Raw genomic sequence first — 114,282 nt, forward strand, 5'->3', positions numbered from 1 at the left:
ACGCCGGGGAGGCCGTGCGGATCGTCGTCCGCGAGATCGACAGGCTGCGGGTGCTGGTCGAGCACCTCATCGAGATCAGCCGATTCGACGCGGGCGCCGCCACGCTCCGCCGGGAGACCGTCGACGTGGGCGACACGCTGGCCGACTGCCTGGAGGTGCGGGGCTGGGCCGACCGGGTGAAACTCACGGTGCCCGTCGGGCTCACGTTCTCCCTGGACGCCCGGAGGTTCGACGTGATCGTGGCCAACCTCGTCGGCAACGCGCTCAACCACGGCGCGCCCCCCGTGGTGGTGAGCGCGCGGGTGGCGGTCGGCGGCGAGAATCACGGAGCGCTCGAGGTGTCCGTGCGCGACCACGGGAGCGGCATCCCTGAACAGGTCCTCCCCCACGTCTTCGACCGCTTCTACAAGGCGGGCACCGACCGGGCCAGAAGCGTGGGCAGCGGTCTCGGCCTGGCCATCGCCAAGGCCAACGCCGAGCTGCACGGCGGCTCGATCACGGCCGAGCGCTGCGACCCCGGCACCCTCTTCCGCGTCTGGATCCCGAAGCCATGAGCAGGAGACGGATCAGGCGCGCGGCCGCGGCCCTGCTCGCGGGGCTGCTCATGGCGCCGGCGGCCTGCGGGGTCGCGCCGACCGGGGTGGTCGACGCCGGTCCGGCGCCGGTCATCAGCGGCACCCCCACCCTCGTCACGATCTACCTGCTGCGGGACGGCCGGCTGTGGCCCACCCGGGTCGCGGCGCGCTCGCCGCACGTCAACGACGTGCTGGACGCGCTGTTCGCGGCCAGCGGGCGGACGTCGAACCGGCTGTCCACCGCGCTGACCGGGCTCACGCTGGCCCAGGTGCAGCTCGTCAGGTACGCCCCGGACGCGGGCAGCCGCAACGACCCCGACAACACCCTCAGCCTGCGCGTACGGCTGTTCGTGAGCGGCTGGAAGATCACCAGGGCCGCCATGGCCCAGATCACCTGTACGGCGCGGCTGCGCCCGGAGATCTGGGCCGTGGAGATCGCTCACGCGACTCCCGACAGGAACGGCCCCCTGAAGGTCCACACCTGCCGGGAGTTCTGGGATCTGGCCCCCAAGGACGGCCATCTCCCCCCGTGACGTGACCTGATCAGAGCGTGATGTTCTCCAGCATCTCGGTCACCAGGGCGGCGATCGGCGACCGCTCGGACCTGGTCAGCGTGATGTGGGCGAACAGCGGGTGGCCCTTGAGCTTCTCCACCACGGCGACGACACCGTCGTGCCGGCCCACCCGCAGGTTGTCGCGCTGGGCGATGTCGTGGGTGAGCACGACCCGCGAGTTGGCCCCGATGCGGGACAGCACGGTCAGCAGCACGCCGCGCTCCAGCGACTGCGCCTCGTCCACGATCACGAAGGCGTCGTGGAGGGAACGGCCGCGGATGTGGGTGAGCGGCAGGACCTCCAGCATGCCCCGGTCGATGACCTCCTCGATCACCTCGGGGGACGTCACCGCGCCCAGCGTGTCGTAGACCGCCTGGGCCCACGGGCCCATCTTGTCGTTCTCCGAGCCGGGCAGGTAGCCGAGCTCCTGGCCGCCCACGGCGTACAGGGGGCGGAAGACGATGATCTTGCGATGCTGGCGGCGCTCCAGCACCGCCTCCAGGCCCGCGCACAGCGCCAGCGCGGACTTACCGGTGCCGGCACGGCCGCCCATCGAGACGATGCCGACGTCGGGGTCCATCAGCAGGTCGAGCGCGATCCGCTGCTCCGCCGACCGGCCGTGCAGCCCGAAGACCTCACGGTCGCCCCTCACGAGACGTACCGACTTGTCCGGCAGGACGCGGCCGAGCGCGGAGCCGCGGCTCGACAGCAGCCGCAGGCCGGTGTGGCACGGCAGCTCGCGCGCCTCGTCGATGTCGGCCGTGCCGGCCTCGAAGAGGGCGTCCATCTCCTCCGTGGTGACCTGGAGCTCCGCCATGCCGGTCCAGCCGGACTCGACCACCATGCCGGCGCGGTACTCCTCCGCGCTGAGGCCGATGGACGCCGCCTTGACCCGCATCGGAAGGTCCTTCGACACCAGCACCACGTCCTTGCCCTCCGCCGCGAGGTTCTGCGCGACGGTGAGGATGCGGGTGTCGTTGTCGCCCAGGCGGAAGCCCGCCGGGAGGCAGGACGGATCACTATGGTTCAGCTCGACCCGGATGTTCCCGTCGCCGATCGGCATGGGCTCATCCAGCCGTCCGTACCGCACTCTGAGGTCATCGAGGAAGCGCAGCGCCTCCCGGGCGAAGTAGCCGAGCTCGGGGTGGTGGCGCTTGGCCTCCAGTTCCGTGATGACGACGATCGGAACGACGACCTCGTGCTCGGCGAAGCGGCTCATCGCCGCCGGGTCGGCGAGCAGGACGGACGTGTCCAGAACGTAGGTGCGGGATGTGGACGGGTTGCTCGAGGACACTGCCACGCGTTCTCCCCCGGGCGCCTGAGGTGGGCGCCCTGCCTTGACTGGTGGTGAACGGACCGGGCCCGTGACCTGCGAGGGCAGACCGGGGCTCCGGCCCTCCTCGCATGGTGGTCGCGCAAGGACGGGCCCTCTCCCGAGGTGGTGGCCGCCGATCCCCTCGACGGCCGTTCAGCTACCACGTTACGTAACGAATCTCCCCAGCCCAATAGGTTTACGCAGGCTAAAAGATGCTGGTCACGTACCGTCTCAGGAGCCGTACCGACGGTGCCGTGCGGCGTACGAGCGGAGCGCCCGCAGGAAGTCGACTCTGCGGAAGTCGGGCCAGTAGGCCTCGCAGAAGTAGAACTCGGAGTGGGCGCTCTGCCAGAGCAGGAATCCGGAGAGTCGCTGCTCTCCCGAGGTCCGGATGACGAGATCCGGATCGGGCAGGCCGCGCGTGTAGAGATGCTCCGCGATGTGCTCGACGTCGAGGACCTCGACGAGGTCCTCGATGCTCGCGCCCTTGCTGGCATGCTCCTGGAGGAGGGAGCGCACCGCATCAGCGATCTCACGCCTTCCTCCATACCCAACGGCAACGTTCACAATCAGGCCTGGACGATGCGATGTGGTTTCTTTTGCGTGTTTGAGGACACGAGCCGTGTGATCGGGCAGAAGGTCGAGCGAGCCCATGGGGTTGAGGTGCCATCCCTGGTCCACGAGATCCTGCACGAGGTTCTCGATCACCTGGAGCAGCGGCTCGAGCTCGGCCTTGTCCCTGGCGAGGTTGTCGGTGGAGAGCAGCCACAGCGTCACGTACTCGACCCCGGCCTCGCGGCACCACACCAGCAGCTCGGAGATCTTGTCGGCGCCCTTCTGGTGGCCGCGGCTGACGTCCCGCAGGCCCATGGCCCGCGCCCATCTGCGGTTGCCGTCCACGATGACGCCGACGTGGCGGGGGATCTGGTCGGAGGACAGCTTCCGTTCGAGCCTGCGCTCGTACAGCTTGTACACGAGATCGCGCATGCTCATGCGACCCTCTTCCTCGCGACGGTGGGCTCGATCACCAATTATCGCGGGCGATCCGGCATGCCCTGCCCTCCTCAGGCTTTCCTGGGAGCGGCCCGAGTAACCCGCGTCGCGCGGTCAGAGGCGCCCGCGTGCCCGCAGCCAGGCGGCGAAGTCCCGTGCGTCCGCCCGGGCCGGACGGCCCGCGCCCCGTCTATCCCGCAGACGAAGCCTTCACGGGGAAAGTTCCGTCCGAAGGGAGCGGGTGCGCGGGCCGTACGCGTGGATCAGCGAGCCGCTGGACTCAGCCGAGCCGCTGGAGCAGGGCGCGGTACTCGTCCCACAGCTCCTTCGGCATGTGATCGCCGAAGGTCTCGAAGTAGGGCGGGATCAGCGCGGCCTCCTCGCGCCACACCTCGGGGTCGACGCTGAGCAGGAGCTCCATGTCCTCGGGCGCGATGTCGAGGCCCTCGGTGTCGAGCGAGCCCGGCAGGTTGCCGATCGGCGTGGGCACGGCGTCGGCCACGCCGTTCAGCCGGTCGACGATCCACTTGAGCACCCGGCTGTTCTCGCCGAAGCCCGGCCACAGGAAGCGGCCGTTCGCGTCCTTGCGGAACCAGTTCACGTAGTAGATCCTGGGCAGCTTCTCCGGGTCGGTCATCTTGCCGACCTCGAGCCAGTGCCCGAAGTAGTCGCCCATGTTGTAGCCGCAGAACGGCAGCATCGCGAACGGGTCGCGGCGCAGCTCGCCGACCTTGCCCTCGGCCGCCGCGGTCTTCTCCGAGGCCACGTTGGCACCCAGAAAGACGCCGTGCCGCCAGCTCAGCGACTCGGTCACCAGCGGCACCGCGGTCGCCCTGCGGCCGCCGAACAGGATGGCCGAGATCGGCACCCCGGCCGGGTCCTGCCACTCGCGGGCGATCGTCGGGCACTGCTCGGCCGGAGTGGTGAACCGGGCGTTCGGGTGGGCGGCGGGCTCGCCGGACTCCGGCGTCCAGTCACGGCCCTTCCAGTCGGTCAGGTGCGCGGGCGGTTCGTCCGTGAGGCCCTCCCACCAGACGTCCCCGTCGTCGGTCAGCGCGACGTTCGTGAAGATGCTGTTGCCCCACAGCGTCTTGATCGCGTTGGCGTTCGTCGACTGGCCGGTCCCGGGCGCGACGCCGAAGAAGCCGGCCTCCGGGTTGATCGCGTACAGCCGGCCGTCGGGGCCGAAGCGCATCCAGGCGATGTCGTCGCCGATCGTCTCGACCTTCCAGCCCGGGATCGTGGGCTGGAGCATGGCGAGGTTCGTCTTGCCGCACGCCGACGGGAAGGCCGCGGCAACGTACCGCGCCTCGCCCTGCGGCGGCGTGAGCTTGAGGATCAGCATGTGCTCGGCCAGCCAGCCCTCGTCGCGGGCCATCGTGCTGGCGATCCGCAGCGCGTAGCACTTCTTGCCCAGCAGCGCGTTGCCGCCGTAGCCCGAGCCGTACGACCAGATCTCGCGGGTCTCCGGGAAGTGGCTGATGTACTTGGTCTGGCTGCACGGCCACGGCACGTCGGCCTGGCCGGGCTCCAGCGGCGCGCCCACCGAGTGAACGGCCTTGACGAAGTCGCTGTGCTCTTGGTCGCGCTTGCCACGGCCCTCGTTGGCTCGTGCCTCGCTCTCTCGGGCCTTTCGCGCCGCTCCGCGCTCCTCGATGAGGCGCAGCGCCTCCTCTCCCATCCTGGTCATGATCCGCATCGACACCACGACGTACGGCGAGTCGGTGATCTCGACGCCGAGCTGCGAGATGGTCCCGCCCAGGGGGCCCATGCAGAACGGCACGACGTACATCGTCCGGCCCCGCATGCAGCCCTTGAACAGGGTGGCGAACGTGCGGCGCATCTCGTCGGGCGCGATCCAGTTGTTGGTCGGCCCGGCGTCCTCCTCACGCTCGGAGCAGATGAACGTGCGGTCCTCCACGCGGGCGACGTCGCTCGGGTCCGAGGCCGCGTAGAAGCTGTTGGGACGCTTGACCAGCCGCTTGAGGGTGCCCTGCTCGACCAGAAGGTTGGTCAGGCGCGTCCATTCGGCCTCGGAGCCGTCGCACCATTCGATCCGGTCCGGCTGGGTCAGCTCCGCGATCCGCGTCACCCAGGCCGCCAGATCGCTGTGAGTGGTGGGCGTCGGTACCTCTACTGAAATGGACACGGGGGCGGCTCCTTAATCTCTCAGGGCCAGAGCATCATCAGCGAAAATGGCTTCCGAATCCAATTGGAGTAGACCATCGTGTTTCCACTCCGTTAAATCGGCGCCATTCTCCGCTTCACGACCTCGGACAGCATCGGCGCAGGCAGCAGCCGTGATGTTGTGGGACCTTACCCACTCTGGCCCTGTTGAAAAAACGTCCTTCTCCCCCTTACCCGCCTGGCCGGGCTTACACATTGGTATAGGCCAATTCGAATGGTCCAGACCTCTGCGGAAATTGGTTCAGTCCAATCCGCCGGGGCCTTCCGCCCTGATCCGGTCCACGTGCTGGAGGGCATCGCGCAGGTCAGCGAGCCACGTGTCGGTGTGTCTGCCGACGAGCCTTACGCACCAGGCCAGCGCGTCGCTGCGGCTGCGCGCGACACCCGCGGCGACCAGGGTGTCGAGGACCTGCCGTTCCGGCTGGCGCAGCCGGGTCATGACGGGGACGGAAAGAGTGGTGAACATCACTGTCTCGTCGCCGACGACGACGCCCCAGGAGACCTTGCGGCGGAAGCGGTGCTCGGCCTCCCTGGCGATGTCGATCCTGCGCTCGCGCGTCTCCTCACGGAACCGCTCGACGTACCCCTCCATCGCCGCCGCACGCTCCACGTCGGGGAGCCCTTCGGCGACCGACAGCGGTGGAAGCGTGCCCAGCACGCTGATCTCCTCGCGGTCCACCACGACCTTGGGGGACTCGGCGAACCAGTCTTCCGGCAATCGGCCGGCGAACCAGGCACTCAACTGCTCTTCTGAATTCATGTAATCAACATTACATCGCTGCGCAATGATAGGCCGAGATTGACAGTTGCTACTTTTTGATAGTTACTTTTAAAACATGGCTACTCTCACTTCTCGGTGGTGGGCGCTCGGCGCCCTCGTGCTGAGCGCCCTGGTCATCGGCATGGACGCGACGGTGCTCAACGTGGCGCTGCCGACGCTCGCGGCCGATCTCCACGCCACGACCGGCGACCTGCAGTGGATCGTGGACGCGTACATGGTTCCGTTCGCCGCGCTGATGCTTCCGTCGGGCGCGATCGGAGACCGCTTCGGGCGCAGGCGCCTGCTGCTGGCCGGCCTGGCGGCCTTCGGGATCGCGTCGGTGTTCGCGACGTTCGCGGCGAGCACGGGCACCCTGGTCACGGCCCGTGCGCTCATGGGCGCGGGCGGCGCGGTGATCATGCCGCTGGCGACCTCGATCCTGCCGGTGATCTTCCCTCCGGCCGAGCGCGGGCGCGCGATCGCCGTCTTCACCGCCGCCATGGCGCTCGGCCTGCCCCTCGGCCCTATCGTGGGCGGCTACCTGCTCGACCACTTCCGATGGGGCTCGATCTTCCTCGTCAACATCCCCGTGATCGTCGTCGCGGTGGTGGCGGCCGCCGTGTTCATCCCCGAGTCACGTGATCCCGCCGCGCCCCGGATCGACGTCCCCGGCGCGCTGCTGTCGGTGACGGGCCTGGCGGCGCTGGTGTACGGCGTCATCGAGGTCCCGGCGCGCGGCTGGGGCGACCCCCGCGTGCTGGCCGGTCTCGGCGCAGGGGTGGCGCTGCTGGCGGTGTTCGTCCGCGTCGAGGCCCGCGTCCGGCAGCCGATGACGGATCTCGGCCTGTTCCGCAACCGCGTCTTCGTGTGGGGCGCGGCCGGCGCGACGTTCGTGAGCCTCGGCATGTCGGGTGTGTTGTTCGTCGTCCCGCAGCACCTGCAGGCCGTGCTGGGACACGACGCCTTCGGCACCGGCGTACGGGTGATCCCGATGGTGGCCGGGCTCATGCTCGGCGGCCTGACCGGAGAGCGGCTCACGGCGCGCCTCGGCCTGCGCGTGGTGATGCCGGCGGGCCTGGTCGTGCTCGCCGCCGGTTTCGGTCTGGGCGCGACGACCTCGATGTCCTCCGGGTACGGGTTCGTCGCGGCGTGGCTGGCCGTCCTCGGCGCGGGCGTGGGCCTGGCCATGGTTCCCGCCATGGACGGCGTGCTCGCCACGCTGCCGGAGGAGCGGTCGGGCTCGGGATCGGCGACCCTGCAGACCGTACGTCAGGTCGGCGGCGCGCTGGGCGTGGCCGGCCTCGGCAGCGTGCTCTCGGCGGCGTACGCCTCCGGACTGCCGGAGGGCGTCCCGGAGGCGGCGGGCGACTCGATCACGACGGCGGTGGCCCTGGCCGCGCGCACGGGGAACGCCGCGCTCCTGGACGCCGCCAGGGAGGCGTTCCTGAGCGGCATGGACCTGGTCCTGCTGGTGTGCGGCGCCGCGTCGGCGCTGGCCGCCGTCCTGGTGGCGGTCTTCCTACCGGGGAGTACGGCCGAGGACGGAAAGACGGCAGAATCGGGGCATGAGCTCACCACAGCGCGCTGACCGGACCCCGCACCCCTCCGATCGCGTTGTCACGAGCCTGCGCGAGCGCAAGAAGGCCAAGACCCGCAGGACCATCCAGGAGGAGGCCCTGCGGCTGTTCGCCGAGCAGGGGTACGAGGCCACGACGGTCGAGCAGATCGCGGAGGCGGCGGAGGTCTCCCCGAGCACGTTCTTCCGCTACTTCCCCACGAAGGAGGACGTGGTCACCCAGGACGACTACGACCCGATCCTCATGGAGGCGATCAAGGCCCAGCCGGCGGACCTGCCCCCGCTGGCCGCGCTGCGCGCCGCATTCCGCACCGCCTTCGAGTCGATCGGGGCCGAGGAACTCGATCAGGTCCTCGCCCGGACCAAGCTGTCCACCTCCGTGCCCGCGCTGCGGGCGCGGACCGTGGAGGGACTGTTCGCCACTATCGACACACTTGCGGGCGCGGTGGCCGAGCGGGCGGGCCGCGACCCCCGCAGCCCCGCCGTACGGACGCTCGTCGGCGCGGTCATGGGGGTCATGCTCCCGGCACTGTTCACGTGGGTGGAGCAGGACGGCAGGACGCCGCTGCCCGTGCTGCTCGACGAGGCCCTCGGCTACCTGGAGGCCGGGCTGCCGATCTGATCGGGCGCCACCCGCAGGACGATCTTCCCCTGGATGTGCCCGCGCTCCGCCCGCTCGTGGGCCTTCGCGGCCTCCGCGAGCGGGAAGACCGAGTCGACGCCGACGCGCAGGCGGCCCTCTTCGAACAGGCGTCCCAGCTCGGCCATCTGCTTTCCGTCCGAGTGGACCTGGCCGGATCGGAAGGTGATGCCCAGCTCGGCCGCGCGCTCCCGGTGGTAATCGCCGTGGAAGACCGGGCTGATCACGCCGCCGGGCCGCAGGACCGGCAGAAAGCGGTGCCCGTCCGGGCCGCCCACGCAGTCGATGAGCACGTCCACGTCCCGCACCTCGTCCTCCACACGGGTGGTCGTGTAGTCGAGGAACTCGTCGACGCCCAGCTCGCGCAGGAAAGTCTCGTGCCGCCCAGAGGCGACCCCGATGACGTACGCGCCCTGCAACTTGGCGAGCTGCACCGCGAAGTGGCCGACCCCGCCGGCGGCGCCGTTGACCAGCACCCTGCGGCCCTCGTCGAGCTTGATGTGATCGAAGACGTACTGGTAGGCGGTGAGCCCCGCCATCGGCACGGCGGCCGCCTCCACGTGGCTGAGGACGGCCGGCTTGCGGGCCAGCTGCAACGCGGGCGAGGTGGCGTACTCGGCGTATCCCCTTCCCCCGTTCTCCATCTCCAGGGAAGGGAAGCGCACGAGGCCGAACACCTCGTCGCCCTCCTGCCACTGGGTGATGCCGTGGCCGACGGCGGCGACCACGCCGGAGATGTCCGAGCCCGGGGTGTACGGCAGGGGAAGCGTGGGCCGCAGTTCCTCCGGGATGTTCGAGAAGCCCTTGCGGGCGTACCAGTCGGGCGGGTTCAGCCCGGCCGCGTGGACCTGGACGAGCACGTCTCCGATTCCCGGCTCGGGGCGGGGAACCTCCTCCACCGCCAGGACGTCTGGCTCGCCGGTCCTGTGCATGCGGACGGCCTTCATCGTGGGCATCGATCCTCCTGTTGATTCGGAGCGGCGCTCCAGATAATAATCGGAGCACCGCTCCGGATGTCAATGCTCCGGATGTCGAGGTGCGAGGATCGACGCATGACAGGCCGGCAGCAGCGCGCGGACGCGCAGCGCAACTACGAGCGCATCCTGGAGGTCGCCAGAACTGTGGTGGAGGAGCAGGGGACACAGGCGTCCCTGCGCGACATCGCGCGCCGCGCCGAGGTGGGCATGGGCACGCTCTACCGGCACTTCCCCACCAGAGAGGCGCTGCTGGAGGCGTTGCTCCGGCAGCGGTTCGACCGGCTGGCGGCCCGCGCCGGGGAACTGGAGGGCGCGGGCGACTCCCACGAGGCGCTGCGGCAGTGGCTGCGGGAGTTCCTCGGCGGCGCGAGCACCTACCGCGGTCTGACCGCCTCGATGATGACGACGATCAGCGACGAGGGCTCTCCCCTCCACGCGTCGTGCTCCGCGATGCGGGAGGCCGCGGGACGCCTGGTCGAGCGGGCCCAGGACGACGGCCGCATCCGGCCCGACATCGACGGGATGGACGTGTTCGCGCTCGTCAGCGCCGTCGGCTGGATCGCCGAGCAGGGCCCGGTCGTCGCCCAGCGCAGCGAGCACCTGTTCTCGCTCGTGCTGGACGGACTGGCCGCCGGCGCGGTCAGCGGACGCGCGCGGAGATCTGCGGACTGACCCGGACGACCCCGGCGAGGTTCTTGGTGTAGACGTTCGCGATCTTCACGACGTCTCCGGTGTGCGGAGCGTGCAGCATCTTCCCGTTGCCCCAGTAGATGGCGACGTGCGAGATGTAGCCGGGGTTGGTCGGATCGTTGCGCCAGAACAGCAGGTCGCCCGGCTGCGCCTGCGACAGCGGCACCTGCGGACCGGTGACCCACTGCTGGTACGTCACCCGCGGCATGCGCACGCCCGCCTGCGCGTACGCCCACTGCACCAGCCCGGAGCAGTCGAAGCTGTCGGGCCCCTCGGCGCCCCACACGTACGGCCGCCCGAGCTTGCCGACGGCCGCCGTGAGCGCGACCTTGAGCTGCTCCGCGGACATGAACGCGGTCTGCGGCCACACCGTGCGTCCCTTGGGCGTCACCACCACCGGGTTGATCGTGGCGACCTGGCTGCCCTTGGGCAGGATCTTCAGCAGCCTGAGGCGGAGCTTGCCGGAGTCGACCTTCGGCGCGCTCACGACCAGGGCGTTGCCGTCCGGGATGCCGAGCGCCGCCGCCGTCCCCTTCGAGACGATCGCCGCGATCGAGCCCATGCCCACCGTGGCGTACGCGCCGATGCGCAGGCGCCTGGCGCCGCTGTGGACCTGCGAGCCCAGCTGCACGCCGCCGTCGTTGCCGAGTTCGAAGGAGACCGCCATGTCGCCGGCGGCGATGTTGCGCCACAGCTCGTCGGAGGATGCCGTCACCTTCGGCGTGTACGACCGGAAGGTGGACGGGTCGACGCCCATCGTCGGCACCCGCTTGCCGTCCACGGCCACGTCGGCCGCGCCGGTCACCTCGGCGGCGGTCACGCCCTTCTCCCTGCGCACCTTCTCCACCACCTCGGGGGGAAGGGGCCGGTTGGCCACCACGAACAGGTGCGGGCGGATCAGCCGCTCCAGCGGAGCCACCGGCTGCTGCGTCACCGTCTGGGCGGCCGGGGCCTGGCGTTCCGGGGGCAGAGCCGATACGTCGCGGGCCTGCCGGGCCGCCGCCACGTAGCCGTGGCCCGTGCGCCGCTCGGACAGGGCCGTGACCACGCCCGAGTTCGCGGATTCCGACCTGAGCTCGCCGAGCACGAGCACGTCGACCGTCAGCACGGTGACGAGCGCCACGGCGATGAGGGGAACCGTCTTGCGCAGGCGCCCCGGGCGGGGCAGACGGGGGCGATAGGCCAGATCCTGACGAGCCTCGGACACGGCTCTCGCGAACTTCCTGCCTAAACGGGCGGACGGACGCGCTCGGCGGTCGAGCACGCTCTCACCCCTCCCGCGGCGAATGGTCCGGTCCACGACGAGACTGCCGCACGGCCGGGAATACCGCAAACCATTCCGGAATTCCCGGCCGGGGCGAAAAGGGTGGCTCTAGTTGCCGATGTACGGAACGGCCTCGAGGATCTCGACGGTGTTCTGCCTGCCGTTGGGCAGCGTGTACGTCGCCTTTTCCCCGATCTTCTTGCCGTTGATCGCGGACCCGAGGGGGGAGTTCGGCGAGTAGACGTCGATGGGCGCGCCGCTCTCCTCACGGGAGGCCAGCAGGAAGGTGACCTCCTCGTCGTCGCCGTCGAAGCGGACCGTCACGGTCATGCCGGGACCCACGATGCCCTCGGCGCGGGGAGCCTCACCGACCCTGGCGCTGTCCAGGATCTGCCGGAGGTGGAAGATGCGGGCCTCCATCTTGCCCTGCTCGTCCTTGGCGGCGTGGTAGCCACCGTTCTCCCTGAGGTCACCCTCTTCCCGGGCGGCTTCGATCTTCTTGGCGATGTCCGTGCGACCCGGGCCCGAAAGGTACTCGTACTCCTCCTTGAGGCGGTCGTACGCCTCTTGCGTCAGCCAGGTGACGTTGTCGTTCTGGGAGACGGCCACGGGCTCTCCTTGTTTCCGTAAGTGACTCGAAAGGCTGTCAAGTTAACGCCTTCGAACGCTTCCCCAAAGATTCCACTATACGAGATCGCAGTAGTCGACATGTACCGCTGTGGCCTGGGAACTCGTCCTCAACCGTTCGGTGAACTCGAGGTCCGACCGGCCCTCGGGAACGTCGATCTCACGGCTGCCGACCTCCAGGTGCTGGGTGTCGAGTGCCTGGATCCGGCACATCGCCGCCCGGTCGGCGGGCTTGTGCACGGTGAAGGTGATGACGGCGGAGTCCGCTGCGCTCGCGTCGAAGGTGATCACGTCGGCGCTCACCGAGGGGTTCCCGTTCGCGCGGAGCATGACATAGCCCCAGCCGCCCGCCATCACCGCCACGATCAGCGCGATCACGATGTACGGCACCAGCCTGGCGGGCCGCGCCGGGCGGGGCGCGAAGTCGTCCGGCGTGCCGAGCACCGGGCGTGTCCCCCGGCCGCCGGCCTCATCGGTGGGCATCGCGGAATCTCCCTGAGGATTGTCGGTGTTGTGCGAGACGATCGTCCGCACAAGTCGACCGTGTCGGCGACGCGGGCCATACCGGGTCCGGAACGCACGGTCCCTTAGAAGCTAACCTCTTTTCGTAGCCATAGAACACCTGAGGAGAGACGTGAGTGCACCGTTGAGGCTGATGGCCGTGCACGCGCACCCAGACGACGAGTCGAGCAAGGGCGCCGCCACGATGGCCCGCTACGTCGCGGAGGGCGCGGAGGTGCTCGTCGTCACATGTACGGGTGGTGAACGCGGCTCGATCCTCAACCCGAAGATGGACCGGCCGGACATTCTGGAGAACATGGGCGAGGTGCGCCGCCAGGAGATGGAGAAGGCGCGCGAGATCCTCGGCGTCCAGCAGCGTTTCCTCGGCTTCGTCGACTCCGGGCTGCCGGAGGACGAGAACGAGCCGCTGCCCGAGGGGTGCTTCGCGCTGCAGCCGCTCGAGGTGGCGTCGGCGCCGCTCGTCGCCGCCGTCCGGGAGTTCCGGCCGCACGTGATCCTCACGTACGACGACAACGGCGGTTATCCGCACCCGGACCACATCATGACCAACCGGGTGTCGGTCGAGGCGTTCGAGGCGGCCGGCGACCCCGACCGCTACCCCGGCACGGGTGAGCCGTGGCAGCCGCTGAAGCTCTACTACCACATGGGCTTCACCCGGGAGCGGTTCGAGGCGCTGCACAACGTCATGACCGAGCGCGGCATGGGCTCGCCGTACGCCGACTGGATCGCGCGGTGGGAGGACCGGCCGCAGAAGTGGGAGGTCACCACGAGGGTCCCGTGCGCGGAGTACTTCGAGATCCGCGATCTCGCCCTGCTCGCACACGCCACCCAGGTGGACCCGGACGGGTTCTGGTTCGTCTGCCCGCGTGAGCTGCAGGAGGAGATCTGGCCGACCGAGGACTACCACCTCGCGCGGTCGCTCGTGGACACCACGTTGCCGGAGGACGACCTGTTCGCGGGGATCGCCGCCGAGGTCACCCCTGCCTGCTCGTAAGCTGAAGGCGTGGATGCAACCAGCTACGGGCCGGGTCTCCTGGGCTTCATCGTCGTCGCCGCGATCGGTCTGGCTCTGTTCTTCCTGTTGAAGAACATGAACAAGCAGATGAGGAAGATCCAGGTGCCGCACGACCACCACGAGGACGAACGGCGCGGGAACGGGCCCGAGGCGTGAGCGCGGGCGCCCGGGTCGTCGACAACCCAGCCGCGTCGCGTTACGAGATCGTCGTCGACGGCGTGGTCGCCGGGTTCGCGCAGTACCGGTTGCGGGACGGCTCGATGGTCTTCCCGCACACCGAGGTGCGCGACGAGTTCGAGGGCCGCGGGCTGGGCGGCAGGCTGGTGGGCGGGGCCCTCGACGGAGCGCGGGCGGCCGGCCTGCGGGTCGTGCCGTTGTGCTCGTTCGTGGCCTACTACATCCAGCGGCATCCCGAATACCGCGATCTGGTGGACGACGACTACCGGGACCTGGTCGACACGCCCGGCTGATCCCTCAGCCGGGCGGTGTGGCCTTTCAGCCGGAGCTCAGTCGGGCAGCGGGCCCGAGGACCAGGCGCGCTCCAGCGCCTTGGGCAGGCCCCACCAGCCCAGCGGGGTCAGCACCTCGGCCCGGTCCACGATGCCGAGGTGCGCCCACAGCGGCGTCACCGCCGTGAACAGCATCTCCGTCGCCTCCAGGTCCTCCGGCTCGTCGGGGTCGATGTCGACGTCCTCGGAGTCGGCGATGAACCGGGCGATCCGCTCGGGCGAGGCGAGCACCCCCGGGCCGTACCGGACCAGGGTGATCACCGACGCGAGCCAGTCGGCGTGGTGGATGGCGCACAACGAGGCCAGTATCGAGTCCTCGTGGCTGAGCTCGCCCTCCATGTCGAAGAACCGGGCGGCGTCCTCCTCGTCCGGAAGGTCGGAGATCGGCGCGGCGATCCCGGCGGCGACGGTGAGCCACAGGTCCTCGTCCCGTTCGGGCAGCTCGCCGTCCTCCAATCCGGCGCAGGCGCGCAGCACGTTGCCCGGATAGCCGGGCCGGGTCAACGTCACGCGCAGCCGCCGCGCGGCCGAGCGGAGATCGTCCGCCGGAAAGGGCGGCTCCGGAAGGTCGTCGAGCACCCGCCGCAGCTCGCTCAGCGCGAACGCCTCCTCCTCGTCCCAGGCGGCGTACAGCTCCTGGTCCTGCTCATCGTTGACCACGACGTTGGGCACCCGGCCGTCCGGCAGCGGGGTGCCGAGCCAGCGCTCCTGGAGCTCCTCGTAGGCGTGCCGGGCGCCGGGGTCCCCCGCGGCCAGCGCGTCCGCGTCGATCTCCCCGGCCGCCAGCCGCTCCTCCAGGAACTCGACCAGCCGCTCGTACATCTCGGTGGCCACCGGGCCGCGCTCGCTCTCCTCGGGCCACAGGAAGTAACTGCGAGTGAGCATGATCGGCTCGGTCCCGCTGGACTCCAGCCAGCGCTGCACGTCGCCGACCGTCGCCACGCCGGACTCGATGCTCATCAGCACGGCTTTGGCCGACTCCCAGAACCTGGGCGACAGCGGGTTGCCCGCCGCGAGCAACTGCCGCCGCAGGTCGGGAAGGGCGACCAGGGCCTGTCCGGACGGCACGGCCAGCAGCACCCGCGCGACGTCGCGCCGCGTCATGGCGGCCGCGGGACGTCCCGAGTGCCTGATAGCGAAGTCCAGATCCAAGCCCACGTCCTGTGAGCCTACGCCGGGACGGGCCGGAACACATCCCCGCGGTCCCCCACGAGTTCCCCCGGACGTGGCGGCTCGCCCGTGCCGGGGCGCGTCCGCGAGCGAAAGGTGCGGCGGTAGGTGTCCGGAGGCACGCCGACCGTGCGGTTGAAGTGCCGGCGCAGCGTCGTGGCGGTGCCCATGCCGGTGGCCTCCGCGATGGCGTCGATGCCGTCGTCGGTGGTCTCCAGCAACTCCTGGGCGTGGCGGATCCGCTGAGTCAGCAGCCATTGCAGCGGGGTCGTGCCGGTGACCGACCTGAAGTGGCGGCTCAGATTGCGCGAGCTCATCCGCGCCTGTCGGGCCAGGTCCTCCACGGTCAGCGGATGGTCCAGCCGTTCGATCACCCAGGGGAACAGTTCGGCGAGCGGATGGTTGTCGGGAGCGGGCACCGGGGTGGTGACGAACTGGGCCTGGCCGCCGTCCCGGTGCGGCGGCACGACCAGGCGGCGGGCGACCGTGTTGGCGACCGAGGAGCCGTGGTCGAGGCGGACGAGGTGCAGGCACAGGTCCATGGCCGCGGCCTTGCCGGCGGAGGTGAGCACGCTGCCGTTGTCCACGTACAGGACGTCCGGGTCCACGTGCACCTGGGGGTAACGGGCGGCCAGATCTCGGGTGTGCGCCCAGTGCGTGGTCGCGCGCTTCCCGTCCAGCAGGCCGGCGGCGGCCAGCACGAAAGCGCCCGTGCAGAGGGAGGCCACCCGTGCGCCCGCCTCGTGGGCCGCGCGCACCGCGTCGACAAGATCGGCGGGTGGATCGACGTCGACGTCGGCCCAGCCCGGGACGATCACTGTGTCGGCGTGCGGGAGCCGGTCGAGACCGTGGTCGGGCTCCAGCCGGAACGGGCCGGCCCGCACGGCGCCCGGCCCGCAGACGACGAAGCTGTACCAGGGATCGGCCACGTGGGTCAGGTCGGTCCCGAAGACCTCGTACGCCAACGACAGCTCGAAATGCAGCATCCCGTCGGTGACGGCCAGCGCGACAGTGCTCATGTCCGGAATTGTATGAGTGATGGCGTTCCAGACACTCGTGGGAGACACCCGTCCTCGTCAGGATGTCCACGACAGCGGATCGTTTGAATAGGAGGAGAACCGATGGGATCGGGTCTCACGGTGGCGGTGTTCGGCGCATACGGGCACACCGGGCGCTTTGTGGTGGCACAGCTGCGGGATCGCGGGTTCGTTCCGGTTCTGTCCGGGCGCGACGCCGGCAAGCTGAAGATGCTGGCGTGCGAATCCGGGCTGGAGGCCCGCCCGGCGTCGGTCGACGACCCGGCCTCGCTCGACCGCGCACTGGCGGGTGCGGCGGCCGTGATCAACTGTGCCGGGCCCTTCGCCGCGACGGCCGCTCCCGTGATCGAGGCGGCACTGCGCGCCGGGATCCCGTACGTGGATGTGGCGGCGGAGATCGAGGCCAACGTCGACACGTTCGCGAACTTCGCGGGCCGCGCCCGCGCCGCGGGAGCCGTGATCGTCCCCGCTATGGCCTTCTACGGCGGTTTCGGCGACCTGCTGGCCACCGCCGCGATGGGCGACTGGACGGCGGCCGACGAGGCGCACGTCGCGTACGGGCTGAGCAGCTGGCACCCGACCGCCGGGACACGCGCCTCGGGCGTGGTCTCCGGGCAGCGGCGCGGCGGCCGGCGCGTCCGTTACGCGAACGGCCGGCTGGAGTACCGCGACGACAAGGCGCCGACCCTGGAGTGGCCCTTCCCCGACCCGATGGGGCCTCGGGCGGTGATTGGGGAGTTCACGATGGCCGACGTCGTCACCATTCCCAGCCACCTGTCCATCCCCGACGTGCGCACCTACATGACGGTCGAGGCCGCCAGGGACCTCTCGGACCCGGGCACGCCGGCGCCGGCCCCGGTCGACGAGCGTGGGCGGTCCGCCCAGACCTTCCTCGTCGACGTCGTCGTGCGCTCCGGCGGCAGCGAACGGCGTGCCGTGGCGAGAGGCCGGGACATCTACGCCGTCACCGCGCCGCTCGCGGTGGAAGCCGTCGACCGCGTACTCACCGGACGGACCAGGACCGTCGGCGTCGCCTCCGCCGGCGAGATCTTCGACGCCCTCGACTTCCTCCGCGCGCTGTCCCCGTACGTCTCCCTGGAACTGCGTCCATAGCGGGTGGACCGCCACGTCGGAGGCGCGCGGGCGTGACGTCCCCTGCTGATCAGCGTGGGCTATTCGGCATGCCACTGGTGCCGATGAATCACGCGAGTGACCTCGGAGCCTGTCCACTGCTCCGTACCCTGGTCGGGAGCGACGAAAGGCGGTGTCGATGAGCGCTCAGCCCGTCCACCAGCGTTCGGCCGAAGAGCCGCGCGTGCCGCGGACCATCGGTGGTATCTCAAACGCGCTCCGGGACGCCCGTCGGGCGCAGTTCTTCGCGGAGTTGCTGGAGGCTCAGCAGGGGCCGGAACTCGACGGCGTGCTCACGACCTGGTGGGGGCGAGCGATGCTCGACACCGATCCCCATCGTGACCGCGTCCGCCCGGCCGCCGAGGCGGGCACGCTGCCCACCACCACGATGGACGACATCGCCCGCCGCAGGCAGAGGGGTTGGGCATCGCCGAGTATCGCATCAGCCGGAAGGACCACCACGTCATCCTTACCCGGATCGTCCTTTTCTGACGGTGTGAGAGGCTGGCCCTATGAACCGGCTGGGTGGCGAGACCTCTCCCTACCTCCTGCAACACGCGGACAACCCGGTGGACTGGTTCCCCTGGGGCGAGGAGGCGTTCGCGGAGGCGCGCGGGCGTGACGTCCCCCTGCTGATCAGCGTGGGTTATTCGGCGTGCCACTGGTGCCACGTGATGGCGCACGAGTCGTTCGAGGACGAGGCCACCGCGCGGCTGATGAACGAGTTGTTCGTCAACGTCAAGGTGGACCGCGAGGAGCGGCCCGACGTCGACGCCGTCTACATGGGCGCGGTCCAGGCGATGACCGGGCAGGGCGGCTGGCCGATGACGGTCTTCGCCACCCCCGACGGGCACCCGTTCTACGCCGGCACCTACTTCCCCCGGCCGCACTTCCAGCGGCTGCTGCACGCCGTCTCGCAGGCGTGGGGGCAGGACCGGGAGGGCGTCCTGGCCCAGGGGGAGAAGGTCGTGGAGGCGCTCACCGAACGCACCGGGGCGCCCTCGGGCCCGCTGCCCACCGCCGAGACCCTCGACCTCGCCGTACGGAACCTCGCGGAGAGCTTCGACGAGCGGCGGGGCGGATTCGGCGGGGCGCCCAAGTTCCCACCGTCCATGGTCCTGGAGTTCCTGTTGCGGCACGGCACCCGGGAGGCCGTGGCCATGGCGGAGACGACCATGGAGGCGATGGCCAGGGGCGGCATGTACGACCAGCTCGGCGGGGGCTTCGCCCGCTACTCGGTCGACGCCGGCTGGGTGGTGCCGCACTTCGAGAAGATGCTCTACGACAACGCCCTGCTGCTGCGGGTCTACGCCCACTGGTGGCGCTCGACCGGTTCGGTCCTGGCCAAGCGGGTGGTCCTGGAGACCGCCGAATGGCTGCTGCGGGAGATGCGCACGCCCGAGGGCGCGTTCGCCTCGGCCCTCGACGCCGACAGCGAGGAACCGGACGGCGCCCACGGCGAGGGGGTGTTCTACGTCTGGACCCCCGATCAGCTCCGCGAGGTTCTCGGGCAGGACGATGCCGCCTGGGCCGCATCGGTGTTCGAGGTGACCGGCACGTTCGAGCACGGCACGTCGGTGCTCCAGCTCCTCGCCGACCCCGACGACCCGGCCCGGTTCGACCGGGTCCGTACGGCCCTGCGCGCCGCGCGGGAGCGGCGGCCACGGCCCGGCCGGGACGACAAGGTCGTGGCCTCCTGGAACGGGCTCGCGATCGCCGCCCTGGCCGAGGCGGGCGCGCTCTTCGACCGGCCGGACCTGCTCCAGGCCGCACGCGAGGCCGCCGTGCTGCTCGACGACCTGCACACGGTGAGCCGCGACCCGGCCCGGCTGCTGCGGACCTCCCGCGACGGCCGGGCGGGGGCCAACGCCGGCATGCTGGAGGACTACGCCAACACGGCCGAGGGCTTCCTCGCCCTCTATGGCGTCACCGGCGAGAGCCGGTGGTTCCACCGCGCCGGAGACCTGCTGGAGACCGTGCTGACGCGGTTCCCCGACGGATCCGGGGGGTTCTACGACGCCCCCGACGACGGCGAGCGGCTGTTCCAGCGGCCCCAGGACCCGACCGACAACGCGACGCCCTCGGGCCAGTTCGCGGCGGCGGGGGCGCTGCTGTCGTACGCCGCGCTCACCGGTTCGGCCCGGCACCGGGAGGCGGCCGAGGCGGCGCTGGGCACGGTCTCCGCGCTGGCGGAGCGGTACGCGCGGTTCGCCGGGTGGGGTCTCGCGGTGGCGGAGGCGGCGCTGCGCGGCCCCGCCGAGGTGGCGATCGTCGGCCCGGCCGACGACGCCCGCACCCGCGCGCTGCACAAGGCGGCCCTCATGTCCGGCACGCCGGGGCTGGTCGTCGCGCTGGGCACGGGACAAGTCAGCACAGGAGAAGCCGGCACGGGACACGCCGGCAGCGTGCCGGTGGACGTGCCGCTGCTCGAGGGGCGGGGCATGGTCGACGGCTCGCCCGCGGCCTACGTGTGCCGGCGGTTCACGTGCCGGGCGCCGGTCACCACGCCCGCCGAGCTGCGCGCCGAACTGGCCCAATAGAGGCGACACCGCGGCAGGTCCTCAGGCGTGGCCGCCGACCAGGCCGCCGGCCGCCTGGACGAAGGCGCGGACGCGTGCCGTGGAGTTGTCGGTTCTCCACAACAGACCCCATCGCAGCGGTGGGGCGTCGCTGAACGGGATGTAGGCGACGTCGGGCCGGACGTAGTAGCGCCTGGCCTGCGCGCCGACCGGAAGGACACCGTGGCCGGCGCCGATGAGAGTGAGCATCTCGTTGAACGTGGCGGCCGAGGGGCCCGGTTCGATCACCCGTCCGGAGGGCGTGGTGCGCGGGGTGCGGTCTTCGCGCAGGGAGTCGGGCAGCGTGCCGGGGAGCTGGAGCAGGGGAACCCTGGCCAGGTCCTCTAGGGAGACCGACTCCCGGCGGGCGAACGGGTGCCCGGACGGCACCGCGAGCATGCGCGCCTCCGACACCAGGACCGGTCCGGTGGCGATGCCGGGCTCCTCGACAGGGAAGGTGCCCAACGCGACGTCGACCTCGCCGTCGCGCAGCCAGGGCATGAGATCGACCATCTGCGCTTCCCGGAGCTGAACGTCGCAACCGGGCTCGCGCCGCCGCAGGAGTTCGGCCGCCCCGACGAGCAGTTGCCCGCCGGCGGCGCCGACGAAGGCGACCCGCAGCGTGCCGGTGAGGCCGCGGCCTGCGGCGACGGCCTGCTCGAACGCGGAGATGATCTGCTGCCAGGCGGGCCGCACCTCCTCGTGCAGCCTGCGTCCCAGCGGGGTCAGCTCCACCCGGCGGCTGGTGCGGTCGAACAGCGGGACGCCGACACGGCGTTCGAGCTTGGCGATGGTCTGGCTGATCCTGGAGGTGGACACGCGCAGGCGTTCGGCGGTGCGGCCGAAGTGCAACTCCTCGGCGAGGGTGAGGAACGCCTCCAGCTCGTGCCGATCCAGCATGATCCCCCCATCGTTAACTCAGGCTTCACGATCATTGCACAGGACCGCGTTGATCGGCTTCCTGCTCCGGTCGAGAGTGGACCCGTTCAGAAACCCCTCTGACCTGCGGCGGGAGTAGCCGATGTTCGTCACCCGTGAATCCGCGCTGTCCACTCACTCCACTCAGTCCGCCGACACGACCGCGGTCGTCCGGGAACTGCGGGACCACGCCGAGATCCTGGACGCCTTGTACCGGTTCGGCCTGGGCCAGGACCTGAAGGACGAGGAACTGTTCGCCTCGGCCTTCGCCGCCGAGGCGGAGCTGGACTTCCGCCCCGCGGCCGCCAGATGGGGCGGCCGGCCACCCCTGATGTCCGGGCGGGAAGTGATCGTCAGCACGATCCTGGCCATGTTCACCGGCCGGGTGGACACCACCCACCAGATCACCAATCCCCGGATCTCGGTCGACGGCGACACCGCGCGCCTGACCGCCCTGGTGGAGGCCCAGCACCTGCTCACCGCCGACCACGCCACCTTCGCCCTGCTCAAGAATCCGTACGACGTGGAGCTGGTCCGCGACGGCGAGCGCTGGGTCATCCGCCGCATGCGCATCCACAACGCCTGGTACACCGGCGACCCCACGGCCTTCTTCGGCCGCGCGGAAGCCGTCTGACCTGCCATCACGGAAAGAGAATGATCGTGAACGCTCTGAGCACCCTGCGCGCCACCGTCCGCGGCCGGGTCTGGTTGACCGGCGACCCCGGCTTCGACGCCTCCCGCCGTCCGTGGAACCTGGCCGTCGAACAACCGGTGGCGGCCGTGGTCGAGGCCGCCGACGCCGACGACGTCGCCGCACTGGTCCGGCACGCGCGCGCCGCCGGGTTGACCGTCGCCGCCCAGCCGAACGGGCACGGCGCCACCGGCCGCACCGACGGCGCCGTCCTGCTGCGCACCCGGCCACTGGACGCCGTGGAGATCGATGCGGCCGCCCGGCGGGCCCGCGTCGGGGCCGGCGTGTCCTCGGGCCGGCTGCAGGCAGCCGCCGCGCCGTACGGACTGACCGGCCTGCCGGGCAGCTCTCCGGTCGTCAGCGTCGCCGGCGTCGCCCTCGGCGGCGGGCTCAGCTGGTTCGGCCGCACCTACGGCTGGGTCGCCGACAGCGTCACGGCCTTCGACATCGTCGACGCCGAGGGACGACAGCGGCGCGTCACGGCCGACGCCGACCCCGACCTGTTCTGGGCCCTGCGCGGCGGGGGCGGTGACTTCGCGATCGTCACCGCCCTGGAGCTGTCCCTCCACCCCGCGCCACGACTGTATGGAGGGCGGGCGCTGTGGCCGGCCGAGCACGGGCCGGACGTGATGGACGCCTACCGGCGGATCACCGCCGCCGCACCGGACGAGCTGACCGTCTGGCTGGACCTGCTGCATTTCCCCGGCTCCGCGCCCATGGTGGCCGTGGACGCCGCATACCTCGGTGAGGCGTCCGAGGCTCGCGACCTGCTGGCGCCCCTGGACCGCCTTCCCCGGCCGCTGTCGGACACCCGGCGGACCATGCCGGTCTCCGAACTCGGGTCCATCACCGCCGAACCCACCGCCCCCGGCGCCGGCTCCTCTCGCGGAGAACTGCTGACCCGGCTGGACGACACGACGGCCAAAACGCTGCTCGCCGACCCCGTCGCCCCGCTGCTGAGCGTGCAGATCCGTCATCTGGGCGGCGCGTTCGCCCGCCCGTCCGACAGCCCGCACGGACCGCTGGCCGAGCCGTACGCGCTCTACCTCTTCGGAGTCCCGGCCGACCCGGCGACGGCCGAGGCGATCACGGCCAAGCAGCGCGCGCTCGTCGAAGCCCTCCCCGTCGGCGGGCGCAAGCCCTTCACCTTCCTCAACCCGCAGGAGAGCGTGGCCGACGCCTTCACCCCCGCCGTGCTTGACCGCCTCCGTGACGTCAAGCGCCGCCACGACCCCCATGACGTCTTCCGCGGCAACTTCCCTGTCCTCGCCTGAACGTCACAGTCGCCCGCAACTGGAGTGCCCGGCTTGAGCCGTCAATTGAGCCGTCAACGGGCGGGAACCTGAGCGACCGGAAGCTGCGGTCCGGGGATCTGCGCGACCGGGCCACTCTGACCACCGTGGCCCGTCTGGCCACTCTGGCCATCCTGCCCGTTCTGGCCGTTCTGACTGTTCTGGCCGGTCTGGCCGGTCTGGCCGGTCTGGTCGGTCCGCCTGGTGCCCACGTCGGTCTGGCCGGTCCGCCTGGCACCCGCGTCGGATCTGGTGGTCCCCGTCTCGGGAGCGGCGCGGGTGGCGGCGTCCGGGGCACCCGTATCGCGGGTGCGGCCGGTGCCGGTCGGGCCGGTCGCACCGCCGATGCCGTTCGCGCCGCCTCTCGGGCCGGCCTCGCCGTCCTGGCCGGTCGCGCCCTGCTGCTCCTCGTCCGCCCCTGTGGGCGGACCGGGCACGCCGGGCGCGTCGGGGCCGGGCACCGTCACCCCGTCACCCGGCCCGTACGGCATGGGCGACCCGGCGGGCCCCGACGGATATGCCGTGGGAGCCCCGCTCTGCTGGGGCATGGCCATGCCGTAGGTGTCCCAGTAGTAGGGGTTCCACGTGACCGGGTCGGGGAACTCCCGGACCGGCTTGTCCTCCATGGCGGTGCTCATGAAGGTCTTCCAGATCTCGGCGGGCAGCGTGCCGCCGTACAACTCGCCGTAGCCGGGGACGGTCACCGGCTTGTTGTCGTCGCGGAACATGTCGACCGCGACGGCCAGCTGGGGGACGTAGCCGGAGAACCAGACGGCCGCCGACTCGTCGGTGGTGCCGGTCTTGCCCGCCACCGGGCGGTCCCACAGCCGCGCGGCCGTGCCGGTGCCGCTGCGCACCACCTGCTCCAGCGCGTACGTCGTGTCGGCGGCGGTGTTCTCGCTGAAGGCCCGGGTGCCGGATGGGGCGAACTTCCGGGTGAGTCCGGTGCTGTCGGTGACCGTACGGATCACATGAGGCTCATGGTGGATGCCCCCGGCGGCGAAGGTGGCGAAGCCGGAGGCCTGCTGCACGGCGCTCACCGACGCCACGCCGAGGGGCAAGGTGGCGGCGCTCTGGTGGGGGGCGAGCTGCCCTGCGGGGATGCCGGCGGCCCGCGCCGCGGCGACGACCTTGTCGAGGCCGATCCGCTGCCCCAGGTCCACGAAGGCGGTGTTCACCGAGAACTGCGTCGCCTGGAGCAGTGTGATCGCCTGCCCGTACGACTTGCCCCCGGAGTTCGGGATGTCGGCGGAGCCGATGCGAATGGGAGAGTTGCCGTAGACCAGCGTGTCGAGCCCGTATCCGGCTTCGAGCGCGGCGGCCAGCGTGTAGGGCTTGAAGGTCGAGCCGGCCTGGACCTTGGCGGAGAAGGCGTTGTCGTACTGGTTTGTCTCGTAACGACCGCCATAGAAGGCGACGACCTCGCCGGTCGCGGGATCGACGGCCGCCAGGCCGGTGCGGACCTTTTTGGGGGTGTCGTCCGGCAGGACCGACTTGACCGCCTGCTGGGCCTGCGCCATGAGCTTCTTGTCGAACGTGGTGGTGACCTTCAGGCCGCCGTGGTTGATGTCCTCGTCGGTGTAGCCGAGCCGGTTCAGCTCCGCGCGCACCTGCGCCAGCATGTAGCCGTTCTGGCCGCCGAGGGACAACGGCGCCCGCTGCCTGGCGAGCGTGGGGAACACCTGGGCGTCGGCCTCTTCACGGGTGATCGCGCCGATCTCGCGCATGCCCCGGATCACCGACGTCCACCTGGTCTTCACCGCGTCGAGCGCGGCCCCGGTCGGGTTGGCGAAACGGGTGGGCTGCTGGATCACGGCGGCGAGGTAGGCGCCCTCGGCCGCCGTCAGGTTCTGCACGTCCTTGTCGAAGTAGGCCCGCGCGGCGGCCTGGATGCCGTAAGCCCCCCGGCCGAAGTAGATGGTGTTGAGGTAGCGCTCCAGCACCCAGTCTTTCTGCTTGGAACGATCCACCTTCAGCGCGATCATGATCTCCTTGAGCTTGCGCCCGATGGAGCGTTCCTGACCGAGACCGCTGTAGTAGTTGCGGACCATCTGCTGGGTGATCGTCGAGCCGCCCTGGAGCTGGCGGCCGGTGACCGTCGACCACACGGCGCGGGCCGTACCGGACAGGGAGACGCCCTGGTCCTGGTAGAACGTCCGGTTCTCCGCCGCGATGACGGCGCTTCTGACGACCTGGGGGACCTGCGTGAGCGGCACGTTCTTGCGATTGACGCCCTCGGTGGCGAGAACCGTCCTGCCGTCCCGGTAGTAGATCACCGAACCCTGGGCCGTCGCCAGTTCCTGGGTGCTGTCCGGGATGGGGGTCAGCGCCCACACCACGGCGAGGAACACGACGAGCCCGACGATCCCGGTGGCCAGGCTCACGAGGAGGACACGCGGCAGCCGTCTTCGTCGGCGAGGCTTCGGCGCGCCGCCGTCCCCGCCGCCTCCTCCCCCGTTCGGGCCGCCGAGTGACGCCTGCGGTTCCGCGGCGCCCTCCTCGATCGGGCCCTCCTCGGCGCTGTCCACGCTGTGACCCCCGATAAGTCCGATACCCCCGCTACGCCCTTTTGTGCCCTCTGAGCTGGGCGGATGGAACCACGGTAAACGATGGCCATCGATGGTCCGGCACTTCCCGCGACGTCTGTGGAAAAGCCTGCCCCGGGCAAAGGACACCGTGGAAAACCGCGTCAGCCCCCGGCCGCGCGGACGAGCGGAAGGGTCCGGTACGGCACCGGCGTGTCGAGCGCGATCACCGATTCGGTCCTGACGACGCCCTGCACGTCCACGATCAGGTCGATGACGCGCTGGAGGTCGGCGTTGCTGCGGGCGACCACGCGGCAGAGCATGTCTCCCCCGCCGGTGATGGTGTGGACCTCCAGGACCTCGGGGATGAGCGCGAGCTGGTCGGCCACCGGCACGTGTCCCGCGACCTGCCTGATGTGCAACGTCACGAACGCCGTCACGTCGAAGCCGAGCGCGGCCGGATCGATGTCCGGGCCGTAGCCGGTGATGACTCCCTTCTCGGCCATCCGGTCGAGCCGGGCCTGCACCGTGCCCCGGGCGACGTTCAGCCTGCGGGAGCACTCGAGCACGCCGATCCTGGGCTCGGCGGCCAGCAGTGCGACGAGCCGGGCGTCGAGATGGTCAATCGTCATAACGATTTCCCCTTGCATGAAGCGAAGACTGAGCATATTGTCCACCGAATCAACTCACTGTTGCGCAAATTGGCCACGCCAACGGACAGTTGACGCATGAACGATGTCTTTCCGGTTCACGGCATGGACGCGGTGGTCTTCGCGGTCGGCAACGCGAAGCAGGCCGCCCACTACTACTCGACCGCCTTCGGGATGCGCCTGGTGGCCTACCGGGGGCCGGAGACGGGCAGCCGCGACGAGGTGGCGTACGTCCTCGTGTCGGGCTCGGCCCGGTTCGAGCTGCGCGGAGCCGTACGCCCGGGCACGCCGCTCGCGCGTCACGTGGCCGAGCACGGCGACGGCGTCATCGACCTCGCGCTGGACGTGCCGGACGTGGAGGCGGCCTACCGCCACGCGCTGGAGCAGGGGGCCCGGGGGCTGGAGGAGCCCCACGTGGTCGAGGACGACCACGGCAAGGTCGTGGTCGCGGCCATCGCGACCTACGGCGAGACCCGGCACACGCTGATCGACCGCGCCAACTACACCGGGCCCTACCTGCCGGGGTACGTCGCGGCCGAGCCCATCGTCGCGCCGCCCGCGGTGAAGAACGGCCGGCTCTTCCAGGCGATCGACCACTGCGTCGGCAACGTCGAGCGCATGGAGGAATGGGTGGAGTTCTATGAGAAGGTCATGGGCTTCACCAAGATGGCGGAGTTCATCGGCGACGACATCGCCACCGAATACTCGGCGCTGATGTCCAAGGTCGTCGCGGACGGCACCCGCAAGGTCAAGTTCCCGCTGAACGAGCCCGCCGAGGGCAAGAAGAAGTCCCAGATCGAGGAGTTCCTGGAGTTCTACGGCGGCCCTGGCGTGCAGCACATCGCGCTGGCCACCAACGACATCGTCACGACGGTCGACGCCATGCGCGAGGCGGGCGTCGAGTTCCTCGACACGCCCGACTCCTATTACGACGACCCGGAGCTGCGCTCCCGCATCGGCGAGGTCCGCGTGCCGGTCGAGGAGCTGAAGAAGCGCCGCATCCTCGTGGACCGCGACGAGGACGGCTACCTTCTGCAGATCTTCACCAAGCCGGTGGTGGACCGTCCGACCGTCTTCTTCGAGCTCATCGAGCGTCACGGGTCCCTCGGCTTCGGCAAGGGCAACTTCAAGGCGCTCTTCGAGGCCATCGAGCGCGAGCAGGAACGCCGCGGCACCCTCTGACACGGCCTCTGACGCACCCTTTGCGCGCGCCCGGCTTTGACCGAAGGGCGGCGGGGTGACCATTCAGCCATGGGAACACCGCCGCCTCCGGGAAGCCCGCACGAGGAACCGAGGATTCCCTGGACGCCCCCGCCCTTCGGGCAGACGGCGCCGCGGCTCGCCGGCCGCTGGCGCCGCCTGTTCGCCGGGATCGTGGACGCCGTGCTCGTCGGGCTCGTCACCTCGCCGCTCACCTGGGACAACTGGAGGGTCGTGTACGACAGCACGACGGGGGCGGTGGCGCGGGTCCCGGTCGGCAACGGCCTTCTCCTCGGAGTGATCGGGTTTTTCTACTTCTGGCTGCTCCAGTCGTTCTGGAACGGCCAGACGGTGGGCAAGAGGCTGTTCGGCATGCGCGTCGTGCGGGAGACCGGGGAGCCGGCCGGTCCTGGGCCGATCGCGGTGCGGCAGGCGGTGGAGATCGTGCTGGGCTGGCTGTGCTGCCTCGGGCTGGTGAACCTCGCGTGGATCCTGTTCGACCGCAGGAAGCAGGCCCTGCACGACAAGGCGGCCCGGACGGTCGTCGTGGACGCCTGAGACCCGCCCGCCCGCGGACCCCGGCGACCCCCGCGAGCAGGGAAAACGTCCGGAGTCACTACCCGGACCACACCGCGGCCTCGCGTAGAGTTGCCAGACATATGTCCACGCATCGTCTTCCTCCGTTCCCCGCACCGACCACGACGCCGACCACCACGCCGACCGGCGTGCGGGCCGGCAGGTCGGTCTCCGCCCTGATCTGTGCCGTGGCCGTGGCGGCCGCCACGGCCTGCGCGCCGTCCGAGGGCGCGGTCGCGCCGTCCCAGGCGGCGGCGGTCGCCCCGGCGTCACCGGGTGCGGGCGCGTCGAGGAGCACCACGGGCGCCCCAGGGATCGGCGACCCGGACTTCCCCAGCGACGGCAACGGCGGCTACGACGTCCAGCACTACGACCTGCGCCTGTCGTACGACCCGTCGTCGAGGAAGCTCGCGGGCAGCGCCACGATCGAGGCGAAGGCCGCACAGGACCTGACGTCGTTCGACCTCGACCTGCACGGGCTCACGGTGAGCCGGGTGACGGTGGACGGCGGGGCCGCCTCGTTCAGCCGGGGCAAGGACGAGCTCGTGATCGAGCCGGGCAAGCGGATCTCGAACGGCGACCGGTTCGCGGTCACGGTCGACTACTCGGGCGTGCCAGAACCGATGCGCGACTCCGCCAACCTCGGCGAGTACGGCTTCATCTCCACCGCGGACGGTGCGTTCGTCACGTGTGAGCCGAACGGCGCGAAGACCTGGTTCCCGTCGAACGACCACCCCTCGGACAAGGCGACCTACGACTTCCAGATCACCGTTCCCGAGGGGCTGACCGCGATCGCCAACGGCGAGATGGCCGGGACGCCGCAGACCAGGGCGGGCAAGACGACCTTCGTCTGGCAGGAGAAGCACCCGATGGCGAGCTACCTCGCCACGATGACGACCGGGAAGTTCCAGATCCGCACCGGCACGAGCGACAAGGGCCTGCCGATCTACGTCGCCGTCGCCGACTCCTTCCGCGGCTCGCTCGGCCAGCTCCTCACGCAGACGGGGAAGATCACCGACTACTGGTCGACCGTGTTCGGGCCGTACCCCTTCTCCTCCACCGGCGGCGTGATCGATGACTACGCGGCGGGGTACGCGCTGGAGAACCAGACCAAGCCCATCTACGGCGGCTTCTCCCCCGAGCCCGCGATCATCGCGCACGAGCTCGCGCACCAGTGGTTCGGCGACAGCCTGAGCATCGCGCGCTGGCGGGACCTGTGGCTGAACGAGGGCTTCGCGACGTACGCCGAATGGCTGTGGGCGGAGCACACCGGTCAGTACACGGCCGACTCGGCCTTCAAGCGCTACTACGCGAACGCGGCGGACTCGATGTGGGCCTACCCTCCGGGCGCGGCCCGCGCCGACGACCTGTTCAGCGCGGCCGTCTACAACCGCGGCGCGATGACGCTGCACGCCCTGCGCAGGGAGATCGGCGACGACAAGTTCTTCCCGCTGATCAGGGCGTGGACCGACGCCCACAGGTACGGCAACGTCACGACGCAGGAGTTCATCGCGCTGGCCGAGCGCGTGTCGGGCAAGAACCTCAAGGGGCTGTTCGACGCCTGGCTGTTCCAGCCGAAGCGTCCCGCCCCGATCACCTGACCGTCCACACCGGGGGGCGACCCCCGGACCCCCGCAAAGGCCGGGTCAGGTGATCCTCACTTCGCTCCGGGTCACCTGACCGGCCACACCGGGGGGCGACCCCCGGACCCCCGCAAAGGCCGGGCCCAGGAGAGGCTAGGAGAACAGCAGCTTGTAGCCGTCCCGCCGCAGCGCGCTCAGCACCTCGTCGCAGTGTGCCGGGCCACGGGTCTCCAGTTGCAGCAGGACCTCGGCCTCCTCCAGATGCAGGCGGGAGCCGAACCGCTCGTGCACCACGTCGAGCACGTTGGCGCCGAGGTCGGCCAGCCGGGCCAGCAGCGCGGCCAGCGCCCCGGGACGGTCGGTCAGCCGGATGCGGAAGGCGAGGTAGCGGCCCGCCGCCGCCAGGCCGTGCCGCAGCACCCTGGCCAGCAGCAGCGGGTCGATGTTGCCGCCCGACAGCACGACGACCACCGGCGGCTCGAACGCGTGCGGCTGGTCGAGCAGCGCCGCGACCCCCGCCACCCCGGCCGGCTCCACCAGCAGCTTCGAGCGTTCGAGGCACAGCAGCAGGGCCCGCGACAGCGACTCCTCCGAGACCGTCACGACGCTGTCCACCAGATAGTGGATCAGCTCGAACGGCAGCTCGCCCGGCCGCCCGACCGCGATGCCGTCCGCCATCGTCGACGTGGGCTCGACCATGACAGGACGGCCCGCGGCCAGCGAGTCGGGGTAGGACGCGGCCCGCTCGGCCTGTACGCCCACCACCTTGATCCCCGGGCGCTGGGACTTCACCGCGAGCGCGACCCCCGCCGCGAGACCGCCGCCGCCGATGGGCAGCACGATCGTGGCCGTGCCGGGAAGCTGCTCAAGGATCTCCAGGCCGACCGTGCCCTGCCCGGCGACCACGTCGGGGTGGTCGAACGGGTGGATGAACACCGCGCCGGTCCGGTCGGCGTGCTCCCTGGCCGCCTGCAGGGCCTGGTCGACCGTGTGCCCCGCGAAGACCACGTCCGCGCCGTACGCCCGGGTGGCCTCCACCTTCGGCAGCGGCGCGCCCTCGGGCATGTAGACGGTCGACTTGGCCCCGACCAGCGACGAGCCCAGCGCCACGCCCTGCGCGTGGTTGCCCGCGCTGGCCGCCACCACGCCCCTGGCCCGCTCCTCCTCGCTCAGGCGCGCGATCCGCACGTACGCCCCGCGGATCTTGAACGACCCGGCCCGCTGGAGGTTCTCGCACTTGAGGTGCACCGAGCCGCCGACGATCTCGGACAGCACCCGTGAGTGCAGGACGGGCGTCAGCGCCGCCACTTCCGACAGCAACTCGCGCGCGGCGACGACGTCGTCGTACGTCACCTGTGGGACAGCCATGTGCCAATCATCACAGGTTCCGGGGGGCGACACGCCTTCAGATGCCGGGCGACCAGTATCTGTCTCCGGCGATCACGAGGGCGGCGGCGCCGACGAGACCGGCGTCCTGGCCGAGCGCGGCGGGCACGACCCGCACCCGCCCGGCGAACCCCATCCGGGTGTGCTCCCGCAGTGCCTCCTCCAGGGGCCGGAAAAGCAGGCCGCCCGCCTGGCTGAGCCCGCCGCCGACGGTCACGAGGTCGAGGTCGCACAGGTTGACGGCCGAGGCGATCGCGACGCCCAGGGCGCGCCCGGCCCGGGCCATCGCGGCCAGCGCGATCGGGTCGCCCGCCGCGGCGTCGGCGGCCAGCCTGCGCGCGGTGGCCGTCCCCTCCTCCCGGTAGAGGTCACCTTCGGTGACGGCATCGCCCGGAGACCAGCCCTGGGCGAGCGCCCAGGCGGCGAGACCGGGGCCGCGGGCGATCGCCTCCAGGCAGCCGTTGCCGCCGCAGCCGCACGGCGGGCCCTCGGGGTCGACCACGACATGGCCGATGTGACCGGCGTTGCCCGTCCCGCCGTCGATGAGCCTGCCGCCGAGGATCAGCCCGCCGCCGACCCCGGTCGACACGACCATCCCCAGCATGGCCGCGCTCCCCCGCCCGGCGCCGCACCAGTGCTCGGCGACGGCCAGGCAGATCGCGTCGTTGTGGATGCGAACCGGGACGCCGGGAAAGCGCGCGGCCAGCCTCCCGCGCAGCGGGAAGCCGCGCCAGCCGCCCATGTTGAGCGGCGAGACCTCCCCCTCGGGCCAGGTCATCGGGCCGCCGCAGCCGATGCCCACGCCGGCGAGGGCTGTGGGCACGTCCAGCCGGTCGAGCAGGGCGGTCAGCGTGCGCCACAGCGTCTCATCGTCGGCGCCCTGCGGGGTGGCGACCCGCTCGGCGGCCACGACCCGCCCGTCCGGCTCCACCAGCCCCGCCGCGAACTTCGTGCCGCCGATGTCGACGGCCAGAGTGAGGTCGCTCACGCGCCCGCTCCCGTACCGGTGGACAGTCCCGTGCCGCTGGAGAATCCGGTGCCGCTGGAGAAGACGAGCAACGACGCGGTGAAGCCGTGGACGTGGTTGTGCCCGCTGACCGGCCCGACCTCACCCGCGGCGAAGAACCCCGCCACCCCGATCGGCCCCAGCGTCTCGCGTACGGCGAGCGCGTCGTGGTCGGCCGAGCCGAACATGCCCGAGCCCCGGCCGTTGCAGGAGAACAGCAGGGCCCCCTCGACCCGGCCGGAGTGCTGCTGCAGGTGGGCGTCGAGCAGTTCGTAGAGGTCCTCGTCGGCGGCCTCGGCGTCCCTGACCTGGAACCGCACCGTCCTGCCGATCTCGATCACGTCGCCGACCGCCACCGCCTCGCGTTCGGGATCGATGCCGATGACCCCGCGGATCAGGAAGTCGCCGCGCTCGTGGCGCTCGGCGTACTCGTCCATGGCGATGCCGATCTGTAAACCGGCGGCCACCAGTTCGCGGTCCTCCTCGTCGAGGGCGCTGACGATGTCCTCCAGGCGGGCCAGGGCGGGCTGGCCGGCGAGCTCCAGCAGCACGTTGTCCTCGGCCCGGGTGACGGCCATGGACGGCCCGATGGGCCGGCAGCCCTGGCTCACCACCGTGCCGATGTTCACCGCGCCGCCGATGATCACTCCGATCGCCCCGGAGTCGTGGACCTCTCCGTTGGCGAACAGCCGCACGGAACCACGGCCCTGGAGCCCGTTGGCCAGGCCGCCGACGATCGGCAGGCTGCCCAGCACCTCGTGCGAGTGCTCGATGAACGCGTCGGTGGGGAAGCTGTAGGGGTCGGCGAGCAGGATCGCCGCCCGGTCGTCGGGGACGCGCTCGGGCAGCCCCACGACCACGAACCTGTCCTCCGTCCTGAGCGTCTCCAGGGCGAAGGTGTCGATCCTGGCGCCGCCGAGGGAGGCCGCCCACGCGCTGACGGCCGGGGTCAGCTCCACGCCCTGGCCGTGCCCGATGACGCCGGTCGCGCTGCAGCCGATCACGTCGGCTCCGGACGCGACGGACATCGCCCGCCGGCCCGCCCTGTCCACGTCGTCGGGATCGTCCCCGCAGATGAAGAAGCACACCAGGTCTGGCGGACCCGACAGGCCGGCCAACGCCTGGCGTACGGCCGTCTCGGCCGCTTCCACCAGGTTCGCGCCCACGGCGAGACCGTCGGCGAAGCGGCTCGTCAATACCGCCATGTCTCGCCCTCTCTTCCTCCGCGACTGTTTCCTTGGGCCGATTCTCCCCACTGAAAGGAGGTCGACGCACGGGCCGCCCGGCCAATTGGGCCAGGCGTCCGGCAGCGGTGTCTCCCAAACCCGGCTGCAGGATCGTCTGATGGGGACGTAGGCTCGACTCCGTGCACAAATCGCCCACGCCTGCCCCCAGCACTCTGCGTGAACTGCGCGAGAGTGGACACCGATACCGCACGGTCAAGGCCGAGATCAGGGAGAACCTCCTGGCCCGGCTGCGGGCCGGCGAGAACCGGTTCCCCGGCATCGTCGGCTTCGACGACACCGTCCTGCCCCACCTCGAGAGGGCGCTGATCGCCGGTCACGACCTCGTGCTCCTCGGCGAGCGCGGCCAGGGCAAGACCCGCCTGATCCGCACCATCACCGGCCTGCTCGACGAGTGGTCGCCCGTGGTCGAGGGCTGTGAGATCAACGACCACCCGTACGCGCCGGTCTGCGTCCGGTGCCGGCGGCTGGCCGCCGCCCACGGCGACGACCTGCCGGTCGCGTGGAAGCACCGCGAGGACCGGTACGGCGAGAAGCTGGCCACCCCGGACACCTCGGTCGGCGACCTGATCGGCGACGTCGACCCCATCAAGATCGCCGAGGGCCGCACGCTCGGCGACCCCGAGACGGTCCACTACGGCCTGGTCCCCCGGACCAACCGGGGCGTCTTCTCCGTCAACGAGCTGCCCGACCTGGCCGAGCGCATCCAGGTGGCGCTGCTCAACGTGCTGGAGGAGCGCGACATCCAGGTCCGCGGCTACAACCTGCGCCTCCCCCTCGACATCCTGCTGATCGCCAGCGCGAACCCCGAGGACTACACCAACCGCGGCCGGATCATCACCCCGCTGAAGGACCGCTTCGGCGCGGAGATCCGCACGCACTACCCCCGGACGATCGAGGACGAGCTGGTCCTGATCCGCCAGGAGGCCGACCTCGGCGCCCTCGGCGCGGACCTGCCCGACCACCTGGTGGAGGTGATCGCCCGGTTCACCCGTCTGGTCCGCGAGTCCACCGCCGTCGACTCCCGCTCGGGCGTGTCGGCCCGCTTCTCGATCGCCGCCGCCGAGACCGCCGCCGCCTCCGCCGTACGGCGGGCCGCGCTGACCGGGGAGGAACGGCCCGTCACGCGGGTGTGCGACCTGCCCGGCGTGGTCCACACGCTGCGCGGCAAGGTCGAGTTCGAGGTCAGCGAGGAGGGGCGGGAGATCGACGTGCTCGCCCACCTGCTGCGCCGCGCGACGGCCGAGACCTTCCGCGCCTCGCTCGGCGGCGCCGACCTCGCGCCGCTGCTCGGAAGGTTCGGCGAGGGCGCGCAGGTCGAGTCGGGCGAGCTGGTGGCGGCCCACGAGCTGCTGCGCAGGATCGGCCGCGTCGAGGGCCTGTCGAAGATCATGGCGCGGCTCGGCATGGGCGAGGGCGACGAGTCGCCCGGCCACGCCGCCGCGGCGCTGGAGTTCACGCTGGAGGGGCTCTACCTGATGCGCAGGCTGTCCAAGGACGAGACCGACGGCGGAACGGTGTACCGGACCTGACTTCCTTCCCCGCCTAAAGGCCGGGAATTCCCACCCTCGCGGGCTGGGCTTCCTGTTTCACCGCCGACCGCCGAAGGGAGGACCCTTGCGGACTCACGTCAGCTCCACAGACAGACACCGCTCGACCAGCGGCCAGGATGTTCTTGGCGGCGTTGACGTCCCGGTCGTGCCGGGTGCCGCATCCCGGGCACGTCCAGTGCCGGGTGGACAGGGACAGCGTGGCGAGCAGGTGCCCGCACGCGCTGCACGTCTTCGAGCTGGGATACCAGCGGTCGATCACGACCAGGCGCCGTCCGTACCGCTGGGTTTTGTATTCGAGCTGGCGGCGGAACTCGCCCCACCCGCAGTCGGAGATCGCCCGGGCGAGGTGCCGGTTGCGGATCATGCCTTTGACGTTGAGGTCTTCGATCACGATCAGGTCGTGGTCGCGGACCAGGCGGGTGGAGGTGCGGTGCGGGAAGTCGGCGCGGGCGTCGCGGACCTTGGTGTGGGCGCGGGCGACCTTCGCCCTGGCCTTGGCCCGGTTGTTGCTGCCGGGCTGTTTGCGGGCCATGCGCCGCTGGTAGCGGGCCAGGTTCCTGGCTTTGCGTTAAGCGAAAAGAGAGAAGCATGAGTGCTTGGGGCTGTGGGCTGTCCCGGCTTCGCCGGGCCACCCCTTGCAAGGTGCGGACTCCTCCCGGCCCTGAGGGGCCGGGCTTCCACCGGAGAATACGGTGACCCGGCCATGAGCTACTTCTACCGGGAGTATCACGACGGGCCTGATCCGCTGGCTCCGCCCTACGACGTGCGTTCGGCGCTGGACGAGATGGGCGACGCCATCCTGTCCGGCTCGACACCACTCGACGCGCTGCGCGACCTGCTCAGGCGAGGGCTCCCCGGCGCTCCCGACCGCCGCGGCCTCGACGACCTGCTCCGCCAGGTGCGGCGGCGCCGCCGAGAGCTGCGGGACAACACCCGGCTCGACGGCACGCTGGAACGCGCGCGCGCCCTGCTCGACAAGGCGATCGGCCAGGAGCGGGCCGAGCTGTTCCCTGATCCTTCCGACGACGCCCGCTTCCGGGAGTCGGCGCTCGACGCGCTGCCCTCGGACACGGCGCGGGCGGTTCAGGAGCTGGCCGACTACGACTGGCGGTCGGCCGCCGGGCGGCAGACGTTCGAGGAGCTGCGCGACCTGCTGCGCCGGGAGGTCCTCGACAGCCAGTTCCGCGGTATGCGCGACGCGCTGGCCAACCCCGACCCGGCCGCCATGGAGCGGGTCAGGCAGATGATGTCGGACCTCAACGACATGCTGGACCGCGACGCCCGGGGTGAGCACACCCAGGATGACTTCGACCGGTTCATGCAGCAATACGGGGACATGTTCCCCGAGAATCCGCGGAACCTCGACGAGCTGGTCGACCAGCTCGCCCGCCGCGCCGCCGCCGCGCAGCGGCTGCTCGCCTCGCTCACCCCGGAGCAGCGCGAGGAGCTGGCCGGGCTGATCAACCACACGCTGGAGCAGGCGGGCCTGGCCGAGCAGATGCGCCGGCTCGGCGACGCCCTCTACGCCCGCCGCCCCGACCTCGCCTGGGGCGCCCCCGAACGGGTGTCCGGCGAGCAGCCGATGGGCATGGGCGACGCCGTTACGGCCCTGCAGGAGCTGGCCGACCTCGGCGATCTGGAGACCGCGCTGCGCCAGGACTACCCCGGCGCCCGGCTCGACGACGTCGACGAGGCCGCCATCAGGCGGGCGCTCGGCCGCTCGGCCGTGGACGACCTGGAGGCCCTGCGGCAGGTCGAGCGCGAGCTGGAGGCCCAGGGCTACCTGCGGCGCAACCGCGGCAAGCTGGAGCTCACCCCCAAGGCCGTACGCCGGCTCGGGGAGACCGCCCTGCGCCGGGTCTTCGCCTCGCTCGACTCGGGCCGCCGCGGCGACCACGACCAGCGCGACGCGGGCACGGCCGGGGAGCCGACCGGATCGACTCGTTCGTGGCGCTTCGGCGACGAGCAGCCCATCGACGTCGTGCGTACGGTCGTCAACGGCGTACGGCGGGGCGGCGGCGCGCCAGTGAGCCTGTCGGTGGACGACTTCGAGGTCGTGGAGACCGAGCGGCGCTCGGCGGCGGCCGTGTGCCTGCTGGTCGACCTGTCCTACTCGATGGCCCTGCGCGGCACCTGGGCGGCGGCCAAGCAGACCGCCCTCGCCCTCCAGGCGCTGGTGGCCTCGAAGTTCCCGCAGGACGCGGTGCAGATCATCGGGTTCTCGAACTACGCGCGGGTGCTGCGGCCCGACGAGCTGGCCGGGCTCGAATGGGACATGGTCCAGGGCACCAACCTGCACCACGCCCTGCTGATCGCGGGCCGTCACCTCGACCGGCACCCGGACTTCGAACCGGTGGTCCTGGTGGTGACCGACGGCGAGCCGACGGCGCACCTGATGCGCAACGGCGTGCCGCGTTTCGAGTGGCCGCCGTCGCAGGAGACGCTGACGCTGACGCTCGCCGAGGTCGACAAGATGACCCGGCGGCGTGCGACGATCAACGTCTTCATGCTGGCCGCCGACGACCGGCTGCGCGAGTTCGTGGACGAGGTCGCCCGGCGCAACGGCGGCCGCGTCTTCTCCGCCAGCGCCGACCGCCTCGGCGAGTACGTCGTCAGCGACTTCCTGCGCGCCCGCCGCACCCGCTGACGAGGGCCGGGCCGCACGCAGCCCGTGGTCGCGGCCCGGTCCTGGCCCAGTCGCGGCCCGGTCGCGGCCTTATGGGACGTCGCGAAGCGGTTCGTCGCCTGTCATGCGGGCATGGCTAAGCGCATCGGCGTGACACGGGGGCGCGTCAAGCACCGGACACTGGGAACACTCGGAAAGCACGGGCAGCGGGCGCGAGCGGGGAGACGGCGGCCGTGACCCCGGGAGACGGCACCGGCGGATCGATAATCGATTGCCGACCGGGCTGCAATCGGCGGACGATAGACAGGCATCCCCTGTTCGCGCTGGTCGTTCCACATGCCGGTGGAAGGAGCGCTCCCATGTTCGCAGCGGTAGGCCTCGTCGTTCTCATGATCCTCACCGGAGTGCTGTACGAGATGGCGGTCCACAACCGCCCCCGTCGCCGGAAGTAGTTCCTCGACGCCCCGGCGTCCGACGCGCCCGCGACGAGGGCGTCCGGGCGACTGCGGGCCGATAAGCCCAGGCGATAGCCTCTGCCCATGTCGCCTCTCGACCATTTCCTGCTGTGGCTGCACATAGGGTTCGCGATCTTCGCGCTCGGTCCGCTCACGGCGGTCACGAGCGTCACACCGCGCTACATACGGGCCAGGGAGGTCGCGGTGCTGCGGTATCTGCACCGCGCGACCCGGCTGTTCGGCCTGCTCACGATCGGGGTCTTCCTGTTCGGCCTGCTGCTTGGCCGCAGCGCTCTCGGCGCGCCCTACCTGTCGGTGTCGATGACGCTGTTCGTCGTCGCGGCCGTTCTGCTGGTGATCGTCGAGCGTGACCAGCGCACGGCCATCGCGGCGCTGTCCAGCGAGTCGCCGGAGGACGACGCCAAGGTGCAGACCGGTCGGATCGCCGCACTGGGCGGCATCAGCGCCCTGATCTGGCTCGTCATCCTGTTCCTGATGGTCTTCTTCAACCCCTAAGAGAAAGATTCCCGCTTTCCCCCGTATGTCCGGTAGAACGTCTTTGGCCGGAAACGGGGGAAAGAGGAGCGGGTGCACCTTACGACGCAACGCCGTGCGGCGTGGGCGCTGGTCGCCCTCGCCGTCGGGGCCTTCACCTACGTCACCGCCGAGGTCCTCCCCATCGGGCTGCTCACGGTCATGGCGGCCGACCTGGACCGGTCGCCGTCCGAGACGGGTCTGCTGGTCACGGGGTACGCCGCGGTCGTGGTGCTGGCGTCGCTGCCGCTCACCCGGCTGACCCAGCGGGTGCCGCGGCGCAGGTTGCTCACCGTCACGCTCGGCGTGTTCGTCGCGGGGATGCTGCTGACCGCCGTGGCGCCGAACTACCCGGTGCTGCTGGGCGGGCGGCTGCTGGTCGCGGCCACCCAGGCGCTGTTCTGGTCGGTCGCGACCCCGGCCGCGGCGGCGATGTTCCCCCCGGAGATCCGGGGGCGCGCGATCGCCCGGATGTCGATCGGCAGTTCCCTGGGGCCCGTCCTCGGCGTCCCCGCGGGCACCTGGCTCGGCCAGCAGGTCGGCTGGCGGATGGCGTTCGCCCTGGCCGCCGCCGTCGGCCTCGTCACGTGCGTCACCGTGGCGACGCTGATGCCGCGCGTGGGCTCCGACGGCCACGAACCGGGCCGCGGCGCGACCCCGGACGCCCGCCGCTACGCGCTGCTCATCGTCGCCACCGTCATCGGCGTGGGCGGCTACCTCACCGCGTACACCTACATCACGCCGTTCCTGCTGGACTTCGGCGGCTTCGCCCCGGCCGCGCTCAGCCCGCTGCTCCTCGCGTCCGGAATCGCCGGGGTCGCGGGGACCATCGTGGTCGGCCGGCTGCTCGACAGGCGGCCCAGGACCGCCCTCGTCGGGCCGCTGGCCCTCATCACGTGCGCGCTGCTCACCCTGTACGTCTTCGGCGCCCTGCGCCCGGTGGCGGTGGTGGCCCTCTGCGTGACGGGCATGTCGTTCAGCGCGCTGGCGGCGGCCATCGCGAGCCGCGCGCTGCAGGTGGCCCCGGGCAGCACCGACATCGCCTCGGCCGGCAGCGGCTCGGCCTTCAACGTCGGCATCGCGGGCGGGTCGCTGCTCGGCGGCGCGCTCATCGACCACTCGGGGGTCCGCAGCGTGACCGTGGCGGGCGCCCTCCTGACCGCCGCGGCGCTCGCCGCCCTGCTGTGCGAACGGTGGGTGGCTCCCACCCGCGCCTCCGCGCCGGAGCGTACGGCCCCGACGCGGAGCGGGCGCTACTAGACAGAGCGCGGAGCGGGCGTCAGACGGTCGTCAGCCGAGGGCCTCGGAGAGGTCGGCCAGGAGGTCGTCGACGGTCTCGATGCCGACCGACAGGCGGACCAGGTCGGCCGGGACCTCCAGCGGCGACCCGGCGGCCGACGCGTGGGTCATCCGGCCGGGGTGCTCGATCAGGGACTCGACGCCGCCGAGCGACTCCCCGAGTGTGAACAGCTTGGCGCGGTTGCAGATCTCGACGGCCGCCTCCTCGCCGCCCTCGACGCGGAACGACACCATCCCGCCGAAGCGCCGCATCTGCTTGGCCGCGACCTCGTGGCCGGGATGCTCGGGCAGGCCCGGGTAGAGGACCTGGACGACCTTCGGGTGCGACAGCAGCAGGTCGACCACGCGCTCGGCGTTGTCGCAGTGCCGGTCCATGCGCACGCCCAGCGTCTTGAGGCCGCGCAGGGTGAGCCAGGAGTCGAACGGCCCGGCCACCGCGCCCATCGCGTTCTGGTGGTAGGCAAGCCGCTCGCCGAGGTCCGCCGACCGCGTCACCAGCGCCCCGCCGACCACGTCGGAGTGGCCGCCGACGTACTTGGTCGTCGAGTGGACCACGGCGTCCGCGCCCAGGCTGAGCGGCTGCTGCAGATAGGGCGAGGCGAAGGTGTTGTCCACCACGAGCACCGCGCCGCCGTCGTGGGCGACGTCCGCCAGCGCGGCGATGTCCGCGACGTTCAGCAGCGGGTTCGTGGGCGTCTCCACCCAGACCGCCTTCGTTTCCGGCCGTACGGCGGCGCGCACCGCGTCCAGGTCGCCGAGCGGCACCGGGTCGAAGGAGACCCCCCACTCCTGGAGCACCCGGGAGAACAGCCGGTAGGTGCCGCCGTACGCGTCGTCGGGGATCACCACGTGGTCGCCGGGCTTGCAGACGGTCCGCAGCAGCGTGTCCTCGGCGGCGAGGCCCGACGCGAAGGCCAGCCCGCGCACGCCGCCCTCGACGGCGGCCAGCGCCTCCTCAAGGGCGGTCCTGGTCGGGTTGGCCGACCGGCTGTACTCGTATCCCGCCCGCAGTCCGCCCACGCCGTCCTGCTTGTAGGTGGACACGGCGTATATAGGAGGAACGACGGCGCCCGTGTGCGGGTCCGCCTCCTGGCCCGCGTGGATGGCCAGCGTCTCGAAACCTTGGTTCATGGGGTCGAGCGTAGCCGCCCGGCCCGCCTGGTCCCGGCGGGCGCGTCAGCCGTCAGCCCAGTGACCGGCCCAGTGACCGGCTCAGTCGCCGGCTCAGTCGCCGGCTCAGTGGTTGGCGAGGAAGGCCAGCAGGTCCTGACGGGTGACCATGCCCACCGGCTTGCCGTCGTCGAGGACCACGGCGGCGTCGGCCTTCTCCAGCGCCTCGACCGCCCGGGCCACCGGCTCGCCCGACCCGATCATGGGCAGCGGGGCGGACATGTGGCCGCCGATCTCGTCCTCGGACCGCACCCGGCCGCGGTAGAGGCCCTCCAGCAGGTCGCGCTCCACGATCGAGCCGATGACCTCGGCCGCCATGACCGGCGGCTCCTCCTTCATCACCGGAAGCTGGGAGACGTTGTACTCCCGCATGATCGAGATCGCGGTGCCGACGGACTCGTGCGGGTGGACGTGGACGAACTCGGGCAGTCCTGGCGTCTTGCGCCCCAGCACATCGCCGACCAGGCCCTCCTCGCTCGACGTGGTGAGGAAGCCGTAGTCGGCCATCCACTCGTCGTTGAAGATCTTCGACAGGTAGCCGCGGCCGCCGTCGGGCAGCAGCACGACCACGACGTCGTCCGGCCCGGCCGCCTGGGCCACCCGTATGGCCGCCACCACCGCCATCCCGCACGAGCCCCCGACGAGCAGCGCCTCCTCGCGGGCGAGCCTGCGGGTCATGCCGAACGAGTCCTTGTCGGAGACCGCGATGATCTCGTCGCAGATCGTGGTGTCGTACGTCGCGGGCCAGATGTCCTCGCCCACGCCCTCCACCAGGTAGGGACGGCCGGTGCCGCCGGAGTAGACGGAACCGACGGGGTCGGCGCCGACGACCTTCACCCGGCCGCCGGAGACCTCCTTGAGGTACTTGCCGGTGCCGCTGATCGTCCCGCCGGTGCCGATGCCGGCGACGAAGTGCGTGATCCTGCCCTCGGTCTGCTCCCAGATCTCCGGGCCGGTGGAGTGGTAGTGGCTCGCCGGGTTCTCGGGGTTGGAGTACTGGTCGGGCTTCCAGGCGTTCGGGATCTCGCGGGCCAGCCGGTCGGACACCGAGTAGTACGAGTCGGGGTGGTCGGGCGAGACGGCGGTCGGGCAGACGACGACCTCCGCGCCGTACGCCCGGAGCACGTTGATCTTGTCCTGGGCGACCTTGTCCGGGCAGACGAACAGGCAGCGGTAGCCCTTCTCCTGCGCCACGATGGCCAGGCCCACACCGGTGTTGCCGGAGGTCGGCTCGACGATCGTGCCGCCGGGCTTGAGCTCGCCGCTCCGCTCGGCCGCCTCGATCATCCGCACCGCGATGCGGTCCTTCACCGAGCCGCCGGGGTTGAAGTACTCCACCTTGGCCAGGACCTGGGCGGGCGCGCCCGCCGTGACCTTGCGCAGCCGGACGAGCGGGGTGTTGCCCATCAGCTCCACCAGCGAGTCGTGTACGCGCACCGCGATGACCACCTTGTTTGCCGAAGCTTGTCAGCCTGCCGTCAGCCGGGGTTCCGATAGGGGTGGCCGGAACTCGGCTAGTTTCTTAACTTCAAACCGTACCGTGAGCGTGAGGAGGGCGGGTGGTCTGGACGTCCGGCGCGGTGCGCGCCGCGCGGCGCATCGCCACCGCCGCCGCCGTGGGCGGAGGCGGGCTCACGGCCCTGGGAGCGGTCACGTACGGCCTGTTGATGGCCGAGGCCATGGTGGCCAGGCGCATCGTGGGGCAGCCGCACGGCCTCGACGGCCCGCAGGCCGACGGCGTGTACGGCGCATTCCCCGGGGAGCCGATCCGGATGGCCGTCCTCGGCGACTCGACCTCCGTCGGCCTCGGCATGACCCGCCCCGAGGACACCCCGGCCGTCCGCATCGCGTACGGGCTCGCGGCGGTGGCCGAGCGCCCGGTGCGCCTCACCGTGGTCGGCCAGTCGGGCGCGGCGTCGGTGGACCTCGGCGTCCAGGTGGACCGCGCGCTGGAGGCCCGCCCGGAGATCGCGGTCGTCTTCGTGGGGGCCAACGACGTGACCACGGCCACCCTGCCGGCCCGGGCCGTGCGGCACCTGCAGAAGGCCGTGCGCCGGCTGCGCGAGGCCGGTGCGGAGGTGGTCGTGGGGACCTGCCCCGACCTCGGCACCGCACGCCCGATCGCGCAACCGCTCCGATGGGTCACCCGGCGCTGGTCGCGGCAGCTCGCCGCGGCCCAGACGGTCGCCGTCGTCGAGGCGGGCGGCCGCACGGTGGCGTTCGCCGACCTGCTCGGACCCGAGTTCGACGCGAACCCGGCCGAGATGTTCGGACCTGATCGTTTTCATCCATCTGCCCGAGGTTACCTACAGGCCGCGTACGCAGTGCTACCGTCTGTATGCGCCGCGTTGGGGTTGTGGCCCGAGCCGGAACCCGTGCGCGTCGAAGGATCGCAATACCTCTTGGCCGCAATGGCCGTGGAGGAACCCGGCACCGAGGTCACCGCGACCCGAGTCGCCGGCCGGGCGGTCGGCCCCCATGGACGGTGGGCGGCGCTGCTCCGCCGGAGACCCGGGCCGCTTCCGAACGCCTAGAGCCGGTTACCTCCTGCGGCCGGGCCATCACCCCCTGTAGGAGCGAAATGATCCGGCCCCAGCTGAACCACGTGAAACCCGCTCTGGCGCTCGCCGCGACCGCCCTGCTGACCGGGGGCGCCCTCACCGGCTGCTCCGGCGGCGACGAAGCCGCCAAGGACTCCCCGGCCTGGCAGAACACGCAGGTGAACGCGGTCAGCCGGGCCACCACGGGAGGCGGCGTCGCGGCCACCACCTCCATGCGGCCCGACGGCTCCCTGGAGACCGTCGCCCTCGACCTCGCCACCGGCCGCCGGCTGTGGGCGCACCCCGCGACGATGGCGGGCCGGCTCCCCGGCATGGGGGTGCAGGCTCCGGCGACCGTGGAGACCGGCGGCGGGCAGGCCGCGGTGATCGCGCTCGACCCCGCCGCGGCCGGGCACAAGGGCGCCACGCTGGTCGCCAGGGACGCCCGCACCGGGCAGCAGAAGTGGACCAGGCCCGTGCGGTCCACCTTCGGGCCGCAGCGCTGCGGGCCGTATGTCTGCGTCTCCGAGGACACCGCGCTCTCGTCCGCCCGCGTCGTGGTCCTCGACCCCCGCACCGGCGCCGTGAAGTGGCGCCTGGCCGGCATCGCGGAGGTCGAGTGGTCCGACGCGTCCAAGGTCGTCCTGCTCAGGCTCGCCTCCCACCCGGTGCTGGAGGCCCGCGCGCTCAAGGACGGCAAGACCGTCTGGCAGCTGCCGATCGAGCAGGCCCTCGGCCCCGACGTCGACCTGAGCGGGGGCTGGGCCTTCGGCGCGACGGGCGACAAGATCATCGGGTACGTCGCCCCGTACACCAACCCCCAGACCAAGGAGACCTCGACGTTCGGCCTGTTCTCCGCGCGTCTCGCCGACGGCGCCGTCGACTGGATGCGGCCGTCCGTCGTCCGCGTCTACCCCAGCGGCAACCCCGCGTACGCGCCGGTGGTCCGGCCGGTCGACGAGCAGGGCCAGTACGGCGGGTTCGCCCGGCTCGACGCCGAGACCGGACGGGTCCTGGGGCAGATCACGCCCACTCAGGTCCCCGGGTCGGGCTGGTGGCTGGCCTTCCCTTCCGAGATGAACAAGCTCGGCTTCCTCAAGCGCGACGCGCCCGGTTCGGTCTTCGATCTCAGCACCGGCGAGCCGACCCCGGTGAGCGGCGCCACCGGCTGGTCGTTCTGCGTGACCGACCCCAAGCCGCTGCCGCTGCGCGGCATGATCTCCGGGTTCTACTCGATCGCGGCGCTGTGCGAGTTCGACCTGGCCACGGGTAAGCGCAAGGACTCCTCCTCCGCGCCGCCCTCCTGGTTCACCGGCAGCCAGAACGGCTGGCGCCTGTGGCGCGACGAGAAGGGCGGCCTCCACGCCGTCAACGACGGCACCGCCACCACCCCCGGCATGTACGGCTGATTGATCGACTTGTGCAGTAGTACAAAATTCTGGTGAGTGGGGCCCGGGGCGTGGCGGGCGGCGTACCGAGGGGTAACCTCCGGGAAGGAGGCCCCCCGAACCCTGAGTGGAGGGGCACGAGATCAGGCAGGAGAGTCACATGCCCGAGGCAGTCATCGTGGCGACCGCGCGGTCGCCGATCGGCCGCGCCTTCAAGGGGTCACTCAAGGACATCCGCCCGGACGACCTGACCGTGCAGATGGTCCGCGCCGCGCTGGCGAAGGTGCCGCAGCTCGACCCGAACGACGTTGACGACCTCATGCTGGGCTGCGGGCTCCCCGGCGGCGAGCAGGGCCACAACCTGGGACGCGTGGTCGCAGTGATGCTCGGGCTCGACAACGTGCCGGGCACCACGGTGACCCGCTACTGCTCCTCTTCTCTGCAGACGACCCGGATGGCGTTCCACGCCATCAAGGCGGGCGAGGGCGACGTGTTCATCTCGGCGGGTGTCGAGACCGTCTCCCGCTTCATGAACGGCAGCTCCGACATGCCCCAGGCGCAGAGCCCGCTGTTCGACGAGGCGAAGGCACGGACGGAGGAGACCGCGAAGGGTGGTGCGCCGGTGTGGCACGACCCGCGCGAGGACGGCGCCCTGCCCGACGTCTACATCGCCATGGGCCAGACGGCCGAGAACGTCGCGGCCCTGAGGGGCGTCTCGCGGCGCGAGCAGGACGAGTTCGGCGTGCGCTCGCAGAACCTCGCCGAGAAGGCCATCGCCAACGGCTTCTGGGAGAGCGACATCACCCCGGTGACGCTCCCCGACGGCACCGTGGCGAGCAAGGACGACGGCCCCAGGGCCGGCACGACGTACGAGGCGGTCTCGCAGCTCAAGCCGGTCTTCCGGCCGGACGGCACGGTGACGGCGGGCAACTGCTGCCCGCTGAACGACGGCGCCGCCGCGGTGGTCGTCATGAGCGACACCAAGGCCGCCGAGCTGGGCATCACGCCGCTCGCCCGGATCGTGTCGACCGGCGTCACCGGCCTGTCCCCCGAGATCATGGGACTGGGCCCGATCGAGGCGTCGCGGCAGGCCCTCGCCCGCGCGGGCATGTCGATCGGCGACGTCGACCTGGTCGAGATCAACGAGGCGTTCGCGGCCCAGGTGATCCCCTCCTACCAGGAGCTGGGCATCGACATCGAGCGGCTCAACGTGAACGGAGGCGCGATCGCGGTGGGCCACCCCTTCGGCATGACCGGCGCCCGCATCACCTCCACGCTGGTCAACAGCCTCCGGTTCCACGACAAGTCGATCGGGCTGGAGACGATGTGCGTCGGCGGCGGCCAGGGCATGGCGATGGTCCTGGAGCGGCTGTCCTGAGCGACGGGATACACGCCGGTCCCGGCCAGGGCCGGGACCGGCGCGAACTCAGCCGTGGTAGTCGGGGCCCGCGCGCGTGGGCTCGACCCGGATGATCACCCGCTTGTCCCGGATCATCACGGCGCGGTAGTCGTCCCAGTCCGGGTGCTCGCCGCTGATGTCGCGGTAGTACTGCACCAGGGGCTCCATCGCGTCCGGCAGCGAGACAACGTGGGCGATGCCCTCGATCTGCATCCACTCGCCATAGAAGGCGTCGGTCATCACGGTGAGCACGACCTGGGGGTTCTCCCGCAGGTTGCGGGTCTTGACGGCCGTCTCGCGGCTGCTGATCACGATGTAGCCGTCCTTGTCGCAGCCGACGGTCACCGGGGAGGTCTGCGGCCTCCCGTCCGGATAGCGGGTCAGCATGACCGCTCGGTGGTTGCTCCTGACGAACTCACGCGCCTTGTCGAGATCCATAGAACAATGATGCGCCCGCACCGGGCCGGTGCGGGCGCGTCAGTGCTGCCTCAGGACGGAAGCCTCCGTACAGAGCGCGGTACGGCTGCTGCTGGTGTGCGCGGGATGTCACTGCCCCTTCCCGCGCCCCGGTCTAGAAGCGACGGCGCCGTTCGTGCTCGAGGACGATCGCGGCGGCGTAGCCGTGGCTCAGCCCGTGCTCGTCGGCGAGCCAGTTGGCCCGCTCTTCGCAGCGTAGGAACGACGGGCCGTTGTCGATGGCTTCGAACCACTCTGGGAGGTCGCGCCCGGTTATGGACGGGACACGGGCGATCAGCTTGTTCTGGGTCTCCGGTGAGTGGTTCAACGACATGGGCACCTCCACGGAAAAGGCTGCTTTGTGTCACAGTGCATCACCGGTCCGCGCTTGACAAGACCTCAGTGGCATTGATTTGTTACAGGATGTTGATCGAAAGTTGCAGTGCCGATCACCAGATCCTGATATAGCGCAACAAAGGGGCGCCGCTCCCGGAGGAACGGCACCCCTTCCGCTCGTACGGCTAATCGTTGTTCGTGAAGTAGCTGATGAAGCGGAGGATCTCCAGGTAGAGCCAGACGAGGCTCAGGGTCAGGCCGAACGCCATCAGCCACGAGTAGCGCTCCGGCACGCCGGCCCGCACCCCCTGCTCGATCTCGCTGAAGTCGAGCAGCAGGAAGAAGCAGCCGAGGAGGATCATGCCGACGCTGAAGATCCAGCCGATGGGGCTGTCGGTGCGCAGGCCCAGGCCACCGCTGACGAAGATGCTCGCGATCCAGTTGATCAGCAGGAGGCCGATCGCGCCGAACGCGGCCGCGACCACGAACTTGGCGAACTTCGGCGTCGGCCGGAAGATCTTCAGCGCGTACACAGCCAGCGTGCCGCCGAAGGCCACCATCGTGCCGAGCACGGCCTGCAGGACGATGCCGTTGTAGACATTGTCGTACATGTGGCTCAGCACGCCGATGGCGACGCCGTAGCAGACGGAGTAGCCGAGGATCAGCGCCGGATTCGTGCTCTGGCGGAACGACACGATGAGCCCGAGGATCAGGCCCACGATCATCGCCGGCGCCGCCAGCCCCCAGCCGACGTTGAAGTACCAGGCCAGGGCCGCCGACACGACGAGCGTGCCGAGGGTCATGAAGCCGCGCACGACGACGTCGTCGATCGTCATGGTCCGCGCCGCCGGGGGAGCGTACGAGGGGGTGGCGTACATCTGGTTCAGCTGCTGCACGCTGGGCGTCGGACCGGCCCACGCCTGCTGACCAGCCGCCCCGCGCCGACTGAATATGGGGTTCTTGCTCTCCATTCGCTTCCTCCAGGACGCGACTCACTGATCAGCCGCTGCGCGGCCTAGTGGGGATGGTGCCCGAGGAGCGGTGCCCCTACAAGGGGGAGCGCCACTCCACCACAGTGGCAACGATCAGGCTTCCGGGCGAGTTCCCGCCGTCGCTCACCGAAAACGACGGCCGACGCCGACCGCGCGGAGCAAACTTGAATAATTCCTTTACTTGAACTCTTCAAGTCTAATGCTAGCGTTGGTGCGGAGCCGAGAAGTAGCGGCCTGACCAGGCAGAACGCCTCAGCCACCACTCCGCCTGCCGTTGCGAGCCTCTCATTCCAAATCAGATCGGCACAGCATGCCGTCCGGACGGCCACTTCGACGCCGGAGAGCCGCCCGTCCGCCGCCAGTGCCGCAGGGGAATGTCATCGCAAGGAGGACGGCGATGAACGTCAGCGGCCCACCGTTATTGCGAAGGTTCCAGCCTCATTCCATCCGAGGACGCATCACCGTCCTCATCACGGCGCTCGCCACCCTGCTGCTGATCCCCACCGGGATCCTGGGCAGCATGCTTGCCCGGCAGGCGTTCTCCACGGCGGTCTGGCTCGACGCCCGCCAGGAGGCGGCGCTCACCGCCGCCGCGTGGCGTGCGGGCCATTTCCGCCACATCATCAATCCTCAGGTGGCCGGGATCGACCTGGTCCAGGTGGTGGCTCCCAATCGGCGGGTGCTCGCCGCGTCGCCCGCCGCCCGGGGGATGCCCCCGCTGACTTCCTTCTGGCCGTCCCAGCAGGACCCGATGCAGGACCTGCAGGCCTGCACGCACGACGGGTTCGGCTGCCTGCGTCTGTCCGCGCTGCGGGTGACGCCGGGGCCCGACTCCCCCGTCGTGTACGCGGGACGCCCCATCGAGGGGTTCACTCCCGTCACGATGTTCGATCTACTCTTCACCGCGGAGGTATCCGTGCTCGTGCTGCTCACCGCCTGGGCCACCTGGAAGGTGGCCGGACGCACCCTGCGCCCCGTCGAGGCCATCCGCAGCGACCTGGCCACCGTCAACGTGAACGACCTGGACACCCGGGTGCCCGTACCGGCCGGGGACGACGAGATCGCACGGCTCGCCCGCACCGTGAACAGCACGCTCGCCCGCATCGAGCAGGCGAAGCTCACCACCGAGCAGGCGCTGCGGCGGCAGCGCGAGTTCGCCGCGGACGCCTCCCACGAACTGCGCACCCCGCTCGCCGGCCTGCGCACGCAACTGGAGGAGGCGCAGCTTCACCCCGACGAGACCGATCTGCGGTCGCTGCTCAGGGACGCACTGCTCGACGTCGAGCGGCTGGAAGCGATCATCGACGACCTGCTCCTGCTGGCGAAGGTGGGAGCGACGGCCCCGGGCCGCAAGCCCGTGGACGTGTCGGAGCTGGTCAGGGATGAGGTCGCCCGGCGGACCGACCGGATACCGGTGCGCCTTCGGCTGGAGGACGGCGTCAGGATGCACGCCGCGCCGCGCCACCTCGCCCGGCTGCTGACCAACCTGCTCGACAACGCGCAGCGGCACGCCCGGAGCGTGGTCGAGATCGGGCTCCGGCGCGACGACGGCTTCGTCGAGTTGTGGGTCGGCGACGACGGTCCCGGCGTCCCGGTGAGCGAACGGGAGCGGATCTTCGAGCGGTTCGCCAGGTCGGACACGGCGCGTAGCCGGGGCCGCGGGGGCGCCGGCCTCGGCCTGGCCATCGCCCGCGACATCGCCCGCGCCCACTGCGGCACCCTGGTGGCGGCCGAGTCGCCGTACGGCGGCGCCATGTTCGTGCTGTGCCTGCCGGTCTCCGGCTGCCCGCCGCACACCGACACCGCGCCCTCGCAGGCCGCGATCCGCGGCGCCGCGGGCCCGTACGCCGAGCCGCCGCGGGTGGAGAACGTCCCGGCGCCGCTGAACGAGGGACATGCCTGACGGCGGTCAGAGGCGGGCGAACCAGTCGCGGACGGCGTGCCGCCCGCCCCCGCCGAGCGCCACCATCAGGGCATATCGGGCCTTCACCGCTGCCAGCCCGCGTGCCCCGATGGCGCCGACCTTCGCGGCCAGCCCCAGGGCCGGCGGCAGGTCCTCCAGCGCGACCGGCCGGGTGCGGCACCGCGAGGCGACCACCACGGGGATGTACCACTCCGCCAGCTCACTGAGGGTCGCGTACAGGGTGATCGGGATGTTCCCGGCGCCGGTGCCCTCCAGCACCACGCCCCTGGCTCCGGCGTCCACGACGGACGTGACGAGCACGGGGTCCATCTCCGGGTACGTCTTGATCAGCGCGACGTGCGTCTCCGGCTCTCCCCGCGCGGCCGGGGGCCGCGGCGGCGGCGTCGCCGTCATCTCGACCCGGCCGTCCGCCACCCGGCCGAGGATCGGCGCGGGCGCGGACGACAAGGCCGCCACGCCCGTCGCGTCGGCCATCGTGACCCAGCGGGCCGCGTGCAGCTCGTCGTTCACGCAGACCACCGCGCCGACGCTGCGAAGAGCGGGATCGGCGGCGGCGACCAGGGACGACGCCAGGTTGCGCGGGCCGTCGCTCGACAGCTCGTCCAGCCCGCGCACGGCGCCGGTCAGCACGATGCCACCGCGTAGAGCGGCGGGGCCCGCGAGCAGGTCCGTGAGGAAGGCCGTCTCCTCGATCGTGTCCAGGCCGTGGGTGACGACCACGCCGTCGAACCCCTCGTCGAGCAGGGCCGAGCGGGCACGCCGGGCCAGCCGCAGCATGGTGGAGGGCGAGGTGTCCCAGCTCGGCTCGGCCTGCACGTCCTCGGTCACGACCTCCACACCGAGATCCCCGGGTACGGCCGCCAGCAGGTCGGCGGCCGTCGCGAGCCCCGGGCGGCTGGTGTGACGGGCGTACGCCATGACGTCGCCCGTCGCCACCAGCAGCACGCGTCCGGTCACGAGGCCTCGCCCTCGGCGGGCGCGGCGACTCCGGCGTGCTGCTCGAGCCGCTCGATGCGCCGCAGGAGCGGAGCGATCTCCTGACGAACGACCGCCGCCACGGCCTGCGCGGCGGTCTGGGAGGCGGCCTGAGGGGCGGTCTGGGATGCGGAGGCGTCCTGTGCCTGGGCCCGGAGGTGGACGTAGCCGGCGAGCGCCGCGACGACCGCGCGCCGTGTGAGGCGTGGCTCGGCGCCCCGATCCCGCAGCACCTGCCCGCCGATCCCGTCGGGCTCGGTGACCAGGCCGAGCAGCAGGTGCTCGCACCCGATGTAGTTGTGCCCCAGCGCATGGGCCTCGGTGACCGCCAGCTCGAGGGCGTTGGCCGCGTGTGCGTCGAACCGGCTCGGACCGTCCTTCCGCGTTCCCTCGTCCCCGGACTGCTCTGGACCGGCCGCCGCGGCGGGTACGGACGGGCGGCGGCTCGCGAGGTCGCGCTCGACCAGGGTGGGCTCGACCTCCATGGCTCGCAGGACGTGCAGGGCGAGGTTCTGCCCCTCGGCCAGCATCGCGGCGAGCAGGTGCTCGGTGCCGATGCCGGCGGCGTTCTCGGCCCGGGCCCGTTCCAGCGCCAGCCGGAAGACGGCGCGGGTCCTGGGCGTGAAGTGCGACAGCCGGGGGTCGTCGATCTCGAAATCGCCGAGGATGCTCTCGCGGATGGCGCTCACCCGGCGGACCGCCTGCTCCAGCGCCCGCTGGCAGATCGCGGACACCGGAAGTGCCGCTTCCTTGACCGCCTCCGCGAGATCATCCGGCAGGTACACGTTGATCTTAGGCATGCATTATTCATACCCCCATTGGGGGTACACGTCTACCCCCAATATTGAGTACGACGTCAGGGGAGCGTGACGTACTTGCCGAGGAACTCCCGGACCTCGGGGATGTCCAGGCGGTAGTCGACGTTGGTCGTCCGGCAGGCGTCGTCCACTCCGCTGATCGTCGTGGCCACGAGCAGGTTCGAGTCGGGGCCTCCGAGGTAGTTGGGGCCGCCCGAGTCGCCGTAGCAGGTTCCGCCGTCCCCTCGCGAGGGGTCCGGCGTCAGGTCGAGCCACCTGCTGCCGAGGCGCTTGAAGGAGATGGAGGTCTGACTGCGCGTGTCGGTGTAGTGGTACCGCCATCCGTGCCGCTTCTTCGTGGGGTCCACCGAGCCGTACCCGACCGGGGTGAAGCGCGCGGTCTTGAGACTGTCGTCGGCCTTGAGCTGGTCGAGCAGGCCCAGAGTGGGCAGCTTGGCCGGCGTGATGCCGGTGACGGGCTCGGAGAAGACCACGACCGCCAGGTCATAGGCCTCGCCGTTGTATCTCGAGTCGGGCACGTAGCGGCCGGTGTAGAGCTTCGCCCCGGCCTGGTAGTGGCTGGCGAAGGAGACCCGGGCGGCCTTCTGGCCCTTGTTCCCGCAGTGTGCGGCCGTGAGGAAGACGGTCGGCGAGATGAGGGTGCCGGTGCAGTACGACCACGTGCCGTCGCTTTCCGGCTTCTCACCGATGAGGGCTCCCACTTCCGGGTGATCGGTCGTATCGACCGAGCCATGGGTGATCGCCGACGCCGGCGAGGCGGTACCTGCCACCAAACCCGCAAGAATCATGACAAAAGGGACGAAACGCATGCACGAATGTATCCGAGCATGGGCTCCGCATGGCAAATGGAACGAAAAGATCTACCGATCGGCCGTCAGGCCGGGACTTCGCGCAGCAACGTCAGTCATCGACGACTGAGCCCGGCACGGGCCCCGCCTGGCTAAACAACGGAAGACCGCCCCTCCGATACAGGAGGAGCGGCCATTGCGATGCGGTCCGAGCCGCTAGTGGTGCACGCCGCCCTTGTGATGCGTGCCCTTGTGATGCGTGCCCTTGTGATGCGTGCCCTTGTGATGCGTGCCCTTGTGATGCGTGCCCTTGTGATGCGTGCCCTTGTGATGCGTGCCCTTGTGCTTACCAGGGTGGTGCTTGCCCTTGTGCTTACCAGGGTGGTGCTTGCCCTTGTGCTTACCAGGGTGGTGCTTGCCGCCCTTGTGCTTATGGCCGTGGCCATGCCCGTCATCCTGCGGCGACGCCGCCGACGCCGCCGACGCCGCCGATGCCGCGGCCACGTGACCCGAGCCCGGCGGGGGCGAGGCCAGGGCACCCTGAGTCGGCCACAGCACGAGCGCGCCGAAAAGGGCCGCACTTAAGATGCCGGTTCGTTTCCCGTTCATGTGATTCCTTCCGGCCGCGGCCTCTGTAGTGCCGCACGAGCGCGGCTAGAAGCCTCCCGAATCGGACATACGGGACTATTCCCCCCTTTGTGGGGTCATCGATGTACCAGCAGTCAAGTTGGCATCTCGAGTTGCAATGGCAACTCCAAAGACACTTTGGTAACAAGGTTGATCTCGCCCGCGGCTCGCTGTGACCGGCCCACGACCTGGACGCCTTCGGCCGGCCGCCGTGTCCTGATACGCGCACTATGGGCTGCGGCACCACCACACATACCGCCCGGCACGGGCGGCGGATTGATTCCGTAAGGGAACTTGTCACCACGCCTGAACGTCGCCAGGTGACGCCGATCTTCTCGGACCAGCCAGATCAGCCGGTGGCCTGGATCACGCAGGTCACCTGCTTCTTGTTGCTGGGAGGCGCCAGTGCCCCCGGTGGGACTCGAACCCACACCACAGCCCTTTTAAGGGGCTTGCCTCTGCCATTGGGCTACGGGGGCGCCGCGATCATATGTCACGGATCACTCCTCTGTAAGCAAGTTACGTCTTACGCGGCTTGTCCCCCTTTCCACAGCGCGTGAACGGCACCCCTGGGAGCCACCCGGTCAAGGTCCGGGAGACCGTCCGCACCTTCTCCACCGTCCACCACACCAGCATGGCAGAGCACAGGAACACGCACACGGCCCGGCGGTGTGCGCCGCCGGGCCGTGTGCGTGTCCTGAGGTCGTCCTTCGATCCGTCCGCGCCGACCGGGTCAGCGCTTGAGGCCGCTCTTCGCGGCCGCCCTGAACTCGTCGCGCGGGTGCTCGATCTCGCCGAGGGAGATCGTCTCCCGCTTGAAGAACAGCGACAGCGTCCAGTCCATCACCACGCGGACCTTCCGGTTGACCGTGGGGACCCGCGACAGGTGGTAGGTGCGGTGCATGAACCAGGCCGGGAAGCCGCGCAGCTTCATGCCGTAGACGTTCGCGACGCCCCGATAGAGGCCGAGCCCGGCGACCGACCCGGCGTACTTGTGCCGGTAGTCCTGCAGCTTCTCCCCGCGCAGGTACGCGGTGATGTTGTCGCCGAGGACCTTCGCCTGCCGTACGGCGTGCTGGGCGTTGGGCGCGCAGTACTGACCGGGGTTCGTCACGTCGGGGACACCGGCGATGTCGCCGGCGGCGAAGGCGCCCTTGACGCCCGCGACCGTCAGGCGCGTCGTGGTCTTGATCCGGCCGCGCTCGTCGAGCGGCAGGTCGGTGGAGTTGACGATCGGGCTCGCCTTGACACCGGCGGTCCAGACGATCGTGGCCGACTCGAACTCGTCGCCGTCCGAGGTCTTGACCAGGCCGCCCTCGCACGACTGGAGGAACGTCTCCATCTTGAGCTCGATGCCGCGCTCGCGCAGCTGCTCGGCGGTCCACTCGCCCATCTCGGGGCCGACCTCGGGCAGGATGCGGTTGGACGCCTCGATCAGGACCCAGCGCAGGTCCTTCTTGTCGATGCTCGGGTAGTACGTGACCGCGTCCTCGGTCATGTCCTCGAGCTCGGCGAGAGCCTCGATGCCCGCGAAGCCGCCGCCGACCACGACGAAGGTCAGCGCGCGGCGGCGCACGTCCTCGTCGTCGCTCGACTCGGCCCGGTCGAGGAGGGCCAGGACCCGGTTGCGCAGCGCGATGGCCTCGCCGACGGACTTGAAGCCGATGGCCGCGTCCTCAAGGCCGGGGATCGGCAGCGTACGCGAGATCGAGCCGGCCGCCATGACGACGACGTCGTACTCGATCTCACGGGACTGGCCGGCGGCGGGCTCGAAGGTCAGCGTGCGCGCCTCGTGGTGCACCTTGGAGACCTTGCCGTTGAGGATGCGCACCTTGGGCAGCACCCGGCGCAGCGGGGCCACGACGTGGCGCGGCGAGATGTTGCCGGCCGCCGCCTCGGGGAGGAACGGCTGGTAGGTCATGTACGACTGCGGGTCGATGAGCGTGATCCGCACGCTGCCGTCGTGCAGCTCACGGCGGAGCGTGCGCTGGAGACGAAGAGCCGTGTAAAGGCCCACGTACCCACCGCCGACGATGACGACGTGCTTCCAGTTGCGGTCTGCCACGATGCCCTCCCAACGCTTGTGAAAGCATTCACAAGCCTACGTCACGAGTTGGCAATCGCACCAACCCACTAGGGCCAAAGGTTCAGTGATTTTCCCCACTTCGTCATCTCTTGACGACATTTCTCAGGAAAAATCCCGCAATCTTCTCTCCGTGATCGACTTCACACTTGTGAAATGGTTCACAAGGTCGCGGTCCCCAGTGCGGTGGCGCGGGCGAAGACCGCGTCGAGCATGTCCGCGGTGACCCGGCCGGTGAAGGTGTTCTGCTGACTCGGGTGGTAGCAGCCGATGAGCGTGACCGGAGCCGCGCCGTGGGAGAGGGGCACTTCCACCGCGTGGCCGAACGGCGGCCTGCGGGGCGGCAGCGTGAACCCGGCCTCGCGCAGCGCGGGCCACACCGCCTGCCAGGCGAAGCCGCCGAGCGCCACGATCACCCGGGTCGTACCGGCCACGAGCGCGAGCTCCCTCGCGAGCCAGGGGAAGCAGGTGTCGCGCTCCTCCGGGGTCGGCTTGTTGGCGGGCGGGGCGCACCGCACCGCCGCCATCATCCGGGCGCCGATCAGCCGCTGGCCGTCGCCCGCGTGAACGCTGGTCTCCTGCGCGGCGAGGCCGGTGCGGTACAGCGACGCGAACAGCCAGTCGCCACTGCGGTCGCCGGTGAAGATCCGGCCGGTCCGGTTGCCGCCGTGCGCGGCGGGGGCCAGCCCCACGATGAGCGTGTGCGGCGCCTCGTCGCCCCATCCCGCGATCGGCCGGCCCCAGTAGGTCTCGTCCGCGAACGCCCGCCGTTTGACGTCGGCGACCTCCTCCCGCCACTCGACGAGACGCGGACAGGCGCGGCACACCGACTGCCTGGCGGTCAGTTCGGTCAGAGTGCGGCTCTCGGCGGCCAGTTTGGCGACCTCGTGGGCGTCGTGGGCGACGGGGGTGTCCGGGCGCGCGGGGTCGCCCGGCCAGCCGGAGCCGGGAGGAACGGAGCTCATGACACCGATCGTGCCAGGCCACAAGGTATGCGTCGGCCCGAAGCCGGTTCTCGCGACGCCGCCGCCCGCCGATCGAGCCGCCCGGGCCCGGCGCGCCCGTGCCGCACCGTCTCGCGGTTCCCACGGGGTGTCCGCGGGGCATCGGCGCGCGTGTCACAAAGAGGTCATGCCGAGAAAGATTCCAATCTTTTCCGTCGCGCCGCGGATGGGTACGTACGGGCCCGTGTCCACCGACTCATTCCCCCCGCTGTTCGGCCCGGCGTTCGACGCCGACCCCTACCCCGCCTATGAGTGGCTGCGCCGGAACGCCCCGGTGACCCGCGTGCCGCTGCCCGGCTGCGAGGCGTGGCTGGTCACGCGGTACGAGGACGCCGTGACCGCGCTGACCCATCCCTCGCTCGCCAAGGACCCGGCCGCGGGTTCGCCGGAGTGGCGGGCCGCCGGTCTCGGCCTGCCGCTCGATCATCGGCCGTCGCTCGCCCGGCACATGATCAACACGGACGGGGCCGACCACGCGCGCCTGCGGCGGCTCGTGAGCGCGGCCTTCACGCCCCGGCGCATGGCGGGGCTGCGGACGCGGGCGCTGGAGGTGACCGACGCGCTGCTCGACCGCCTCGACGGCCCCGAGGCGGATCTGATCGCCGACCTCGCCTATCCGCTGCCGATCACGATCATCTGCGACCTGCTCGGCGTGCCTGAGGAGGACCGGGCCACCTTCCACCACCACGCCTCCGTCATCGACTCGGCGGCGGCGTCCGAGGTGGCGGAGATCGCCCGGGCCACGGACGCCCTGGAGACGTTCCTGGCCGACCTGGTCGAGCTGAAGCGCTCCCGGCCGGGCGACGACCTGCTCACCGACCTCGTACGGCGGTCCAACCAGGGCGAGATCGACAAGGACGAGCTGACCTCGACCGCGTTCCTGCTGCTGATCGCCGGCCACGAGACCACCGTGGCGCTGATCGGCAACGGTCTGCTCGCGCTGCTGCGGCATCCCGGCCAGGCGGCGGCCCTGCGCGCCGACCTCTCCCTGCTGCCGGACTTCATCGACGAGATGCTGCGCTACGACGGTCCCGTGCGGAACGCCACCTGGCGTTTTCCCACCGAGCCCGTGGTCGTCGGCGGCCAGGAGATGCTGCCCGGGGAGCCCATCCTCGTCTCGCTGCTGGCGGCCAACCGGGACCCGGCGGCGTTCGCCGACCCGGACGCGTTCTCCCCCGGCCGGGTCGGCGAACCGCACCTCGCCTTCGGCCGGGGGCCCCACTACTGCATCGGCGCGGCCCTGGCCAGGGTGGAGGGAGAGGCCGCGATCGGCCGGGTGCTCGAACGATTCCCCGATCTGGCCCTCGCCGCCGACCCCGCCGAGCTGACGTGGTGGCCCAGCGCCATCATGCGCGGCCTGTTCTCCCTGCCCGTCCGCCTGCGCGGCTGACGTCCGGTCCGGCTCCGTCCGTATGCGGAGCCGGCCTATGGACAGATAGTCTACGCGTAGATAATCTCTGCGTAGGCAATCGGCGAAGGAGCCCGGCATGTGGGAGTACGAGCACAGCGTGGAGACCGCCGCCAGCGCGGGCACGGTCTGGCGGCACTGGTCGGACATGGCGGCGTGGCCGCGCTGGAACGACGGGATCGGGAGCATCGAGGTCGACGGGCCGTTCGCCGTCGGCACGACGTTCACGATGACCCCACCGGGCGACGAGCCGATCCGGATGCGCCTGACCGAGATCGAGCCGGGCACGTCGTTCACCGACGAGATGGACGCCGGCGACTTCGTCGTACGGACCGTGCACCGGCTCGAACCGGCCGACGGCCGCACCAGGATCGTCTACCGCACCGAGATCACCGGCCCGGCCGCCGATGAGGTCGGCCCGCGGCTCGGCCCGGCCATCACCGCCGACTTCCCCGACGTGCTGGCCGCGCTGGTGCGGCTGGCAGTGGAGGGCTAGACCATGCCGCCGCTGGACCCCGAGGAGAGCCCGGGGTTCCTGCTGTGGCACGCCACGCTCCGCTGGCAGCGCGACATCGCCGCGGCCCTCGCGCCGCTGGATCTCACCCACGTGCAGTTCGTCCTGCTGGCCGCCACATGGTGGCTGAACTCCCACGGCGAGGATCCCAACCAGCTCACACTGGCCCGGCAGTCCGGCACGGACGTGAAGATGACCTCGCAGGTCATCCGCAGGCTGGAGGCCAAGGGCCTGGTCTCGCGCGAGGTCGACCCCGTCGACACCCGGGCCAGGAGGCTGCGGGTGACCGAGCGCGGCGCCGCCCTCGCGCGGGAGGCCATCGCCGTGGTCGAGGGGGTGGACCGGGCCTTCTTCCGGCCCGTCTCCGACCGCACGACGCTCCTGACCATGCTGCGCGCGCTCGGGTCCGGCTGACCCTGCGGCTCCCCTACCGCCGGGACGGCGTGGCGGAGGGCGACGGCGACGGCGACGCGGACGGCGAAGCGGAGGCAGTGGCGTCCGCCGGCGTCGGCGTGGCGGGCACGCAGGCCGCCTCCGGTTCGGCGGGATCGGCGCGGTGCTCCACGGGCCTCAGCGGCAGCGGGTAGGCGTTGCGCATGGGCGGCTCCCCGTCGCAGGGAATGACGAGCTCCTGGTCGAAGCCCGGCTCCAGCATGATCGGGTTGCCGTCCTGGTCGTAGAGCCGGACGTTGTGCAACGGTGTCCCGTCCTCCGCGTACGGGAAGATGTTGGAGACGTCCCCGCCCAGCGAGGACACCCTCTCCACCCGCATGCCCGGCGCCGCGTACACGTCCGGCCGGGGGCCGTAGTCGAAGGCCACGCTGCGCGACGACGTGCTCGGAACGTCGGCCATCGCCGTGACCACGAGGACCGCGGCCAGCAGGTCGGCTCCGAGCAGCAGCGCCCGGCCCCAACGTGACCCCCGCGTGCGGCCCCGCCGGCCCAGCCACACCGACCCCCAGATGACCGCGAGCGTGAACACCCAGGCGGGGAGGTCGCCGGGGACCAGCCCGGGGGCGCTGATCGGCGCGAGCACGCCCAGCGCGATCGCGTAACCCCGCAGCACCCACCACGCGGGGCGCAGCTCGGGGGCGAAGACGGCGGCCTGACGGTAGGGCGGGAGCACGAGCAGCCGCGTGTGAACGCGCCGGACGGCTCCGCTCATGCGCTCGCGCAGCCGCCCGCCCAGCGAGGAGCCGCCGCCCGACGGCCGCCCGCCGTAGGCGGCCCGCAGCTCGGCCGCGTACGCCTCGGGGCTGCCGAGGCGTTCCTCCAGCGACATGCCCGGCTCGGCGGCGACCTCGGCGAGATGCTCGTCCAGGTCCTCCAGCAGCGCGTCCCTGTCGCGGGCGGGGAGATCGGCGAGCGCCTCGCGTACGGCGGCGGCGTACTTCTGGGGCGTCATTGGGGGGTTCATCCCGGATCGACCTCCTTGAGCAGGTCGTTCATGGTGGCGGCGAAGGACGTCCAGGTCTTCGCCGAGGTCTGGAGGAGCGAGCGGCCCACGTCGTTCAGGCCGTAGTACTTGCGGTGCGGTCCCTCGTCGGAGGCGACCACGTAGGAGGTGAGCGCTCCGGCCTTGAAGAGCCGCCGCAGCGTCCCGTACACCGAGGCGTCGCCGACGTCCTCGAGCCCCACCTCACGCAGGCGGCGTACGACGTCGTATCCGTAACTGTCGCGCTCGGCGAGCACCGCGAGGACCGCCAGGTCGAGGACTCCTTTGAGGAGCTGGCTACTGTCCACGCATCGCACAGTACTACGCATTGCGTAATAGCGGCAAGATCTTCAGGTGCTCCACACGGCGTTCACCCCTGCGCGCCGAGCCGGAACTGACGCCCCGGTTCTTGTCAGGCGAGGGACCAGGCGATGCCGTCGAGGATGTCGTGCTCGCTGACCACGACCTCCGGGAAGCCGTAGCGGCGGACGATGCGGTCGAGGATGAGCGCGCCCGCGCCGATGACGTCCACCCGGCCCGGGTGCATGACCGGGATGGCCGCCCGCTCGTCGTGCGTCATGCGCAGCAGCCGCGCGGACACCTCGTGGACCCGCTCGGCGGGGATACGCGAGTGATGGATGCGCGCGGGGTCGTAGGCGGGCAGATCGAGCGCGATGCCGGCGACCGTGGTGACCGAGCCCGCCAGGCCGACCAGCGTCCGCGCCGTACGCACGGGGACGCTCTCCTCGACCCGGTCCATGGCCGCCTCGATGTCGGCGACGGCCGCCTCCACCGTCCCGGCGCTCGGCGGGTCGTCGCGCAGGTGGCGCTCGGTCAGCCGTACGCAGCCGATGTCCACCGACAGCGCGCCCTCGACCGACCGGGAGCCGACGACGAACTCGGTCGAACCGCCCCCGATGTCCACCACGAGATAAGGAGTCTCGGCCTCGGCGCCCGAGCGGGCCAGGCCCCGGGTCGCGCCGGTGAAGGACAGCCGCGCCTCCTCGTCACCGGTCACCACCTCGGGCTCCACGCCGAAGATGTCCCGTACGCCGGAGACGAAGTCGGCCCGGTTGGCGGCGTCGCGGGTCGCCGAGGTGGCGACCACGCGGACCGGCACGGGACCGTCCGGGGCGTACTCCCTGATGAGCTTGGCGTACCCGCGCATGGCCGTGAACGTCCGCTCCAGGGCCTCCGGCGCGAGCCGTCCCGTACGGTCGACGTCCTGGCCGAGCCTGACGATCTCCATTCGCCGTTCGACGTCGGTGAGGTCGTCGCCAGAGATGTCCGCGATGAGAAGGCGGACCGAGTTGGTCCCGCAATCGATGGCCGCGACCCGCTTCGTCTTCACGCTCATCCTCTCCGGCCCCCGGTCGGCTCCCCGCGCCACGACGGCGCTCCCGATTCTGTCCCGCGCCCGGCCTATGGCTGCTCTTCGGAATTCTCCACGACCACGCAGGGGCCGCCGGCCCACCAGTCGGGCAGCGCGTCGAGGGCCTCCCGGCCGAACGGGTTGACCCCCGGCGCGGCCAGCTCGTGGGCGACCAGCGCGTGCAGGCACTTGACCCGGCCAGGCATGCCGCCGGCGGTCTGCATGTCACGCGGCAGCGGCTCCAGGCCCTCCTCGTCGGCCGCGCGGTCGCGGCGGGCGACGTAGTCCTCGTGGGCCGCCCGGTAGGCCTCGGCCAGCTCGGGGTCCTCGGAGAGCCGGGCCTGCATGCTCTTCATCAGGCCGGACGACTCCAGCGTGCCGATCGCCGAGGCGGCTTTCGGGCAGGTCAGGTAGAACAGCGTGGGGAACGGCGCGCCGTCGGGCAGCCGGGGCGCGGTCTCCAGCACGTCGGGCAGGCCGCAGGGGCACCGGTGGGCGACGGCCCGCACCCCGCGCGGCTGCCGCCCGAGCTGCGCCCGCGCCGCCGCCAGGTCAGCGGGGTCCACACGGCTCGCGTGGCCCACGTGGTCCGCCTGGTCGTCCGCCACGTCGATCTCCTCGCCCTTCACGATGCCCTGTCGCGGCCGTCCGCGGTCCTCATCCCGCCGGCGCAGACGCCGATGCGGACGCCGTCGGTGCGGGGCTCCGCCCTGCCGCGGGTGCGGCGGGCCGCCCCTTGTCGGCCGCCTCGAACGACCGCCAGAGAGTGACGTACCAGGCGGGCCGCTCCGGCGGCTTGGTCCCCGCCTTGGCGGCGGCGGTCCCGGCCGTCGCCTCGTCGATCACCTGATAGCAGTCCGCGCCCGGCTCGCAGTAGAACAGCCGCTCCTTGGCCAGGCGCTTGATGTAGTCCGGATCCTCCAGCCGCCGGCGCCGCTGCTCCAGGTTCTGGAGCTTGCGCAGCGCGTTCGCCTGCTGCGCCTCCAGCTGGGCGATCTGCCGGCGCTGGGCGACGTACTCCCGCACGGGGTAGGCCAGGCTCATGGCGATGGCGCACACGACGACCGCGAGGATCGCCGCGCGCCCGGTGAGCTGCGGCCGCTTCGCCGCCACGAAACCACCCCTCCCGGTCGGTCAGCGCAAGGCCCGATCAACGGCCACACTAACCGCCCGTCCCGGCCGTACACGCCCGGACGGGTACGGCGTCGCCGCACCCATCGCCACACCGGGCGTCCGGAACGTGTCCAGCCGGGCTACCGCCGCGTGCCGCCGATCAGCCCTGGAAGCGCGGGAAGGCGGCGCGACCGGCGTACCGCGCCGCGTCGTCGAGCAGCTCCTCGATGCGCAGGAGCTGGTTGTACTTGGCCACCCGATCCGAACGGGCCGGGGCGCCGGTCTTGATCTGGCCGCAGTTGGTGGCCACGGCGAGGTCGGCGATCGTGGTGTCCTCGGTCTCGCCGGAGCGGTGGCTCATCATGCAGCGGTAGCCGCTGCGGTGGGCCAGGTCGACCGCGTCGAGGGTCTCCGACAGCGTGCCGATCTGGTTCACCTTCACCAGCAGCGCGTTGGCGGCGCCCTCGGCGATGCCGCGGCCGAGCCGCTCGGGGTTGGTGACGAACAGGTCGTCGCCCACGAGCTGGACCTTGGCGCCGAGCGACGTGGTGATGGCCTTCCAGCCGTCCCAGTCCTCCTCGTTCAGCGGGTCCTCGATGGAGACCAGCGGGTAGGAGCGGACCAGGTCCTCGTAGAAGGAGATCAGCTCGGCGGCCGACACGCCCTTGCCGTCGATCGTGTAGACGCCGTCCTTGTGGAACTCGCTGGCCGCGACGTCGAGCGCGAGCGCGATGTCCTGGCCCGGCGTGTAGCCGGCCTTCTCGATCGCGACCATGATCAGGTCGAGCGCGTCGCGGTTCGACGGCAGGTTCGGCGCGAAGCCGCCCTCGTCGCCCAGGCCGGTGGCGTAGCCCTTCTCCTTCAGCACGCCCTTGAGCGTGTGGTAGGTCTCCGCGCCCATGCGCAGCGCCTCGGAGAACGTCTCGGCGCCGATCGGCGCGATCATGAACTCCTGGATGTCCACGTTGGTGTCGGCGTGCGCGCCGCCGTTCAGGATGTTCATCATCGGCACGGGCAGGATGTGCGCGTTCGGCCCGCCGACGTAGCGGAACAGGGGCAGGTCGGCGCTGTCGGCGGCGGCCTTGGCGACGGCCAGCGAGATGCCGAGGAGCGCGTTGGCCCCGAGGCGGGCCTTGTTGGGCGTGCCGTCCAGGTCGATCATCGTCTGGTCGATGAGACGCTGCTCCTCGGCGTCGAACCCGATGAGCTCGTCGGCGATCTCGTCGGTCACGCCGAGGACGGCCTTCTCGACACCCTTGCCGAGATAGCGCTTCTTGTCGCCGTCGCGCAGCTCGACGGCCTCGAACTGACCGGTGGAGGCGCCACTCGGAACGGCGGCACGGCCGGTGCTGTAGTCGTCCAGCAGTACCTCGACCTCGACCGTGGGGTTCCCACGGGAGTCGAGGATCTCGCGGGCGGTGATGGCCTCGATGGCAGCCACGAACGCTCCTAGCAAAATGGCGGGCGGTTTGCCTCCCGAGCCTATCGGTCCCTACTACTCGGTACGGCGCAGGGCCGCCCGTTCACGGCGTGTCCGCGGCGTCCTCCCACTGCTCCACGCGCCGCCGGTACTCCCTGGCCGCCGCCCTCAGCTCGGCCTCGGGGTCGAGCCCCGCGTCCTGGGTCTCCCGTACGAGCGCGAACAGGCGGGCGCCGGCGGGCGGGGCGAGGTCGCCGGCGAGAGAGGCGGGCGCCCCGGCTCGGCCGGCCCGGCGCAGGAGCTGGGCGGCCAGGGAGATCGCCGGCTGGCCCATGGGCACGCCGCTGAGCGCCGAGCCTGTCTCCCCCTTGGCGGCCCGCTCGGCCGCCTTGATCGCCTCCCAGTTGTCGGCGACGTCACCCGCGCCGGAGACCTCGACGTCCGCGAAGACGTGCGGATGGCGGCGGACCAGCTTCTCCACGATCCCGGCGGCGACGTCGTCGATGTCGAAGCCGTCCCCGGCCGCCTCCTCCGGGCCCATCCGTTCCTGGGCGAGCCGGGCGTGGAACACCACCTGGAGCAGCAGGTCGCCGAGCTCCTCGCGCAGCGGCGGGCCGTAGGCGCCCTCGTGGATGGTCTCCAGCACCTCGTATGCCTCTTCGACCAGGTAGGGCACGAGCGACTCGTGGGTCTGCTTGCGGTCCCACGGGCACTCGCGACGCAGCCGGTCCATGACCTGGACGAGGTCGAGCAGCCGGGCTCCGGGCAGGTCGTAGGAGCCGGGGACGACCTCGATCTCCGGCGGCTCGTCCAGGGAGATCGCGGCGTGGCCGACCGCGCGCATGAAGTCCTCGTCGCCGTCCTGCGCGGCCAGCCACACCACCGTCCCCGTACGGCTCTCGCGGGCGACCGCGCCGGGGTCGGGGGTCACCACCTCGACCCGTACGCCGGCCTCGTCGAGATAGGGCAGGTAGGGGTGGTCCGGGGTGCCGGTGAGCACCCGCCCTCGGGTGAGGGCCTTCCACGCCGCGGGCGCGAGCAGGCCCGGAGCGACCCGGGGCGAGGTGGTCACCACGATCAACGCCATGGCCTCAGCCTAATGAGCCCGCCCACCCGGCGTCGCCGGGCCGCCGGCCATACCGCTCAGGCGTGCGATCAGCCGGCCTGGGCGGCGCCTGCCGCACCCGCGGCGGCCTCGCCCGCCGTGGCCCCGCCCGCCGAGCCGAAGCGGTCGTCGGCGACGAAGCCCTGCTGGGGGTCGAACTTGCCGTAGCGCGGGCTGTACTTCACCGGCACGGCCGAGTCGGCCTCCTGGACGACCTTCTGGAGGGCGGCCTGCTGGCTCGCCTGGTCCTGACCGGCGCCGGACTGCTGCGCCAGCTTGTTGCGGATGACGACGGCGCGGATGAAGTCGCGGCCCTCGTCCAGCGGGATGCCGTTGGCCAGCAGCACCTTGTTGAACTGGTCCCAGCCGCCCTGCGCCGTGGCGACGTCGTCGACCTCCCGGTCGGTGACCACGACGCCCTTGCTCCGGCCGAGCTCCCGGAACTGCCTGCTCGTGGTCATGTTGAGCAGGACCGTCTGCGGCAGCGAGAAGGACAGCTGGAGCTGGTCCTCGGGGATCTTGTTGGCGGCCAGGTCGGCGCGCAGCGCGCGGACCTCGTCGTTCAGCTCGCTGGAGGTGATGCGCTCCTTGCCCACGATGGCCGCGGAACCCGCCTGCACGGGGCCACCGCAGGCGGTCACGGCGACCCCGGCCGCCGCCAGCGCCACGGCGACGCGCACTCGATACGACTTCACGGACGATCCTCCCGAACGACACCGGCCACGCGTATGTTGACAATTTCGCGGGTCACTGTACCCGCATCGGCTCCAGGAACAGGGCCTCGACCAGGTCCCCACACCATTTCAGCAGGTCGAGGTCGCGTAGTGGCTGACCGCCGATCGGTTTGGTCTTGGGCACCGGCACGAGCAGGATGCCCGTCGCCTGCTTCCAGATGGAGCGGGGGTAGAGCCGCTGCAGCCGCACCTGCTGGGAGTCCCTCAGCTCCACGGGCGCGAACCTGATCTGCTGGCCCTGCAGCGTCACGTCGGTCAGCCCGGCCTTGCGGGCCTTGATCCGGAAGCGCGCCACCTCCAGCAGGTTGTCCACCTCCTGGGGCGGCCTCCCGTACCGGTCGGTGAGCTCGTCGCGGACGGCCGCGATGTCGTCCTCGGAGCCGATGGCCGCGATCCGCTTGTACGCCTCCAGGCGCAGCCGCTCGGAGGTGACATAGTCGTGCGGCACGTGGGCGTTGATCGGCAGCTCGACCTTGACCTCGGGCCGCTCCTCCACCTTCGCCTCGCCCGCGAGCTTGGACTTCTGCTCCTGGACGGCCTCGGCCATCATGCGGACGTACAGGTCGAAGCCGACACCGGCGATGTGGCCCGACTGCTCGGCCCCGAGGATGTTGCCGGCGCCGCGGATCTCCAGGTCCTTCATGGCGACGTACATGCCGGCGCCCATCTCGGTGTGCTGGGCGATCGTGGCGAGCCGCTCGTGCGCGGTCTCGGTCAGCGGCGACTCGGGCGGGTAGAGGAAGTAGGCGTAGCCGCGCTCGCGGCCCCGGCCGACCCGGCCGCGCAGCTGGTGGAGCTGCGACAGGCCGTAGTTGTCCGCACGGTCCACGATGAGCGTGTTGGCGTTGGGCACGTCCAGGCCGGACTCGACGATCGTGGTGGAGACGAGCACGTCGAAGTTGCGCTCCCAGAAGTCCACCATGATCTTCTCGAGCTGGCTCTCGTTCATCTGCCCGTGGGCGACCGCGATCCGCGCCTCCGGCACCAGCTCGTGCAGCCGCGAGGCCACCTTGTCGATCGTGCGGACCCGGTTGTGGACGAAGAAAACCTGCCCGTCGCGCATCAGCTCGCGCCGGATCGCCGCCGCGATCTGCTTCTCGTCGTACGGCCCGACGAACGTGAGGATCGGGTGCCGCTCCTCCGGCGGGGTGAGGATCGTCGACATCTCCCGGATGCCGGTGAGGCCCATCTCCAGCGTCCGCGGGATCGGCGTCGCCGACATGGCGAGCACGTCCACCTGCGTACGCATGTGCTTCATGGCCTCCTTGTGCTCGACGCCGAACCGCTGCTCCTCGTCCACGATGATCAGGCCGAGGTCCTTGAACTTGACCTCGGGCGACAGCAGCCGGTGCGTGCCGATCACCACGTCGACCTCGCCCGTACGCAGGCCGTCGAGGGTCGCCTTCACCTCGCCGTCGGTCTGGAACCGGGAGACCGGCTTCACCGCGACCGGGAAGGCGGCGAACCGCTCGCCGAACGTCGACAGGTGCTGCTGCACGAGCAGCGTCGTCGGCACCAGCACGGCGACCTGCTTGCCGTCCTGCACCGCCTTGAACGCCGCCCGCACCGCGATCTCGGTCTTGCCGTAGCCGACGTCGCCGCAGATCAGGCGGTCCATCGGGACGGGCCGCTCCATGTCGCGCTTGACCTCGTCGATCGCTTCGAGCTGGTCGCCCGTCTCGGCGTACGGGAAGGCGTCCTCCATCTCCCGCTGCCAGGGGCTGTCGGAGGCGAACGCGTAGCCGGGCGAGGCCATCCGGGCCGAGTAGAGCCGGATCAGCTCACCCGCGATCTCCCTGACCGCCTTCTTCGCCCTGGTCTTGGCCTTGGCCCAGTCGGCCCCGCCCATGCGGTTGAGCGTGGGCGCCTCGCCGCCGACGTAGCGCGTGACCTCGTCGAGCTGGTCGGTCGGCACGTAGAGCCGGTCGCCCCTGGCGTACTCGATCACGAGGTATTCGCGGGTCGCGCCCTGGATCGTGCGCTGCACCATCTCGACGTAGCGGCCCACGCCGTGCTGCTCGTGCACCACGTGGTCGCCGACCTTGAGCTGGAGGGGGTCGACCATGTTGCGGCGGCGCGACGGCAGCCGCCGCATGTCCTTGGTGGACGCCTTCTGCCCGACGAGGTCGAGGTGGGTCACCACGGCGACGTCCGGCGTGACGAAGCCGTGGTCGATGCGGCCCGTCGTGACCTGCACGACGTCCTTCGGCGGCGGACCGTCGAGGGACGGCACCAGCCGCGCCGCCACGTCCACGCCCTTGAGCAGCTCGACCATGCGCTCGGCCGGGCCGTGCCCCTCGCTCAGCAGCACGACGGCCTTGCCCGCGCCCATCCAGCCCTTGATGTCGCCGAGCGCCCGCTGCGTGTCGCCCCGGTAGGCCTCGACGTCCTGCGCGTCCAGCTCCACGCCCTCGCCGAAGGGGGCGATGCTCCACCACGGCTGGCCCAGCTCGCCGGCGTGGTCGCGCACCTCCTCGAGCGTGCGGAAGGCGGCCGCCTCCAGGTCGATCGGAGCCTCGCCGCCCGCCGCCGCGGCGATCCAGGACGCCTCCATGAACTCCTGGCTGGTGTGGACCAGCTCGACGGCCCGGCCGCGGATCCGCTCGGGGTCGCAGACGAACACGGCCGACCGGATCGGCAGGTGGTCGAGCAGCAGGTCCATCTCCCCGGCGAGCACGGGCGCGAACGCCTCCATGCCCTCCACCGGCACACCCTCGGCGAGCTGGTCGAGCACGTCCTTCAGCGCCGGGTGCTCCTCCCCCAGCTCGCGGGCGCGCCGCCGTACGTCGTCGGTGAGCAGCAGCTCGCGGCAGGGCGCGGCGAACAGCCCGTCCTGGGCGACCTCCAGCGAGCGCTGGTCGGCCACCTTGAACCAGCGGATCTCCTCGATCGTGTCGCCCCAGAACTCCAGCCGCAGCGGGTGCTCCTCGGTGGGCGGGAACACGTCGAGCAGGCCGCCGCGCACGGCCACCTCACCGCGCTTCTCCACCATGTCCACCCGGTGGTAGCCGTTCTGGACCAGCCGGGCCACCACGTCGTCCAGGTCGGCGTCGTCGCCCGCGCGCAGTCGTACGGGCGCCAGGTCGCCGAGCCCGGCCACGATGGGCTGGAGCAGCGAGCGGATCGGGGCCACCACGATCCGCAGCGGGCCTGCCGCGGGGTCGCCCTCGATCGGGTGCGCCAGCCGCCGCAGCACGGCCAGGCGCTGGCCGACCGTGTCGCTGCGCGGCGACAGGCGCTCGTGCGGCAGCGTCTCCCATGCGGGGAAGACGGCCACGGAGCTCTCGTCCACCAGGCTCGTGAGCGCGGCGGCGAGATCCTCTGCCTCGCGCCCGGTCGCCGTGACGGCGAGCACCGGCCGTACGCGGGACAGCGCGGCCACGGCGAACGGCCGCAGCGCGGGTGGCGCCACCAGCTCGGCGCCGGGGTGGGCGGCCTGCCCGGCGGCGTCGAGCGCGGCGGCCAGCCTGGGTTCGGCGGATACGAGGTCGAGCAGTCCGGAAAGAGACATCGATGCCTTCAAAAGCCCCGTGACAAAGACAGCCGGCGTGCGGACGCGACCCCGTTCATCCGGCCGATCCCCCTTACGGAGGAGATCCGCGAGACGCTCCCAACCGGGCCGCGGCTACCAAGGCTACGCCCTGTCCCTTCGCCTCGCTCCGCTCGCTCCTCGGTCCGGACATGATGGGTGACGGCAAATGCGCAACTGCGCGTCGTCAAATGATTACTCTCAGTGGTATGACAGAGGTTCGTTTGTCGTCCGCCGATCAGGACGACGTGTTCAGCCAGCGGATTCGCGAGCAGTGGACCGACCAGCTCGGACGGCGGCTCGACATCCTCATCGCCGGATGCGGCCGGGGCGGCGCCCTCGACGTGGGGCGCTACGAGCCGAGGATGACGGGGGTGGACGAGGATCTGCCGCCCCTGCGGGCCCACACCGCCAACCGCGGCGACCTGGAGGCGTCCTACCTGGGCGACCTGCGTCTCGTGCCGATCCCGCCCCGCTCCTTCGACGTCGTCTACGTGTCGTTCCTCCTCGAACGCATCCGGCACGCCGAGCTCGTGCTCGACCGGCTCGTGGCCGGGCTGCGCCCCGGCGGGCTGCTGCTGCTGAAGATGCGCGACCGCAAGTCGGCATACGGCTTCTGCGACCGGGTGACCCCCCGCTGGCTGCGGCGGGCGCTGTGGCGCACGCTCGCCCCGGCCGGGTCCGTGGGACCGCTTCCGGCGATGTACGAGCCGCTGGCCTCCCGCGAGGGCATCCAGGCGTACTGCCTCATGCGCGGGCTCATGATCGCCGAGGACTACTCGGCGGTGAGCGGCCCGGCCAGGCGGGGTCCGCACGGCGGTCTGGTCGCCGTGGTCTGCCGGGTCGTGGCCGCGCTCTCGCGAGGCGGGCTCAACGGGACCGAGGACGAGATCACCATGGTGATCCGCCGTCCGCAGAACCACTTCGCCCGCCTCATCTGAGTCGCTACATCTGGGCGGCTACCTGAGGGTCAGCGTCGGCTCCCACGCCTCGGGCTTCTGGGTGTTCTTCCGGTATTCCGACAGCGGGACCGCGTCCTCGCCGTCGACGCCCACCAGGACCAGGCCGTTGTGGAACTCGTTCCCGCACGTGCCCGCGCAGCCCAGCGCGACCAGGCGGTGGTCGTCGGCCCAGGCGAGGAGCTGGAGCACCTGCTGACGGCCCACGATCTCGCCCGTCGACAGCTCGGTGACCTTGGTGGGCATGCCGTCGGGGCCGGCGAGCAGCGTGCCGCCGGGCGACACGCCCGCCTTCGACTCCGTGGCGACGTAGCCGGAAGGTGCGTCGTGCGGCCTGCCCTCCAGGTCGTAGAAGGCGTCCGGCCGCTTCCAGATGTTGCTGGCCTCGCGGACCAGCGCGCCGTCGTCGCTCCAGCCGAAGTCGCGCCTGACGTTGCTGTTGTCGGTCCAGCAGGGATCGACGGCGTGGAAGTCCCCCGCGGTCGCGGTGGCCGCGTCGACGACGTAGAAACCCGTCCGGCTGGTGGAGATCGTCTGGAACGGCGGATGCCGGGGGTCCTCCGGCGTCGCGGCGACCCGCGCCGGGCACTGTCGCTCGTCGACGGACGTCCTGTCCAGGTCGGGGGACTCGTCGTAGGCGGTGGCGAGCAGGCGCGTGCCGTCCGGGGACCAGACGACGCCGCCCACGGGGTGATCCACCGGCACCCAGGCCCGCACCTGCCGGGCCTCCATGTCGAAGATGCCGATCCTCCGCACGGGCAGGTCCTTCTCCAGGACCGCCGCCCAGCGCAGGCCGGGTGCGACCTCGGTCCAGCCCCACTCCGTCTTCTCGTAGCTCTTCGTCGCCGGATCGAGGAGATACCACGTGCGGTCCAGCATCTTGCGCCCGGCGACCGTACGCGACCGCCACGTGTAGTAGGCGGAGACGGCCACTCTGCCCGCCGCGATCATCGTCTTCGGCGGGGAGTTCCCGGTGTCGGCGAGCACGTCCTCCGCGGGGGTCGTCTGCCGGTAGGGCTGGACGGGCACCACCACCGGCGGGCCGCCGACCTGCGAGATCGGCTCCGCGGTGAAGAGGGGGGCCACGACCAGCGGCACCAGCAGGGCCACGGCCGCCACGACGGCCGCGCACGAGACCGCCCCCGCGAATCTCGTCAGGCGCAGCCGCGACCGGCGGCGCAGCGCGCGGTCGGCGAGGTCGCCGGGCACGCGGACCTCTCGCGACCACTCCTCCAGCGTCCGCTTCAGCATCCGGGGCGTCATGAGATCACCTCACTCAGGCGCAGATCGGCGAGTTCCGGCGCGGTCGTCCGCAGCCGGGCGAGGGACCGGTGCGCGGTGCTGCGCACGGTCCCGACGGAGCAGCCGAGGACCTGGGCCACCCGGTCCTCGGGCAGGTCTTCGAGATAGCGCAGCACGAGCACGGCCCGCTGGCGGGGCGTCAGCCGGGCGAGCGCCCTGCGCAGGATCATCCGCAGCTCGGCCTCGTCGGTGCCCGCGCGGCCGGCCGGATGCTCCGGCACGTCGGCCACGCTGGTCTCCCGCTGCCGCCAGGCGAGCCGCCACCAGCTGATCTGCTGCCGGTACATCACCTGGCGCACGTACGCCTCGGGCTCGTCGAGCCGCCCCCATCTCGTGATGACCTTGGCCAGAGCGGTCTGCAGCAGGTCCTCTGCGGAGTGCTGGTCTCCTCCGGTCAGCAGATAGGCCAGCCGCATGAGCGCCGGCGCGCGGGCCGACACGAATTCGCGGAATCGTCGCTCTTCTGCGGCGTCCACGAGCACCTCCTCGGATTAATGTCTGCCTGTAGACGCCCCGAGCACCGGCACGCTATGCGTGCGGTTGCCAGTAGGGTGCGTATCCGACCCACCGAGCTGCGGACAATCGAGCGGAAACGGAAGCCATGACCGAGTGGACGCCCGACGCACGTGAGCTGGCGGACCTGGAGCTGCTGCTGTCCGGGGCGTACGCGCCGCTGACCGGTTTCCTCACCTCGGCCGAGGTGGAGAGCGTGGTCGAGCGGGGCCGGCTGCCCGGAGGGGCGTCCTGGCCCGACCCGATCACGATCGCGCTCCCGGACGAGTTCGGGCCCGGCGACCGGGTGACGCTCAGGGACCCCGAGGGCGCGGCGGTCGCGGTGCTGACCGTCGCGGAGCGGGACGGCCACCACGCCGCCGGGCCGGTCGAGGCGCTCGACGCCCCCGTGTACGGACCGTTCTCCCGGCTGCGCCGCACGCCGGAGGAGGTGCGCAAGGACCTGCCGGACGGCGAGGTCCTCGCGGTGACGATGCGCGGGCCGCTCGACGGCGCCGCGCTCGACGACGTGGCGGCGACCGCCGAGGAACTGGACGCCACCGTGCTCCTCATGCCCCTCGTCTTCGGCGAGGGCGGGCCCGCCGTGGTGCGCGCCGCGCTCAAGGCGGCCGAGCGGCTCCCGGGGGCGGCGGTGGTCGCGGTGCCGCTCGCGCCGCGCGAGGACGCCGAGATCGACCTCGAACTCCGCGAGCACGTGGCCCGCAACTACGGCGCCACCGAGCACTACGCCGGTCCCGCGCCGGTCACCATCCCCGGGCCGCCGCACAAGCGGGGGCTCGTGGTGTTCTTCACCGGCCTGTCCGGCTCGGGCAAGTCGACGATCGCCCGGGGCCTGCGCGACGCGCTGCTCGAACGGGGCGGCCGCACGGTCACCTACCTGGACGGCGACGTCGTGCGGCGGATGCTGTCGGCGGGGCTCACGTTCTCGCGTGAGGACCGCGACCGCAACATCCGCAGGATCGGCTTCGTGGCCGCCGAGGTCGCCCGCCACGGCGGCCTGGCGATCTGCGCGCCCATCGCGCCGTACGCCGCGACCCGGGACGAGGTGCGGGCGATGGTCGAGGAGGTCGGCGGCGACTTCCTGCTCGTCCACGTGGCCACGCCGCTGGAGGAGTGCGAGCGCCGCGACCGCAAGGGCCTGTACGCCAAGGCGCGGGCCGGGCTGATCCCGGAGTTCACCGGGATCTCCGACCCGTACGAGGAGCCGGAGGACGCCGACCTCGTCCTCGACACCACGGACATGACGATCGAACGCGCGGTCGGCGCCGTGCTGAACCTCGTCACCTCGGGCGGCTGGGTCCGCTGAGGCGTCCGCCGAAGGCTCAGGAGGGCGGCACCGGCGTCGACGTGAAGCGAGGCAGCCGCCCGAGCTGCGCGAACGCCCGGGTGGCGCCCGGCGTGGTGTCGAACCTGGTGTCGCCCCGGGGCGCCAGCGGCGAGTCGAAGTAGACCAGCGCCTTGATCTGGGGGTAGTCCCCGATCTGACGCCGGACCGACTCGAAGAAGTCGCGCTTGAACGCGGGTGCCCCGCGCCGCTCGAAGGCGCCCCACTCGGCGACCATGATCGGCTTGGCCGGGAACCTGGCCTGCATCCACCGGTAGAACCCGGGCCAGCCCGGCGCGTCGGGCCGGGTCTTGTCGACCAGCCCGGCGAAGTCGCTCACCCGGTCGTCCGCGTACGGGTCGAAGGCCACCCAGTCGACCACGTCGTCGCCGGGGTAGAGCCTGCCGAACCACGGCTTGGCCGCCCAGTTGGGCGCGCCCATGTAGGTCATCACGGTCACCGCGTTGCGCACCCCCTGTTGCCGCAGGCGGGTCACCACGTGGCGGTACATCGCGACGTAGTCGGCGGGCGAGTATCCCCCGCCCTCGCGCACGTCGTTTTCCGGCTCGTGGTGGATCGTGAGGAAGAACCGGCCGGGGAAGGTGCGCCGGATGTGCTCGGCGAGCCTGTCGACGCGCCCGTCCACCTCGCCGCGCGCGACCTCGGCCCATGTGTGGTCGAGCGCCGGCTTCCAGTTCACCAGCAGCAGGCGGGGCCCCTTGGCGATCTCCCGCTCCTCGGCGGTCGGGAAGAGCTCTCCGCCCCGGTGGTAGACGTGCACGATGTCGGCCCGGCGGCCCATGCGCCGTTCGGCCATGTCCACCGCGCGGATCGGGCCGCGTCCGGAGAAGACGTCGGGCGCGATCCCCCACCACGCCCCGCACGTCGGGATGAGCTTGTCCGTGACCGCGCAGGCGACCGGCGTCGTCCCGGCGCCGCCGCCCGGCACCCGCCCGCTCGTGGCGGTGCCCGCGCAGGCCGTCGCGCACACCCCCGCCACCAGTACGGCCAAGCCGGCGATGAGTCTCATCGCGCCCCCTTCCTCGGCAGACCACGCAATGAACGGATGGGCAAACACCATCCCATCAATCCCCGTGGCTTCGGGGGCCGTTTCCCCATCTCACGAGTACGGATATTTCCGTTTTCATCGGCTAATTGAGCGGCCATCGCCTGACGCTAATTCGGCAATAGCCGGGGACGAAACTCCGTGGCGGCTTATAGTTCGAGACCGGATCCCGCCGGACCGCCGCCGGGACCACGAACGCGCCCGGCTGCCCCTCCCTCATCCGGGGGGCACCGGTGGCCCCACCGCCGGCCGCGGCCGCGTGACGAACGAGGGCACGGGGAGTTCGATGAGCCTGCCGCCGCACAGCCGCGACCTTTCTGAATACGGCTCTGTGCTCCGGCGCAGGCGCCTGGTCGCCGCCGTCTGCCTGCTCGCCGGAGTGGGCGGCGGCGCCGCGGCGCTCGCGATGACCCCAGAGCGTTACACCGCGGTCGCCCAGGTGCAGGTATTGCCGACCGGCGCGCAGGAACAGTTGAACGTGCCGAGCTCCCGGCAACGGGAACCCCTCAACCTCGACACCGAATCGCAGATCGCCCGATCGGCGGTCGTCTCCACCATGGCCGCCGCGATTCTGAAATATCCGGATCCGGAGGAATTGCGGGAGCACGTGACCGTGGACGTTCCTCCCAATTCCGCCATTCTTTCCATTTCTTACTCGGCGTCGGATCCCCGGGCCGCGGCCGCGGGGGCCCAGGCGTACGCGGAGGCGTATCTGCGCAACCGCGCCCGCGCCGCCGAGGACGCGATCGGCGGCCAGCTGAAGCTGATCGCCGCGCGGCTGCGCGAGGTCGAGGACGATCTCGACAAGGCCGTGACGACCCAGGCGGCGACCGCTCAGGCCACCCAGACCACTCAGACCACGACCACCCGGACCGCGACCGGGCAGACCGCGGCGGGACCGGGATCGGCCAGGCGGCAGGCCGTGCTCGCCCGGCAGGTGGCTGACCTCACGCTGCGCTACGACGCGCTCAAGACCGTCGCGGTGACGCCGGGCACGGTGATCAGCCCCGCCAGGCCTCCCGCGCGGCCGGCCCATCCGAGCCCGCCGCTCTTCCTCGGCAGCGGCCTGTTCCTCGGCGTACTCGCCGGGGCGGGGGCCGCGTTCGGCCGCGACCGGCTCGACACCCGCATCCGCACCTGCGCGGACGTCGAACGGCTGTGCGGCCTGCCGCTGCTCGCCGAGCTTCCGGCCAGGCCGGACGCGGCGGTCCTCGACGAGATGGCCGCCGCCGTCGCCACGTCGCTGGGCGGCGGGCCCCACCGGCTGCTCCTCGAAGGCGTGGGGGCAGGAAGCCTCGAAGGCGTGCGGGCAGGGAGCCTGGAAGGCGTGCGAACACAGGGCACGGCCAGGCAGCTCGCCAAGGGCCTGGGCTCCGCGCTGGCGCACCTGGTGCCGGTGACGGTCGTGACCGGCCGGTCCGCCCATCCCGACGCCGCCCTGCTGCTGATCACCCTGCGCCGGACGACCTCCCCGGAGGTCACCCGGGCCGTGCGGCAGCTCGGCCGGCAGGGCGCCCGCGTGCTCGGCGCCGTCGCCGTGCCGCCGGGGTTCGTCGCGCCCGTCCCCGAGACGGCGGAGTGGGGCGCGTGACCATCCCCGTCCCCCGCACCGCCCTGCCTCCGGCGGCCCGCCCCCGGCACCGGCGCCGTCCCGCGCGGGCGGCGTGGCCGATCGCGGCGTTCCTGCTCGGTTATCCGCTCTGGTGGGCGCTCGGCCTGGGCGGGCTGTCGGTGGTGGTGCTGGCCGTGCCGATGGCGGTGGCGCTGTGGCACAGGCGGCCGATCCGCGTGCCGAGGGGCTTCGGCCTGTGGGCGCTGCTGCTGGCGGGCTACCTGGTCAGCGCGCTCGCGCTCGCCGAGACGCCGGACGGCACATACGGCGAGCTCGCCGCCGGCCGGGTCGTCGGCTACCTGATGCGGCTGGCCGTCTACGTCTCACTCCTGATCATGGTGCTCTACCTGGGCAATCTCACTCATGACGAGCTGCCGCAGCGCACCTTGGTCAGGTGGCTCGGCGTGCTGTTCCTGACGGCCGTCGCGGGCGGACTGCTCGGCGTGCTCGCGCCGGGCTTCGCGTTCACCTCGCCACTGGAGATGGCGCTGCCGTCGTCGATCGGCGGCAACCCGTTCGTCGCCAACCTGATCCACCCGACGGCGGCCCAGATGCAGCACGTGCTCGGGCACGCCGCGCCGCGCCCGGAGGCGCCGTTCGAGTGGGCCAACGCCTGGGGCAGCGACGTCTCGGTGCTCGTGATCTGGTTCGTGGTCGGCTGGTGGACCTACGGCGGGCCGTACCGCCGGGCGGCGGCCGTGCTCGTGCTCGCCGCAGCCGCCGTCCCGGTCGTCTACTCGCTCAACCGCGGCCTGTGGATCGGGCTCGGGATCTCGGCGGCGTACCTGATGGTCCGGGGCGCACGCCCCCTCCTGGCCGGCGCGGTCGCGGCCGTCGCCGCGGCGGCGTTCCTGCTGTCGCCGCTGAGCACGATCGTCGCGCAACGGCTGGACAACCCGCAGAGCAACGGCATCCGCGCGTTCACGGTCGCGGCCACCGTCCGGGTCGCGGCCACCTCGCCGGTCATCGGGTATGGCAACACCCGCAACGCGTACGGCAGCCACCGCACGGTCACGACGGGCCGCAGCTCGTGGTGCGTGGAGTGCGGCCATCCCCCGCTCGGCAGCGACGGGCAGCTGTGGCTGCTGCTGATCAGCCAGGGCTTCGCGGGGGCCCTGCTGTACGTCGCCTTCTTCGCCGGCGCGGTGCGGCGCTACTGGGCCGACCGGACGCCGATCGGCAAGGCGGGGACGCTCGTGATGATCCTCGTGCTGCTCTACATGGTCGTCTACGACGGGCTGATCAGCGCCCTGACCCTGTATCTGATCTCCTTCGCCCTGCTCTGGCGCAACACCGCCAGGACATCCGACCCCGGGGAGGCGCGATGAGGGACGCGGCCGATCGTCTCCACTACCTGGACGAGGTGATGGACCTGCTGTTCCCCCCTTCCCGGCCCGGCGCCCGGCCGAGCGTCCGCAGCGTGCTGCCGCACCGCCTCGTCCCCCGGCGGGTCGTCCCGCGCGAGTGGTGGCACACCGCGCTGGGGCGCGGCCTGCCCGTCGGCGGCGGGCCCGACACGATCGAGACGCACCTGAGCGACGTCCTCGGCCGCCGGATGCGGGTCGTCGTCCACGTCAGGCCCGCCCGCCGCGCCAACCGCAAACCGATCCTGGAGGCGTACGACGAGTCGGGACTCGCGGGGTTCGTGAAGATCGGCGACTCGCCGCGGGCCAGGCGGCTGGTGCGATACGAGAGCGAGGTGCTGCGCATGCTCGCCGGGCGGCCGTTGAAGGTCGTCGTGCCACCCGACGTGCTGTATCACGGTGCGTGGCGGGGTCTTGAGGTGCTGATGCTGTCGCCGCTGCCCGTGACCTCCCGCCGCGTGGGTTCCCGCCGCGTGCCCGCCCGCCTGCTCATCTCGGCCGCGCGGGAGATCGCCGCCATCCGCCCGTACGACGACGAGGCGGGCTCCGAAGAGCGGACCGGGGAGGCCGCGGCCTGGCACGGCGACTTCACCCCCTGGAACGTCGCCGCGGGTGCGGACGGGCGGCTGCTCGTGTGGGACTGGGAGCGGTTCGCCGTGGGCGTGCCGCTCGGCTTCGACGCCCTGCACCACTTCTTCCACCGGGCGCTGCGCCGGATGCCGCCTCCGGTCGCCGCCCGATCCTGTCTCGCCCAGGCGGGCGGGCTCCTGGAACCGTTCGGCGTCGACGTCGCCCAGGCACGCCGTACGGCGGTCCGCTATCTCGTCGCCCTGGCCGAGCGGCACCGCCGCGACGGCCGGGAGCCGCTCGGGCCGCCCGCCGTCTGGCTGAACCCTCTGGTCGATCACCTGGAGTGCCTGCTTTGAGGTCAACGCTGAAACACCCCGCGCTGAAACACTCGGCGCACGCCGTCTCGCTCGCCGCCGGGAGGGCGACCAGCGCGGGCAGGGTGCTGCCGTCGTTCCTGATCATCGGGGCGCAGCGGTGCGGCACCACCTCGCTGTACCGCGCCCTGTCCCGGCACCCGCTGGTCATGAAGCCGGTGCTGCGCAAGGGCGTCCACTACTTCGACATGGCCTACGAGCGGGGCCTGCCCTGGTATCGCGCCCACTTCCCGCTGCAGTCCGGGGCGCAGGCGCTCCGATTCCGGTGGGGCCATGCCCCCCAGGCGTTCGAGTCGGCCCCTTACTACCTGTTCCATCCCCTGGCGGGGGCCCGCATCGCGGGGGACCTCCCCGGGGTCAAACTGATCGCCTTGGTCCGGGACCCGGTCGAGCGGGCCTGCTCCGCCCACGCGCACGAGCTGGCGCGGGGGTTCGAGACCGAGCCGTGCTTCGAGCGCGCCCTCACGCTGGAGCCGGAGCGCCTCGCCGGCGAGGCCGAACGGCTGCGCACCGTCCCCGGATACGCGAGCCACGCGCACCGGCACCACGCCTACCTGGCCCGGGGACGGTACGCCGAACAGCTGGCCCGGCTGGAACCGCTCGTGGGGCGCGACCGGATCCTGGTCCTTGACAGCGGACTGCTGTTCCGCGACCCCGGCGCCGCGTACGACCGGGTGCTGGGGTTCCTGGGACTGCCCCGGCTCGGCGGCGTGGAGTTCGAGCGGCACAACGCCCGGCCGCGGGAGGCCATGCCCGCGTCGGTCCACCGGCGGCTTCGCGAGCACTTCGAGCCGTGGGACGCGCTGCTCGTCCCGTGGCTGGGAGCGGTGCCCTCGTGGCGGCGCTGACCGATCCTCCGCGGCCAGGCGGCCTTTTCCGGCATGGAGTCGCCGGCCTGGCCACGGCGGGCGCCACGGCGGGCGGGCAGTTCGCGCTCGTGCTGGTGGTGACGCGGTCGCTCGAACCGGCGGCCGCCGGGGCGTTCTTCACGGCCACCGCGCTGTGCCTGATGCTCGCGGGCGTCGTCCGCCTGGACACCGGCAACGGCCTCGTCCACGCCCTGGCCCGCAACCGGTCCGTCGACGGCGCCGGCCGGGACGGGGGGCGGCGGCTGGTCCGCGGGATCCTCGCGCCGGTGGCCGCGCTCGCCGCCGTGACGGGCGCCGGTGTGGTCCTGGCCTCCGGGCCGCTGGCCGGGCTCACCGGCGTGCCCGGCGGCGTCTGGGTCGTGCTGGCCGCCGCCCTGCCGTTCGTCGCCCTGTCGGACGTGCTGATCTGCGCCACCCGCGGCCTCGGCACCATGCGGCCGACGCTGCTGCTCGCCGGGGCCGTCCAGCCGCTCGGGCAGCTCGCCCTCGTCACCGCGGCCGTGCTCGCCGGGGCCCCGCCGCCGGTGCTGGCCGCCGCCTGGGCGCTTCCCACCGTGGCCGGCGCGGTGCTGGCCGCCGTACGGCTGCGCGGGCTCGGGCCGCACGACGTGGGGGAGGTGGGCGCCTTCTGGCGGCACACCGCCCCGCGGTCGGCCGCGGCGGCCGTGCAGTCGGTGTTCCAGCGGCTCGACGTGGTGATCGTCGCGCTGCTCGCGGGTCCCGCCGCCGCGGCCGTCTACACGGCGGCGACCCGGTTCAAGGTGCTGGGGCAGCTCGCCGGTCAGGGGCTCGCCCAGGCCGCGCAGGCGCGGCTGGTGAGGGCCCTGGCCGAGGGCGACCTGGACGGCGCCCGCGCGCTGTATCGGACCACCACCAGGTGGCTGGTCGTGCTCACCTGGCCGCTCTGGCTGGGGTACGCGGCGCTCGCGCCGTGGCTGCTCCCGCTGTTCGGGCCCGCCTACGCCGGCGGCGGCGCGATCGCGCTCGTCCTTTCTGCCACGATGATGGTCGCGACCGCCTGCGGCATGGTCGACGTCGTGCTCGTCGCGGGCGGGCGCACGGCCGCCAGCCTGGCCAACGTGACGACGGCCGTCGCCGTGACGATCGCCCTGGACGTGGTGCTCGTGCCCGCGTACGGCGCGCTGGGGGCGGTGCTGGGCTGGTCGGGCGGCGTGCTCGTGAAGAACCTGCTGCCCGCCGTACAGGTCCACCGCCGCTACGGCCTGCGCCCCTTCGGCGGAGGCCGCTCGGTCGCGGCTGCGAAGGCCGCTGGGGCTGCGGGGGCGGCCTCGTGACCGCGGAACCTCCCGTGCTGGTCACCGGCCTGCCGCGCAGCGGCACGAGCTGGGTGGGCCGGATGCTCACGGCGAGCGGGCGGCTGGTCTACGTCAACGAGCCGCTGAACCCGCAGCGCCCGCCGGGCCGCTCCCCTGGGGTGCTCGACGCGTCGGTGACCCACCGCTTCCAGTACATCTGCCCCGACAACGAGACGCCCTGGCTGGCGGCGTTCTCCCGTACGGTCGCGCTGCGCTACAACTGGCAGGCCGAGATCCGCCGCAACCACGGGCCCGGCGACCTCGCGCGGATGGCCAAGTACGGCACGGCGTTCACCATGGGCCGCCTGCTGGCCAGGCGGGCGCTGCTCGACGATCCCTTCGCGCTCCTGTCCGCCGAGTGGTTCGCCCGCCGCCTCGGGTGCCGGGTGGTCGTCGTGGTCCGCGACCCCGTGTCGTTCGCCGGGAGCTGGCGGCGGCTCGGCTGGAGGGTGGACGTGCGCGAACTGCTCGGCCAGCCCCTCCTGCTGCGCGACCACCCGTACGCGGCCGAGCTCGGAGCGCTCGCCGGGAACCGGGACGTGGCCACCGGAGCGGCGGTGTTGTGGAAGGTCGCGCGGCGGGTCACCGACACGGTGGCCCGGAGGGCCGCCGGCATCAGGGTCGTGCGGTATGAGGATCTGTGCGCCGCGCCCCTCGACGGCTTCCGCGACCTGTACGACTGGTGCGGCCTGCCCTGGACCCACCGCGCCGCCCGCCGGATAACCGCCGCCTGCACGTCCTCCCGCTTCGAGACCCGCCCCGCCTTCGCCTGGACCGGCCTGTCCCGTACGGCCTACCGGCCGATGGACTCCCGGCGGGCGCTCGCCGTGGTCTCCCTCCCCCACGAGGACGCCGCCCGCATACGGGCCCTGGCATACGACTGATCGGCGTATCGCCCGTGAACGGTTGGGCCGCTTCCTTGCATGACCAGGGCAGGAATGAAAGGAAGACATCCCTGGATGCCGGCTAGCCGAGGGTGGTGTCGCCGAGGGAGGCGTTCGGTAAATGCGGTCACTCCGCCGACGGCGGAGGTAAGTTATTTTCCGAACGATACGAGGGCTGGAGATCAGATGGACTCGAGGGCACAGCCTCAGAACGAGACTGAAGTCCTGACGGCTGGGATCGCGGTGCTGAAAGACCGGTTGCCGACCGGGTGGGACGTCCGGTCGCGCAGCCGCGGCAGCGTTCCCGACACCGGCTTCGACGCGCTCTGGGAGGTGACAGCACCAGATGGAAGCACGGTCATGCTAGTGGTGGAGGCCAAACGCCTGGTGGAAAGGCGCGACACCGCCGCACTGCTTCAGCAACTGAGCACCTCTACAGGAGCTATCCCAGGCAGCCGTGGGGTTGTCGTGTCCAGATATCTGTCACCGCCGGTACGTGAGCAGCTCTCCAGTGCCGGCCTGTCCTACATCGACGCGACAGGCAACATACGTGTGAGTGCGCCGCGGCCTGGACTTTACATAGCGGACCGAGGGGCTGACCGCGACCCGTGGCGCGGCCCTGGCAGACCACGCGGAACGCTGAAGGGCGCTCCTGCGGCCAAGGTCGTACGCGCACTGCTGGACCATGACAAATCATGGGCGATCCGCGAATTGGTCGAGGTCGCGGGCGTTTCCACGGGGTCGACTTATCGGGTGATCGAGTTCCTCGAGGCAGAGGGCCTCGCAAGGCGAAACAATTCGGGCGCTGTCATCGTGCCCGACTGGGTTGCACTTCTGAGGCGATGGAGCGAGGACTACGGGTTTGTGCGGAACAGCCGCGTCACCCGCTGGATAGCACCGAGAGGTCTATCGAACCTTCTGCAGCGGGCGGCGGGAAGCCCTGTTCGCTACGCCGTAACCGGAACCTTGGCCGCCGCTACATGGGCCCCCTACGCCCCCGCCCGCTCGGCGATGATCTATACATCGGACGCCGAGCGATCCGCACAGCTTTGGGATCTCCGTCCTGCCGATGCCGGGGCGAATGTCATGGTGGGCGAGCCCGAAATCGACGTCGTCTTCGCTCGCGGCCTTGCCGACGCCGCCGGGCTGATGATCGCAGCGCCATCCCAGGTGGCCGTTGATCTCATGACAGGTCCTGGGCGCAGTCCTGCCGAAGCCGAAGAACTCATCGAATGGATGACGCGCAATGAATCCTCCTGGCGTAGATAGAGGCGACCTCCTCGTTCGATCTCGCTCGGCGCTTCTTGATGCGCTGTCCGCTCTGGATGCACATCGCGACGCCGTGATCGTGATTGGCGCGCAGGCCATCTATCTGCACACCGCGCGAAGTCCCGTTGCGCTGGCCGAGACGACGAAAGACAGCGATCTCGCACTCGATCCGAGGGTGCTGGAGGACGAGCCCCTTCTGGAGCAGTCCATGAGCCGTGCGGGGTTCTACCGTGACCCCATCGGTGGACAGCCTGGCGCATGGCTGAACTCTGAGGGCATTCCTGTCGATCTGATGGTGCCCGAAGCTCTCGCAGGGCCCGGCGCGAAGAACACACGAGGAGCACGCATCCCCCCGCATGATCGGCGTGCTACCCGGCGTGCCCGTGCCGCCTTCAACGTCCTACTCAGCGACCCCATCAGCAGCGAGATCACTGACCAAGCCGTCGGGTACCTGGCTGCGCTGTTCGCACCGGGGCCCGACGCACTCGGCGCGAGGATGGCGGGACGCGCAGAAGAGGGCATCGGTGAACCTGAAACTGTTGCCTTGGCGACGTCCCTCCTCGCCGCCGATCTCGCGCAGGCCCTGCAGCCCGGCTGAAGCACACCGACCGCGTCTCCCCGAGGAGCCGACCTACATCCGGGCCGGGTTCTATGTCTGTGACACTGCTTCTGCCCTCTGAGAAGCGGCACCTCGGTCAGCGTGTTGGCCTCCACCAGCAAGTTTTGTATGCGGTGCAGGTACAGACGTGTGCCCCCGATCGGGCAACCACTGAACGTGAACAAGCGGCATCGAGCTAGCCGAGGGTGGTGTCGCCGAGGGAGGCGAGGAGGGTGCGCAGGGCGGCGGCGAGGTGGTCGCGCTCCCGGGGGTCCAATGACGCCAGTAGGCGCGCCTCGTTCGCGACGTGCGGCTCCAGCACCTCGTCCACGAGCGCGAGACCGCGGTCGGTGAGCCTCACCCGGATCGACCGCCGGTCGCCGGAGTCGGGGATCCGTTCGACCAGTCCTCTGGCCGCCATGCGGTCGATGCGGTTGGTGATCGCGCCGGAGGTCACCATCGCCGCCCTGTTCAACGCTCCCGCCGTCAGCTCGTACGGTGGACCGGACCGACGCAACGTGGCCAGGACGTCGAACTCCCAGCGCTCGAGGCCGTGCGCGGCGAAGAACTCCTTCAGCTCCCGGTCGAGCAGCCGCGACAGCCGGCTGATCCGGCCCATGATCCCCATCGGCCATACGTCCAGGTCGGGCCGTTCCCGCGCCCACTGCGTCATCAGCAGATCGACGGCATCGTCCATGGCGACCCCTCAACACTAAGTATCTCAACATTGACTAGTTTGACGTCTACGTGAGTCTCATGCTGTTATTTCAACGTTGAGATTATCAACGAGGAGCAATCGTTATGAGCATGTTCGCCGCATCCCGGTCCGGTTCTGCCGGAACGCTGGCCCTCACCGCGCTGACGCCGCTCGCCTGGGGCTCGACGTACGCCGTGACCACGGAGTTCCTGCCGCCCGACCGCCCGATGTTCACCGCGGTGATGAGAGCGCTGCCCGCCGGGCTGGCATTGTTGGTCATCGGCCGCGTGCTCCCGCGCGGCGTGTGGATCTGGCGGGCCGCGGTGCTCGGCGTGTTGAACATCGGGGCGTTCTTCCCGTTGCTGTTCCTGGCGGCGTACCGGCTGCCCGGCGGCGTCGCGGCGGTGCTCGGCGCGGTCGGGCCGCTGTTCGCGCTCGTCTTCGCCGCCCTGTTGCTCGCCGAGCGTCCGACCCTGCGCAAGGTGCTCGCCGGACTTCTCGGACTGCTCGGGGTCGGGTTGGTCGTCCTGCGCGCCGAGGCACGGCTCGACATGGTCGGCGTGCTCGCCGGGCTGGCCGGGGCCGCGTCCATGTCCGCCGGGACCGTGCTGACCAAGCGCTGGGGCCGCCCCGAGGGAGTCGGAGCCCTCGCCCTCACCGGATGGCAGCTCACCGCGGGCGGGCTGCTGCTCGTCCCGGTCGCCCTGCTGATCGAGGGCGCGCCGCCGGCGCTCAGCGGCGAGAACCTGCTCGGCTACGTCTACCTGGGTATCGTCGGCACCGCCCTCGGCTACTGGATCTGGTTCCGCGGAATCTCCCGGCTCCCCGCGACGTCCGTCGCCTTCCTCGCGCTGCTGAGTCCGGTCTCCGCGGCCGTCATCGGCTGGGCGGCGCTCGGTCAGGCCCTCAGCGCGGTTCAACTGTTCGGGATGGTCCTCGCCCTCGGCGGCACCCTCCTCGGTCAGGCCCCGGCCGGGCCGTCCCGGCACGCCACGACCCCGCCCGAGCCCGTACGGCCCGCGGCCCGGACGGCCAGCCCGTCCCGCTGACACGAACGAGCCCATACGCGGAGCGACGAGCGAGACGTGGGAGGATTTTCCCGGCCGCGCCATGCGCGAACTGTGCCATGCGTCATGTCACGCGCGAGCTGTGCCCGTGCGCGAACCGCGCCATGCGCGAACCAGGACGACCGGAGGACGAGCGCGATGCGCGACGAGAAGATCAGCGATTTCCTGTCCCGCCTCGCCGATCGGGTGCCCGCGCCGGGCGGAGGCGCCACCGCGGCCCTGCACGCCGCGCAGGCCGCGGCCCTGCTGGGCATGGTCGCGCGCTACACCACCGGCGAGAACTACGCCGAGCACGCGGCCGTGATCGAACGGATCACCGGCGAGACCGACGAACTGCGGTCGAGCGCCCTGCGCCTGGCCGAGGACGACGCGGCGGCGTTCACGACGGTGACCGAGGCGTACAAGCTGCCCAAGGACACCGACGAGGCGAAGGCGGCTCGATCGGCCGCCATCGCCGAGGCGCTGGTGGGGGCCGGCAAAGTCCCTGCCGAGGTGGTCGCCGTCGCGAGGAAGGTCGTCGGCATCGCCGAGGAACTGCTGCCCATCGGCAACCGCAACGTCGTCTCCGACATCGCCGCCGCCACCGAGGCCGCGCGGGCCGCGGCGACCACCGCCCGGGTGAACATCGAGATCAACCTCGGCGGGATCAAGGACGAGCGGGCCCGCGCCGAACTGGCCGCCGAGGCGGCCGGGGTGGACGAGGTCGCCGCGCGGGCCGAACGGGTCACCGCCGCCGTCCGTGAGGAGATCGCGAAGTGAGCGCCCGGGTTCTGTCCGGCAAGGAGCTCGCGGCGTCGATCCGGACCGAGGCCGCCGAGCGGGCCGCCGCGCTCACCGCGGCCGGCACGCCGCCGAAGCTCGCGGTCGTCGTCGCCACGGCGGACGAGTCCAGCGCCTGGTACGTCCGCTCGATCGCCCGCGCCGCCGAGAAGGCCGGCATCACCTGCGACATCGTCGACCTCGGCGCGGACGCCGCCCCCGGCCTGATCCGCGACAGGCTGGCGGCGCTGAGCGACGACGACACCGTGCACGGGATCATCCTCCAGACCCCGCTGCCGCAGGGAGCGAAGCTGGAGGACCTGGCCGGCGCGATCGCGTTCGAGAAGGACGTCGACGGCGCCAACCCGTTGTCGCTGGGCCGCCTGGCCGCGGGATTGCCCGCCTTCGCTCCGGCGACCGCCGAGGCCGTCGTGGCGATCCTCGACCACCACGAAGTCGACCTGGTCGGCAGCCACGTCGCCGTGGTCGGCCGGTCCACCGTGGTCGGCAAGCCCGCCGCCCATCTCCTGCTGGACAGGAACGCCACCGTGACGGTCTGCCACTCCCGTACGCGGGAGCTGGCCGCCGTCACCTCCGCGGCCGACGTGGTCGTGGCCGCGGTCGGCCGCGCCGGGCTGATCACGGCCGAGCACGTGCGGGCCGGGGCGGTGGTCGTGGACGTCGGCACCAACCCCACCGAGGACGGCGGCCTGGTCGGCGACGTCGACGCGGTCGCGGTCGCGGACAAGGCCGGGGCGCTCACGCCCGTGCCCGGCGGGGTCGGCCCGGTCACCACCGCACTGCTGCTGCGGCACACCGTGAATGCCGCCGTGCAGGCCGCCGGCCGCGGCTGAGCGCGCGCCCTGCCCCCGGCCCCCGCGCCGTCAGAGCGCCTCGTCCGGCACACCGGCCGGAACGACGGGTGGGGCGGAGCTCGACGGGGTGCGCGCCACCACCGGAGCCTTCCAGGCCACGGTCACCAGCAGCGGCACCAGCAGCGCCAGCGTCCAGGTCAGCCCGAGCGCCTGTGCGACGCGGCCGACGAGCGCCGGCGCGAGCAGCATGGCGGAGTACGTCATGGTGGTGAGCCGGGCGACCGCGGCGGTCGCTCCCGTGCCGCCCTCCTCCGTGCCCGCGTGCCCGGCCGCACTGAAGATCAGCGGCAGCGGTGTCGCCAGCCCGAGACCGGCGAGGGCGAACCCGGCGACCGCGAGGGTCGGCGTGGGAGCCACGACCACCGCGGTCAGGCCGGCGGCCGCCAGCGCGGTGCCGCTCCGCACCAGGACGCGTGCCGGGTGCCGGGCGGACAGCCGGTCGCCCACCAGCCGTCCGGCCGTCTGGCAGGCGGTGAAGGCGACGAGGCCCAGCGAGGCCACGCCCAGCGAGGCGCCGCGGTCCTCGTGCAGGAACACCCCGCTCCAGGTGATGACGGCCCCCTCGCAGGCCAGCACCGCCGCGCCCATCGCGCCGAGGAGCAGGACGCGGCGTGTCCAGCCGGCCCGCCATCCTCGCCGTCCGGCGCCGTCGCCCGTACGCGCGGGCGAGGGCCCCGCGGAAGGCTCCTCGGCCGGCAGCCCCCTGCCCACCACCAGGACGACGGCCATGACGACCGCTCCCAGGATCAGGTAGTGCGTGGTGAGGGACATGCCCGCCTGCGCCGCGGCCCCACCGGTGAGCGACCCGGCCACGGAGCCGATGCTCCATGCCGCGTGGCAGCCGTTCATGATGGGACGGTGCGCCGCCCGTTCGACCATCACCGCCTGCGCGTTCATCGCCGTGTCGAGCAGCCCGTTCGCGGCGCCGACGAGGAGCATGGCCGCGGCCAGGCGGACCGGCCCGCCGGCGAGGCCCACCCCGAGCAGGGCGAGGGGAAGCGCGACCGCGGCGATCCGCACGACCCACGCGCTGCCGATCCGCGCCGCGAGGCGCCCGGCGACCTGCGTGGCGGCGAGCGCGGCCACGCCGAACAGGGCGGTCAGGAGCCCGAGCAGTCCAGCCGTCAGATCGTGATCCATCTTCAGCGAAGGCGTGCGGACCGCGAAGGCGGCGATCAGGGCGCCGTTCACGGCGAACACCGCCGTCACCGCCGCGCGTGCCCGTCGCACGGCTCTCCCCTCCCGGCCCTCTCGTCGTCGCTCCTGACCGGCTTCCCGGGCCACCTCGGACATGCGTCCCGCCTTCCCCGTACGGCGCCTCCCGCCGAGCGCCTCCCGGAAGGACGACGGCGCCGAGGCGGATTTTCGACATCCGGGCCGGACCGGATGTCGATTTCGGCGACGCACCGCGTCGTAGAGGAGAGCGGCCGCACAGGGCGGCCCGTGTCCCGGAAGAGAGAGCCGATGAAATACCTGCTGTTGATCTGCGCCGAGGAGTCGGTTGAAGTCAGCCCCGAGCAGGCCGCCCCCGAGCCGTGGATCGAGGAGACGGAGCGCCGCGGAGTGCGCCTCGACGGGCATCGCCTGTGCCCCGTCAGCGACGCCACGACGGTGCGAGCCGGACTGGTGACCCAAGGGCCGTTCGCCGAGACCAAGGAGCAGATCGCCGGATTCGACATCATCGAGTGCGCCGACCTGGACGAGGCCATCGAGATCGCCTTGAAGCATCCCGTGGCGTCGTTCGGCTCGATCGAGGTGAGGCCGTTCTGGCCGGAATGAGCGGCGCCGACGTCACCCGGGTCGTCGAGGAGGCGTTCCGCGAGGAGTGGGGCCGCGTCGTCGCCACGCTCATCCGGCTGACCGGCGACTGGGACCTGGCAGAGGAGTGCGCCCAGGACGCCTTCGCCCAGGCACTCGCCCGCTGGCCCCGGGACGGCGTTCCGCGCCGTCCCGGGGCGTGGCTCACCACTGCGGCCCGCAACCGGGCGCTGGACCGGCTCCGTCGCGGCACGACCGAGGCGGCGCGGCTCCGCTCGGTCGCGGCCATGCCGGCCGGCCCCGATCCGGAGCCGGTGGAGGAGGATCACGTGCCCGACGACCGGTTGCGCCTGATGTTCACCTGCTGTCACCCGGCCCTGCCGCTGGAGGCGCAGGTCGCCCTCACCCTCCGTACGCTCGCCGGGCTGACCACGGCCGAGATCGCCGCGGCGTTCATGGTGCCGGAGACGACCATGGCGCAGCGGCTGGTCAGGGCCAAGCGGAAGATCCGCAACGCCGGCATCCCTTACCGGGTGCCGCCCGCGCACCTGCTGGCGGAGCGAACGGCAGGGGTGCTCGGAGTGCTGTACGTCCTGTTCACCGAGGGATACTCGGCCAGCGGCGGGCCGAGCCCCGCCCGGCCGGAACTGACCGCCGAGGCCACCCGGCTGGCCCGGGCGCTCGCCGGGCTCATGCCGGGCGAGCCCGAGGCGCAGGGGCTGCTCGCGCTGATGCTGCTGCAGGACTCGCGGCGCGCGGCCCGGTTCGACGCGGCGGGCGACATCGTCACCCTGGAGTTCCAGGACCGCGCGAAGTGGGACCACGACGAGATCGAGGAGGGGCTGCGGCTGCTGGACGACGCGCTGGCGTGCCGCCGCCCCGGGCCCTACCAGGTGCAGGCGGCCATCGCCGCCTGTCACGCCACCGCCCTCGACCCGGACGACACCGACTGGCCGCAGATCGCCGGGCTGTACGCACAGCTCGCACGGCTGACGCCGTCTCCGGTGGTCGAGCTGAACCGGGCGGTGGCCGTGGCGATGGCCGACGGCCCCCTCGCCGGTCTGCGGCTGGTCGACGAACTGCGGGCCGGCGGCGCGCTGGCCGGGCACCACCTGCTCGCCGCGACCCGTGCCGACCTGCTGCGCCGGCTGGGCCGTACGGCGGACGCGGCGCGGGCCTACGAGGAGGCCCTGGCGCTCGCACCCACCGACGCGGAGCGCCGCTACCTCGCCCGCAGGCTCGACGAGACCGGGTAGCGGCGGTGGCGTGTCATCGCGCCGTGATGAAGGCGAGCAGGTCGTCGTTGAACTGGTCTCGGTGGCTGACGTACAGGCCGTGCCCGGCGGTCGGGTATTCGTGGTAGACGGCCCCGGGGATCAGTTTGGCGGTGCGGCGGCCGGTGACGTCGACCGGAGCGGAAAAGTCGGCGGCGCCGTGAACGACCAGCGTGGGCACACCGATCTCGGGCAAGGTGGCCCGGTGGTCGAAGTCGACCACGTTGCGCTGGCACTGGCGGGTCGCCCACGGCGAGGTGTCCAGGCACTGGCGCAGGGTGAAGTCGATCTGTGCCGGGGAGACGTCGTTGCCCAGGTGCGTGGCGAAGAACGCCTGCGCCTGCCGGGCCAGCCACTTGGGGCGGTCGGCGTCGAGTGCGGCCAGCGACGCGTCCAGGAGCGCGCCAGGGACGCCTTCGAGGTTGTCGTCGGTCTGCCGGAGGAAGGGCAGCATGGCCGAGACCAGCACGGCATGCGCGATCCGGGCGTCGCTGTGCCGAGCCAGATACCGGGCCACCTCGGCGCCGCCCATCGAGTGGCCGACCAAGGTGACCTCGTGCAGGTCGAGCTGCTCGATCAAGACGGCCAGGTCATCGGCTCCGGTGTCCAGGTCATAACCGCTGGAGGGGCGGTCGGAGCGGCCGTGCCCGCGCCGGTCCAGAGCGATGCAGCGGTAGCCCCGCTCCACGAAGTACGGAATCTGGTACTCCCACATATCGGAGCAGAGCATCGAACTGGCCACGAACATGATTGGCCGGCCCTGACCGTAGTCCTCATATGCCAGGCGGGTTCCGTCATGAGTGTGGAAAAACATGGATGGCTCCTTCGTGATGCCGCTCGTTAGTGGCGCCGACGTGGACAATCTTCGCGACGCAGGGGTAGGCGCATCAATTACGTCCGACGTAAGCGGCAGATGCCGGGGAGCGGCACCGGCTACCTCGTCTGCGCCTCCACCCGCCACCCCGGGGACACCGACGTCCGAGAAGCTCGCCGTTCACGGGGTGGTCATGGCGGCGTCATGCCGTGGACGGAAGATCGGTTTCGGGATTGTCTACCTTCAGGCCCGTTATTGCTTGGAGGTACAAAATGCGCAAATTTGCGCACATTGTCGCCGTGGCAGCGGTCGTCGCCGCGGGCTCGGTGGCCGTCCGCGGGACCGCATGGGCCGAGGCGCCCCCCGGTGACAGGCCGGCCGAACCGCCCGGTTACCAGACCACCGTCCCCGGCGATTCGGTCGAGGCGGCCCGCGCCGACCGTGTGATCGCCCCCGGCATCGTGCTGACGTCGTTCGACGCTTTCGGCCGTACGGGCTGGACCCGCACGCACGTGCTCAACGCCGACCTGGCGGACGACCGGGTGGACGTCGGCATGGTCGGCGGCGCGCTGACCGAGACGCGGGCGCTGTCGAAGTCGGCGGACGCCGCGGGAGCCGTGGCCGCGGTCAACGGGGACTACTACGACATCAACCAGACCAACGCGGTCATCGGCCCCGAGGTCAGGGACGGCCAGGTGCGCAAGGCGACCACCCAGCCCGCCACGGTCGCCTCGGTGGGCGAGGACAAGATCGCCCGGCTCGCGAGCGCGCTGCTGGAGAGCACGGTGGCGGTGGGCGGCACGGACCATCCGGTCGCCTCGCTCAACTCGGCGTCCCTGCCCGCGAACGCCGTCTCGGTCTTCACCGACCAGTGGGGGCCGGGCCTGCGCACGCTGATCGGCCACGGCACGCCCGTCACCGAGCTGGTCGTCTCCGGCGGTGTCGTCACGGCGGTGAACGACGCGGTCACCACGACCTCGGTGCCCGCCGGAGGATTGGTGGTCGTGGGCGTGGGGAGCGCGGCGGCCCCGCTCGCCACCGCCAAGGCCGGCGACCCGGTGACGCTCACCACCGGCCTGCGCACCGACTCCCCCGCGAAGGTGCGCACCGCGCTGGGCAGCGGGGCGGTCCTCGTGCGGGACGGCCAGGCCGTCGACTTCCCGCCCTCGACGGGCAACGACGCGCCGAAGCCGCGTACGGCGATCGGCTGGCGCGACGGCGGCAGGCGGCTCCTGCTCGTGACCGTCGACGGCTCGGCCAACTTCTCGGCCGGTCTGAGCTTCGACGAGACCGCCAAGCTCCTCGTGCGGCTCGGCGCCGACGAGGCGTTCATGCTCGACGGCGGCGGCTCGTCCGATCTCGTCGCCCGCACGCCCGGCGACGCCGGGGTGAGCGTGGTCAACACCCCGTCGGACGGCGGTGAACGGCCCATCCCCAGCGGAGTCGGGCTGTTCGCCGCGAAGGGATCGGGAGCACTCAAGGGCATCGCGGTGCGGACGAGCGCGCCGCGCGTCTTCCCCGGGCTCACCCTCGGCGTCTCCGCCGCCGGATACGACGAGTCCTACGCCCCGGTCGCCCTCGACGGCGGCAAGGGCGACCCCGTCCGGTGGAACGCCGGGAAGCTCGGCACCGTGCGCGACGGCGTGCTGCACGCCGAGCGTTCCGGGGAGGGCGAGATCGAGGCCCGCTCCGGGCGGGCGCACGGCGCCTCGGACGTCCGCGTGCTCGGCGATCTGTCCGCCGTCGCGTTCACCGAAACGAGCCTGACCCTGGACGCCGGCGGCTCGGCCGTCGTGGGGGTCGCCGGCACCGACGCCGACGGCTTCGACGCGCCGATCGCCGCCCGCGACGTCGACCTGGACTACGACACGGCCGTGGTGAAGATGGAGCCGCGCGACGACGGATCGTTCACGGTCACCGGGCTGGAGGCGGCCGACGGCCGCGGCGCCGTGATCACCGCGACCGTCCAGGGCAAGGTCGCGCACCTGCCCGTCGCCGTCGGGCTGAAGCGCGGCTCGCTGGCCGAGTTCGACGGCGGCGAGCCCTGGGGCGTCTCGACCGCCAAGGCCACCGCGTCGGTGGCGGCCGTCGACGCCGCGGACCGCCCCGGCGCGGCGGCCGGCAACCAGGCCCTCGCGCTCACCTACGACTTCACCGGCACCTCCGGCACCTCGGCGGCGTACGCGGTGGCCAAGCCCGGGCCGCTGACCCTGCCGACCGGCACCAGACGGCTCGGCCTGTGGGTGTACGGCGACGGCCGCGGGCACTGGCTGCGGGCCACGCTGCGGTCGCAGGGCACGACGAACGTCCCCTTCACCTTCGCCTCCGTCGTCGACTGGACCGGATGGAAGTGGGTCGAGGGCGCCCTGCCCACCGGCTTCACCGAGCCGATCACGCTGCTCAACGTGTACGTGGTGGAGACCTCCAACCTCGCCAAGGACGCGGGACAGCTCAGGTTCGACGGGCTCACCGCGCTGGTCGGGCAGGATCTCGCCACCGGCGACACCCGGACCCCCGATCCGTTCGTCCTGGAGCAGGCCGACATCGACCGTTCGCGCTGGCGGTTCGCGATCATGTCCGATCTGCACGTGGGCGCGGCCGGGGGCACGACGTCGTTCGCCGCGCAACAGGCGGCCGCCGCGCTGAAGCAGGCCGTCGCCGCGAAGCCCGACTTCATCGTGATCAACGGTGACTTCGTGGACAACAACACGCCGGCCGACTTCGCGCTCGCCGAGGAGATCCTCAAGGCCAACGTGCCGGCGGACCTGCCGGTCTACTGGACGCCGGGCAACCACGAGTCCGGGGCCACGGCGACGGGGACCCTGAACGGCTTCCTCGCCACCGGGCGGCCGGCCCACCAGGTGTTCGACCACAAGGGCACCCGCTTCGTCCTGCTCAACACCACGCTGGGCGGGCTACGGACGTCCGACTGGTCGCAGGTGCCGGAGCTGCGGCAGGACCTGGAGGCCGCGGCGAAGGACAGGTCCGTGAAGTCCGTCGCGGTCGTCTTCCACCACCCCCTCCGCGACCCCTCGGGGGCGGGCGCGTCCCAGTTCTCCGACCAGCGGGAGGCGGACCTCGTGGAGAAGTGGCTCGCCGACTGGCGGGAGTCGTCGGGCAAGCCGGTCGCGTTGTTCACCGGCCACGCCCACACCGCCGCCGCCACCAGGTCGGACGGCGTGCTTGAGGTCACCACGCCGCCGGTGGGCAAGACGCCCTACAGCTCCCCGGACAAGGGCGGGTTCTTCGGGTGGGACCTCGTCGGCGTCGATCCCCGGCCCGGCGAGGTCGAGGCGGGCCGTCCCAGCCCGCAGACCCGCGACTGGGTCGTGGCGCGGACGAACCCGCTGATCGACAAGATCTCCCTGTCGGCGCCCGGCGCGCTCGCCCCGGGCGCCTCGGCGGAGGTCTCGGCGACGGGCACCACCAGCGGCGCGAACCTGACGTTCCCGCTGGCGTACCCGGCCAGCGTGACGTGGAGCGGCGACCGCGCCCTCGCGATGGCCGAGTCGGCCGCGGACGCGAAGAAGGCGGCACGCCGCCACGGCGTCGTCGCGGTGCTCGACCTGTCCACGCACACGCTGACCGGCGTACGGCCCGGCCAGGCCACCCTCACGGTCACGTCGGGAGGGCAGACCGCCTCGGCCACGATCACCGTGGCCCAGTAGGCCCGATGAGAGCGGGCCAGCAGGCCCGATGAGAGCGGCGGGCCGGTCTCCCTCACCGAGGGCGGCCGGCCCGCCGTTCCGTATCCGCGTTCGCGGCCGCGACAGCCGTGCCGGCGATCCGCGGCGACGGCCGCGGCTCGCCCATCCGCTACATTTCGCTCTGCTGCCGCAAGAACGGACTCCCCATGAACATCGTCCTGTGGGTCATCGCCGGCCTGCTCACGCTCGCCTTCCTCGTCGCCGGGGTGATGAAACTCGCCCAGCCGAAGGACAGGCTGGCCGTGTCCGGCATGGCCTGGACCGAGGACTTCTCCACGGGCGCGGTCAAGGGCCTCGGCGCTCTCGAGGTGCTGATCGCCTTCGGCCTCGTCCTGCCCGCCGTCACGGGCATCGCCCCGGTGCTGACGCCGCTCGCCGCGCTCGGCATCGCCCTGCTCATGGCCGGAGCGGTCGTCGTCCACGCCCGCCGCGCGGAATCCCCGGTCATCGTCGTCAACCTGGTGCTCCTGGTGCTGGCCGCCGTGGTCGCCTGGGGCCGCTTCGGCCCGTACGCCTTCTGACCCCTGTTTCCTCGCCCCTGCTTCGCGACCGGAAAGCCCTGCGCAGCAGGGCGCCCGACAGGAGGCGGAGGGCGAAGGGGAGGTCGTCGACCAGGTAGCGGCGGGCGAGCCGCTGGGGCTCGCTGATCAGGCGGAACAGCCATTCGAGCCCGTGGTCGCCCATCCAGCCCGGGGCCCGGCGCACCGAACCGGCGGCGAACGCGATGGCCGCGCCGCACCCCACGAACCAGGCGCCCGGCAGGTCGGCCCGCAGCTCCGCGACGAGCCGGTCCTGTCGCGGGAACCCGAGTCCCACGAAGACCAGGGAGGGCCGCGCGGCGACGAGCCGCCCCCGCACCTCCGCCAGCGCCGCCGCGCTGGTCTCGAACCCGTACGGCGGAGCGTGGACGCCCGCCACGACCAGACCCGGATGCCGCCCGCACAGCGCGTCCCGCGCCGCCTCGGCGACGCCGGGCGGTCCCCCGATCAGGTAGACGGGCAGGCCGCGGTCCGCGGCGGCCCCGGTCAGCGACCAGATCAGGTCGGCTCCCGTCACCCGTTCCGGCAGCGGACGCCCGAGCAGGCGCGACGCCCAGACCAGCGGCATACCGTCGGCCACGGCGAGTTCGGCCGCGTCGATCAGCGCGCGCAGGGCGGGGTCGCGGGCGGCGGCACGGCAGATGTCCACGTTCGGCGTGACGACGTGGCCGCCCGTGCCGCGCTCGAGCGCGCCCATCACCCGCGCGACCACCTGTGCCTCGGTGAACGGGTCGAGCAGCACTCCGCCCACGCGAACCCTGTCCCCATGAACCCTGTCCCCACGAGCCCTGTCCACACGGACCCCGGCACCCCATGCCCGGACGGCCCCGGACCACTGCCGCACCGGCGTCGCCGGGTCCACGGCCGCCGTACGCGCCGGCGCGGGCTCGGCCATCAGATGCCGTGGCCGCGACGGTGGAGGGCGTGCAGCACGGCGCGCGGGCTGACCAGCCCTCCGGCGACCACCAGCGCCACCGCCGCCCTCGGCTCACCCGGCCGGGCGGAGAAGGCGCGCAGCGACCAGCGGGCGGCCTCGCGGCGCCGGCCGAGGGCCGCGTGGCAGAAGGCGAGCTGCCCGTAGACGCGGGCCGCGCCCCGCGGTTCCGCCGCCAGCCCGGGATGCCGGGCGAGCATCCACTCCAGCCCCGCGATCCGGTCGGCCCAGCGTCCCACGTAGTGCGAAGAGCCCCAGCGCACCCGCACGAGCGGCCGGTCGACGTGGACGATCGGATGCCGCCAGGCGGCCCGCAGCGCGAGGTCCCAGTCCTCGTTCTGACCGGACGGCGCGCTCTCGTCCACCCATGTCCAGCCCCGGCGGAACAGGAACGTCGAGGAGTGCACCATCATCATGCGCGAGCGGGTGAGGTGCCGATGGGTCACCCGGCCGGTGCCGGCCAGCCGCGGCACCCTGCGGTCGCCGTACTCGACCTCGACGGCGCAACTCGCGAAGCCGGCGTCGGGCTCCTCCGCCAGCGCGGCGACCTGCGCGGCCAGCTTGCCGGGCAGCCAGAGGTCGTCGTCGTCGCAGAAGGCGACGAAGTCCGTGCCGAGCACCGAGATCCCGGTGTTGCGCGCGCCCGGCAGGCCGGCGGCCCGCCGGTTGCCCAGCACGCGGACGCTCCTGACCGCTCCCCCCGCCTCCGATCCGGCCCTCGGACAGGTCGCGGAACCGGAGACGCCGGACACCTGCTGGGCGACGAGGGAGGCCGACACACCGTCGGCCACGACCACCACCTCGACAGGGCCGGCGTACTCCTGGGCGAGCACCCCGGTCAGCGCGGCCCGCAGCGGGCCGGGCCGGTCGCCCCGGGTGGGGACGACCACGCCGACGGACGGCCTCATCGCCGCGCTCCCGGGCGGTAGACGAGGCGATAGCCGTAGAAGAGAAGAAGGGGGAGGGTGATCGCGGTGACCAGCCACCGCTGGGACCGGGGCAGGGGCGCCGGACGGTGGCGTATCTCGATCGGTCCCACCGAGAAACGCATCGGGTTGCCGGAGACGGTGTGCGCGACGCCGAGCAGCGCTTCGCGGTCGTCCAGGAAGGCGAACCCGCCGGTGGGAAGTCCGAGCCGCGCGGCCAGACGTCCCAGCGTCGCGCGCGGATCCCGCACCAGGTCCTCGTGACGCACCCGGACGACCTCCACGCCCTTGCGGCGCAGCACCTCGAAGGCCAGGTTCTGGGCCAGCCAGTGGACGGCGGTGCGCACGGGCGTCCAGCGGGTCATCGGCCGCCCGTCCTCGGGCCTGCGCACCCTGCGCCGCCACGACGCGGCCACCGCCCGCGGGTCGCGCACCACCTGCACGACCCGCATATCCATGATCGACGTCAGGCAGTACGCCAGGGAGGCGTGCTTGCTGGAGTCGACGACGACCCGGGCGTCGGCCACCTCCGCCGCCGCCGCGTAGATGCGCGCGTACGACCGGACGTATTCGGCCAGTTCGGCCTCACGGGTCGCCAGCCCGAGAGCGAGGACGGGCACGCGGCGGGTCCGGTCGACGCGGGCGCGCAGGCCGGGCAGCCACGCCGCCTGGCTCTGCCGCCACTGTCCGAACGCGCGGGCGCCCACCTTGACCCAGAACGGGCACTGGGAGAACCGCTGCCCGCAGCCGCAGGGCTCGTCGGCGCGTACGCCGCGGTCCCACAGGTGGACGACCTCGCCGAGCGGCGCCACGCCGGGCACCTCGCCGAGGAGGCGTTCGAGCAGAGTGCTACCGCTGCGTCCGAGGCCGCCCACGAAGATCACCGGCTGAGCGTCGGCCACGTGTCCTCCACGGATGGATGCGAAACGTGACGACCCTAGCGCGGAGGGTAATCGGACGACCCCTAATCGCCAAAGGATCTACGACCCCGCCGCCTGCGGCGGAATGGGATCACCGGGGCGGGGGAAGCCTCAGGAGGAGCGCAGTTCGACACAGCACTCCCCCGGGCGCGGCACCAGGACGGCCCGCACCCTGGAGGCTTCCAGGCCGGTGAGCATGCCGTCGAGGAAGGCGTGGTTGACCCCGCAGACCAGTTCGGGGGCTCGCGCCGCCAGTGGATGGAACGGGCAGTTGCGCAGCCGCACACAGGTGGGAGACTCGCGGCCGGGCTCGAAGCCGTGCCGCGCGAGCAGGCTTTCGAGCAGCGTGAGGGCGCGTTCCGCGCCGAGCCGGCCGGGCTTGGCCCGGGCGCGTTCCGCGGCGCCGATCTCTTCGCCGTGCCGACCGGCCACCCGGACCGCCGCCTGGCGGGCGCTTTCGCCTTCGCTCTCCGCGAGGACGGCGTCCATGAGGATGTCGGCCAGTACCTCGTGCCGGCGTTCGGGGATCGTGACGCGGATGTCGGTCTCGGCGGGTTCGTAGACCTTCGGGGTGCGGCCGACCTTGCGGATGCCGCCGACCGCCTCATAGCGGGCGCGCAGCAGGCCGGCGTCGACCAGTTTGTCCAGATGGAAGGCGGCCAGCTTGCGGGAGATTCCGACCGAGGCGGCGGCCTCGTCCCGGGTCACGGGGCGGCGCGCCCTGCGGATGTAGGCGTACATCCCCTGCCGCAGCACGTCGTCCAGTGCGGCCACCGCACTGATCGAGGGATCCGTCGTCACCCTGCCACGATAACGCCCGCCGGTGCGGTCGAAAACAGTATCCCCTCCGATGTACGCGTACTCCTTGACCGCCAGGCCGAATAAGACCAACATTCTTTGGCGTAAATACGTCGCACGCGGAGGTCCGGATGAGCGGTGAGCTGCACGAGGCGAAACGACCGGTGAGCGCGGTGCTGGCCGGGCCGTACGGCCATCCGTTCCACCCGATGCTGGTCGCGGTGCCCATCGGGGCGTGGGTGGCGAGCATGGTCTTCGACCTGGCGTCCCGGTTCGCGCCCAGTCCGGGGTTCCTCGCCGAGGGCTCGAAGTGGCTGATCGCCATCGGCGTGCTCGGCGCGCTGGCCGCGGCGATGGCCGGGTTCCTCGACCTGTTCGCCATCCCGGCGGGCACCCCGGCGTTCCGCACGGGTCTGCTCCACATGGGGTTGAACCTCGTGATCACCGCCGCGTACGCCGCCGGCTTCCTGTGGCGTCAGGCCGGCACGGCGGCGGGCATGACGACAGGCGCGGTCGCCCTCGGCCCGCTGCTGCTCTCGGCGGGCAGCCTGGCGCTGCTCGTGGTCTCCGGCTACCTGGGCGGCAAGCTCGCCTACCGCTACGGCGTGCGGGTGGCCGACGAGGCCACCCAGGCCGACGGTTTCCGGCGCTGACCCTCATCCCACCATCGCAGAAGGAGAATTCATCATGGGTATCGCGGCACTGGTCACATGGTTGCTCACCGCGGTGGGCGGCTTCGTGATGCTGGGCATCTGGATCGCGAGAGGCGGCCGGCGCACCAGCCGCTTCTCACCGGGGCTGATCTTCGGTCACTTCGCGCTGGCCGCCGCCGGGCTGGTCGTGTGGATCGTGTACCTGTTCGCCGGCGTCGCCGCCCTGGCGTGGGTCGCGCTGGTGCTGCTGGTCCCGGTCGCGCTGCTGGGCTTCGCGATGTTCGCCCGGTGGATCCCCGCCTACCGCGCCCGTACGGCGGTGGCCGGCGGGCCCGGCGCCACCGGCACGGCGGGACCGCCCGAGCGGCGCTTCCCGGTCGCGGTCGTGGCCGGACACGGTCTGCTGGCGGTGGCCACCGTGGTGCTGGTGCTGCTGACCGCGCTCGGCATGAGCGGCGGCTGAGATGCGTTCCGGTAACGCCCTGCGGGTGATCGACGAGCCGCGCGACGGTGTGGACCTGGCCGCCGCCGAACGCGCGGCCGGCGAGTTCCTGGAGGCGCTGGGCATCTCGACGGATTCCGAGAGCCTGCGGGAGACTCCGGCGCGCATGGCCAAGGCGTATGCCGAGCTGTTCACGCCACGCCCGTTCGACCTCACCACCTTCCCCAACGAGGAGGGCTACGACGAGCTCGTGCTGGCCCGGGCGATCCCGGTCCGCTCGGTCTGCGAGCATCATCTGCTGCCCTTCGCCGGAGTCGCGCATGTCGGCTACCTTCCCGGCGACCGCATCCTCGGGCTGTCCAAGCTGGCCCGCGTCGTCGAGCACTTCGCCCGCCGGCCGCAGGTGCAGGAACGGCTCACCAAACAGGTGGCCGACTGGCTCGCCGACCGGTTGCGACCCGCGGGGGTCGGCGTCGTGATCGAGGCCGAGCACACCTGCATGACCCTGCGGGGCGTACGGGCCGTCGGCTCGACCACCGTCACCTCGACGCTGCTGGGCATCCTTCGGGAAGACGCCCGATCCCGTCAGGAGTTCTTCGCCCTCACCGGCACCCGCACCTGAACAAGGAGACCATCGCCGTGACACAGCAGAGGTTCGTGATCGTCGGAGCCGGCCTGGCCGGCGCCAAAGCCGCCGAAGCCCTGCGCGAGCAGGGATTCGACGGGCGGATCACGCTGATCGGCGCCGAGCCGCACCGCCCCTACGAGCGGCCCCCGCTGTCCAAGGGCTACCTGATGGGCACGACCGACCGGGCCGGCGTCTTCGTCCACCAGGAAGGCTGGTATGCCGACCACGACGTCGAGCTGCGGCTCGGCGTCGCCGCGGCCGGCCTCGACCGCGGCGCCCACCGCGTCGAACTGGCCGACGGCAGCGCGATCGAATACGACAGGCTGCTGCTGGCCACCGGGGCCCGCCCGCGAAGGCCGCCGATCCCCGGCGCAGCAGCACCCCACGTGCGCTACCTGCGCCGGATCGAGGACTGCGAGGCGCTCAGGGACGTCCTCGGGAGCGTGTCCCGGCTGGCGGTGATCGGGGCCGGCTGGATCGGGCTGGAGGTCACCGCCGCCGCACGGCAGGCCGGCGTCGCGGTCACGGCGCTGGAGACGGCGCCGCTGCCCCTGCTGCGCGTGCTCGGGCCCGAGGCGGCCCAGGTCTTCGCCGACCTGCACCGCGACCACGGCGTCGACCTCCGGCTCGGGGTCACAGTCAGCGAGATCACGCCCTCGGGCGTACGTCTGGGCGACGGCGAAGAGATCGACGCCGACGCCGTCCTCGTCGGTGTCGGCGCCGAACCCGACGTACGGCTCGCCCTGAGCGCCGGGTTGCACGTGGACAACGGCATCGTGGTGGACGCGACCCTGCGGACCGGCGACCCGGACATCGTCGCCGCCGGGGACGTCGCCAATGCCTACCACCCTCTGCTGGGCACGCACGTACGGGTCGAACACTGGGCAAACGCGCTCAAACAGCCCGCGGTCGCCGCCGCCACCATGCTGGGCCGGGAGGCGGTCTACGAGGAGCTGCCCTACTTCTACACGGACCAGTACGACCTCGGCATGGAGTACGTCGGCCACGTCGAGCCCGGCGGCTACGACCAGGTCGTCTTCCGGGGCGACGTCGCGGCCCGGGAGTTCATCGCCTTCTGGCTCAAGGGCGATCGCGTCCTGGCCGGCATGAACGTCAACGTCTGGGACGTCGTCGAGCCGATCAAGACGTTGATACGCACCGGAACACCCGTCACGCCCCAAGCGCTGGCCGACGCCGGCCGGCCACTGGAGATCCTCGCCGCTCCTCGGAGCGGGGAAGCCTGACCCTTGATCAGACACCCTGCCGACGGTCTCCACTGGACCTGAACACGGGCCTGAAGGACGGGCACCGGGCAGCGCCGCCGAATGAGCTGAAGCGCTGCCCTGTGCTGCCCTGTGCTGCCCCGTGCCGCCCTGTGCCGCCCTGTGCCCCGCCCTCGCAGGCCGTCCGAGCGGGACCTCCCAGGTCCTTCGGGAAGCGCCGGTCAGCGCGCGTCGACGATCATCCCGGCGCCGACGGTGCCGTTGGTGGCCTCGTCGATCAGGATGAAGCCGCCGGTGAGGCGGTTGCGGGCGTAGTCGTCCACGAACAACGGCTGGGTCGTCCGCAGCGACACCCGGCCGATCTCGTTCAGGCCGAGAGCGGTGGCCGACTCGTCCCGGTGCAGGGTGTTGACGTCGAGCCGGTAGTGCAGGTCCCGCACGAGAGCCCGGGCCGTACGGGTGGTGTGCTTGATGATCAGCTTGGAGCGCGGCTGGAGCTTCAGGCCGTCGGCCATCCAGCAGATCATCGCGTCGATCTCCTGAGCGGCCTGCGGCTGGTTGTTCGGCCGGCAGATCATGTCGCCCCGGGAGATGTCGATGTCGTCGCCCAGGCGCAGCGTGACCGACATCGGCGCGAACGCCTCCTCCACCGGGCCGTCGAAGGTGTCGATCCCGGTGATCGTCGTGGTCAGGCCGGAGGGCAGGTGCAGCACCTCGTCGCCCGGCTTGAGCACGCCGCCCGCGACCTGCCCGGCGTATCCCCGGTAGTCGTGCAGCTCCTGGCTGGTCGCGCTGTGCGGGCGGATGACGTACTGCACGGGAAAGCGCACGTCGACCAGGTTGCGGTCGGAGGCGATGTGCACGTTCTCCAGATGGTGCAGCAGCGAGGAGCCCTCGTACCACGGCATGTTCTCCGAGCGGGAGACCACGTTGTCGCCGTGCAGCGCCGAGATCGGGATGAACGTGAGGTCGGACGCGTTCAGCTTGCTGGCGAACGCGGTGAACTCCTCGCGGATCTCCTCGAACCGGGCCTCGGAGTAGTCGACGAGGTCCATCTTGTTGACCGCGAGCACGAGGTGCGGCACCCGCAGCAGCGTCGTGAGGAAGGCGTGCCGCCGCGACTGCTCCAGCACGCCCTTGCGCGCGTCGATCAGGATGATCGCCAGGTCGGCCGTGGAGGCGCCGGTGACCATGTTCCGGGTGTACTGGATGTGCCCGGGGGTATCGGCGATGATGAACTTCCGCTTGGGCGTGGCGAAGTAGCGGTAGGCCACGTCGATCGTGATGCCCTGCTCGCGCTCGGCCCGCAGGCCGTCGGTGAGCAGCGACAGGTCGGTGTACTCCGTGCCCCGATCGCGGGAGGTGCGCTCGACCGCTTCGAGCTGGTCCTCGAAGATCGCCTTGGAGTCGAACAGCAGCCGCCCGATCAGCGTCGACTTGCCGTCGTCGACGCTGCCCGCCGTCGCGAAACGAAGGATGTCCATCAGAAGTAGCCTTCCTTCTTGCGATCTTCCATGGCGGCCTCGGAGGCCCGGTCGTCGGCGCGGGTGGCGCCGCGCTCGGTGATCCGGGTGGCGGCGATCTCGTCGATGATCTGGTCGATCGTGGTGGCGGTCGAGGCGACCGCGCCGGTGCAGGTCATGTCGCCGACCGTGCGGTAGCGGACGACGGCCTCGAACGTGGGCTCGTCGTCGCCCCGCTGGACCACCTCGGAGTCGGCCAGCAGCATGGCGTCGCGCTCGAAGACCGTGCGGGTGTGGGAGAAGTAGATCGACGGGATCTCGATGCCCTCACGCCGGATGTAGTGCCACACGTCCAGCTCGGTCCAGTTCGACAGCGGGAACACGCGGATGTGCTCGCCCCTGCTGATCTTGGTGTTGTAGAGGTTCCAGAGCTCGGGGCGCTGGTTCTTCGGGTCCCACTGGCCGAACTCGTCGCGGAAGGAGAACACCCGCTCCTTGGCCCGGGCCTTCTCCTCGTCGCGCCGGGCCCCGCCGAACACCGCGTCGAACTCGTGCTCCTCGATGGCGTCCAGCAGCGTCGTGGTCTGCAGCCGGTTGCGGGAGGCCCGCCGCCCGGTCTGCTCGACCACCCGCCCGGCGTCGATCGACGCCTGGACCGACGCGACCACCAGCCGCGCGCCCAGCTCGGCGACCCGCCGGTCGCGGAACTCGATGACCTCGGGGAAGTTGTGCCCGGTGTCGACGTGCATCAGGGGGAAGGGGATCGGCGCCGGCCAGAAGGCCTTCTCGGCGACCCGCAGCATGACGATGGAGTCCTTGCCGCCGGAGAAGAGCAGACAGGGGCGCTCGAACTCGGCCGCGACCTCACGCATGATGTGGATCGCCTCGGCCTCGAGCACGTCGAGCTGTGACGTGGTGTAGTCACGCTGAAGCATGGGGACTTCCTTCACGGAGTCTGGCGATGCAGGTCACGGATTCCGGCGAGCAACGTTGGCGCCAGATCCGGTAGGGAGACCAGGATATCCGGCAGCCAGGGGTCCCCCTGGTTGTAGGTCAGGGGTGAGCCGTCGATCCTGCTCGCGTGGGCCCCCGCCGCGACCGCCACCGCGACCGGCGCGGCCGAGTCCCACTCGTACTGGCCCCCGGCGTGCACGTACGCCTCGACCTCTCCGGTGAGGACCGCGGCGATCTTGGCACCGGCCGAGCCGATGGGGACGAGTTCCCCGCCGTGGCGGGCGGCCAGCTCACGGACGAAATCGGGCGGCCGGGTGCGGCTGACCGCGATGCGGAACGGCTCGCGCACCTTCTCCGGCAGCTCGGGCGGCGCCGCCGTCGTCAGCGTACGACCCTGGGCCGGCAGGGCGACCGCTCCGGCGGTGAGGGCGCCGCGTTCCCACAGGGCCACGTGGACGGCCCAGTCGGCGCGGCCCTGCTCGGAGAACTCACGGGTGCCGTCGAGAGGATCGACGATCCAGACGCGCTCGGCCGACAGCCGCCGGGGGTCCATCCGCTCCTCGCGGGTCGCCTCCTCCGACAGCACGGCGTCGTCCGGCCGCAGCCGCCTCAGGGCGTCCATGAGGAACTCGTGGGACGCGCGGTCCCCGGCGTCCTTCAGCGCCCGGCCGTCCTCGAACCCGAGACGGGCGCGCAGCTCCAGGAGCCGCTCCCCCGCCTCCGTCGCCAGCTCACCGGCGAGGGAATGGTCGTCCCGCATCGTCATTTCTCAGTACGCTCCCGCCCCGCCTGCGACCGCAGACCACGTCTTCCATAAGATCTGCAGATCCAGCATGAGAGACCAGTTCTCGACATAACGTAGGTCCAACCGTACCGATTCCTCCCAGGACAGGTCGGATCGGCCGTTTACCTGCCAGAGCCCGGTCATCCCGGGCCGCACCACGAGCCTGCGGCGCACGTCGTCGCCATACCGCGCGACCTCCTCGGGCAGCGGCGGGCGCGGTCCGACGAGTGACATGTCGCCCCGTATCACGTTGAACAGCTGCGGCAGCTCGTCGAGCGAGTAACGCCGCAGCGCGGCGCCGAGCCGGGTCACCCGCGGGTCCCTGCGCACCTTGAACAGCACGCCGTCGGCGTCGCTGACCAGCTCGACCTTGCGGGCCTCGGCGTCCCGGCGCATCGTGCGGAACTTCAGGATCGTGAACTCCACGCCGTCCCTGCCGACCCGCCGCTGGCGGAACAGGACGGGCCCCGGGCCGGTCGCCCGCACGGCCACGGCGACGGCGGCCAGCAGCGGGGCGAGCACGACCAGCGCGGCGGCGGCGACCAGCCGGTCGAACACGCCCTTGACCAGCCGGCGCCCTCCCGCCAGCTCGGGATGCTCCACGTGCAGCAGCGGGAGCCCGGCGATGGGGCGGATGGCGATCCGCGGGCCGGCCACCTCCATCAGCGCGGGCGCCACCACGAGGTCGGTGCGCGTCCGCTCCAGCCGCCAGGCCAGCCTGCGCAGCGCAGTGCCGTCCAGCTCGGGACAGGCGAGCACCGCCACCGTGTCCGCCCGGACCTGCTCGACCACCAGCGGCACGTCGGTGAAGTCGCCGAGCACCGGCACGTCCGCGACCCGGCCGGCGGCGCCGGTGGGCACACAGGCGGCCACCACCTCCATCCCGTGGTAGCGCTCCCTGCGGAAGGTGCCGACCAGCTCGGCGATCGCCGCCCGGTGGCCCACCACCACGACCCTGCGCATGCAGCCCTCGCCCCTGGCCCGCCTGCGGTGCAGCCGCTGCCGCAGGCCGTACCTCGCCCCGAGGGTGATCACGGTGGCGAGCGGCAGCGCGATCAGCACGTAGCCGCGGGCGATCTCGGTCTTCGACGCGTACGCCGCGATCGCGACACCCGCGATCAAGGTGAAGCCGCCCCGTGCGACCCGGCGGAACTCCTCGGCCCCCACGCCGATCAGGCGCGGCTCGTACGCCCGGCTCAGCACCAGGATCACCGCCCAGACGGCGGGCAGCGCGGCGCTCGCCATCACATAGGGCATCACGTACGGAGTAACCTCGCCGAACCGGATCACCACGGCGGTGACCCCCGCGAGAAGGGCGCCCACGATGTCGCAGACGGCCGCGGTGAGCCGATACCGGACGGCCCACTCGGGAGGCCGCGGCATCGGATGGGCGGGCGAGTCCCGGGACGTGCCGACGGCGACCGAGGACGTGTCACCGTCCAGCACCATCGCCCCCCGTAATCCTGTCAATACCGACGGTGATGGAATGCTAGCGGCCTCACCCCGGCGTCTCAGGGAGATTCGTTGAAAGCCGAAACGTACATATCGGTTGATGTCGAGGCGGACGGCCCGATTCCGGGGCCGTACTCGATGGTCAGCTTCGGCATGACCGTGGCCGGCCGGATGACCGGGCGGCGGTTCGAGCGGACCGACCCGGAGTCCCTGACGTTCTACGCGGAGTTACGGCCGATCAGCGACGACTGGGTGGCGGAGGCGCTGGCGGTGAGCGGCCTCGACCGGGCGACGCTGCTGCGTGAGGGACGCGACCCGACCGAGGCGATGACGGAGGCGGCGGCCTGGGTGCGCGAGGTCTGCGGCGACGACCTGCCGGTGCTCGCGGCCTTCCCGCTGTCGTACGACTGGATGTGGATGTACTGGTACTTCCTCCGCTTCACCGGGCAGTCGCCCTTCGGCCACTCCCGGTGCATCGACATCAAGACGCTGTACGCCGCCAAGGCCGTGGTGCCGGTGGCCTGGGCAACCAAGCGCCAGATGCCGCGCGAGGTGCGGGCGCGGCGCCCGCACACCCACAACGCGCTCGACGACGCCATCGAGCAGGCGGAACTGCTGCAGAACCTCATGCTGTGGCCGGGCGCCGCCCGCGGGCGCGACGCGAGCCGCGTCGGCGGGGCGGCCTCGCCGGATCTCAGCGGGGAGGCTTCGCCGGATTGAGGTCGGCGGCGTGGAAGCGGTTCTGCGTCGCCTCCAGACCGGCGGTCATCAGCGACTCCACCATGTCGGCCGCCCGGTCGACGAGGAACGGCAGGTCCTTGCGCTCGGCCGTGGCGAAGTCGCGCAGCACGAACGTCGCCGCGTCCATGCGGCCCGGCGGGCGGCCGATGCCGAACCTGATCCGCGGGTAGTCGCGCGTGCCGAGCGACTTCGTGATCGACTTCAGGCCGTTGTGGCCGTTGTCCCCGCCGCCGGTCTTCGCGCGCAGCGCCCCGTACGGGATGTCCAGCTCGTCGTGGACCACGATCACCCGGTCGGGGGTCACCTTGTAGAAGTCGGCCAGCGCCTTCACCGGGCCACCCGACAGGTTCATGAACGACAGCGGCTTGGCCAGCACGACCGGGAGCGCGGCCAGGCGGCCCTCGACCACCTCGGCCCGCGATTTGTGCGCCTTGAACCGCCCGCCCACCCGGGCCGCCAGCTCGTCGAGCACCATGAAGCCCGCGTTGTGCCGGTTCCCGGCGTACTCCGGCCCGGGGTTGCCCAAGCCCGCCACCAGCCACCGCTGCGCGGACGTGTCGGACATCGCTGTCTCCTCCGCTGTCTTTCCCCACATGGAAGAGTCCTCCACAGGACACCCTGTGGAGGACTCTCTCACGAACAGGTCCTACTCGGCGGCCTCGGCGCTCTCGCCCTCGGCGGCCTCGCCCTCCTCGGGCAGCTCGGCGGCCGGGGCGCCGATCACCTGCAGCACCAGGGCCTCGGGGTCGCCCGCCAGCGTGGTGCCGTTCGGCAGCTTCAGGTCGCTCGCGTGCACCGCGAAGCCGGCGTCCTTGCCGTCCACGTCCACCTCGACGCCGGTCGGGATGTGGGTCGCCTCGGTCTCGACCGAGATCGTGACGAGCTGCTGCTCGACGATGGCGCTGCCGATCGGGTCGCCGGCGACGGTGACCGGGATCTCGACGGTGACCTTCTCGCCGCGCTTGACCAGCAGCAGGTCGACGTGCTCCAGGAAGCCCTTGATCGGGTCGCGCTGGACGCCCTTGGGCAGCGCGATCTCGTCCACACCCTCGCCCTGCAGGCGGATGAGCACGTTGGGCGTGCGCAGCGCGAGCAGCAGCTCGTGGCCGGGGAGGGTCAGGTGCTTGGGCTCGGTGCCGTGGCCGTAGAGGACGGCGGGGACCTTGTTCCCCCGGCGGATCTTGCGGGCGGCGCCCTTGCCGAACTCGTTGCGAAGCTCGGCGGCGATACGTACTTCGGACACGGCACATCTCCTAGGGATGCTCGTCGGCGGATTGACGCGCTCCCCCTCACCCGCCCTAGCGGAAGGCGTTACGAGCGCAACCCCACCACTCTACCGTCTTGCCGACAGTCCCTTGGTGGCCGTTACACTGGCCGCGTGATTCGTACGTTGTGTCAGGGCTGGTGGCGCTCCACGTAGGAGCGGCCATCTCACACGCGTACGACCGGGCCGTTCGGATGGACGGCCCTTTTTCGTGCTCCCTGAACGAGGGGTCGCCGTCGGAACGGCGGACCACCTACCAAGGGAGAACACGTGACCACGATCCTCGACACCACTCCGGACGACGACGAGCTCGGCGTACCGGCCGCCCGGCGCCGCAGCGCCGAGCTGGAGAGACAGATCCATGAGCGGCCCGGACGGTTCCGCGCGCTGACCGGGGACCGCCCCACCGGGCGGCTGCACCTGGGGCACTATTTCGGCACCCTGCACAACCGCGTCCGCCTCCAGAACCTGGGCGTGGACATGATGGTGCTCGTCGCGGACTACCAGGTCCTGACCGACCGCGACGTCGCCGACCGGCTCGCGGAGCACGTGGAGGACCTGGTGCTCGACTACCTGGCCGTGGGCATCGACCCGGACCGGGCCACCGTTTTCACGCACAGCGCGGTCCCCGCGCTGAACCAGTTGCTGCTGCCGTTCCTCAGCCTGGTCTCCGTCGCGGAGCTGGGCCGCAACCCCACGGTCAAGGACGAGATCGCCCACTCGAGTCAGTCGGCGGTCAGCGGGCTGATGTTCACCTATCCGGTCCATCAGGCCGCCGACATCCTGTTCTGCAAGGCCGGCCTCGTGCCCGTCGGTCAGGATCAGCTGCCTCATCTAGAGGTGGCCCGCACCGTCGCACGCCGCTTCAACAGCCGCTACGGTCCGGTGTTCCCCGAGCCGGAGGCTCTGCTGTCCGCGGCCCCGCTGTTGCTCGGCACCGACGGAGGCAAGATGAGCAAGAGCCGGGGCAACGCCATCGCCCTGGCCGCGACCGCCGACGAGACCGCCCGGATGATCCGCGGCGCCAAGACCGACGCGGACCGCCACATCACGTACGACCCGGTGGCCCGGCCCGAGGTCTCCAGCCTGGTCCTTCTGGCCGCGCTGTGCCTGGACCGCGACCCGCACGAGGTGGCCGAGGAGATCGGCGGCCGGGGAGCGGCCGCGCTGAAGGCCGTCGTCACCGACGCGGTCAACGATCACTTCGCGCCCATCCGGGCACGGCGCGCCGAGCTGGCCCTGGACCGCGCCCACATCCGCCGGGTGCTTCGCGACGGCAACGAGTGGGCCAACGCCATCGCCGACGACACCCTCAAGGAGGTGCGGGAGGCGATGAAGGCCCTCTACTGAAGGGCGCGCGCGGGCCCCCGGACGGCCGTCCGACCAGACCGGGGGCCCGCACCGCTCAGCTGTCGCCCTCGAAGAGGCTGGTGACGGAGCCGTCGGTGAAGACCTCGGTGATCGCCCGGGCGATCAGCGGGGCGATCGACAGGACCGTGAGGCTGTCGAACCTCTTCTCCTCCGGGATGGGCAGCGTGTTGGTCACGACCACCTCGGAGATGCGGGAGTTCTTGAGCCGGTCCACGGCCGGGTCGGAGAAGATGGCGTGCGTGGCGGCCACGATGACGTCGGTCGCGCCGTGCTCGTACAGCGCGTCGGCCGCCTTGCAGATCGAGCCGCCCGTGTCGATCATGTCGTCGATCAGCACGCAGGTCCTGCCGCGCACCTTGCCGACCACCTCGTGCACCTTCACCTGGTTGGCCACGTCGAGGTCGCGCCGCTTGTGGATGAACGCCACCGGCGTGCCCAGGCTGTCGGACCAGCGCTCGGCCAGCCGTACGCGGCCGGTGTCGGGAGAGACGATCGTGGTGGTCTCCGGGTCGAGCTTGCCGCGCAGGTAGTTGATCAGCACCGGCAGGGCGAACAGGTGGTCCACCGGACCGTCGAAGAAGCCCTGGATCTGCGAGGTGTGCAGGTCGATGGACATCATCCGGTCGGCGCCCGCCTGCTTGAACAGGTCGGCCATCAGCCTGGCGGTGATGGGCTCGCGGCCGCGGCCCTTCTTGTCCTGCCGGCTGTAGCCGTAGAACGGCATGATCACGGTGACCCGCTTGGCGGAGGCGCGCTTGAGGGCGTCCACCATGATCAGCTGTTCCATGATCCACTGGTTGATCGGCGCGGTGTGGCTCTGCATGACGAAGGCGTCGCAGCCGCGCACGGACTCCAGGTATCGCACGTAGATCTCGCCGTTGGCGAAGTCACGCAGCGCCGTCGGTGTGATCTCGACGCCGAGGGCGTTCGCGACCTCGTCGGCCAGTTCGGGGTGGGACCGGCCGGAGAAGAACATCAGGTTCCGCTCACCGGTCGTCTTCTTGCCGCTCATGCCGCGCTCCTCGCGTGTCGAGCCTGTTCGCCGTACCGGGCCTGGTTCTGGGGCCGGGCCGGCCGTAACGCCGTTCCCTCGCCTCGCCCGGGGCTCGCAAACCCCTTCGCCCGGTCGATGTGGTCGGTCACGGTGTCCTCCTGGCCTGGCCCTTCGGCGCTACGCGGTCAGACCGCGCCTCGTACTCTTACCTGTCCCCGTACGGCCCGCGGGGAGGCGGGCCGCAGGTGGTCCTAATCGCCGGCCCTAATCACCGGCCCTAATCACCGGCCCTAATCACCGGCAGGGTCTCCGCCGTTCGCCGCGGCCGCGTCGCGGGCTTCGATCGCCCGCCGGGCCGCCTCCGCCGACTTGGTGCCGGCGCGGCGGCGCGTCACCCAGCCCTCGACGTTGCGCTGTTTGCCGCGGGCGACCGCCATCGCCCCGGGCGGCACGTCGGATGTGATCACGGATCCGGCGGCCGTGTACGCTCCGTCGCCGATCGTGACCGGGGCGACGAGCATGTTGTCGCTGCCCACGCGCACGTGGTCGCCCACGACAGTGTGGTGCTTGGAGACGCCGTCGTAGTTGACGAAGACGCAGGCGGCACCGATGTTCGAGCCGACCCCGATGGTCGCGTCGCCGACGTACGTCAGGTGCGGGACCTTGGAGCCCTCGCCGATCCGCGCGTTCTTGGTCTCGACGAACGCGCCGATCTTGCCCTTGGCGCCGAGCACGGTGCCGGGGCGCAGGTAGGCGAAGGGGCCCACGGCGGCGCCGGGACCGATCTCCGCGCCGTCGGCGACGGTGTTGCGCACGATCGCGTCCTCGCCGACGACCGTGTCGGTCAGCGTGCTGCCCGGCCCGACCTCGGCTCCCGCCCCGATCCTGGTGGCGCCCTTGAGCTGGGTGCCGGGGTGGATCACGGCGTCTGGCTCCATCTCGACCCCGGCGTCGACCCATGTGCTGGGCGGGTCGACGACGGTCACCCCGGCGCGCATGTGCGCCTGCAGGATGCGGTCGTTGAGCACGCGCCGGACGAAGGCGAGCTGGACGCGGTCGTTGACGCCCTCGACCTCGGCGTGGTCGGCGGCCACGTGCGCGCCCACCCGGTGGCCGTCCTCGCGGAGGATGGCCAGCACGTCGGTCAGGTACTCCTCGCCCTGGGCGTTGGCGGCGCCGATCCGCTTCAGGCCGTCGGCCAGGAGCGCGCCGTCGAAGGCGTACACACCCGAGTTCATCTCGGCGATCGCACGCTGCTCGGGGGTCGCGTCCTTCTCCTCGACGATCTCCAGCACCGCGCCGTCCTCGGCACGCACGATCCGGCCGTAGCCGGTCGGGTCGGGGACGACGGCGGTCAGCACCGTGACGGCGTTGCCGTCGGCGGCGTGCCGTTCGAGCAGGGCCGCCAGGGTCTCGGTGCGCAGCAGCGGCGTGTCGCCGTACGTCACCAGGACGGTGCCGTCGATCGGGCCCTCGGCTTCGAGCGCGGTGCGCACGGCGTGGCCGGTGCCGTTCTGCTTGTCCTGGACGACCGTACGGGCGTCCACGGAGGTCGTCGCGAGATGGGCGCCGACCTGCTCGCGCGCGTGCCCGATGACCACGATCAGCCGCTCGGGCGACAGGCCGCGTGCGGCGGCGAGCATGTGGTCGACGAGCGTTCGGCCGCAGACCTCGTGCAGGACTTTGGGGGTTTTCGATTTCATCCGGGTGCCCTCGCCGGCGGCGAGGACGATCACGGCTGCCGGGCGCGGCACACTCACGGACTGAGGCTCCCTCGGCGTCGCGGCTTACTACACGGATCGTGACTGTACAAATCGGGTGCGGCTTCCCACGCGTCCAAGTACCCAGGAACCGCACGGTCACCCGCTCGACAAGGTGAGCTTACCTGCCGTACCCCGGAAGGGAACCAGCCCCCCTGGGGCTCGGACGGCCGAATGAACAGGCTCCCGGGGGAGGATTCGAACCTCCGTTGACAGAACCAAAATCTGTAGTCTTGCCCCTAGACGACCCGGGAAGGGCGCGAAGTGCCGTTTTGCCGGGTTCCGGCAGCCGCCGGAATCCGCACTCAGGATACAGAGCCGTCCCCCTGGCGCGCGCCCCCAAAATTCAGCACGTACGGAGCGGGCCGGCGACGGCGCGCGCCCTCGCCAGGCTCGAGCAGGTCCTCCCGTCCCGGCTCCGGCACCACGTCGGCGACCTCCGGTCGGTCACGGTTCCTCTGGCGGGCCGGGCCGCGACCGTGGACCCGGCCGCGCCCACCGCGATCGCCGGCGCACGTTCCGTGTCGACCGGCTGCGCCTGCACAGCCCGAACGGGCCGCGCTTCACGCCCCGCGAGCCGCCCGGCGCCGACCTCATGCATCCGCTACATCTCCGAGCGGATCTCCGTCGACCCCTACCGCTACCGCGGCCGGTTCACGGTGCACGCCCCGGCCGCCGTCGCCGCCGCCCCCGCCCCCGCCCGCCTGACACGCCCACGTATGGCCTGAAGTACGGCGAATCCGGATGTTACCGAGAGGACATTTCGGGCAGGTCGGCGTGGACGCCGCGGCATCGGCGACGCGGCCGGAAGTGAGTACGAGGCACTACCAGATGGCCGTCCGTTGGTGCAAGGCGTGGATTCGCCACCAGATGTGGCCCGGAGCGTCACCTTCCACACATTCGCTCTTAGGGATTCCTAACTTACGATGGCGTAGGTTACGGTTCCGTAGCCAGACAATCTTCCCCATCTCGTGAGGTAGCCCATGACCGTCCTGACCGAACGTCCCTCACCACAGCCGAAGCCGGAGTTCGAGCCGGAAGGCAAGAGCAAAGCCGATCTGGTCGTCTTCGCACTCGTCGTCGGCCTTCCGATCCTCGCGGTGATCGCCGCGGTGCCGTTCACCTGGGGATGGGGCCTGGGCTGGACGGACATCGCGATCGCCGCCGTGTTCTACGTCGTGTCCGGCTTGGGGGTCACGGTCGGGTTCCACCGCTATTTCACACACGGCTCGTTCAAGGCCAACCGGCCTCTGAAGATCGCCCTCGGGATCGCCGGCAGCCTCTCGCTGGAGATGTCGGTGCTGGACTGGGTCGCCGCCCACCGCAAGCACCACAAGTTCTCCGACAAGGAGGGCGACCCGCACTCGCCGTGGCGGTTCGGGCCCGGCTTCAAGTCGATGTGCAAGGGCCTGCTGTACGCGCACGTGGGCTGGCTCTTCGAGGTCGAGCGCGTCAACCGCGCCAAGTACGCCCCGGACCTGCTCAAGGACCCGGACATCATGAAGCTGCACCGGTGGTTCCCCACGATGGCGATCACCTCCCTGCTGCTCCCGCCGGTCCTCGGCGGTCTGATCACCTGGTCCTGGCAGGGCGCGCTGACCGCGTTCTTCTGGGGCACGCTGATGCGGATCGGGCTGCTGCACCACGTCACCTGGTCGATCAACTCCATCTGCCACGTGTTCGGCGAGGAGGTGTTCGAGTCGCGCGACAAGTCCCGCAACGTCTGGTGGCTGGCCATCCCGTCGTTCGGCGAGTCGTGGCACAACCTGCACCACTCCGACCCCACCTGCGCCCGGCACGGCGCACTCAAGGGCCAGATCGACCTCAGCGCGGGCCTGATCCGCTGGTTCGAGAAGGCCGGATGGGCCCACGACGTGCGCTGGCCGACCCCGGAGCGGCTGGCGGCGAAGCGAATTGCCTGACGACTCAGTCAGCGCTGACGGCAGGGTCGCTCTCCGGAACGCGGCGGCCCTGTCCCTCACACCGCCCCCCGCATCGGCACCGTCTTCTCCGGCGGTGCCCGCCACATCCGCCCTCCCGGCACCCGCCGGCACCGGCACTCGTACGGCCCCCGCCTCCGCGGTGGCCGTACCGGCGCGTCCGGTGCCTTCTCCCCGTAAGACGGCGACCGGCCCGAGCCGGGTCCGGGCCGCCGCACCCGCCATGATGGAACCCGTGAGCGAGTCCTCTCGATCCCGAAGACGCATGACCGGCGCGGAGCGGCGCGAGCAGCTGATCCAGGTCGGCCGTGCCCTGTTCGCGGACAAGGGCTTCGACGGCACCTCGGTCGAGGAGATCGCGGCCAGCGCCAAGGTGTCCAAGCCCGTGGTGTACGAGCACTTCGGCGGCAAGGAGGGCATCTACGCCGTCGTCATCGACCGGGAGATGCAGCGCCTGCTCAGCCTGGTCACCCAGGCTCTGTCGGCCTCGCACGCCCGCGTCAAGCTGGAGCGGGCCGCGCTCGCCCTCCTTCAGTACATCGAGGAGAGCAGCGAGGGCTTCCGCATCCTGGTCCGAGACTCCCACGCCGCCTCGGGTACGGGCACCTTCGCCAGCCTGATCAGCGACATCGCCAGCCAGGTGGAGGACGTCCTGGCGGACGAGTTCGTGGAGCGCGGCTACGACCCCAAGCTCGCGCCGATGTACGCCCAGATGCTCGTGGGGATGACCGCTCTCACCGGCCAGTGGTGGCTCGAG

General features: G+C 71.5%; 104 protein-coding genes, 2 tRNA genes and 2 pseudogenes (2 of these 108 only partly in view). 51 read left to right on the forward strand and 57 right to left on the reverse strand.

Translation table 11 applies throughout. From position 1 onward, the window contains the following. Together QSK36_RS27290 and QSK36_RS27295 are read left to right on the forward strand one after the other, a co-directional pair. Positions 1-554: the final stretch of a sensor histidine kinase gene (locus QSK36_RS27290; RefSeq protein WP_183542606.1), read on the forward strand. Its footprint begins 892 nt before the window's first position; the window shows 554 of its 1,446 coding nt (coding positions 893-1,446); its start codon lies off the left edge, out of view; its stop codon occupies positions 552-554. Beyond that, on the forward strand, positions 551-1,108 hold the full coding sequence (locus QSK36_RS27295) for a hypothetical protein (protein ID WP_183542608.1): 558 nt from the start codon (positions 551-553) through the stop codon (positions 1,106-1,108). Before QSK36_RS27290 ends, QSK36_RS27295 begins: the two co-directional genes overlap by 4 nt. Positions 1,109-1,118: 10 nt before the next feature. On the opposite strand, the gene phoH2 is transcribed toward QSK36_RS27295, so the two are convergent. The 4 genes from phoH2 to abmR form a co-directional block, all read right to left on the reverse strand. Further along, positions 1,119-2,429 carry an RNA 5'-3' helicase PhoH2 gene (phoH2, locus tag QSK36_RS27300; protein ID WP_139577347.1) on the reverse strand — a complete coding sequence of 437 codons (1,311 nt, stop codon included), beginning with the start codon at positions 2,427-2,429 and terminating at the stop codon, positions 1,119-1,121. Between the two features lie 246 nt (positions 2,430-2,675). Beyond that, positions 2,676-3,437, reverse strand: coding sequence for an isoprenyl transferase (locus QSK36_RS27305; RefSeq protein WP_079315659.1), 762 nt, complete (start codon positions 3,435-3,437; stop codon positions 2,676-2,678). A gap of 280 nt (positions 3,438-3,717) precedes the next feature. Next, on the reverse strand, positions 3,718-5,586 hold the full coding sequence (locus QSK36_RS27310) for a phosphoenolpyruvate carboxykinase (GTP) (RefSeq protein WP_502883341.1): 1,869 nt from the start codon (positions 5,584-5,586) through the stop codon (positions 3,718-3,720). Between the two features lie 279 nt (positions 5,587-5,865). Further along, a complete protein-coding gene (gene abmR, locus QSK36_RS27315) occupies positions 5,866-6,384 on the reverse strand; it encodes an ATP-binding transcription factor AbmR (RefSeq protein WP_182899906.1) in 519 nt (172 codons plus the stop codon). A gap of 76 nt (positions 6,385-6,460) precedes the next feature. Between abmR and QSK36_RS27320 the strand changes: the two genes are divergently transcribed. Next, positions 6,461-7,972, forward strand: a complete 1,512-nt coding sequence (locus tag QSK36_RS27320; RefSeq protein ID WP_285784349.1) for a DHA2 family efflux MFS transporter permease subunit — start codon at positions 6,461-6,463, stop codon at positions 7,970-7,972. After that, positions 7,950-8,582, forward strand: coding sequence for an acyl-CoA-like ligand-binding transcription factor (locus QSK36_RS27325; protein WP_183542612.1), 633 nt, complete (start codon positions 7,950-7,952; stop codon positions 8,580-8,582). The genes QSK36_RS27320 and QSK36_RS27325 overlap by 23 nt, the downstream gene beginning before the upstream one ends. On the opposite strand, the gene QSK36_RS27330 is transcribed toward QSK36_RS27325, so the two are convergent. Then, complete coding sequence (locus tag QSK36_RS27330; protein ID WP_285784350.1) at positions 8,555-9,556, reverse strand: NADP-dependent oxidoreductase; 1,002 nt, start codon at positions 9,554-9,556, stop codon at positions 8,555-8,557. The two genes, QSK36_RS27325 and QSK36_RS27330, sit on opposite strands and share 28 nt — an antisense overlap. Positions 9,557-9,652: 96 nt before the next feature. Here QSK36_RS27330 and QSK36_RS27335 point away from each other — a divergent pair, with 96 nt between their 5' ends. Then, a complete protein-coding gene (locus tag QSK36_RS27335) occupies positions 9,653-10,249 on the forward strand; it encodes a TetR/AcrR family transcriptional regulator (protein ID WP_285784351.1) in 597 nt (198 codons plus the stop codon). On the opposite strand, the gene QSK36_RS27340 is transcribed toward QSK36_RS27335, so the two are convergent. From QSK36_RS27340 to QSK36_RS27350, 3 genes are all read right to left on the reverse strand, one after another. Then, positions 10,218-11,474 carry a C40 family peptidase gene (locus tag QSK36_RS27340; RefSeq protein WP_285784352.1) on the reverse strand — a complete coding sequence of 419 codons (1,257 nt, stop codon included), beginning with the start codon at positions 11,472-11,474 and terminating at the stop codon, positions 10,218-10,220. The genes QSK36_RS27335 and QSK36_RS27340 overlap by 32 nt on opposite strands. A 165-nt stretch (positions 11,475-11,639) precedes the next feature. Continuing rightward, positions 11,640-12,140 carry a transcription elongation factor GreA gene (gene greA / locus QSK36_RS27345; RefSeq protein ID WP_139577342.1) on the reverse strand — a complete coding sequence of 167 codons (501 nt, stop codon included), beginning with the start codon at positions 12,138-12,140 and terminating at the stop codon, positions 11,640-11,642. Positions 12,141-12,215: 75 nt separating this feature from the next. Beyond that, complete coding sequence (locus QSK36_RS27350; protein ID WP_285784353.1) at positions 12,216-12,641, reverse strand: DUF4307 domain-containing protein; 426 nt, start codon at positions 12,639-12,641, stop codon at positions 12,216-12,218. 151 nt (positions 12,642-12,792) lie between these two features. Between QSK36_RS27350 and mca the strand changes: the two genes are divergently transcribed. From mca to QSK36_RS27365, 3 genes are read left to right on the forward strand one after another with little or no spacing between them, the layout of a single operon-like run. Next, entirely contained in the window at positions 12,793-13,674 is an 882-nt protein-coding gene (gene mca, locus QSK36_RS27355; RefSeq protein WP_285784354.1) for a mycothiol conjugate amidase Mca, read from the forward strand. Between the two features lie 9 nt (positions 13,675-13,683). Further along, complete coding sequence (locus QSK36_RS27360; RefSeq protein WP_167538770.1) at positions 13,684-13,851, forward strand: hypothetical protein; 168 nt, start codon at positions 13,684-13,686, stop codon at positions 13,849-13,851. Next, complete coding sequence (locus tag QSK36_RS27365; protein ID WP_183542618.1) at positions 13,848-14,165, forward strand: GNAT family N-acetyltransferase; 318 nt, start codon at positions 13,848-13,850, stop codon at positions 14,163-14,165. The genes QSK36_RS27360 and QSK36_RS27365 overlap by 4 nt, the downstream gene beginning before the upstream one ends. Before the next feature lie 36 nt (positions 14,166-14,201). On the opposite strand, the gene QSK36_RS27370 is transcribed toward QSK36_RS27365, so the two are convergent. Further along, positions 14,202-15,362 carry a hypothetical protein gene (locus QSK36_RS27370; protein ID WP_285784355.1) on the reverse strand — a complete coding sequence of 387 codons (1,161 nt, stop codon included), beginning with the start codon at positions 15,360-15,362 and terminating at the stop codon, positions 14,202-14,204. Positions 15,363-15,373: 11 nt separating this feature from the next. After that, positions 15,374-16,393 (reverse strand): helix-turn-helix domain-containing protein, encoded by a 1,020-nt coding sequence (locus QSK36_RS27375; protein WP_285784356.1) that lies wholly within the window; start codon positions 16,391-16,393, stop codon positions 15,374-15,376. A gap of 102 nt (positions 16,394-16,495) precedes the next feature. Here QSK36_RS27375 and QSK36_RS27380 point away from each other — a divergent pair, with 102 nt between their 5' ends. Both QSK36_RS27380 and QSK36_RS27385 read left to right on the forward strand, forming a co-directional pair. Then, positions 16,496-17,524, forward strand: a complete 1,029-nt coding sequence (locus QSK36_RS27380; RefSeq protein WP_285784357.1) for a saccharopine dehydrogenase family protein — start codon at positions 16,496-16,498, stop codon at positions 17,522-17,524. 530 nt (positions 17,525-18,054) lie between these two features. Further along, complete coding sequence (locus QSK36_RS27385; protein WP_285784358.1) at positions 18,055-20,082, forward strand: thioredoxin domain-containing protein; 2,028 nt, start codon at positions 18,055-18,057, stop codon at positions 20,080-20,082. Positions 20,083-20,103: 21 nt separating this feature from the next. On the opposite strand, the gene QSK36_RS27390 is transcribed toward QSK36_RS27385, so the two are convergent. After that, the gene (locus QSK36_RS27390; RefSeq protein ID WP_285784359.1) at positions 20,104-21,000 is read right to left on the reverse strand and encodes a LysR family transcriptional regulator; all 897 of its coding nucleotides are present in this window, start codon (positions 20,998-21,000) and stop codon (positions 20,104-20,106) included. Positions 21,001-21,121: 121 nt separating this feature from the next. On the opposite strand from QSK36_RS27390, the gene QSK36_RS27395 reads away from it, so the two are divergent. Beyond that, positions 21,122-21,652 (forward strand): nuclear transport factor 2 family protein, encoded by a 531-nt coding sequence (locus QSK36_RS27395; RefSeq protein ID WP_285784360.1) that lies wholly within the window; start codon positions 21,122-21,124, stop codon positions 21,650-21,652. A gap of 20 nt (positions 21,653-21,672) precedes the next feature. Next, the gene (locus QSK36_RS27400) at positions 21,673-22,983 is read left to right on the forward strand and encodes an FAD-binding oxidoreductase (RefSeq protein ID WP_352240996.1); all 1,311 of its coding nucleotides are present in this window, start codon (positions 21,673-21,675) and stop codon (positions 22,981-22,983) included. A 53-nt stretch (positions 22,984-23,036) separates the two neighbouring features. Here QSK36_RS27400 and QSK36_RS27405 read toward each other — a convergent pair whose 3' ends face one another. Both QSK36_RS27405 and QSK36_RS27410 read right to left on the reverse strand, forming a co-directional pair. Continuing rightward, a complete protein-coding gene (locus QSK36_RS27405; RefSeq protein ID WP_285784362.1) occupies positions 23,037-25,529 on the reverse strand; it encodes a transglycosylase domain-containing protein in 2,493 nt (830 codons plus the stop codon). A 161-nt stretch (positions 25,530-25,690) separates the two neighbouring features. Beyond that, complete coding sequence (locus tag QSK36_RS27410) at positions 25,691-26,158, reverse strand: Lrp/AsnC family transcriptional regulator (RefSeq protein ID WP_139577332.1); 468 nt, start codon at positions 26,156-26,158, stop codon at positions 25,691-25,693. 96 nt (positions 26,159-26,254) lie between these two features. Here QSK36_RS27410 and hppD point away from each other — a divergent pair, with 96 nt between their 5' ends. The 3 genes from hppD to QSK36_RS27425 all read left to right on the forward strand — a co-directional run bounded on the left by hppD (position 26,255) and on the right by QSK36_RS27425 (position 29,553). Beyond that, complete coding sequence (gene hppD, locus QSK36_RS27415; protein WP_139577331.1) at positions 26,255-27,358, forward strand: 4-hydroxyphenylpyruvate dioxygenase; 1,104 nt, start codon at positions 26,255-26,257, stop codon at positions 27,356-27,358. 69 nt (positions 27,359-27,427) lie between these two features. Beyond that, on the forward strand, positions 27,428-27,934 hold the full coding sequence (locus tag QSK36_RS27420; RefSeq protein WP_183542633.1) for an RDD family protein: 507 nt from the start codon (positions 27,428-27,430) through the stop codon (positions 27,932-27,934). Positions 27,935-28,035: 101 nt separating this feature from the next. Beyond that, positions 28,036-29,553, forward strand: coding sequence for a M1 family metallopeptidase (locus QSK36_RS27425; protein WP_183542635.1), 1,518 nt, complete (start codon positions 28,036-28,038; stop codon positions 29,551-29,553). A gap of 135 nt (positions 29,554-29,688) precedes the next feature. Here the strand turns inward: QSK36_RS27425 and ilvA are convergent, their stop codons facing one another. Genes ilvA through QSK36_RS27440 form a run of 3 tightly spaced genes read right to left on the reverse strand, consistent with a single transcriptional unit; the run spans position 29,689 to position 33,132 of the window. Next, positions 29,689-30,903, reverse strand: a complete 1,215-nt coding sequence (ilvA, locus tag QSK36_RS27430) for a threonine ammonia-lyase (RefSeq protein ID WP_182899892.1) — start codon at positions 30,901-30,903, stop codon at positions 29,689-29,691. A gap of 37 nt (positions 30,904-30,940) precedes the next feature. Further along, positions 30,941-31,909, reverse strand: coding sequence for an ROK family protein (locus QSK36_RS27435; RefSeq protein ID WP_285784363.1), 969 nt, complete (start codon positions 31,907-31,909; stop codon positions 30,941-30,943). Beyond that, positions 31,906-33,132 carry an FIST signal transduction protein gene (locus QSK36_RS27440; RefSeq protein ID WP_183542639.1) on the reverse strand — a complete coding sequence of 409 codons (1,227 nt, stop codon included), beginning with the start codon at positions 33,130-33,132 and terminating at the stop codon, positions 31,906-31,908. The genes QSK36_RS27435 and QSK36_RS27440 overlap by 4 nt, the downstream gene beginning before the upstream one ends. Before the next feature lie 161 nt (positions 33,133-33,293). Here QSK36_RS27440 and QSK36_RS27445 point away from each other — a divergent pair, with 161 nt between their 5' ends. Next, entirely contained in the window at positions 33,294-34,703 is a 1,410-nt protein-coding gene (locus QSK36_RS27445) for a sigma 54-interacting transcriptional regulator (protein WP_285784364.1), read from the forward strand. A 13-nt stretch (positions 34,704-34,716) separates the two neighbouring features. Here the strand turns inward: QSK36_RS27445 and QSK36_RS27450 are convergent. Beyond that, positions 34,717-35,292 (reverse strand): annotated as a pseudogene (locus tag QSK36_RS27450) (RNA-guided endonuclease InsQ/TnpB family protein); the annotation flags it as partial. 135 nt (positions 35,293-35,427) lie between these two features. Between QSK36_RS27450 and QSK36_RS27455 the strand changes: the two are divergent. From QSK36_RS27455 to QSK36_RS27465, 3 genes are all read left to right on the forward strand, one after another. Further along, complete coding sequence (locus QSK36_RS27455) at positions 35,428-37,371, forward strand: vWA domain-containing protein (protein ID WP_285784365.1); 1,944 nt, start codon at positions 35,428-35,430, stop codon at positions 37,369-37,371. Positions 37,372-37,889: 518 nt separating this feature from the next. After that, the gene (locus tag QSK36_RS27460; RefSeq protein ID WP_139577323.1) at positions 37,890-38,321 is read left to right on the forward strand and encodes a hypothetical protein; all 432 of its coding nucleotides are present in this window, start codon (positions 37,890-37,892) and stop codon (positions 38,319-38,321) included. 72 nt (positions 38,322-38,393) lie between these two features. After that, a complete protein-coding gene (locus tag QSK36_RS27465) occupies positions 38,394-39,599 on the forward strand; it encodes an MFS transporter (RefSeq protein WP_285784366.1) in 1,206 nt (401 codons plus the stop codon). Positions 39,600-39,629: 30 nt separating this feature from the next. Here QSK36_RS27465 and QSK36_RS27470 read toward each other — a convergent pair whose 3' ends face one another. Then, positions 39,630-40,769 carry a cystathionine gamma-synthase gene (locus tag QSK36_RS27470; RefSeq protein WP_139577321.1) on the reverse strand — a complete coding sequence of 380 codons (1,140 nt, stop codon included), beginning with the start codon at positions 40,767-40,769 and terminating at the stop codon, positions 39,630-39,632. Positions 40,770-40,874: 105 nt separating this feature from the next. Continuing rightward, on the reverse strand, positions 40,875-42,245 hold the full coding sequence (locus QSK36_RS27475) for a cystathionine beta-synthase (RefSeq protein WP_183542645.1): 1,371 nt from the start codon (positions 42,243-42,245) through the stop codon (positions 40,875-40,877). Positions 42,246-42,367: 122 nt separating this feature from the next. Here QSK36_RS27475 and QSK36_RS27480 point away from each other — a divergent pair, with 122 nt between their 5' ends. From QSK36_RS27480 to QSK36_RS27490, 3 genes are all read left to right on the forward strand, one after another. Further along, the gene (locus tag QSK36_RS27480; RefSeq protein WP_183542647.1) at positions 42,368-43,342 is read left to right on the forward strand and encodes an SGNH/GDSL hydrolase family protein; all 975 of its coding nucleotides are present in this window, start codon (positions 42,368-42,370) and stop codon (positions 43,340-43,342) included. 47 nt (positions 43,343-43,389) lie between these two features. After that, positions 43,390-44,757: an outer membrane protein assembly factor BamB family protein gene (locus QSK36_RS27485; protein WP_285784367.1), complete on the forward strand. Its 1,368-nt coding sequence runs from the start codon at positions 43,390-43,392 to the stop codon at positions 44,755-44,757. Between the two features lie 139 nt (positions 44,758-44,896). Next, positions 44,897-46,114, forward strand: a complete 1,218-nt coding sequence (locus QSK36_RS27490) for an acetyl-CoA C-acetyltransferase (protein WP_183542651.1) — start codon at positions 44,897-44,899, stop codon at positions 46,112-46,114. A gap of 48 nt (positions 46,115-46,162) precedes the next feature. Here QSK36_RS27490 and QSK36_RS27495 read toward each other — a convergent pair whose 3' ends face one another. The 3 genes from QSK36_RS27495 to QSK36_RS27505 form a co-directional block, all read right to left on the reverse strand. Continuing rightward, positions 46,163-46,573 (reverse strand): PPOX class F420-dependent oxidoreductase, encoded by a 411-nt coding sequence (locus QSK36_RS27495; protein ID WP_183542653.1) that lies wholly within the window; start codon positions 46,571-46,573, stop codon positions 46,163-46,165. Positions 46,574-46,706: 133 nt separating this feature from the next. Further along, positions 46,707-46,925, reverse strand: coding sequence for a DUF4287 domain-containing protein (locus QSK36_RS27500; protein WP_079315686.1), 219 nt, complete (start codon positions 46,923-46,925; stop codon positions 46,707-46,709). Positions 46,926-47,112: 187 nt separating this feature from the next. Further along, positions 47,113-47,898, reverse strand: coding sequence for a Bax inhibitor-1/YccA family protein (locus QSK36_RS27505; RefSeq protein WP_183542655.1), 786 nt, complete (start codon positions 47,896-47,898; stop codon positions 47,113-47,115). Between the two features lie 904 nt (positions 47,899-48,802). On the opposite strand from QSK36_RS27505, the gene QSK36_RS27510 reads away from it, so the two are divergent. Beyond that, positions 48,803-49,822: a HAMP domain-containing sensor histidine kinase gene (locus tag QSK36_RS27510; protein WP_406540656.1), complete on the forward strand. Its 1,020-nt coding sequence runs from the start codon at positions 48,803-48,805 to the stop codon at positions 49,820-49,822. Positions 49,823-49,828: 6 nt separating this feature from the next. Here the strand turns inward: QSK36_RS27510 and QSK36_RS27515 are convergent, their stop codons facing one another. The 7 genes from QSK36_RS27515 to QSK36_RS27545 all read right to left on the reverse strand — a co-directional run bounded on the left by QSK36_RS27515 (position 49,829) and on the right by QSK36_RS27545 (position 56,099). Continuing rightward, the gene (locus QSK36_RS27515) at positions 49,829-50,800 is read right to left on the reverse strand and encodes an asparaginase (protein ID WP_285784368.1); all 972 of its coding nucleotides are present in this window, start codon (positions 50,798-50,800) and stop codon (positions 49,829-49,831) included. Next, positions 50,797-51,618, reverse strand: coding sequence for a Clp protease N-terminal domain-containing protein (locus QSK36_RS27520; protein WP_183542661.1), 822 nt, complete (start codon positions 51,616-51,618; stop codon positions 50,797-50,799). Before QSK36_RS27520 ends, QSK36_RS27515 begins: the two co-directional genes overlap by 4 nt. A 56-nt stretch (positions 51,619-51,674) precedes the next feature. Continuing rightward, positions 51,675-52,337: a trypsin-like serine protease gene (locus tag QSK36_RS27525; protein ID WP_285784369.1), complete on the reverse strand. Its 663-nt coding sequence runs from the start codon at positions 52,335-52,337 to the stop codon at positions 51,675-51,677. 303 nt (positions 52,338-52,640) lie between these two features. Beyond that, entirely contained in the window at positions 52,641-53,033 is a 393-nt protein-coding gene (locus QSK36_RS27530; RefSeq protein WP_285784370.1) for a hypothetical protein, read from the reverse strand. Between the two features lie 424 nt (positions 53,034-53,457). Then, positions 53,458-53,530 (reverse strand) — tRNA-Leu (locus tag QSK36_RS27535). Positions 53,531-53,784: 254 nt separating this feature from the next. Beyond that, positions 53,785-55,119, reverse strand: coding sequence for an NAD(P)/FAD-dependent oxidoreductase (locus tag QSK36_RS27540; protein WP_183543112.1), 1,335 nt, complete (start codon positions 55,117-55,119; stop codon positions 53,785-53,787). 176 nt (positions 55,120-55,295) lie between these two features. Beyond that, complete coding sequence (locus QSK36_RS27545) at positions 55,296-56,099, reverse strand: uracil-DNA glycosylase (RefSeq protein ID WP_285784371.1); 804 nt, start codon at positions 56,097-56,099, stop codon at positions 55,296-55,298. Between the two features lie 223 nt (positions 56,100-56,322). Here QSK36_RS27545 and QSK36_RS27550 point away from each other — a divergent pair, with 223 nt between their 5' ends. The 3 genes from QSK36_RS27550 (at position 56,323) to QSK36_RS27560 (ending at position 58,474) form a co-directional block, all read left to right on the forward strand. Continuing rightward, positions 56,323-57,528 (forward strand): cytochrome P450 family protein, encoded by a 1,206-nt coding sequence (locus QSK36_RS27550; RefSeq protein WP_285784372.1) that lies wholly within the window; start codon positions 56,323-56,325, stop codon positions 57,526-57,528. 97 nt (positions 57,529-57,625) lie between these two features. Then, positions 57,626-58,042: an SRPBCC family protein gene (locus QSK36_RS27555; RefSeq protein ID WP_285784373.1), complete on the forward strand. Its 417-nt coding sequence runs from the start codon at positions 57,626-57,628 to the stop codon at positions 58,040-58,042. 3 nt (positions 58,043-58,045) lie between these two features. Beyond that, on the forward strand, positions 58,046-58,474 hold the full coding sequence (locus QSK36_RS27560; protein WP_285784374.1) for a MarR family winged helix-turn-helix transcriptional regulator: 429 nt from the start codon (positions 58,046-58,048) through the stop codon (positions 58,472-58,474). A gap of 13 nt (positions 58,475-58,487) precedes the next feature. Here QSK36_RS27560 and QSK36_RS27565 read toward each other — a convergent pair whose 3' ends face one another. The 9 genes from QSK36_RS27565 to mfd form a co-directional block, all read right to left on the reverse strand. After that, positions 58,488-59,477, reverse strand: a complete 990-nt coding sequence (locus QSK36_RS27565; protein WP_285784375.1) for a DUF1700 domain-containing protein — start codon at positions 59,475-59,477, stop codon at positions 58,488-58,490. Beyond that, positions 59,474-59,803 (reverse strand): PadR family transcriptional regulator, encoded by a 330-nt coding sequence (locus QSK36_RS27570; protein WP_030507598.1) that lies wholly within the window; start codon positions 59,801-59,803, stop codon positions 59,474-59,476. Before QSK36_RS27570 ends, QSK36_RS27565 begins: the two co-directional genes overlap by 4 nt. A gap of 104 nt (positions 59,804-59,907) precedes the next feature. After that, positions 59,908-60,846: a Ppx/GppA phosphatase family protein gene (locus QSK36_RS27575; RefSeq protein ID WP_183542677.1), complete on the reverse strand. Its 939-nt coding sequence runs from the start codon at positions 60,844-60,846 to the stop codon at positions 59,908-59,910. Positions 60,847-60,917: 71 nt separating this feature from the next. Further along, a complete protein-coding gene (locus QSK36_RS27580; protein ID WP_502883343.1) occupies positions 60,918-61,475 on the reverse strand; it encodes a DUF501 domain-containing protein in 558 nt (185 codons plus the stop codon). Positions 61,476-61,524: 49 nt separating this feature from the next. Then, positions 61,525-61,980, reverse strand: coding sequence for an FtsB family cell division protein (locus QSK36_RS27585; RefSeq protein ID WP_285784376.1), 456 nt, complete (start codon positions 61,978-61,980; stop codon positions 61,525-61,527). Between the two features lie 160 nt (positions 61,981-62,140). Beyond that, a complete protein-coding gene (gene eno / locus QSK36_RS27590) occupies positions 62,141-63,421 on the reverse strand; it encodes a phosphopyruvate hydratase (protein WP_182899865.1) in 1,281 nt (426 codons plus the stop codon). 82 nt (positions 63,422-63,503) lie between these two features. Next, a complete protein-coding gene (locus QSK36_RS27595) occupies positions 63,504-64,487 on the reverse strand; it encodes a nucleoside triphosphate pyrophosphohydrolase (protein ID WP_285784377.1) in 984 nt (327 codons plus the stop codon). Between the two features lie 68 nt (positions 64,488-64,555). Then, positions 64,556-65,200, reverse strand: a complete 645-nt coding sequence (locus tag QSK36_RS27600) for a SurA N-terminal domain-containing protein (protein WP_285784378.1) — start codon at positions 65,198-65,200, stop codon at positions 64,556-64,558. Positions 65,201-65,252: 52 nt separating this feature from the next. Next, positions 65,253-68,750, reverse strand: coding sequence for a transcription-repair coupling factor (gene mfd, locus QSK36_RS27605; RefSeq protein WP_285784379.1), 3,498 nt, complete (start codon positions 68,748-68,750; stop codon positions 65,253-65,255). A gap of 227 nt (positions 68,751-68,977) precedes the next feature. Here mfd and QSK36_RS27610 point away from each other — a divergent pair, with 227 nt between their 5' ends. Next, the gene (locus QSK36_RS27610) at positions 68,978-69,709 is read left to right on the forward strand and encodes a methyltransferase domain-containing protein (protein WP_285784380.1); all 732 of its coding nucleotides are present in this window, start codon (positions 68,978-68,980) and stop codon (positions 69,707-69,709) included. Positions 69,710-69,727: 18 nt separating this feature from the next. Here the strand turns inward: QSK36_RS27610 and QSK36_RS27615 are convergent, their stop codons facing one another. Together QSK36_RS27615 and QSK36_RS27620 are read right to left on the reverse strand one after the other, a co-directional pair. After that, positions 69,728-70,990 (reverse strand): hypothetical protein, encoded by a 1,263-nt coding sequence (locus tag QSK36_RS27615; RefSeq protein ID WP_285784381.1) that lies wholly within the window; start codon positions 70,988-70,990, stop codon positions 69,728-69,730. Continuing rightward, complete coding sequence (locus tag QSK36_RS27620) at positions 70,987-71,505, reverse strand: SigE family RNA polymerase sigma factor (RefSeq protein ID WP_183542689.1); 519 nt, start codon at positions 71,503-71,505, stop codon at positions 70,987-70,989. The genes QSK36_RS27615 and QSK36_RS27620 overlap by 4 nt, the downstream gene beginning before the upstream one ends. Positions 71,506-71,609: 104 nt before the next feature. On the opposite strand from QSK36_RS27620, the pseudogene cysC reads away from it, so the two are divergent. Continuing rightward, positions 71,610-72,848, forward strand: a pseudogene (gene cysC / locus QSK36_RS27625) (adenylyl-sulfate kinase); the annotation flags it as partial. Positions 72,849-72,864: 16 nt separating this feature from the next. On the opposite strand, the gene QSK36_RS27630 reads toward cysC, so the two are convergent. Then, the gene (locus QSK36_RS27630; RefSeq protein WP_139577296.1) at positions 72,865-73,896 is read right to left on the reverse strand and encodes a glycoside hydrolase family 26 protein; all 1,032 of its coding nucleotides are present in this window, start codon (positions 73,894-73,896) and stop codon (positions 72,865-72,867) included. Positions 73,897-74,218: 322 nt separating this feature from the next. On the opposite strand from QSK36_RS27630, the gene QSK36_RS27635 reads away from it, so the two are divergent. The 8 genes from QSK36_RS27635 (at position 74,219) to QSK36_RS27670 (ending at position 82,788) form a co-directional block, all read left to right on the forward strand. Then, the gene (locus tag QSK36_RS27635; protein WP_285784382.1) at positions 74,219-75,523 is read left to right on the forward strand and encodes a YveK family protein; all 1,305 of its coding nucleotides are present in this window, start codon (positions 74,219-74,221) and stop codon (positions 75,521-75,523) included. Continuing rightward, a complete protein-coding gene (locus tag QSK36_RS27640) occupies positions 75,520-76,872 on the forward strand; it encodes a hypothetical protein (protein ID WP_285784383.1) in 1,353 nt (450 codons plus the stop codon). Before QSK36_RS27635 ends, QSK36_RS27640 begins: the two co-directional genes overlap by 4 nt. After that, the gene (locus QSK36_RS27645; RefSeq protein ID WP_285784384.1) at positions 76,869-77,834 is read left to right on the forward strand and encodes a hypothetical protein; all 966 of its coding nucleotides are present in this window, start codon (positions 76,869-76,871) and stop codon (positions 77,832-77,834) included. Before QSK36_RS27640 ends, QSK36_RS27645 begins: the two co-directional genes overlap by 4 nt. After that, a complete protein-coding gene (locus QSK36_RS27650; protein ID WP_502883345.1) occupies positions 77,822-78,700 on the forward strand; it encodes a sulfotransferase domain-containing protein in 879 nt (292 codons plus the stop codon). The genes QSK36_RS27645 and QSK36_RS27650 overlap by 13 nt, the downstream gene beginning before the upstream one ends. Continuing rightward, on the forward strand, positions 78,667-80,016 hold the full coding sequence (locus tag QSK36_RS27655; RefSeq protein WP_285784386.1) for a lipopolysaccharide biosynthesis protein: 1,350 nt from the start codon (positions 78,667-78,669) through the stop codon (positions 80,014-80,016). The genes QSK36_RS27650 and QSK36_RS27655 overlap by 34 nt, the downstream gene beginning before the upstream one ends. Next, positions 80,013-80,921 (forward strand): sulfotransferase, encoded by a 909-nt coding sequence (locus tag QSK36_RS27660; protein ID WP_285784387.1) that lies wholly within the window; start codon positions 80,013-80,015, stop codon positions 80,919-80,921. The genes QSK36_RS27655 and QSK36_RS27660 overlap by 4 nt, the downstream gene beginning before the upstream one ends. Positions 80,922-81,107: 186 nt before the next feature. Further along, positions 81,108-82,190 carry a hypothetical protein gene (locus tag QSK36_RS27665; protein WP_285784388.1) on the forward strand — a complete coding sequence of 361 codons (1,083 nt, stop codon included), beginning with the start codon at positions 81,108-81,110 and terminating at the stop codon, positions 82,188-82,190. A 73-nt stretch (positions 82,191-82,263) separates the two neighbouring features. Continuing rightward, complete coding sequence (locus QSK36_RS27670; protein WP_285784389.1) at positions 82,264-82,788, forward strand: hypothetical protein; 525 nt, start codon at positions 82,264-82,266, stop codon at positions 82,786-82,788. Between the two features lie 196 nt (positions 82,789-82,984). Here the strand turns inward: QSK36_RS27670 and QSK36_RS27675 are convergent, their stop codons facing one another. Further along, a complete protein-coding gene (locus QSK36_RS27675) occupies positions 82,985-83,485 on the reverse strand; it encodes a MarR family winged helix-turn-helix transcriptional regulator (protein ID WP_183542704.1) in 501 nt (166 codons plus the stop codon). A gap of 104 nt (positions 83,486-83,589) precedes the next feature. On the opposite strand from QSK36_RS27675, the gene QSK36_RS27680 reads away from it, so the two are divergent. The 3 genes from QSK36_RS27680 to QSK36_RS27690 all read left to right on the forward strand — a co-directional run bounded on the left by QSK36_RS27680 (position 83,590) and on the right by QSK36_RS27690 (position 86,165). Next, positions 83,590-84,534, forward strand: coding sequence for an EamA family transporter (locus QSK36_RS27680; protein ID WP_285784390.1), 945 nt, complete (start codon positions 83,590-83,592; stop codon positions 84,532-84,534). 156 nt (positions 84,535-84,690) lie between these two features. Further along, complete coding sequence (locus QSK36_RS27685; protein WP_285784391.1) at positions 84,691-85,311, forward strand: cyclodeaminase/cyclohydrolase family protein; 621 nt, start codon at positions 84,691-84,693, stop codon at positions 85,309-85,311. Further along, positions 85,308-86,165: a bifunctional 5,10-methylenetetrahydrofolate dehydrogenase/5,10-methenyltetrahydrofolate cyclohydrolase gene (locus QSK36_RS27690; RefSeq protein WP_183542710.1), complete on the forward strand. Its 858-nt coding sequence runs from the start codon at positions 85,308-85,310 to the stop codon at positions 86,163-86,165. The genes QSK36_RS27685 and QSK36_RS27690 overlap by 4 nt, the downstream gene beginning before the upstream one ends. A 30-nt stretch (positions 86,166-86,195) precedes the next feature. Here QSK36_RS27690 and QSK36_RS27695 read toward each other — a convergent pair whose 3' ends face one another. Further along, positions 86,196-87,416, reverse strand: coding sequence for an MFS transporter (locus QSK36_RS27695; protein WP_285784392.1), 1,221 nt, complete (start codon positions 87,414-87,416; stop codon positions 86,196-86,198). 234 nt (positions 87,417-87,650) lie between these two features. Between QSK36_RS27695 and QSK36_RS27700 the strand changes: the two genes are divergently transcribed. Both QSK36_RS27700 and QSK36_RS27705 read left to right on the forward strand, forming a co-directional pair. Beyond that, a complete protein-coding gene (locus QSK36_RS27700; protein ID WP_285784393.1) occupies positions 87,651-87,965 on the forward strand; it encodes a YciI family protein in 315 nt (104 codons plus the stop codon). Further along, positions 87,962-89,200 (forward strand): RNA polymerase sigma factor, encoded by a 1,239-nt coding sequence (locus tag QSK36_RS27705; protein WP_285784394.1) that lies wholly within the window; start codon positions 87,962-87,964, stop codon positions 89,198-89,200. The genes QSK36_RS27700 and QSK36_RS27705 overlap by 4 nt, the downstream gene beginning before the upstream one ends. Positions 89,201-89,213: 13 nt before the next feature. On the opposite strand, the gene QSK36_RS27710 is transcribed toward QSK36_RS27705, so the two are convergent. Continuing rightward, on the reverse strand, positions 89,214-90,032 hold the full coding sequence (locus QSK36_RS27710; protein WP_285784395.1) for an alpha/beta fold hydrolase: 819 nt from the start codon (positions 90,030-90,032) through the stop codon (positions 89,214-89,216). 299 nt (positions 90,033-90,331) lie between these two features. Between QSK36_RS27710 and QSK36_RS27715 the strand changes: the two genes are divergently transcribed. Together QSK36_RS27715 and QSK36_RS27720 are read left to right on the forward strand one after the other, a co-directional pair. After that, a complete protein-coding gene (locus tag QSK36_RS27715; RefSeq protein ID WP_285784396.1) occupies positions 90,332-93,700 on the forward strand; it encodes a phosphodiester glycosidase family protein in 3,369 nt (1,122 codons plus the stop codon). 185 nt (positions 93,701-93,885) lie between these two features. Continuing rightward, positions 93,886-94,260: a DoxX family protein gene (locus QSK36_RS27720; RefSeq protein ID WP_183542720.1), complete on the forward strand. Its 375-nt coding sequence runs from the start codon at positions 93,886-93,888 to the stop codon at positions 94,258-94,260. Here QSK36_RS27720 and QSK36_RS27725 read toward each other — a convergent pair. From QSK36_RS27725 to QSK36_RS27740, 4 genes are all read right to left on the reverse strand, one after another. Next, entirely contained in the window at positions 94,193-95,029 is an 837-nt protein-coding gene (locus QSK36_RS27725) for a WecB/TagA/CpsF family glycosyltransferase (protein ID WP_285784397.1), read from the reverse strand. The genes QSK36_RS27720 and QSK36_RS27725 overlap by 68 nt on opposite strands. Before the next feature lie 143 nt (positions 95,030-95,172). Beyond that, entirely contained in the window at positions 95,173-96,120 is a 948-nt protein-coding gene (locus QSK36_RS27730) for a glycosyltransferase family 2 protein (protein WP_183542724.1), read from the reverse strand. Further along, complete coding sequence (locus tag QSK36_RS27735; RefSeq protein ID WP_285784398.1) at positions 96,117-97,040, reverse strand: sulfotransferase family protein; 924 nt, start codon at positions 97,038-97,040, stop codon at positions 96,117-96,119. The genes QSK36_RS27730 and QSK36_RS27735 overlap by 4 nt, the downstream gene beginning before the upstream one ends. A 129-nt stretch (positions 97,041-97,169) precedes the next feature. After that, complete coding sequence (locus QSK36_RS27740; protein WP_285784399.1) at positions 97,170-97,859, reverse strand: helix-turn-helix transcriptional regulator; 690 nt, start codon at positions 97,857-97,859, stop codon at positions 97,170-97,172. 128 nt (positions 97,860-97,987) lie between these two features. Here QSK36_RS27740 and QSK36_RS27745 point away from each other — a divergent pair, with 128 nt between their 5' ends. From QSK36_RS27745 to QSK36_RS27760, 4 genes are read left to right on the forward strand one after another with little or no spacing between them, the layout of a single operon-like run. After that, the gene (locus QSK36_RS27745) at positions 97,988-98,509 is read left to right on the forward strand and encodes a DUF2231 domain-containing protein (protein WP_285784400.1); all 522 of its coding nucleotides are present in this window, start codon (positions 97,988-97,990) and stop codon (positions 98,507-98,509) included. A gap of 34 nt (positions 98,510-98,543) precedes the next feature. Then, a complete protein-coding gene (locus tag QSK36_RS27750; protein WP_183542731.1) occupies positions 98,544-98,972 on the forward strand; it encodes a hypothetical protein in 429 nt (142 codons plus the stop codon). Between the two features lies 1 nt (position 98,973). Next, entirely contained in the window at positions 98,974-99,573 is a 600-nt protein-coding gene (gene folE, locus QSK36_RS27755) for a GTP cyclohydrolase I FolE (RefSeq protein WP_139577276.1), read from the forward strand. Positions 99,574-99,590: 17 nt separating this feature from the next. After that, positions 99,591-100,823, forward strand: a complete 1,233-nt coding sequence (locus QSK36_RS27760; RefSeq protein WP_285784401.1) for an NAD(P)/FAD-dependent oxidoreductase — start codon at positions 99,591-99,593, stop codon at positions 100,821-100,823. 200 nt (positions 100,824-101,023) lie between these two features. On the opposite strand, the gene cysN is transcribed toward QSK36_RS27760, so the two are convergent. Genes cysN through QSK36_RS27780 form a run of 4 tightly spaced genes read right to left on the reverse strand, consistent with a single transcriptional unit; the run spans position 101,024 to position 105,452 of the window. Further along, positions 101,024-102,286 carry a sulfate adenylyltransferase subunit CysN gene (gene cysN, locus QSK36_RS27765; protein ID WP_139577274.1) on the reverse strand — a complete coding sequence of 421 codons (1,263 nt, stop codon included), beginning with the start codon at positions 102,284-102,286 and terminating at the stop codon, positions 101,024-101,026. After that, positions 102,286-103,200, reverse strand: a complete 915-nt coding sequence (gene cysD, locus QSK36_RS27770) for a sulfate adenylyltransferase subunit CysD (protein WP_139577273.1) — start codon at positions 103,198-103,200, stop codon at positions 102,286-102,288. The genes cysN and cysD overlap by 1 nt, the downstream gene beginning before the upstream one ends. 11 nt (positions 103,201-103,211) lie before the next feature. Next, complete coding sequence (locus tag QSK36_RS27775) at positions 103,212-103,985, reverse strand: 3'(2'),5'-bisphosphate nucleotidase CysQ (protein ID WP_183542735.1); 774 nt, start codon at positions 103,983-103,985, stop codon at positions 103,212-103,214. 3 nt (positions 103,986-103,988) lie between these two features. Further along, the gene (locus QSK36_RS27780) at positions 103,989-105,452 is read right to left on the reverse strand and encodes a sugar transferase (protein WP_502883346.1); all 1,464 of its coding nucleotides are present in this window, start codon (positions 105,450-105,452) and stop codon (positions 103,989-103,991) included. 75 nt (positions 105,453-105,527) lie between these two features. Here QSK36_RS27780 and QSK36_RS27785 point away from each other — a divergent pair, with 75 nt between their 5' ends. Then, positions 105,528-106,175, forward strand: a complete 648-nt coding sequence (locus tag QSK36_RS27785) for a 3'-5' exonuclease family protein (protein ID WP_285784402.1) — start codon at positions 105,528-105,530, stop codon at positions 106,173-106,175. On the opposite strand, the gene pth is transcribed toward QSK36_RS27785, so the two are convergent. Both pth and QSK36_RS27795 read right to left on the reverse strand, forming a co-directional pair. Beyond that, on the reverse strand, positions 106,150-106,761 hold the full coding sequence (pth, locus tag QSK36_RS27790) for an aminoacyl-tRNA hydrolase (protein ID WP_139577271.1): 612 nt from the start codon (positions 106,759-106,761) through the stop codon (positions 106,150-106,152). The two genes, QSK36_RS27785 and pth, sit on opposite strands and share 26 nt — an antisense overlap. Positions 106,762-106,842: 81 nt before the next feature. Continuing rightward, positions 106,843-107,439, reverse strand: a complete 597-nt coding sequence (locus tag QSK36_RS27795; protein ID WP_183542739.1) for a 50S ribosomal protein L25/general stress protein Ctc — start codon at positions 107,437-107,439, stop codon at positions 106,843-106,845. 291 nt (positions 107,440-107,730) lie between these two features. Between QSK36_RS27795 and trpS the strand changes: the two genes are divergently transcribed. After that, positions 107,731-108,810, forward strand: coding sequence for a tryptophan--tRNA ligase (gene trpS, locus QSK36_RS27800; protein WP_285784403.1), 1,080 nt, complete (start codon positions 107,731-107,733; stop codon positions 108,808-108,810). Positions 108,811-108,865: 55 nt separating this feature from the next. Here trpS and QSK36_RS27805 read toward each other — a convergent pair whose 3' ends face one another. The 3 genes from QSK36_RS27805 to QSK36_RS27815 form a co-directional block, all read right to left on the reverse strand. Then, positions 108,866-109,843, reverse strand: coding sequence for a ribose-phosphate diphosphokinase (locus QSK36_RS27805; protein WP_142565047.1), 978 nt, complete (start codon positions 109,841-109,843; stop codon positions 108,866-108,868). Between the two features lie 272 nt (positions 109,844-110,115). Next, positions 110,116-111,585 (reverse strand): bifunctional UDP-N-acetylglucosamine diphosphorylase/glucosamine-1-phosphate N-acetyltransferase GlmU, encoded by a 1,470-nt coding sequence (gene glmU, locus QSK36_RS27810; RefSeq protein WP_285784404.1) that lies wholly within the window; start codon positions 111,583-111,585, stop codon positions 110,116-110,118. A gap of 183 nt (positions 111,586-111,768) precedes the next feature. Then, a tRNA-Gln gene (locus QSK36_RS27815) sits at positions 111,769-111,839 on the reverse strand. A gap of 729 nt (positions 111,840-112,568) precedes the next feature. Here QSK36_RS27815 and QSK36_RS27820 point away from each other — a divergent pair. Beyond that, positions 112,569-113,507 (forward strand): acyl-CoA desaturase, encoded by a 939-nt coding sequence (locus QSK36_RS27820; RefSeq protein WP_183542746.1) that lies wholly within the window; start codon positions 112,569-112,571, stop codon positions 113,505-113,507. Positions 113,508-113,790: 283 nt separating this feature from the next. After that, on the forward strand, positions 113,791-114,282 hold the 5' portion of the coding sequence (locus QSK36_RS27825; protein WP_183542748.1) for a TetR/AcrR family transcriptional regulator. Its footprint extends 474 nt past the window's final position; 492 of the gene's 966 nt are visible here — the first part of the coding sequence; the start codon lies at positions 113,791-113,793; its stop codon lies off the right edge, out of view.

Origin of the sequence: Microbispora sp. NBRC 16548 (assembly GCF_030268985.1) — a bacterium.
GTDB lineage: Bacteria > Actinomycetota > Actinomycetes > Streptosporangiales > Streptosporangiaceae > Microbispora > Microbispora catharanthi.

Excerpts from the sequence above, each read along its gene's own strand:
- QSK36_RS27400 (WP_352240996.1), top strand. The coding sequence starts at position 21,673 with ATGATCGTGAACGCTCTGAGCACCCTGCGCGCCACCGTCCGCGGCCGG.
- QSK36_RS27330 (WP_285784350.1), bottom strand. The coding sequence starts at position 9,556 with ATGCCCACGATGAAGGCCGTCCGCATGCACAGGACCGGCGAGCCAGAC.
- QSK36_RS27610 (WP_285784380.1), top strand. The coding sequence starts at position 68,978 with ATGACAGAGGTTCGTTTGTCGTCCGCCGATCAGGACGACGTGTTCAGC.
- QSK36_RS27675 (WP_183542704.1), bottom strand. The coding sequence starts at position 83,485 with ATGGACGATGCCGTCGATCTGCTGATGACGCAGTGGGCGCGGGAACGG.
- QSK36_RS27750 (WP_183542731.1), top strand. The coding sequence starts at position 98,544 with ATGGGTATCGCGGCACTGGTCACATGGTTGCTCACCGCGGTGGGCGGC.
- cysD (WP_139577273.1), bottom strand. The coding sequence starts at position 103,200 with ATGCTTCAGCGTGACTACACCACGTCACAGCTCGACGTGCTCGAGGCC.
- QSK36_RS27410 (WP_139577332.1), bottom strand. The coding sequence starts at position 26,158 with ATGACGATTGACCATCTCGACGCCCGGCTCGTCGCACTGCTGGCCGCC.
- QSK36_RS27490 (WP_183542651.1), top strand. The coding sequence starts at position 44,897 with ATGCCCGAGGCAGTCATCGTGGCGACCGCGCGGTCGCCGATCGGCCGC.
- ilvA (WP_182899892.1), bottom strand. The coding sequence starts at position 30,903 with ATGGCTGTCCCACAGGTGACGTACGACGACGTCGTCGCCGCGCGCGAG.
- QSK36_RS27320 (WP_285784349.1), top strand. The coding sequence starts at position 6,461 with ATGGCTACTCTCACTTCTCGGTGGTGGGCGCTCGGCGCCCTCGTGCTG.
- QSK36_RS27470 (WP_139577321.1), bottom strand. The coding sequence starts at position 40,769 with ATGAACCAAGGTTTCGAGACGCTGGCCATCCACGCGGGCCAGGAGGCG.
- QSK36_RS27710 (WP_285784395.1), bottom strand. The coding sequence starts at position 90,032 with ATGTTTTTCCACACTCATGACGGAACCCGCCTGGCATATGAGGACTAC.
- QSK36_RS27385 (WP_285784358.1), top strand. The coding sequence starts at position 18,055 with ATGAACCGGCTGGGTGGCGAGACCTCTCCCTACCTCCTGCAACACGCG.
- QSK36_RS27460 (WP_139577323.1), top strand. The coding sequence starts at position 37,890 with ATGTCGCCTCTCGACCATTTCCTGCTGTGGCTGCACATAGGGTTCGCG.
- pth (WP_139577271.1), bottom strand. The coding sequence starts at position 106,761 with ATGTCCGACACGTCCGCGCAGCGGTGGCTGGTGGCGGGCTTGGGCAAC.
- QSK36_RS27510 (WP_406540656.1), top strand. The coding sequence starts at position 48,803 with ATGTTCGATCTACTCTTCACCGCGGAGGTATCCGTGCTCGTGCTGCTC.
- QSK36_RS27745 (WP_285784400.1), top strand. The coding sequence starts at position 97,988 with ATGAGCGGTGAGCTGCACGAGGCGAAACGACCGGTGAGCGCGGTGCTG.
- QSK36_RS27820 (WP_183542746.1), top strand. The coding sequence starts at position 112,569 with ATGACCGTCCTGACCGAACGTCCCTCACCACAGCCGAAGCCGGAGTTC.
- abmR (WP_182899906.1), bottom strand. The coding sequence starts at position 6,384 with ATGAATTCAGAAGAGCAGTTGAGTGCCTGGTTCGCCGGCCGATTGCCG.
- QSK36_RS27720 (WP_183542720.1), top strand. The coding sequence starts at position 93,886 with ATGAACATCGTCCTGTGGGTCATCGCCGGCCTGCTCACGCTCGCCTTC.
- QSK36_RS27440 (WP_183542639.1), bottom strand. The coding sequence starts at position 33,132 with ATGGCGGTATTGACGAGCCGCTTCGCCGACGGTCTCGCCGTGGGCGCG.
- QSK36_RS27730 (WP_183542724.1), bottom strand. The coding sequence starts at position 96,120 with ATGAGGCCGTCCGTCGGCGTGGTCGTCCCCACCCGGGGCGACCGGCCC.
- QSK36_RS27495 (WP_183542653.1), bottom strand. The coding sequence starts at position 46,573 with ATGGATCTCGACAAGGCGCGTGAGTTCGTCAGGAGCAACCACCGAGCG.
- QSK36_RS27560 (WP_285784374.1), top strand. The coding sequence starts at position 58,046 with ATGCCGCCGCTGGACCCCGAGGAGAGCCCGGGGTTCCTGCTGTGGCAC.
- QSK36_RS27350 (WP_285784353.1), bottom strand. The coding sequence starts at position 12,641 with ATGCCCACCGATGAGGCCGGCGGCCGGGGGACACGCCCGGTGCTCGGC.
- QSK36_RS27665 (WP_285784388.1), top strand. The coding sequence starts at position 81,108 with ATGGACTCGAGGGCACAGCCTCAGAACGAGACTGAAGTCCTGACGGCT.
- QSK36_RS27420 (WP_183542633.1), top strand. The coding sequence starts at position 27,428 with ATGGGAACACCGCCGCCTCCGGGAAGCCCGCACGAGGAACCGAGGATT.
- cysN (WP_139577274.1), bottom strand. The coding sequence starts at position 102,286 with ATGGACATCCTTCGTTTCGCGACGGCGGGCAGCGTCGACGACGGCAAG.
- QSK36_RS27705 (WP_285784394.1), top strand. The coding sequence starts at position 87,962 with ATGAGCGGCGCCGACGTCACCCGGGTCGTCGAGGAGGCGTTCCGCGAG.
- QSK36_RS27375 (WP_285784356.1), bottom strand. The coding sequence starts at position 16,393 with ATGAGCACTGTCGCGCTGGCCGTCACCGACGGGATGCTGCATTTCGAG.
- folE (WP_139577276.1), top strand. The coding sequence starts at position 98,974 with ATGCGTTCCGGTAACGCCCTGCGGGTGATCGACGAGCCGCGCGACGGT.
- QSK36_RS27295 (WP_183542608.1), top strand. The coding sequence starts at position 551 with ATGAGCAGGAGACGGATCAGGCGCGCGGCCGCGGCCCTGCTCGCGGGG.
- QSK36_RS27565 (WP_285784375.1), bottom strand. The coding sequence starts at position 59,477 with ATGAACCCCCCAATGACGCCCCAGAAGTACGCCGCCGCCGTACGCGAG.
- QSK36_RS27335 (WP_285784351.1), top strand. The coding sequence starts at position 9,653 with ATGACAGGCCGGCAGCAGCGCGCGGACGCGCAGCGCAACTACGAGCGC.
- QSK36_RS27325 (WP_183542612.1), top strand. The coding sequence starts at position 7,950 with ATGAGCTCACCACAGCGCGCTGACCGGACCCCGCACCCCTCCGATCGC.
- QSK36_RS27505 (WP_183542655.1), bottom strand. The coding sequence starts at position 47,898 with ATGGAGAGCAAGAACCCCATATTCAGTCGGCGCGGGGCGGCTGGTCAG.
- QSK36_RS27545 (WP_285784371.1), bottom strand. The coding sequence starts at position 56,099 with ATGAGCTCCGTTCCTCCCGGCTCCGGCTGGCCGGGCGACCCCGCGCGC.
- QSK36_RS27555 (WP_285784373.1), top strand. The coding sequence starts at position 57,626 with ATGTGGGAGTACGAGCACAGCGTGGAGACCGCCGCCAGCGCGGGCACG.
- hppD (WP_139577331.1), top strand. The coding sequence starts at position 26,255 with ATGAACGATGTCTTTCCGGTTCACGGCATGGACGCGGTGGTCTTCGCG.
- QSK36_RS27390 (WP_285784359.1), bottom strand. The coding sequence starts at position 21,000 with ATGCTGGATCGGCACGAGCTGGAGGCGTTCCTCACCCTCGCCGAGGAG.
- QSK36_RS27500 (WP_079315686.1), bottom strand. The coding sequence starts at position 46,925 with ATGTCGTTGAACCACTCACCGGAGACCCAGAACAAGCTGATCGCCCGT.
- QSK36_RS27305 (WP_079315659.1), bottom strand. The coding sequence starts at position 3,437 with ATGAGCATGCGCGATCTCGTGTACAAGCTGTACGAGCGCAGGCTCGAA.
- QSK36_RS27775 (WP_183542735.1), bottom strand. The coding sequence starts at position 103,985 with ATGACGATGCGGGACGACCATTCCCTCGCCGGTGAGCTGGCGACGGAG.
- QSK36_RS27615 (WP_285784381.1), bottom strand. The coding sequence starts at position 70,990 with ATGACGCCCCGGATGCTGAAGCGGACGCTGGAGGAGTGGTCGCGAGAG.
- QSK36_RS27485 (WP_285784367.1), top strand. The coding sequence starts at position 43,390 with ATGATCCGGCCCCAGCTGAACCACGTGAAACCCGCTCTGGCGCTCGCC.
- QSK36_RS27395 (WP_285784360.1), top strand. The coding sequence starts at position 21,122 with ATGTTCGTCACCCGTGAATCCGCGCTGTCCACTCACTCCACTCAGTCC.
- QSK36_RS27595 (WP_285784377.1), bottom strand. The coding sequence starts at position 64,487 with ATGGCGTTGATCGTGGTGACCACCTCGCCCCGGGTCGCTCCGGGCCTG.
- QSK36_RS27425 (WP_183542635.1), top strand. The coding sequence starts at position 28,036 with ATGTCCACGCATCGTCTTCCTCCGTTCCCCGCACCGACCACGACGCCG.
- QSK36_RS27630 (WP_139577296.1), bottom strand. The coding sequence starts at position 73,896 with ATGAGACTCATCGCCGGCTTGGCCGTACTGGTGGCGGGGGTGTGCGCG.
- QSK36_RS27700 (WP_285784393.1), top strand. The coding sequence starts at position 87,651 with ATGAAATACCTGCTGTTGATCTGCGCCGAGGAGTCGGTTGAAGTCAGC.
- QSK36_RS27520 (WP_183542661.1), bottom strand. The coding sequence starts at position 51,618 with ATGCCTAAGATCAACGTGTACCTGCCGGATGATCTCGCGGAGGCGGTC.
- QSK36_RS27680 (WP_285784390.1), top strand. The coding sequence starts at position 83,590 with ATGAGCATGTTCGCCGCATCCCGGTCCGGTTCTGCCGGAACGCTGGCC.
- QSK36_RS27645 (WP_285784384.1), top strand. The coding sequence starts at position 76,869 with ATGAGGGACGCGGCCGATCGTCTCCACTACCTGGACGAGGTGATGGAC.
- QSK36_RS27635 (WP_285784382.1), top strand. The coding sequence starts at position 74,219 with ATGAGCCTGCCGCCGCACAGCCGCGACCTTTCTGAATACGGCTCTGTG.
- QSK36_RS27685 (WP_285784391.1), top strand. The coding sequence starts at position 84,691 with ATGCGCGACGAGAAGATCAGCGATTTCCTGTCCCGCCTCGCCGATCGG.
- QSK36_RS27380 (WP_285784357.1), top strand. The coding sequence starts at position 16,496 with ATGGGATCGGGTCTCACGGTGGCGGTGTTCGGCGCATACGGGCACACC.
- mfd (WP_285784379.1), bottom strand. The coding sequence starts at position 68,750 with ATGTCTCTTTCCGGACTGCTCGACCTCGTATCCGCCGAACCCAGGCTG.
- QSK36_RS27530 (WP_285784370.1), bottom strand. The coding sequence starts at position 53,033 with ATGAACGGGAAACGAACCGGCATCTTAAGTGCGGCCCTTTTCGGCGCG.
- QSK36_RS27805 (WP_142565047.1), bottom strand. The coding sequence starts at position 109,843 with ATGAGCGGCAAGAAGACGACCGGTGAGCGGAACCTGATGTTCTTCTCC.
- QSK36_RS27780 (WP_502883346.1), bottom strand. The coding sequence starts at position 105,452 with ATGGTGCTGGACGGTGACACGTCCTCGGTCGCCGTCGGCACGTCCCGG.
- QSK36_RS27455 (WP_285784365.1), top strand. The coding sequence starts at position 35,428 with ATGAGCTACTTCTACCGGGAGTATCACGACGGGCCTGATCCGCTGGCT.